Raw genomic sequence first — 115,343 nt, 5'->3', positions numbered from 1 at the left:
ATTATGCTGAATGGAAGATGTCCGGTCTTTTTTCCAAGAACTTTTTCAGAACATGTGCTGATATGTGATTCAATGAAAGGTTCACTCTCTTCCACAACAATTATACGTTCATGCTGTTCTATAAAACGTTTTACAAGTTTTTCCGGGAAAGGTGAAACCATTCCAAGACTCAGATGTGAATAAGAAGAGTAAACTAATTGTGTGGAAAGTATCTTGTCCACAACAAATGAAGGATATCCGGATGATATAATTCCGACCCTGTCTCCATTAATTGACATACGGTTGGAACGTGAACTTTCAGCTTCGTGAATGAGTATTGGTTCGGAGTCAATGTGGAATCTCTGATGCTTTCCATGCATTGTCAGTTTCCAGATATTCCTGTCAAGAACTTTTTCTTCAGGATTAATCTTTGGTTTTGATACCGGTATGCAGACTTCCTGCTTTTCCTTTTCTATTCTTTCAGTAATTCTCATTATTACTGGAACCTTTGCTTTCTCTGAAAGTTCAAAAGCCCTTTTCAGTGAATCATAAACATCCCGGGGTGTTGAAGGGTCAAAAACAGCAGTTTCGGAAAGAGCTCCGTAGAATCTGGAATCCTGCTCGTTCTGTGATGCTCTTGCTCCCGGGTCATCGCCTGCAAGTATCACAAGCCCTGAACCGATTGTGTGCATCATTGCAGTCATAAGTGGATCTGAAAGGACATTCATTCCTACGTGCTTGACCATTACAATTGAGCGCCGTCCGGTAACAGATGCACCCAATGCTGCTTCAAGAGCAGCTTTTTCATTGGTGAACCAGTGAATGTTGTAGTCATTGTAGTTACTGGGATCCTTATTCTCAAAGAAGTAGTCTGCAACTGCAGTCATAGGATAACCAGCAACAGCAGTAATGAACCTTACATTGCTGTCAAGTGCTGCAAGGTATAGTGCTTTAAGGCCGGTTGTATCCTCAATATCAGTCATATCTTAATCATTCAAGTTCTGCACTTAGCTTTACTGAATTATCAGGTTTAGCAAACCATGCAAGTGCTGCAAGTGCACCAATGACGCCGTTTCCATCAAGCCAGACATCTACATCGTTGTCTTTTGCATATTGCAGAGCATATTGCTTTGTAAGTTCTCCACCGCGGCATTTACTGGCATATTCATTGATCTTCTTTGCATCAAAATCAGGAAGTACTACCATTCCCGTCTCATTGGATACACTGTATTTCAGGAGTGCTGCCTTTACGCTTTCAAGCAGTTCCTGTTTTGCATTTGCATCCACACATCCAAATTCAAGTACTGTGGATACACAGTTCTGGGTTCTTGCAGAAACCGGGAAAAGCTGTACAAGTGAGTGTGAAAGGTAAATGTATTCATTGCAGTCAAGTGCTTTTGCCATGTTGTGGGTCAATGTCCAGGTTGCACCTTCTTCTTTGGTGTCGGTGTCATCGATCCCTATGAGCACTCTTTCCCTTCTGGGAACTACAACCGTGCCTTTAGCAGCACGCCCACCACCGGATTCTGTATAATCACATCGAAGCACGCCTTCAGCGAATGCCCTGCATTTTGTGGCGCCTACTCCTCCACCTCCAAGTCCTGCATATGTAATGTGAACCTCCTCACCTTCAACGATCACAGATTCAATTCCTGCTGCTGCAGTGGATGGTTTCAGCTCAAGAGGTGATGTACCGATCTTTACGGTGTATCTGATCATGTTCCCAATGGAACGTGTTTTCAGTATAAGCGGGGAGTGAGAATAGTGGAACTTTGACCATGCAGCACCGCCATAACAGTTCGTATGCTCGATGATCTCAGCATATTCATTTTTACTGTCGCAAATTGCATATATGCCCCTGTATGGAGTGGTGTAGGGGTCTTTAAGTTCAATCTCTTTCATTTGGGACTTAAATGCCGGTCAATTGTTTAAATGTTTTGTTTGCAAATGTATAGATAATTATTACTTCCACGTCATTCTCCTATTTTTAGTGATTTACATTATTCTTGGATTTTAGAAAATATCAAAAAGCTCTGTTGAGGGAGAAATGAAAACTCCTTACACAACCCGTAACCAGCTTTGCTCATCTCATCAATGATTGTGGTTTTTGGAACGTAATGACCAAAAAGGCGATGAAAACTAAATCCTCCTCTTCCGTCATAATCGATAATAGCAACCCTGCCTTCTTCTTTCAGGGATGCTGCCATGTCTTTGAAATAATTCACTCGATCAGGAATGTGGTGATATACGTTACGGAGGAACACCAGATCAATATCCTTCTTCCTTAGTGGAAATCTATTCTGTTTCGCCAGATTTGTTTCGATGTTATATTGTCCCTTCTTCTCAGACTCAATCTTCAGGAATTCAAGAAAATTCCTGTTTGTATCAACAGCATATATTTTTCCATCATCTTCAACTGCCCTGGAAAAACGAAGGGAAAAATATCCTCCTCCCACACCAACGTCTGCTACATTCTGCCCTCTTTTCAGAGCAAGGGCTCTTATAATCTCATCAGCTTTATTCCCTGGCTTTGCTGCTTTTCTATTGAACATCTCTGCTTTTAGATTACGCATGAAGTACAACCTCCTGTACAAAAGTCTGTTTACTCTCCGAGTTCCTTTTTTCTGCTGTTGCAAATCAACCAGAACCCTGAAAGCAGGAAAAAGGATGTCCAACCGCTTATCCCTATATTATATGTCTTTGCCAGGTCTGCAAACAGATATAAGATTCCGACGATTATTACCAACAATCCAAACCAATTGCCTTTTCTATTTGTTCTCATCCAGATCACCTTTGAACAACAATTTTTTTATTTTCTTCATTTGTAGTTTTGTGACAGAAATGTCGATATCTCCGAATTTACCAGAGATCTGCAGAACTCCCGGTTCGCTAAGGATTATTTCTGTAACATCCATTATTCCACTTATCTCCATCACATTGGTGCAATAGCAGCGGATTTTCAGTTTTCTGATGTAGCTGAGGTCCCTTATGGCTGCCAAGAATGCAAATTCATTTTCGAGCATTTCTTTCACAATGATTACTATCCTCATGCAGGTACTTTAAAAAAATCTGGAATAATTGTTACTTTAGTTACATTGATATAAACAGCTAACATAATTGTTACAGGATACATCAATGAAAAGTCACGAACTCTTTGCGGAACTGGCATCCGATAACAGGCTTGCTATATTAAAGGCACTGGAGAAGGAATCATTGAAATTCACCAGTATTACAAAGATCATTGGTGCTACATCTCCGGAAGCTTCAAGGCAATTGAACCGTCTGTCCGGAAAAGAGCTTATTGCAAAAGATGGTGAAGGATACTATTCACTTACTAACCTTGGCAGACTGGTAGTTTCATCCCTGTCAAATCTGGAAACCATTGCAAACAGGTCTGATTTTTTCCTTAAGCATGATACCTCTCCTATACCACCACATCTTCTTCGGGAACTGGACTCCTTCGCCGGAACGGAATATATAGAAGGTGTGTTTGTGCTGGTGAATAAAATGACGGCAATATTTGATGATATTCATGTATATGGTTGGTATCTCTCTGATGATTTTCCTCGTTTCTACCTTCCTCATATCGAAAAGAAACTGAAAGAAGGTGTAGAGTTCCGCGCTGTTTACCCTCAGACTCTTATTGATAATCTGAAAAAGGATCTTCCTGAACAAATGTATTCAGATATTGAGATAAGGACACTGGATGAAGTGAGAATTATTGTCAATGTCACAGACAGATTTGGTTTACTGGCTTTGCCGGGTCCTGATGGTAATGTGGACAGGGACCATGTTCTCATAGGCCCGGATGAGAAATTTATAAAATGGTGTAGGGCTGCATTCCTCCATTATTTTGAAATGTCTAAAAGATGCTGAAAAGCGATTTATTTTTATCGCACATATCCTTCATCCTTCAAACTCACATACCTGCCCTCTCCAATAACCACATGATCCAACACGTCAATTCCAAGCAGCTTGCCACCTTCAACAAGTTTTTCGGTAACTGCAATATCCTCCCTACTCGGTGTAGGGTCACCAGAAGGATGATTGTGTGAGAGGATTACCGAAGCACATGATTCCATGAGTGCTGCCTTGAAAACCTCTCTTGGGTGAACTATATTTGCATTCAGGCTGCCGATTGAGATAAGTTCCTCGCGTATTATCTGATTCTTTGTGTCAAGCAGAAGAGCCACAAGTCTTTCACGTTTGTGCTCCCTCATTCCCGGATAAAGTATGGAATAGACATCTGCCGGTGACCTTATCTTTCTTTTAGGCTCATCGCTGAATCCTTCAAGTTTGCGGGCAAGTTCAAAGATAGCCGCTATCTGTGCAGCCTTTGCAGTACCGATTCCATGGATTTTCGTGAGGCCTGTGATGTTCGCCTGGCTTAGCTGTTTGATATTGTATTCTGAGAAAATGCGGCTGCACATGTTAACCACATTCTCTTTCTGTGAACCTGTTCTCAGGATTATCGCCAGAAGTTCTGCATTTGAAAGCGCTTCTGGTCCGTATTTCAGTAGTCTTTCCCTGGGCCTTTCGTCCATCGGCATATCATGAATGCTGATCTTATACTCACTCATTGCAATGGCTACAAAATAGTAGAATATAAATTAATCGTAATTAGTCTATTATAATTTAGTCTAAATCTAAAAAATAGTTTATATGAATGAACTTGATACTGTTTGCGCTGCGTACTTATAGAATGAACCTGCATACCTTTCTTTATGAAAGTCATTTGTGTTGCAGGATATAAGAATTCAGGCAAAACAACTCTGGTCACCCGCCTTGTGGAAGCTCTTTCTGAATATGGGAAAGTTGGTACTTTAAAACAGATGTTGCATCATCGTTTCAATCCGCAGGACACTGACACGGGTAAACATTTCGATGCAGGTGCTGATCTGGTTGCAGCAATAACTGATACTGAGCTTGTAACAATAAAGCGGGGTCCATCTCTTGAGGATGCCATGAACTCTCTTGCAGACAACGGGGCAGACTTTGCAATAGTTGAAGGCGCAAAAAGCAGTGATTTTCCAAAGATATTCCTTGGCGAGCCGGAAAGCTCTGATGACGTATCAAATATCATTTTGCAGTTGTCTGAAAAAGGAGATTGGGACATCGATGCTCTTGTACAGCTTATTCTTGATCAGCCCGAATGGGTAACCCTCGATTCACTTATTCGCAAAGTTCGTTCCAATCCTGATATCCGTCTTTCAGGTGGAATTGCAACATTCACCGGGATAGTCCGTCGTATCAATGATAACGTAGAAACGACTGCCATCGATTTTGAAAAATACGAAGGTGTTGCCGATAGGGCTATTGAAAAGATATGTTTTGACATGAAACAAAAGGAAAATATCATTGATGTACTCATTCATCATAAAACAGGATTAATAAAATCTGGTGAGGACATCGTATACATAGTCGTGGCTGCCGCTCACAGGCAGGAGTTATTTGAAATTCTTGTAGAATCCCTTGAGCGTATAAAAGAAGATGTTCCTATCTGGAAAAAAGAGTTCACCATTGAAGGTGATTTCTGGGTTCATGATAAACTCTGAGTTATATTAGATTACATATTAAAAACAATGGCCAGATGGACTTATCTGTTCTTCAGTCCCATCTGTTCATCAATTTCTTCCGCTATTTCCTCCAGTTCCTGGAATATGCGGTCGGAATCTTTTCTCATTTCCTGTACTGCAGCCTTAAGACTTCCTCCACGGAGGTACAGTCCTCTTTTTTCCCTGTAGATCAGGCCGGAGTTGATCAGGTTTCTGATATGGTGGTTCACTCTGGACTGGTTTACTTCAATACTCTTAGCTATGATGTCTGATGATATCTTATCCTGGTTTTCTGCCAGTTGCTGGAGGAGATCAAGTACTATTTGCGTAGCAACATTTTCTGTATCCCGTCCGGAAGATAATCCGAAACTGTTGCAGAACCAGCGAATATCTTCTTCCAGTTTCTTTTCCCTGGGCTTTTCCAGATTTATAAGGATTATCTGTTGTGGCATAGGATTATGCTATCTTGCAGGATGTATATATATCTATCTGTATAATATCGAAATGATTTCGATAAAACAGAGAAAAAACATATTTTTTGCAAAAGGTTTATATATGGGGTATACAATATAATTGCTCAGATGACCGGGACTTTCCGGTCAGATGATAATTGGAGGAAAATAAACGATGATTATCAGACCAATTGGTGAGAGAGTCTTAATCAAATCTGTCAAAAAGGCAGAAGTCACTGAAAGTGGAATTTATATCCCTGATTCCGCACAGGAAGAAAAGAAAGAAGGAATCATAGTCGCTGTGGGAACCTACGAGGATGGCAAGGAACTTCCATTAAAGGCCGGGGACCATGTGATCTACGGTGGATACAAGAGTGACGAGATCGATGTTGACGGTGAAGTTCACATGTTCATTGATTTTGCGGATGTCTTAGCGGTAGTTGAGGAATAAGGAAAGTAAAAGGAAGCTAAAGAGGGAATATCTATGTCAAAACAGATTATGTTTGATGAAGATGCACGTAAAGCATTGTTAAGTGGTGTAGATAAAGTAGCAAACACTGTAAAGATTACACTTGGTCCTAAGGGCCGTAATGTTGTCCTTGACAAGCCCAGCAGTCCGGTTGTAACCAACGACGGTGTAACCATTGCCAAAGAGATCGAACTTAATGACAAATTCGAGAACATGGGTGCGAAGCTTGTGAAAGAGGTCGCATCAAAAACTCAGGACAACACCGGTGACGGAACAACCACTGCAACCTTGCTTGCACAGTCAATGATAAGGGAAGGATTAAAGAACATCAGTGCGGGCGCAAATCCAATTGAGGTCAGGAAAGGTATTGAAAAGGCAACTGAAAAGGTCGTTGCAAGCCTCAAGGAAAAGAGCAAGGATGTAAAGGACAAGGAAAAGATCCTTCAGGTTGCAACCATCTCAGCAAACAACGATGAGGTCGTTGGTAAGTTCATTGCGGATGCAATGGAAAAGGTAGGTTACAACGGTGTGATTACAGTTGAGAATTCCAAGACCATGGAAACACACCTCGAAGTTGTTGAAGGTATGCAGTTTGATCGTGGTTTCGTGTCACCATATATGGCAACTGATCAGGAAAAGATGACCTGTGAGTTCGAAGACCCATACATCTTAATTACAGACCGCAAGATCACCACCATGAACCAGATCATCCCTGTGCTCGAGAAGGTTGCAAAAGAAGGCAAACCTCTGGTCATGATCGCACAGGATGTCGAAGGCGATGCACAGGCTGCATTGATATTAAACATCATCCGTGGTTCACTTCGTGTATGTGCTGTAAAGGCTCCGGGATTCGGAGATGAGCAGAAGGCCATGCTTGAGGATATTGCGATCCTCACAGGTGGTATGGTGATCAGCGAAGACAAGGATATGAAGATAGAGGAATTTGCAGAACACATGCTTGGAACAGCACGCAAGGTCAATATCGACAAGAACAAGACAACAATCATTGAAGGCAAGGGTGACAAAGCTGATATCGATAAGAGAATGCAGCTTATAGAGTCACAGATCAATGTCACTGATGCGGAGTTCAAGAAGAAAGAACTTAAGAAACGTCTTGCAAAACTCGGCGGCGGTGTCGCGGTCATTAAGGTAGGAGCTGCAACAGAAACCGAACTCAAAGAAAAGAAGATGAGGATCGATGACGCCCTTAATGCTACAAAAGCTGCTGTTGAGGAAGGTGTGGTTGCCGGTGGTGGGATCTCACTGTTCCGTGCAACATCTGTGCTTGAAGACCTCAAGCTTGAAGGTGAACAGGAAATTGGTCTTAAGATCGTCAAACGTGCACTGGAAGAGCCTATCCGCCAGATATCACTGAATGCCGGAAGAGATGGCGCTGAGATAATCGCCCAGATCAGAACTGAATCCAATGATCAGTATGGTTACAACGCAAAGACCGACAACTTTGAAGATCTCTTCGAGGCTGGTGTCATTGATCCTACCAAGGTTGTAAGAAGCGGATTACAGAATGCTGCGTCTATTGCGGCTATGATTCTGACAACAGAGGCAGTTGTAGCTGACTTTGATGATGAGAAAGATGATAAGACACCTGCGATCATAATCTGATCGCTCTCTTATCTTTATTTATCCTACATATTCAAAAAAGAAAACAAGAGGTGAAGGACAGATATTTCGAATTTAGCAAAAATCTACAGAGAATTTAATGTAAAATCGTACCGCCTGATGAACAAAGAACAACAAAATATCCATGAGATAAAAGGAGTGATAGTATGAGATTTGGTCTGACAAAAGCGACACCTGCAAGGGGAGGATTATGGAACCCAATGGAAGAGATCGTGCAGATGCAGGATATGCTGAACAACATGTTCAAAGAGAGAAATTTCGGGGAGAGATGGTCGGAAGCCGGAATACTTGCACCACTTGTGGATGTAAAGGATGAAGGTTCTGAAATTCTTGTAACCACCGATCTCCCGGGAGTTGAGAAAGGTGATGTTGACCTTGATGTCAGTGACAATATGCTGACAATATCTGCAAAGAGAAACTTTGAAAATGAGGAAAAGGACGAAGGCTACCTTAGAAGGGAGCGGACTTACAGTTCATTCTCAAGGACTGTGACCTTGCCAAGTACAGTCTCTGTCGAGGGTGCAAAGGCAAAACTTGAGAACGGTGTGCTTTCCGTAACTTTGCCAAAGATGCAGATTGAAGAAAACAAAAAGATACTTATCGAATAGATGGGCTCATACGTGAAAAACTATGCCTGAGTAGCTGTGGCCATGGCCATCTTGCTACCTGGCATTTATTTTGTCGCTTATCCGGGTTCAGACATGACCCACAAAAACGTGTCAGGTATCAAAAGTGATTTAAGTTAAACATTCAAAAATAAAAATGGGAAATGTCAATCCCGGGGAGTTTAGGAGTTTATAATTATGGATCTTAATCGTTTCACACAAAAAGCCCAGGAAGCTATTCAGGGCTCAAGTACAATTGCTGCAAGATACAGAAATCAGCAGATAGACTGCGAACACATGCTGCTTGCACTGCTGGAGCAGAGCGGAGGACTGGTAACAACCTTACTTCAGAATATGGAAGTTCCGTTGGACCGCATAAAGGAAAAAGTTGAAGCCCAGCTTGCAAACCTGCCACAGGTCTCAGGTCCGGGCGGGGATCAGGTCTACATGACCCAGACCATGAGGCGTATCCTTGATGCTGCTTCCCGGGAAGCTGGGAAGATGAAGGATGAATATGTCAGTGTTGAACATCTCCTGCTTGCAATGGTTGAGGAAAAGGACAGTCAGTGTGGTAAGATTCTTGCAAGTGAAGGAGTTACACGTGCCAGGATCCTTGAAGCAATAAAGCAGGTAAGGGGGAATAGAAGAATCACCTCAGAAAATCCGGAAGAGACTATGGAACCACTGAAGAAGTACGGAATTGATTTCACAGAACTTGCAGCTCAGGGTAAGCTTGATCCTGTCATCGGAAGGGATCAGGAGATCAGGCACACAGTTGAGATCCTTTCACGCCGAAGGAAGAACAATCCTGTACTCATCGGTGAGGCCGGTGTCGGTAAGACTGCAATTGTGGAAGCACTTGCTCAGCGTATTGCCAAAAGGGATGTTCCTGATGCAATGAAAGAGAAGCGTATCATTGCTCTTGATATGGGTGCACTGGTAGCCGGTGCGAAGTTCCGTGGTGAGTTCGAGGAAAGACTTAAGGCTGTGCTTAAGGAAGTCGCAGAATCCGAAGGTCAGATAATCCTCTTCATTGATGAGATTCACACCATCGTAGGAGCAGGTGCCACAGAAGGTGCTATGGATGCAGGAAATCTCCTTAAACCTATGCTTGCCCGTGGGGAGCTTCACTGTATCGGTGCAACAACCGTTGACGAGTACCGTAAGTACATTGAAAAAGACGCTGCACTTGAACGCAGGTTCCTGCCGGTATTTGTCGAGCAGCCAACTGTAGAGGATACAATTTCAATCCTTCGTGGACTGAAGGAGAAATACGAGGTACACCACGGTGTACGTCTTAAGGACTCTTCACTTGTCGCTGCTGCAATCATGAGTAACCGTTATATTGCAGACAGGTTCCTCCCTGATAAGGCAATCGACCTCGTGGACGAGGCTGCTGCAAAGAAGAGAACTGCAATTGACAGCAAACCTGCAGAACTCGATGAGGCTGACCGTAAGATCATGCAGCTTGAGATCGAGCGCGAGGCACTTAAGAAGGAAAAGGATGCAGCTTCAAAGGAGCGTCTGGAAACCCTTGAGAAAGAAGTTGCAGATATCAGGGCAGAATCCGATGCAATGAGAGCAAGATGGGATCGTGAAAAGGAAGCCATTTCAAAGCTTGGTTCCCTGAAGCAGGAGATAGAGGACACAAAGGTCCAGCTTGATCTTGCTGAGAACGATAACAACCTTGAACTCGCATCCAGGCTGAAGTACGGGACACTCATTCCACTGCAACACCAGTATGCTGAAGAGGAAAAACTCCTTCAGGAAATGCAGGGTGAAATGCTTCTGAATGAGGAAGTTGGAGAAGAGGACATTGCCGAGGTAGTCAGTCAGTGGACGCATATACCTGTGACAAAGCTCATGGAAGGCGAACGTGAGAAACTTGTCCATTTCGAGGATAACCTTCACCAGCGTATCATTGGTCAGGAAGAAGCTGTAAAGGCCGTAGCTGATGCGGTCATACGAAACTATGCAGGCATCAAGGATCCAAGACGTCCTATTGGAAGTTTCATATTCCTTGGTCCGACAGGAGTCGGTAAGACCGAGCTTGTAAAAGCGCTTGCAGCAGAACTGTTCGATGATGAGAATAACATGGTGCGCATTGACATGTCCGAGTACATGGAAAAGCACACAGTTGCAAGGATGATCGGTGCACCACCAGGTTATGTAGGTCATGATGAAGGTGGCCAGCTTACAGAGGCTGTACGCAGAAGACCATATTCCGTTGTACTCTTCGATGAGATCGAAAAGGCACATCCGGATGTGTTCAACGTCATGCTGCAGATACTTGACGATGGACGTCTGACCGATTCAAAGGGCAGGACCGTGGATTTCAAGAACACGCTGATTATCATGACGTCCAACATCTTTGCAGGTGATCTTTCCGAACTCCTTAAGACTGGAGAGGATGAGCAGAATGTGGATTATAACATACTGCAGATGCGTGCAATGACTGAACTTGGAAAGTATTTCAGACCGGAGTTCCTCAATCGTATCGATGAGATCGCTCTCTTCCATGCGCTTAAGCCTGAACAGCTTGTAAGTATAGTTGACATCAAGGTTGCTGACCTCGTTGAAAGACTTAAGGATAAGCGTATCAGCCTTGACCTTACAGATGCTGCAAAGGCATATCTTGCTGAAGCAGGATATAGTGCAACATTCGGTGCGAGGCCACTTAAGAGGGTCATCCAGAACGAGGTCGAGACAAGGATTGCCAAGCTCATTGTTGCAGGAGAGGTGCCGGAAGGTTCTATTGTCCGTGTTGACAGCAACGGTGCAGAGCTAATTGTTGAAGTAAGTTCAGCAGAGTAAAAAAGAGTTTTACACTCTTAGTGATGAATTTCCGATAGCAATTAAGCAATCGGAAAATTCTTTTCTCATTTTCATAATATTGGAAGAACAGATATATTAAATACTCAGATTCATTTTTTTCCCTTTGAACCACAGTTCATCAAACTTATTTTTCAGTTTAATTGCATATTCCTTATCATATACTTTAAGTTCTCCGAAGACTTCTTTAATGTTTACAGGGTCCGGAATGGGTATATAGGTAATGTGTTCATCAATCAGGATAAAGTCATATTCACTATCAAGGACTCTAATCTCCATGTTCTTTTCGATCATGAATTTTCGCATTGGATCATCTATTTGTTCAAACCTTTCTTTCAGCCCGACTACGAATATTTCTTCGGGGACGATGGTCTTTATTTTGATGCCTTTTTCTGCAGCCTTGATGAATTCATCAACAATCATTGGGATAAGTGTCTTTGGATCAATGCACTTTTTACCATCACGTAGTATATGTGTGATTTTTCCAAGTTTTACATGAACAATCTCATTTTCGGTCTCATCCAGCATACTCTTGATGTTTTTGACGATATCTTCTTCCCCAATAAGGGTTGACCAGAACTGTAACTCTGTATGATCCGGCTGCGCAATATCGGAGAACTTGGATTCAAGTTCTGATACTTTCAGTTTGAAGTTTTCCAGCTCGTTCTTTGTTTCTTCTTCTTTTTTGGTGTAAAGGTTGTTCAGGGCAATAGAAGGTTTAACGGCCCTGTATTTCCGGGGTCTTGATCTTTGAAATTCAACAAGTCCCATGTTGTTCAGGTTTGAAAGAACTTCGTAGATCTTCCCTACAGGTATGTCTGATTTGCGGGACAATTCCTGTGCCCCTGTCACTCCTTCTTTTAACAATGTTGAGTATGCAGAAGCTTCGTATTTAGTAAGCCCCAGGTCTCTTAATGATCCTTCATGGTCCATAATATCACGTTTTATTATTGCAGTTTGAATCCCTGTGTATTTATAATTTGTGAGTTAAAACAACTAAACGGATGTTTTAATGGCAAATTTTATATCATTTTATATCATAGTCTTGCTCGACGATACATAGTCGGGTATTTGTAAATTGTAAATATTTTGCAAGAGGTGTTTCAAAATGAGACAGAAAACAGGTGACTTTCATAAGAAAAAATCTTCAGTAGATGCTTTAAAGTCTCATATTAAATGTATTTCTATTAAAAACCTTGATAATACCTGGGTTAAGCAAAATAAGATAGATCTGGATTCATTAATGGAAGATAGGCATTATAGTGGCGATTTTAACAAATCTTCCAGGTCATTTTGGAATAATAATGAATAAATATCATTGTAATGTAACTTATTATGTGTTTTTTTAAGAGTGAAACTCTTATATATGTACCTGTATATACAAAAGTGTAATAAATGGGATTTTCTCATTATTCTTTCTGTGGCAAGTTCATATCTCTTTTCACCTTCTTGCTTTATAGATTGAAGTCAATTTATTATTACGCAAATCTATATTTTGATGTTCTAATGTAAAAATAAAAACTCTAATCCGTCTATTTATCGCAAGGTTTATTTACTAATAGTGCTGTACATAAATTTGTGTACCATCAACAACACGCAATGCGTGTGTGTTAGTACCACCCTATCCAACCCCCAACGAGGCATCCTTTTAAGGATGTCTCAACCCTGTTTTACATCTTTACAAAAGATGGACTAATTGTACTGTTAATGTACTGGTAAGGAAAACTGTTACTAAATACACTATTCAGCAGTTTATTAAAGGGTAAAATCCTTATATAGAAAATCGGCTATTAATGATTTGTTAAAAACAACTCATGCAGAGTTTTTTTGTAATAATAATAAATCACAAGGAGTGTTAATCATAAAAAGCATCTTTCAAAAGCTGGGTGTTTTCATAGAAAACAATACAATTCCAATAATTATGATCGCACTGCTTCTGATAATTATCTCTTTTCAGGGTGCTCAGTTAATCGGAATGGCTTCAGGTACGGATACCTTTGTCGATAAAAATTCAAAATTGTATCAGAATTTTGGCCACCTGTATCTGAACCTTTTTGGTACCGAGTCCATTGTAGTAATGGTTGAAGGTAGTGATGTCACGGAACCAGAGCTTTTGAAAGCTCTTGACAGAGCTTATCTTTCTGTCCAGAACATACCAGGTGTGGTGGAAGTGACTTCTCCATCGACTGTTATTAAAGAAGTTAATTATCAGATGACTGGCAGAAGTGCCATCCCGGATGATTCAGCAACCATCGATGAGATAATTGCTTCAACAATGCCTGATGTCCTGATGCCTGATGACACACATGCTGTAATGTCTGTTATCATGGAAGGTACTGCATCAGATTCCACAAAGGAAGAGATTCTCAGGGAAACAGAAACTTCAATAGAGCTTGCAAATTTTCCTGCTGATTATAACGTAATCGTCACCGGAGAACCTGCATTCATGATAGCAATGAATGATGAGATGAATACAAGTATGGGTATACTTCTTTCATTGTCTGTTGTTCTGATGGTCATAGTACTATATCTGGTGTTCAGGCATGTCAGGTGGAGATTACTTCCTCTGCCAGTAGTGCTGGTAGGTATTATCTTCACTTTTGGTGCAATGGGTTTTCTTGATATACCGATGTCAATGGTATCAATGTCCGCATTTCCGGTTCTAATAGGACTTGGTATTGATTATGCCATTCAGTTCCATAACAGGATAGAAGAAGAACTTGCACGTGGTGAAACCGAAGAAGAAGCTGTAATTGACACTATCAAACATACCGGACCTGCAGTGTTAATAGCTCTTATCATCACAGCTCTTGGCTTTTTCTCATTGTTCACGTCCACAGTTCCAATGATCCAGGACTTTGGAAAGCTTCTGATGATAGGAATAGTGATGTGTTTCATTTCCTCTCTTTTCCTGGGAGTCACTGTAATTTACGGATTTGATATACTCTCTAAAAAGAACATACTCGGAAGACTTGGTTTTAAAAAGAAATCTTCACATCATGAAACTCATGCTGCAGTAACTATTGTAGAAGAACAAGAACCTGATTTTCTTGAAAAGAGCCTTAAGGCAATTTCTACGTTTTCAATGAAAAACCCTGTTCTTGTTCTATCCATCGCAGGTCTTCTCTGTGTTGGTGGTCTTTATGTAGATAATCTTGTAGGTATCCAGACTGATACTGAAACCTTTGTTCCGCAGGATATGCCTGCGCTTCTTGATCTGAATCATATGGGGGAGATTCTCGGAGGGGATGACCAGTTAAATCTGATCATTAAGACAGATAATAATGCTGATCCTGAGCTTCTGGAATGGATCGATGAGTTCTCTGAACATGAAGTTGCTGACAGAAGCCATATACAGGGCTCGTCAAGTATAGTCGATGTAGTCAAAGAAGCAAACTCCGGTGAGATTCCTGATAGCTCTGAGAAAATACAGGAGATATATGATCAGCTTTCTGAAAGAGAAAGAGAGGCATACCTTGAAGGAACTACAATAACCCTTCTGAACTTAAACATCGGTAATGCAATGAGTGAACTTGGTCTTGAAGGTATAGAAGCTCTTTCTGACATTGTGAAAGAGGATCTTCTCTGGATGGCTCCCCCTCCGGGTGTGCATATCACTATAACCGGTAACTCCATGGTTTTTGTAGGGGTAATATCTGCTCTGACTTCAGGCAGAGTCTTTATGACAACGCTTGGTATTGTTCTGGTATTTGCCGGTCTCCTTGTAATTTACAGAGATCTTCTCAAGGCTCTTACGCCTGTTCTGACCATGGCTGTAGTTGTGGGATGGTCCGGTGGGATCATGTATTATACAGGAATGGAGTACACACCGATGACTGCAACACTTGGCGCATTGATCCTTGGTGTTGGTTCGGAATATGCCATTCTTATGATGGAACGTTATTTTGAGGAAAGGGACAAAGGTGCCGGTCCTGAAGAAGCCATGCAGGAAGCAAGTGTTAAGATAGGAAAGGCAATTGTTACATCAGGTCTTACAACTGTGTTTGGTTTCTCTGCACTCATAGCTTCCCCATTCTCAATAACCAGCAATTTCGGAGTTATCACAGTAATGGATGTTATACTTGCATTGCTTGCAACTTTTGTGATTTTCCCTCCGGTTATAGTTACTCTGGATAAATACAGGGAAAAGAGGAGGCACTTTATTGAATCGCACAACACTTCCGGTTCAGGTGCAAATAGTATTTTAAAAAGCATTCAGGAGGCAATTACCCAATGAATGTGAGATATGGTAATATAAGTGGTTTTAAAAAATGTACTATTCTTATGGTGGTATGTATTCTGCTTTCTATTGCTTTTGTAGCTTCAGTACCCTCTGTAGCTGCGAAAGAATACCTGCCTCCTACATATGAATACACGAATAATTTCTACAAGTCCTACGGTGAGCCGGATATATCCGCCTCAGTGCTGGGCGACACAGAACTTGAACGAGGAGAAACTGCAACTCTTAAGGTTGTCCTTGCAAACCGTGGTGTTATATATGGTATCAAGGCTGACCAGGGCGTCGGCACATCAGAATACGATCATGAGCTCTCCCTGACAGAACTGGAGTATGAGACTCAGAGGACAATCGCATATGGTTTAAAGGCGAGCCTTGTATCGTCAATTGATATGGTAGATGTTGATCCTGAAACAAGCAGTCATACTCTGGAAGCACTATATCCGGGAGTTTTGCCGGAACATCCAATGGAGTTCACCATAACCCTATCAGAGGATATTCCTGCAGGTGTTTATGTTCTGGAGTTGCCTCTGAGTTATGAGTATCAGAGCGATGTCAGAATGACGTCAGGTGAAGCCATAAGACTTGGTAAGCCTGATCTTGATCATGCAAGTTTTTACACCAATGTGGAAACAACTCTTAAGATACCAATTATAGTTAAACCCGAAGCAAAATTCGAGATAACAAATGTTAACGGATCTCTTGTTTCAGGTGGTACAAGTGTTGTGAATGTTACATACACAAATACCGGTGAGCTTACTGCAGAAGATGCTATTGCCAGAATTATTGCAATGAAGCCTCTTAGCACCACACGCTCAACCAAGAGTCTTGGAACAATGGAACCCGGTGAAAGCAGAACTGCTACTTTCATAATAAGTTCTGACACAGGCACACTGGCAAAGAGTTATGGTATCGATAGTGAGATCAAATATATCGATGAAGACGGTGAAGATACTTTCTCTTCAGGCACGATAATAAACCTGCCACTGGAGGAACCTGAAAGACAGATAAATGTAACAGGTCTTGCTCTTGCCGGAATTTTCGTAATAATAGTAGTATTGATTGTTAAAAGTAAAAGGAAAAACGAGTCTGATGACAATTAAGAGGGATGCTTATGATTAGGAATATTAACTTTAAAACGGTGGTTTCAGTATCATTGATCCTCGGCTTACTCTTTGTATTACCGGTGGGCGCTGATGATACTATGTCCACAATGGATCTGGAATTACCTGATTTCTTCAATTTTGATGAGAACTATTACACAGTTTACGGTGGCCCGGATGTATCTGCCACCCTTGTAGGGGACAACGAATATTCAAGGGGTGATGAGGTTACCCTTAAGATCAACCTCATGAATAAAGGTGTTATTACCGGTTTCAAGTCTGAAGAGGACGATGATCCTGTATCAGAGCTTGACCAGAAAATACAGCAAACTGAAATGGGCTATGAGGCTCAGAGAACAACAGCTATTGGTATTGTTGCTATCCTGACTTCCGATGATCCGAATATCAGAGTAAAGTCAGGTGCTCAGGAAGCAGGAACCCTTGCATCAGGTGAACAGACATCTGATCCACTTGAATTCAATATTGAGTTATCAAAGAACGCACCTGCCGGTGAGTATCCACTAAACCTGACACTTTACTATGGTTATCAGGAAAACGTGCAGATAAATGGTGACAACGAAACTGATCTTGGTATCACTAATATGGAAGTAGGTCTCTGGTATGCAGTGGGCCAGCAAATGGACCAGGTAAGTGTCATTGTTGATGAAGAAGCTGATTTTGAAGTCACAAATGCCACCGGAGAACTTGTTCTTGGAGAAGAGGGAATTATCCGTGTTGTCTACAAGAACGTTGGAGAGGAAGCTGTAAAAGATGCAACTGTGAGGATAAGTGCTGATGATCCTTTCAGTACAACAGATGACCAGTCCTTCATTGGCTCTCTTGAACCCGGGGAGTCGGCAGAAGCTGTTTTCAAGATAAGGGTTGACGAGACCGGTGTCGCAAAGACATATGCCATTAACAGTGAGATAAAATATGAAGATATGGATGGTCATAGCCAGACTTCCGATACTGTGAAGATAACAACTGAAGTTCTTCCGACAGGTTCATCTGACTCTGGTTCAGGAGTATATATGGGTGTTTTTGTAGTTCTCATTGTTGTAGTTGTTGCTGCAATGGGTGCTAAGAAATTCCTTGCGAAAAAAGAAGAAGATAAATGATCTTCTTCTATTTTTTATAATTTTCAGGGGCAATATTCATGATTATCACATCTCTTCAGAATCTCGGTTTCACTTCTTATGAAGCAAAGGTTTACGTGGCTCTAGTCAGAAATGGGAACGCTACGGTTTCAAAATTACATGATGATTCCGGCGTACCTAATTCTGCAATTTATGGTGCTTTGAAAAAGCTGGAGAAAAGAGGAATCATTGAGTTCCAGAACACAAAACCAATGCGTTATCGATGTATTCCGCCGGAAGATGCTCTTTCCAAGCTGAAGAATGATTATGCAGAGGAATGTGATATTGCCTTTGAAAAACTGAATGAAATATATGGTGAATCTGCAAGTGAAAGAACAGAGGAACTGATCTGGAGTATTAGTGGTGTCAGGAATGTTACCTGTAAAGTCATCCAGATGCTTGAAGGTGCCAAAAAAGATATCCTGATACTGGCCTCTTCAACTCCTTTCAGGACAATTGCAGAGAAGCATGCATCCCTCAAAAAAGATTATACTACTATAATAGGCATTCTGAACAAAAAATCAGGTGATGAAGGTGTTTCTGTCAGAATTATCAGTTCCTGTGAGGATGAAGCAAAGAAAATGAATAATTTGATTCCTCTGGCTACTGTACGTGTAAATTCCCTTGAGAATGCCCAACCTGGATTCAAGAGTTTTGTAATTGTTGTTGATAATTCGGAAATGCTTGTTGACATACTGAAAGATGGAGAAGGAGATGCCGATCTCTCTGCAGTATGGACAAATGGTGCAGAGTTCTCTGCCACAATTTCCCATCTGTTAAGTGCTAAATGGGAACTATCTGAAAAATATATGCTGTGAGGCTCAGATCTTGGGTGTTAACAAACTCAATATTAAAACTCTGTTCTTTGTATCTTTTCTTTTCATTTCATTCCTGGTAGTTCCTGCTTCTGCAGTTGATACGGTGACATTCGATCCGGTTACACAGTATCGGTCGGTTTATACTACAGGTTCACTGGGATTTTCAGTTTCTACAACAGAGGCTTCGGATATTGTGTGGTTGCTTAATGATGTAGTAGTAAAACAGAGTCTCTCATCGACCTTTTCATCATATTCTTTATCTGAGGATGAAGCTGCAACTTATAATTTAACAGCAGTTGTGTCCGGGTCAACAGAGACCCGGCGTAAAACCTGGACTGTAAATGTACTGCAGGCTTTCAATGTCAGTTTTTCACCTGATGATACTGTTATTAGTTCAAGACTTGACCGTGAGCCTGTTTTCCGGTTAAATGTAAGTGAGAAGTCTGATGTGCTCTGGTATCTTGATGATTATCTGATAAGCAGCTATTCTGATGTTTGTAATGCCAGTTATGTACCTGATCTTTCTGAAACGGGGAATTACAGTGTTGAGGTCCATGTTTCAAATCCTAATGGAAGTATATCGAATCAGTGGTACTGGGTTGCCACACCAACTCCTTCCCAGATAATTTCAGGTGGAAGCGGAGGTGGCAGTTCTTCAGGTTCTGTTTCTTCCGGTGAGGATTACAAAAATATTCTTGTAAAGGAAGTGAACATGCAGGTGGTCAACAAAAACGTGCTCACTGCATTTTCATTTACGGAAAAGAGTAATCCTATAAGTTCTCTGGAATTTACATCATCTGTCAATGCAGGCTATGTACGCATGTCACTTGAAGTATTGAATGACCGTTCATCTTTTGTATCTGAAGAACCGGATGCTGAGGTCTACTATTATATAAATATCAATCCTGATAGAACAGGTCTTGATAACAAGATAAGTGATACCCGTATTTTCTTCAATGTCAGTCAGAAATGGATAGATGATAGCAATATTGATATTGATTCCATACGTTTGAACCTGTTCAGTGGACATGGATGGAAAATATTCCCTGCCAGGACTATTGCAGGATCAAATGCGTCAGAAAATTCACACTCCAACATCACTTTTGTTTCAACAACCAATGCTTTTGGTAATTTTGCAATAACCGGAAAGGTAAATACAAGTTCTGAGGATGACATGGTTGTCATTGATATGGGTGGTGATTCTACGACTTCTTATATTGAAGATTCCAGTTCCGATGAAGACAAAAACACCTCAGGTTCAAAAGACATCCTTGATTCTGTACTTAAATCCATGAAAGACTTATTTATAAAAAGAAATCCTGTAAACACTTAAATTTCTGCAGGGAGAATAAATGGCACTGACAACTAATTCTAAGGTTTGGAGCATAATGCTCATTGTATCTGTGTTCCTGACTATTTTCTTTGCAGTGTTATTCTACTTTGAGGATATCTTCATCGTCTTAATAATTGGAAGCATACTCGTACTCCTTACAGATAGTATTCTTATAGAGTTTAACCGGTATTTTGGTCATAAGTCTCTCTGGGCCAGAAGAATTTATGCCATATCTCTTGTTTTTGCGGGTATATTGCTAGTTGGATTATTACTAGTGGGGCAATTGTCAGACATGAATTCCCTTGTAAGCTCACAGGAAGAGTACGAATCAGGTATTACCAGTCTCTTTTCAACCTATGGTTATCTTCTTTCTTCACCGGATAATGGAAATATGGGGCCAATGATGGGTGAAGGTCCTGCAGGAACTCCTTCTGGTAACATGAGTGAAAATATGAGTGCTGGTTTGAATAGCGATATGGCTGCAGGTCCATTGATATCCAGCGAGGATATACAGTCAATTGGAGATTATATCTTCAATTTCTTCTCATCGCTTATTTCAAAATTATCATATTTTGTATTCACCGGTCTGTTGATCATACCAATGATGTTCCGCCTTTATTTTGCAAAGAAAAATGTGATAGTTGCTGAAATTGTTGATTTCTTCCCATTAAAGTATCAGGACTGTGTTTCATCTTCAATAATGGATATAGGTATGCGTCTTAGGGATTATTTCTCTGCCAAGATACTTGAAAGTGTGATAGTAGGACTTATCTGTTGCATTGGATTTTATCTGGCAGGTATCAACGGATGGTTTTTCCTTGGTGCGCTTGCAGGTTTACTGAACATAGTGCCTTATATTGGTCCGGTGGTGGGTGCAATTCCTGCCGTAATAATAGCTTTTATTGTGAGTCCGACAACCGCACTTTATGCGATAATAACAGTCTTGATCGCTCAGGCTGTTGACAACCTGTACCTGATACCTTATATGATCGCAGGAAAGGTTGATGTAAATCCGTTGTTAAGTGTTTTACTCACACTTATATTCGCTGACATGCTTGGTGCACTGGGTATGATACTCGCCATACCTGTATATATTATTTATAAGGTAGTGCTAACTGAGTTCTATAATGAACTTAGAAAGATATATCCCGATGAATATGATTCTTGATCATGTTTTTTTTTAAAAACCCAAGCACACCACTTTCTTTTTGACAATGTTAACGGGTGTGAAGATTTAATGGCTCTGTCATGCGTTTTTACTGTTAAACGGCAAGCTTGATATAGCAGTTGTGTGTAATAAGTGCACATCCTAAAAACTAATATTTTTTTCTTTTACAGGAGATTCCATAATGAACAACGAAGATATCCAGAAATATGGTAACGAACTCAAAGAAATACTTCAAATGACTACATCTCCGGTTGCTGTTCACCTTGTCAGAGCTGAAGAAGAAATCCCGGAAGACATTCCACATATCGGTGAAACAACCAGGCACTGCCAGATGGTAGACAACGTAAGAAGACTTGGTACACAGTTCTATTCTACAATCGATGATCAGATGTGCAAGGGTGGTGCATCTGTAATGGGTCTGGCTGAAATGAGTCCTAAACTCAGATCCGGCGAGGTTTACTACAACCTGAACCATTTTGCATCAATTGACTCTGCAAAATCAACTATGGAAAAAGTCCCAATGGTAGAAGCAAATTCTGTAAAGGCTGTTGTCTATGCTCCTCTTGAAAAAGCCACATTCAAGCCCGATGTTGTTCTTATTATTGCAAAACCAAAACAGGTCATGGAGCTTTCACAGGCTTTACTGCACAGAGAAGGAGGACGTGTAAATGCAGGATTTGCAGGTAAGCAGAGTGTATGTGCAGACGGTGTTGCATATCCATATCTTACAGGTGAGGCAGGAGTAACTATCGGTTGCAGTGGAAGCAGGAAATACACAGAGATACAGGACGAAGAAATGATAATGAGTGTGCCTGTAGATATGCTTCCACACCTTGTGGAATCTGCAAAATCAATGTTTGGCACTTACGCCTGTTAAAACCAGTTAAATATTTTTGTTCAGTACAATCAATGTACTGAATTCTCATTTTTTCATCTATCAGTTTATTTTGTAGTATTTCTTTTCCTCAACAGCATTTTCCTTTATGCTTTGAGATGAGAGCATCCTGTCGATGATGGGTTTAAGTTCTTTGTCATTGATTCCAAGGGATGCAGATATCTGTTTGAATGTACAGGGTCTTCGCATAATAAGATCATAAACCTCTTCTTCGATGTTACCATGTTTCATTTTTGAGCGGGATTTTTTAACTCCTTTAAGCACCAGTTTTACACGCTCTTTTCCAAATACATTTTCAAACTCCATGGCAATTTGTTTTAACCTGTTTTCAGGAACCGGAACAATATAGTCTTCTGCGGGAGGTCTGCTGACTGTAAGGATCTCTATTTCATCCGGATCAATTTCTAACAGGACTTCTTTTAATCTATCAATCTCTTTTTCTGTATGGTTGACAGGAAAATCCATGTTAGCATTAACAAGCATCACTTCAATACCGAGAATCGGACGTTTGTCCATTTTTCTGATCTCTTTAAGTCCGTTGATTATGTTCTCAAGTTCAATGCCTTTGGCAGGTCTGTTAATAGCCCTGAATGTTTCTTCGTAACCGGAAACAAGAGTTGCTACTACAAGATCAGTTTCTGATAAATTCTCGCGTACAGTTTCTTTGTCAACAAGTGATGAATTGGTAATTACACAAATCGGATGAGGATTTATTTCCTTAATTCCTCTGATCATCTCTCCAAGTGCCGGGTTTAATGTAGGTTCGCAAGTACCGGAAAAAGTGACGTAATCAAGGTCTTCAATGTTTTTGTGATAGGAACGCAAGCTTTCAATTACTTCTTCAGATGCTACCAGACCTTTTACATCAGTATTTCCTGTTATCTTTTTGGGAACGTGTCCGAGCTGGCAGTAAACACAATCAAAGTTACAGTTTTTCTTAGTATCAGGTGTTTTGATTATGTCAATACCAAGGGACCTTCCAAGCCTTCTGGAAAGAATTGGACCATAAATGATTCTTTTTGTCATGGCAGGTCATTCCAGGTTCATATTTTACTGCTGGTTCATAACTCAATCCAATATCCGGCAAATATCTTCTGAAATTTATCAGGATACATTTTTCTGATAACATCTTTGTGTGATGTGCAATGTCCTGCTCCTATGAGTTGCATGTCTTTGAACGAGCCGTATTCCTGGCTGTCATGCAACCCTCCGATTATTCCCTTTATTTTGCCAAAAGAAGATGCAGCTTCTAATATTAAGAGCAGTCCAGGATGGGCACACCCTGTAAGGACATAATTTCCGGACTCACACTCAAGCACCAGTGATTGCTCTTTTATGCCGGTTCCGGGTTTTTCTAATTCGCCTGTTGTGTGTATTTTATCGCAGATTTCCTGCGGTGAAGTTACTCCATACAATTTCCTTTTAATTCGTGAGGTGATCTCTTTTTTAAGACGGGGAGAGAATGCTGACGGGACATATACATCGACATTTGGATTTACGTTGAGGAAAGTTGTAACTCCACCCACATGATCCCAGTGCTGGTGTGAGAGCACCAGTGTATCGATTATCTGCGGATCAATTGCTAGTTTTTCCATATTTTCAAGAAGCAAGTGTCCGTCCCAGCCGGTATCAAACAGTATATTATTACTTCCTGTTTCGATAAGGCAGGCAAATCCCCACCCACACTTCAAACCTTCTCCTGCTTCATTATCATAAATAATTGTGATTTTCATACTGGTCCCTCAGTCTGTTATTCCGAAAACTTTCTTCAGGTAATATCCTGAGTAGATGGCTCCTGCCGGATTGTGTGCAAGGACACGGTCCTTGACGATGAAAGTGGTAACCGGGGCTGCTGAATGTTGTGTGAAAAGTATGTCATGTCCTATGCACAGACCTATGATGATATTGAGCTCTGTTCCTTTCTTTTCAAGCATCATTGCCTGGCCTATGGGGTTGCAAGTTGGATCAAATGATTCCGGGTGTAATTTTTCAAGGCCGTATTCTTCTTTGTTGATTGCGGAAACCTTGCAGCATACGGAGTATACTTCAAAATGCTTTTCCAGGATTTTTTCTATTATTTCTGCTTCTTTTTCCATACCTACACAGAAAGCAAGTCCGAGCTTTTTGTAGGCCATTTTCTGTGCATAAAGGATTATTTCTTCAAGCCTTGTTTTCTGCATGTAATACTGTGCTTCGATGGCAGCAGACGTCTTCATCGACTTAAGTTCGTTTCCTTCATAACAGATATCATCGGTTATGCCTGCACAATCCTTGCCTTCACGGCACATTTTATCATCGCAGTGTGCACATTTCATTCAGAAACCACCAGTGACCTGAAGCCAGATCCTATGGGATGTGATATTCTCTCATATGAGATAAAATGTATGGTGGCTTAACCTTCAGTGAAAGATTTATGATGTCACTTCTTTCTTGCTTTTTCCATTGGTCCGTCGTTTATCTTTTCAAGTGAATCGATCATCCTTTCCAGATTCTGATAGGGTATTCCGGCTATCATTTCATCATTTTCAATGTCTGTTGCACGACGACAGCCATAGCAACCAAGACTCATGTTCATTTTACCACTGGTTATTGGTATTATGGTGGAATCCACGCATGTTGCCTGGAATGCTGCAGTACTGAACGCCTGCCTTCCGCCCTCAAAAAATGTAGCTGCAGGAATAAGCCAGTATAGTGTTTCAGGTAGATCAACAAGAATAACAATATCTGGTTCATTTTCGAAGTCTTTCAAAGGACCAACAACTGTGGCAATTGTGCTTTCTTCTTCGAATTCTGACCGCTGGCATATCATATTTGCCGCAGCATCGGAGCAATCAAACATTCCAAGGTTCGAATGAAAATCTCCTTCCTTGACTTTAGCAGGCAGCGGTACAAGTCCAAGACTTGATGCACCAACCATGCATGCATGTTTGTCTGCAGGAATTACAAAAGAGTCTCCTTTCCTTGCTCTCATTATTGACTGGCAGTGTCGGATGTTTTTTTCAGGTTCATTGAACCCTTCCGGGTTCTTTTCGCCTTTCTTTATTACCTTTACAGCAACCGGCTCATGTCTGAGGTCAAGCAGCTTTACGAGTTTGTCTGATATCTCGGCATTATCCATGTTTCCAACTCCTCATAAACCTTTGTTAATAGTAGTTTGGTACACTGCTTATTTACTGGTTTCGATGAGTTCGTGCTTAATGATTCATCTATTACTTGATTATTTTTGCAGTATATGACAAAATAGTCACTATGAGTTTATTTTTCTGTATATTATAAGTATGCTTTATGATGCTTTTTTTTCTACAATAATATGTAATAATATATAGTTTATAATATGCTTTCTTTTTTCTATTTATTATTCAAATAACATTAATTTTTATTATTAGTTCTATTCATAGTGTTTTATGTTAAAAATTATTGTGGGTTAATTTTTGGATAAGTGCCAACTTTATACGTAAGTTTATATATTATCACGTGGTAGTATTTTTCAGGTTCCATTAAGGAGGTAGAACAAATGGATGCAATAATCATCGGCGGTTTTTTAGGAAGTGGAAAGACTACAACGGTAATAAATATAGGTAAAGAACTGGCTGAAAGAGGCCACACAGTAGCTATAATTGTGAATGAGGTAGGAGAAGTAGGTATAGATGGGGATTTGATCTCTAAATACGGACTTGACACCAAGGAAATAACAAATGGATGTATCTGCTGCACATTGAAGCTAAATATGAAAACGACACTTACTGAACTTTATCACTCATACAATCCTGATTATATTCTGGTAGAGCCTTCAGGTATTGCTTTCCCGAACCTGATCAAAAAAGAACTCGAACTAATGAACTTCGGGGATAATATCAGGGTGGCACCTCTTGTGACCCTGATAGATGGAAGTCGGTTCAAGGAAATTATGAAATCAGTCAAAGTTTATGCATTGAGACAAATAGAAGATGCTGAGATTCTGGTAATTAACAAAGCAGACCTTGTGAAACCCATCAAAATGTCTGTACTTGTGGATTCAGTACAACAGCTCAATTCCAGCGCAAAGGTCATTAATATGTCATCCCGCTCAGGAGACGCAGGCTTCAGTGAACTTATGGAAATGATAGTGCCATACGAAACTGAAGGAATTGATGTTCCTGCAGATCATGGAAATGAACAGACTGTTCCTCTCTGGGAAAATATGGATGTAACAGAAGGTACAGGCCATCATGAACGTTCTCATGAAGACCATCATGAGCACCATCATTACGGCCATCATACCCATTATGACAGTGAAAGTTCCGGACTTGCTTCTTATGCAAATGATTACAGGATACTTGAGGATGACATTGATCGCGAACTTGCCAGACAGATCACACTGGAAATTGCTGAAAGTGTTAAGGGTTCAATTATGAACTTGAGTCCGGAGTTTGTAGGTCATATTAAAATGTTCTTGGAAGTTCCGGATGAAACTGTAAAGATCAGCATCACTTCACATGCCGAAAGCCCTTCTATGAATATAATAGAAACAACTGCACATTCCGGTCCGAGGTTTAAGATACTCACAGCGGTTTCAGGTTTGAATGAAAATGAACTTGTAAATCTGGTGGATGAGAATGTTGAAGCCGCTTTCAGTAAAAGGAATATGACTTCCCAACGTTTGCACGATTCTCATGACCACGATCACCATCATCACGATGACGACCATGAAGGCCACCATGATCACCATCACAGTCATGAACATAAATATCATCACAGTGAGCTGGAAGAGGATATGGATGATATCTACGATCACGATCTGACAGGATGCGGTGCAGAGGGGAGCGATTGTATCCTATGATTCTTTTTAAAGATTGTATCTATTTCGGAAATGGTATTTCACTAAATTATTCAACTGAACTTATGAGGGTCTGAATGAAAATAATAATTGTAAGTGGTTTTTTGGGAAGTGGTAAAACAACTTCTATAATCCGAATGGGAAATCATTTTAAAAATAAAGGTTACAGCGTGGCAGTGCTTGTAAATGATATCGGTGATGTGGGTGTGGATGGTCAGGTCATTAGTAATAATGGACTGAAGTCAAAAGAGATTCCAAGAGGCTGTATTTGCTGTACATTAAAATATGCCCTTGAAGCTAATATTTCTCTTGTTCAGGCACAATTTGACCCTGACATTCTCCTGATAGAACCTACAGGAGTTGCTTTCCCTCTGAGGGTCAAAGAGCAGATCGAAAAGATGGAGTTTGGCCCTGAAGTAAGTATGGGTCCGATTATTTCGTTGATAGATGGCAGTAAATTTGGAGAGCTAATGGAACATTCCGGTGATGCGATTATAAAGCAGGTCCAAAATGCTGATATTGTTGTGCTTAATAAACAGGATCTGCTGGAACGTGATCAACTTGCTGAAATTAAATATGCGATAAAAGGTTTTAATCCGGATTCCATTCTTTTTACTCTGTCAATGGAAGCTGATGATGGAAGTTTTAATTCGTTTATGGACGAGATCGAATCTTCTGTTGTCACAAAAGGTGAGCATGCTCCTATGCATGGTATTTCTGATTCATGTAATACTGTATGTGATGATGAGTTCGATCATTTCAATGTTGGCAGTTATGCAGGTTCTTATGAGGTAAATAGTCTTCTGGATGGTGAAGCAGCATCCAAGCTGGTTCTTGATGTTATGCATTCTGTCAGAAACGGTATTATCGATATCAATCCACGGTTCCTTGGACATTTGAAAATGTTTCTCCACACGGGTTCTGTGGGTCTGAGGGCCAGTGTGACATCTTATAAGGATCAGCCAAAGCTGGAGTTTGTAGTTTCACAAAATGAGGATCACGGAAGTAATTTCACCGTCTTTGCAGCGGTCACGGATGTTGCAAGGGATAATCTTGCGGATGTTATTGAGAATGTCGTTATTTCTAAATACGGACAATTCAGTATTTCTGTGTGAAAACAGGTAATACTAATGTTGTGTCTAATCTTCCCTAAAAAAGAGGTGTGAAGTCGCTTTATTTATTTAAAGCGCTTCCTGTACTCTCTTGAAAATAAGGTCTGCAATAAGCCTGTCACTGCCAAGAGGTTTTGCGTAAACTATCTTTACTTTGTGCCCGTCGAATTCAACCTCTCCTTCATTAGTCTCCGGATCAAGTTCAAGGAATTCAGGAATATCTTCAGTGAGGTGAACTCCGGATGCCATGAATACGGGTGTTGCAGCGATTTTTGTCACACCTGTACCTTCAAATGACATTAGTGCTTCTCTTACTTTTGGTTCACTGTGTTCTACGAAGCCTGTTTTTATAACGTATTCCGGATTACTTTCTGCGATTATGTTTGAGATTTCAGTAACAACTTGGTTGTTGTATGGTAATCTGCTGCCGTGTCCGATAATCAAAAGTCCTATTTTTTCATTCATGATGTAACCTTCTGTGTAAAATACCATTATCAATAAGGTATATATGTATTTGCAAAATAAACACGTGTGAATCAAAATTTATCCAGACATAATGCAAAACATTGTAGTTTTCAGTAGTACTATAATATGATTATTGGACCCGGTTCAAAATTTCTGGTTCTTATAAGTTTCAGGGTCTTGATTTTGATGAAATATCCACCAAAATCACAAAAACAATTTCCATTATAAGATTAAATGGAGATATTGCAAAAAAAGAATATATTAAAAAAGATGACTGTGCCAGTGACACAGCTTAAAGGACTTCCTGTGCTCTCTTGAAGATGAGGTCTGCAATGAGCTTGTCGCTTCCAAGAGGTTTTGCGTATACGATCCTGACCTTGTTTCCATCAAGTTGGATCTCGCCTTCGTTTGTCTCAGAGTCAAGTTTGAGGATTGCAGGAATGTCTTTTGTGATGTGGATGCCTGATGCAAGGAATACTGGTGCTGCAGCGATTGTTGTTACACCTGTACCTTCAAATGACATGAGTGCCTCTTCTACTGTAGGCTCACTGTTCTCCATGAATCCTGCCTTTACCACATATTCAGGATTGTTCTCTGCGATCATGTTTGCGATTTCAGTAACAACCTGGTTGTTGTATGGTAATCTGCTGCCGTGTCCAATAGCTAAAATTCCGATTTTTTCACTCATGATATAAACCTTCTTTTTTGTATGAAGTATTATTCTCAACTGTATTTGTGTTACGTTGCAGGGGTAGTAGTGTGGTTATGGGATATAATGGTTTTGATATTTTGATGCTGAAAATATGCTATAAAGATATGTTATAATCGGTACAACAAAATTATTTCATATTTATGTGCTTTTATCAATTTATTTGGCATGAATAAAGTATTAAATCCTGTTTTCTTTTTTATTAGTCTGTAATATTTTATTAATATCATTTAAAAATCACAATAAAATCAAAAAGATTATATAGTTAAATGATTGAGTTTATGTACAAAATTATTGACTTGTGGGACAATAATTTCAATTAGAGGTTGGTGTGAATTGGAATTGTTGCAATAAGCCATTATTTTGGGGTTGAATCATGAAAACACGCGATATATTAGTCGAAACTATACTTTGTTTCTTTATTCTTATTTCTCTTATTTCGAACGTTTCTGCAGTAGATGTAAACATCGAAGGTGATCTGCCTGATGAGGCCAGGGAAGGAGATATCGTTGAATATTATCTGACAATCTCCAGTATTCCTCAGTCTGCAGATTATATTTCGTTCGAGACCGATCTTGAAGCATATGGAAATAATCCTCTTTACAACTTTACGGAATTCAATATTACCAGCAATTCCAACAACTATGTCCTGAACCTGAATGACAGTGATGAAGAAGTCCTCGTTCACATACAGGGTAAAGTTCCTATTGTCAGGGAAGTTGTCCAGACTGATAAAGTAACTCTCATAAAACTCGATGAAAAGAGAACAGGTTACGCTTACTATCGTTTTAATCTTCTCGATGATGAGAAGAACAGTCTGAAGGACAGTGACACCAGGGTCTTTACAATAAACGTACCTGAGATTGAATCTTTTACAGGTAAAATGGACTCAATTGACGATCCTTTCTTCAGGAACTATCTCACAGATCTTTTTGACAAAGGACTTGTTCATGAAGCCAATGAACTTGCAGATCATCTGAACTCTCAGGAAGAGGGGCCAGAGATCTCTTTGTACCTGGCAGCAGGTGGAATTATATTTGCTCTTATCATTGGTACGATAATCGGTATCCGGTTAGGTAATCGTGATGATGACTACGAGGATGATGACATATGAGTAACGAAAAGATCATACCACCACTTCAATTACCTACTGATATGACAATAGTTGGTGTTGGCGGTTGTGGAAAAAGACTGACAATGGAAATATGCGATAATGACTGGTTCCTGAAACACTATTCTGCTGATGGAAGACGTCTGAAAGTATATACTATGGACGCCGATGCAAATGAGAAAGAAGGCGATGAGAAACGCATCTCACAGCTCAAAGATAAAATAGTCGAATGTGGAGCACAGGGCAGCATTGAAAGTAAGTTCTATTATTTGCCATCTCTTGCAAACATAAGCCAGGTGCCTGATCTTGCAAGCATGGAAATTGCTGAGAAGGTAAAGAACAAAAGGTCTGAACCTAAAGTGAAAACCTGGTGGCTCAACGATGACACGGAAGATGGTATTCTTTTTGAGGATCTTCTGAAGATCGATCATCTTGCAATGGATGATTTCGGTGGTGGAGTGCACCGCAGAAGAGCCATTTCCAAAGCTATATTCTACAAAGTCATAACGGAGGGCGAATCAAGTGGATTCCCAACTTTTTCAAGCAGGGGAAGTGTGGCAATCGTTGTAGGTCTAGGGGGTGGCACAGGTTCTGGTATGTTCATTGACCTTGCACGCTATATACGCTCATTTAAAGGAGATTCCACACAACTATGTCTTTTTGTTGTTCTCCCGACAACGCAGGAAGGAGAAAAAGAACAGCTTAATGCGTCTATTGCTCTCACAGAGCTTGAGTATCTCAATATGACCGAGAGGCTGTTCAACAATGTTATCGTCACATCTCTGGGTCCCACAGGATACAAGAAGGGTGAAGAGGCTCGTGCAGAGGTTCATGAGTTTGATGCAATGTTCCCCAATGTGTTTACTAATTTCTTCCACGTGGAAACCGGTGACATTAATATTAGTGATGTTAAAGGTTCATTCTCATCATTCATTTTTGCCAATTCTCATGTTATCGAATACCCGATAGAGGATCTCCGTGGACTTAAAAATCAGTATGAAGAAATTATCAACTCCCTTGAAATGATAACAATTTCAAGGAAAGAACTAAATCAGCAAGTATCTTCATTTTTGGAAAACCAGTATTCTTTTAAGGAAACTGCACCTACAAAAGAAAATTTTGAATATATCAAGAAAGAATACAGGAATATCGAAAATGTTCTCAAGCATGAGATTGGTAGCCTGCTCAATTATAAGAGTGTGGATACCATCGAATATTTCATCGCAAATCAGATTCCGGATGAAATGCAGATCGATAAAATAACTACTTTTGATGATATGGTCGAGTATCTGTCCAAGGTTAAGGCCGGTTCACAGAGTGTTGAGCCAAGCGAACTTACCGATGAAAATGATAAGAAACTGGCCAATCTTATACCTGAAAGTATTCAGGTTCTGGAAGAAACTGCTCATCTTTTCAGGAAAGTGTCCGGTGTAACTGAGGAATCCGCAAGGTCAACTCTTATTGATATGTTAAAAGGCAATCAGAATATGTCCTCTACCATCAGCAACATGAATGTCAAGGCCAAAAAGCTGAAAGATGAGATAAAGGAGCTTGAAAATCAGATCCTTGAAAAAGAAGAGGAAAGTGCCGGGGCAGAACTGCTTAGAGACCAGGTTGTCAAAAAAGCGGAGCAACGGCTCTATGACAATGAGAAAGAGATAGATCAGTATCTCACTATTAATCTTAAAGTCCAGTCACTGGATGAAAAGGAGAGAGACCTGAAAATGAAAATTGAGGAATTCATTTCCCAGGTTAAGAGTGGTGATATAAAGGCCAGAGATAAAAGTAGCTGGCTCAGGGCTTCCAATGTTTCTGCAATGCAGCAGGAGATCAAAGATATTTCCTACGAAATAGGAGACAGTTTTGATGGCCTGATCAATCTGATAGAATCCATAGCACTGTATTATTTCTATGAATCTGAAAAGAAGAAGCAGGAAAAAGGTGGAGGAATTATTGGATTCATCAAGGGTGACAAAAAGAAAAAGATTAGAAAGTATGAGGCAATGAAAAAGGAAAAAGAGGATTATATCAAATCCAATGCCAAATACTGGAACATACAGATCAACAGTCCTTTTGAATTCTATGTACCTGATGATTTCCTGAATAAAGGCCTGCACAAAAAAGCTTCAGATATCAAAAACCAGACTATTAATTCATTGTTAGGCGATGCAGGTAAAGATTCACTTAATTATGACAGGATAGATTCCATTTTTGACCAGACAGAGAGAAGTGAGCTGATAGGCTCTTTAAGAGAATTCCTGACAGAAATATATCTTAAAAAGGAAGGATATTTCCTGAAATCAAAATCCATTAATGAGGATATTGAAGCAGTCAAAGAAGAGATTGGTGAAAAACGCTCTCTTGCAGATATGATGGACCATGCTGAAGATCTCCATGAAAAGACATTCAGCTCCAGAAGAGACCTCAACAAACACTATGAGTCGTTCTATCATCACATGTCTTCTATCAATGAAAAGACAAAATCCAAGAATAAGACTGATAAGAGTCTTTACAGGACAAAGGTTGGAGAGATCAATCCGAAGATACTGTCCCTTATTGGCGAGATGTCTGACCTTACAAACCTTGACAACGATGACAACGGAATGAATGAGCTTAACAACCTGCTTTCCGAAGTGAAGGCTACATATCCTTCGTTGCTTGAGAATTATAAACTGGGAATACACAATCAGATGATTCCTATAAGCACCACTGAAAAGTGGACTTTCGGAAAAGTGGGTCTTGTGATTGGTTCACGTTCCTCATATATTTCATCGTCTGTTGTGAACAGTACGATATCCACAGATATCAATGCTATAATGTCACTGAAGAGTTCACAGGATGCCCGTGTAATAACTCATTCACATGCCAAACCATGGGAGGTAACTCTTACTCTCCTTGCAGCTACAAGTTTCCTTGACAACATCTCTCCACTGACCTCGGGCGGAGGTTACTGGAAGATATACGAACAAAGTAGTAACAATATCCTGCACCATGTACTGAAAATGCAGGATGGTGAGTATATTACCAGAAAGAAGTTGCTTGATGTGAAGTATGCCGGTGAGCTGGCGAACTCTGAAAGAGCCGGAGAAGATGTTGTTCCTGTAATAAAGGACCTTTACGAGACCAAAACCCTTCGTGAAGCACTTGAGTGAATATTCGGCTGGCAAACTTAAATAAAAAAGGTGGAACTATGAGGGTAAGAGGGAAACTAAACCTATTCAACCCGGTTATTTTTTTGTTGTGTTTAGCCTTATCAACAGGATTTCTGCTTGCAACAAGTGAGCAGATAGTCTCATCTCTGGTGTGGTATATAGCTATATTATTGAGTTTTTTCATAGCTTTGTTCATTTCAAGTGGAATGGGAATGTTGTTCGAGGAAAGATCCAGATTTGGAGGGGAACTATTACTTGCAGCCTTTTTACCTTATCTTTACTTTTTCTGGGTACAGGATAATATTTTGCGACTTGATGGCCTGGTTCCGGGTTTAATTGCCGGGGTAGGTTTCATATTGCATGCATTCATGAACAATCGCTTTGACGTTGTTGCAAAAAGAACACGCTTCTTTTTAAAGCTCTTCTTTGTGGGAATGATGGTTTACCTGTTTGCAATATTCATTCAACTGGTTTCTGAAGAGGATATGAGGGACATTCCTCAATATGCTCTTACAGGCTCAAACGATCTTTTCATGATAATGCTGAGTTTCTTTGCTCTGATGATACTTCATACATTGTTAATGAAATACGTACATGGGATCAAGGCGTCGGATGTTTTTGTCTATGGTCCTTCAAAATCCGGTAAAACATTGTTGTTGCTTGCTCTGTACAATCAGTTCGTACACTACTACAATGGTCGCAGGAGTGAAACTATCCTCTCTTCATCAAGGGAGGAGGATTATTACAGAATAGAGAACATGCTGGCTGAACTAAAGAATGGAAGGCAGCCAAAAAGTAATCAGAAAACTGATCTCACCATGTACACTCTGACGGGAAAAAAGTCTATCAAACCAATAGAATTCTCTTTTGTAGATTATGGTGGTGAGTTTACTGAAAACCTTACAAAAGATGGTTATTTCAAGGCTATTCTTGAAATAGAAAATCAGATTCCTGAGATTGATAAAGAGACTTTTAGTGAGAAGGTCGGTGACCATGAGTTCATTAAAGAATTGAAAGAAAAATATCCTGATGAGATCGTTTATATTCTGGATCAATTGGTTCTGGCACATGTATATAAGAAACTTGAAAATGCGGGAAAAGTTGTTTTCCTTGTAGATGGTGAACATATTGTTTCATATCATGAGGATGGGGCAAGCCATCTGATGCGCTTGTTTGGTCAGTACTCAAGGATAATGGAAATGCTTGGGGATGGTAAGTCCTATGCTATTGTAGTCACAAAAGCTGATAAGATAAAGAACATTAACGATGTGATTGATACTTCAAAGGATGCTCTTAACATTGAAAAAGAAATTTTTGAAATGCTGACTGAGATCGATACTTTCAAAGAGATAAAACACAGGGCTACAAAAGGACCTATTCATTTCTATGCTGTAAGTGCAAATGCACTGAAGAGTGTTGACCAGCAGGAAGAAGCTATAAAGAACATTTATCCATGGAGGGTGGAACAAATTGCCAAGTTTGGTTTCTGAATTTTACGTTTACAATTCCACCGGTAAACTCCTGAGTGGAGATGGGGATGTATATTCTAATGAATATAGTAATCTGGCAAAGCAGATAGATTCCAAGAGGAATGCTCTGTATTTTGAGCTACTGCATAACAGCAATACTTTGATATTGGGATGCAGTGTCATGGTTGAAGAAGTAGGTGGTAGGGAAGAGAGGATTGTATGTGTGGGAAAATATTCCGAATTCTCAGGACATGAATCAACACTTATCATGCAATTCTACGATACTGTTTCCACAGAGATAGCCCATTTACAGAAATTAGAGTATAGGCTTGTAGGTCTCTGGGAAGAATATGACGCAAATGATTTTTCAAGGTTCAATGAACTCACCGCTGATACAACCATGGTTGACTATGTATATGGTAAATTACTTGCTAATGAGAAAGTCTCTGTAAAGTCTGCCAGTGCAGCTACCTCTGTTTATCTAATAAACAGTATCTTTTCAACGGTAGGTAATTCTCTGGAATCCGATCTGAAATTTATGGCTTCCCAGTATCCTTATGAAAGTGATATTTCCATCTGTCCAATTGAACCTAATCCGGATTTTGAACTGGATGAGCATGTTCTTAAATGGAAACAATCTCCTCTGTACAGTGAATACTACATGTTACTTCCAAGGGTCTTCAGAGAAAAGACAGGTGATATAAAGAGCTATGTGGAAGTAAGTGATCGAAATCGTCTTTCATTTTACACTAAAAACTTTGCTTTCAGAGCTTATACATGGGATGTTCTTGATATTTTTGCAACCAGTGAATCCCTTTACAAGTTGTTTGAACTTTACAAAAATGATATTTCCATACTGACACAGATATTTAAAGAAAGGTCAACTCAGATACGACAAATGCCAATTACGAATGAAGCCATAGTTGCTAACATAATTGCTCTATACAGTAAACAACTTTCCTCCCAAAGTTCCATGTTTTCCTATATGGGTGAGGATGAAGCTTTAAGAAGTCTGTTCGAGCGAATTAGAAATGCAGGTGTTAAAAAGAAGCTGGATATTGTTCTTCTCAGAAACAGAGGTTTGTGGAGTTATGTAATAAAGGATGTCATTCGTAGAATATATGGAAATGAAGATAAAGAATTATTGGCAGCTTTGTGTAATGTGAGTTTTCCATATGGTGGCAAGAGTGGGGAAAGATTCAGGAAAAATATAGCATCTGTCCTCTCATCTTATGACAATGATAAATTGGTAGAATTGCTAAAATTTGTTGGCAATAATGTGAAAAGTTCTCCTGCTACTGGCGGTATAATATTTGTTAATTATATAAGTGAGCAATTGAGAGCTCATGATCTGTCTTCAAGGTTGACAACTAATGAAGCAGAGAACCTTGACAGATATTTCAATACAAATTACGTTGTAGCTAAACAAAAAGCTCAAAAGAAAAAGAAGCAGAACATGATGACAATGGCTTCATATGCCCTTGTGGCGATGATATTGATTGCCGGTATTGCATATGTGTTCACCCATGGCGGTCCAATGGCTGTTTTAGCTAATCTTACTGGAGAAAATAATTCTTTGGTTGATGGGAATGTTAATATTTCAGACAATTTTAGCAATACGGACGATTCCATGAACCAAACGGAAACAGTTGTCTCTGATGATGTAATGGAAAATGAATCGTTGGGCAGTGATAATCAAAGTCTGGCTTCGAATAGTACGGTGTCCTTAATGGGTAATGAAAGCACCAATTCATCTGCTGAAAATGACACAAATCAAACAGTTGGCTATATTGAGACAAGTGATTAATCAATAATCACTCTCTTTTCCCCGGCATAAACATATAGATTCTTTCCCCTCACAAAAGCCACAAGTGTCATTCCAGCTTTCTCAGCCAGTTCTACTGACTCACGTACGGTTGCACCTTTACTTGAGATAAGAGGAATACCTGCATTCATGGCTTTAGAAACCATGGTTGATGCCAGTCTGCCGGTAGTAGCCAGAGCGCATTCAGAAAGATTGATGCCATTCATCAAGGCTTTTCCAACAACCTTGTCCATGGAGCATGCTCTGCCAACATCTTCGCAGAAGAATAGTATTTCTCCCTGGTTATTGTAGATAATAGAAGTATGTGCACCTCCGGTGCTGTGCCATGCCCTGCCAAGTTCTTTTAACTGGCTAACTCCGTGTATGATAGCCTCGGTGCTGAATTTAGTATCAGAATTAATCTGTTTAATAACATCTTTGCGGTATGATGTTGTTCCGCATCTCTCAAGATGCGTTAGTTCTTCCAGTTCAGGAATGTTAATTTCAATTTTACAGAAAATAGATTTCTCTTCGATTTTTATGGAATCAACCTGTGTATCAGGTTCAATGAATCCCTCGCAGACGAGAAATCCCAGTGCAAGTTCTTCAAGTTCATAGGGACTTGCAAAAAAAGTGGTTACGTGAACGTTATTCACGAAAAGTTCGAACTTTTCCTCGACAATAACGTCCACAGTAATGTGTTGTTTACTGTTCTCAGTGATTTCAAGGCACTCTATGGGAACGTAAAAAGGAGAGGAAATACTTTCCCCGTCCTTCCGGAAGGTTTCATCCTTCCCTTTCCTTTCTGAGTACCAGTGCTCACTCATGCTTCCTTTTTAGCCTTTACCTTTGCAAAGAGCTGCTTAAGGGTATCCTCATTGCTCTTTGTTTCAGGGAATGGGGAATCTGTGAATGGTTCAAAGTATACAGGCACATTGTCAAGTCTGTAGAATGTACCATCACATTCCATTGCATCGATCACACCAGGCAGAACTACATCTGCTGCTGTGGTTGATGGACATGGTGCAATGTCAAGGCAGATCATTGGTATGTCTGCAAGGTACTTTGCACAGTCTGCAGGAATATGGTTCACAAGGTCAGCGGACATGATGAATGCTGCGTCAACATCCTTCTCCCTGAGAAGGTCCACACAGGTTGTCTCTCCAGGGTTGTACCTTGGGTATCCCTTCATGAAGTCAAGACCGAATGGGTAACCATAAAGGTAGGATGCAAGCTGGTTGAATCCTGCTACGTTACAGTGACCTCTGAGAGCACCGATGTTACACTTTGTGTAGTTGTTCATTTCCTTCACAAAGTTTAGAGCTATCTCGATGTTCCTGTGCTTACCGTATGAGGATGATACCCCAAGACCTACGTAGATAGCTACGAAGTTTGCTTCCTTCATCATCTCAACTGTCTGCTTCATCACTGAAATTGGGATTCCTGTGATCTCTTCGACAGATGGGTGTGGTTCCTTGCCGTTAAGGATGGTGAACATTGCACTGAGAAGCTCGTAGTCAGTGCTTGGGTTAAGTTGAAGGTGCAGGTCTGATGCTACAGCAGTTGGGGTTACTCTTGGGTCTGCTGTGACCATGGTCCTGTCGAATCTTCCTCTCTTTGTCCAGTACCCTCTTGGGAAAACACCGTATTTGGACATGTGTCTTGGCATGGATTCCAGTGCATTGACACCCCAGTAGACGATCATGTCGGCTCTGTTCTTTGCCTGACCGGCGGTAGCTCCTACCATACCGGATTCCTGGATACCCATGACAGTTGGTCCGTGGCAGATCGTTGCGTTGGAGTCTGCAGGTGCACCAAGGTATTCAGCAATGTGAAGACCTACTTCCTGTGCTTCACAGGATGTTTCACTTCCAAGGAAGAACATTGGGCGTTTTGCATTTACAAGGATATCTGCTGACATCTCAAGTGCTTCTTCCCAACTAACATCCTTTACCTTTCCGTTCTCTCTGATGGTTGGTTTCAGGATTCTGTGTGAACTTACAACTTCCTGGAACTTTGCGTTACCCATCTTACATGCGTTCTGGACATCAATTGTACGGTTCTTAGTATCCAGATCTACCTGGACATCATCACATGAACCTCCGCAAACAGGGCAGATAATGTTCTTAAAGACCATTTTATTCGCCTCCCATGTACAGCTTCAGGACAATATCCTCGGCGCTGAGAACCTCTTCATTGGTAGGTTCAACGGTAACAGGGCTTCCCTTGTAACGTGGTGAACCTGTAGAGAATGTGTCAGGCTCAACAACTACATTTGCCCAGATGGACCTCGGAATGAAAACCTGTCCTGATCTCATTGCTTCGGTTACTTTTGGATAAACTGCAACTGTGTGCTTTCCGTCTCTGGATGTTACTGATACCTTTCCAGGGCACCCGAGAGCAGTGTAGTCTTCTGCGCACATCCAGCAGACCGCACATTCTTTTGTGTAATCGTCGGAATACTTGTTGCCACCTTTGGCAAGCCTTCCTTCATCAATTGTACTTCCTGTGTTGAGTAATGCTTCCATAATTTACACCTCACAGACACTCGTTATTGTCACAGGATACGTAAAGTGTGCCCTTTCCTTTCTGTGGAATGGCATAGTCGCCTGTGAACTTCTTGTATTCTCCGGGACATTCAATATCGTTGAACTTGAGGTCTGACTCAACACCCTCCATTGCAAATCCTGGTGTGAATCTCTCAATGCAACCACCGACAACGATAGTACCACCGGTCATCTCTGCTCCGACAGTCCTGAATGCATTTCCTTTTACAACGATGAGACCACCGTTAATGCGGATTCCGCAGAAGTGCTTAACACTGCCGCCGATAATGATCTCTCCGCCGGCAAGACCGCCACCTACCTGGCTTACTGCGTCTCCGTCTACAGTGATACGTCCGCCTGTCATTCCTTTCCAGCTACCACGGTATGCACAGCCGATGTGGTCCTTTGCATTACCTTTGATGTGGATTGAACCACCTGTCATGTCCATACCTGCCCAAGACTCGCAGTCGCCTTCAACAATGATATCTCCACCGCTCATTGTGTTGCCGGTGTGCATGCCTGCACAACCTTTAACCAGAATCTTTCCGGCAGTCATTTCCTGTCCTATGCGCTTGACCCTTGGGATGTCCCCATCGATAATGATGGTTGTGTCTTCTGCTGAGCTTCCGCCGTTTCCTTCTACTGAGAAGTAATCTGAAAGCGGGTATTCTGCAGGACCTTGCCAGACGAGTAACTTTCCGATCTCATCGGCACTTTTTCCGGCAAAGTTGTCAGGTGTGACAACCTCTGCCTCTACGGTAAGGTCGAAATTTCCTGTTGGTTTGAGAATTACGTCTGCCATTAAAATCACTTCTCCGCATTGACCTGGATTGGTGTTGGGTTTGCAAGGTACTTGTCAGGTGTTGGGTATCTTTCGAAACCAAGTGTGTAGTACTTGAACCACTTCTTGACATCCTGAAGCATGCTCTTCTCTGCGTCCTCATCTGTTGCGATGTCAGAGTAGAAAGTGTTCTTCTCAGGAATTGCAACGATCTCACCCATCTGGGAGACAACTTCACCGGCCTTGATGGTGTATGCTGCGTTCTCGAATCCTCTTATGATGCTCTCGTAGTCGTTGACCTCGAGGCTCTTTGGATCGATGTCATAGATTGCTACGTCACCGTCTGCACCGAGACCAAGCGTACCCTTCCTGTATGACATACCGATTGTCCTTGCAGGGTTTGCACGGGTAATTGTTGCGATCTCAAAGAGATCCATTTCCCTTGTCTCTGCACCAAGGTCAGTTCTGTCCTGTGCCCACTTGTGGCATTCTGCAAATGTATCCTGTCTTGCCTTGTTGGACATAAGCCATGCAATGATCTGTGGATATTTTGTGAATGGTCCGCCGTTAGGACTGTCTGTTGTCATGATGCTCTTCCATGCGTCCTTGACGTAGAGAAGGACCTCAAGACCCATTGCCCACTGTACACTGTGTACAGGGTTGCCTTTCAGGTATTCGAATGGAAGTACACCGGATCCGCACTCACACTCTACATCTGTGTTGGACCACTTGTGGCCTGTGAGTACGTAGAGATCGTGGATCGCAGGACCGTCACCGGTCATGACTGTTGCGTCACCGAATGGTATACATCCACTGTCCATTACAACGTGATCAGCATTGTTGACATAATCAGTGATTCCCTTTACACCAGACTCAAAGTCTCTCCAGGATGTACCGCCAAAAGCGTTGAACTGGCAGTGTGTAAGGTATACTGATTCGTGCCTCTTTGCGTTCTTCTTTGTTTCTGCCCACTCGACGTCTGTGTTTGGCTTTGCCTTGACGTTCTTTGGGATCTTTAGTGAATCCCTTGTGATCTCCCAGCATCCGGGGTGACCAAGGTTGTTTGCGTGAAGGTGCACTGGCATTGGGATACCGAGCTTCTCGTTAAGCTCTGTGAGGCTCTTGATTATCTCTTCAGGTGTTATTTCAAAGTGGATGTTTGCCTGGTCAAGAGCTCCTACATTCTCTCCCCATCCCCAATTCTCTACTCCTGCAGGGTTGACACACTTTATACCGTATGTCTTGTGGGTTCTCATCATCCACGATATGTATGCTGCCGCCTTATCGAGGTCTCCTTCCTTGAAGTATCTCATAAGGAACCAGTTGTTACCCAGTACAAGATATCCACCCATGTCAAGCATAGGGGTTGAGCGCATTTCCTCGTGTGTGTGACGTGCTTCCATTGGTGGGACCGCAGCCTCGAAAACAGTTGTATACCCCATCTTGGAGTACTCATATCCTCCAAGGTATACTGAAGGAACACTGTATCCACAGCCTGAGTGTGCAAGAGGTGTCTTCTTCTGGTAGTGCCTGTAGTGATCCTCAGGTCTCATCATCCTACCTACGTTGACCTTTGCTCCGGCTACGTGGGAGTGTGAGTCAACACCACCGGGCATAACGGTCTTGCCCTTTGCATCAATTTCCTTGACATCTTTCATATCTGCACCGGAAAGTTCTGTTACGACCTTTCCGTCCTTGATGAAGATGTCCATCATTTCCCCGTTTATATCATTGAGGGGATCGTAAACATATCCGTTCTTGATTGCGATAGTTCCTGCCATTATTATTCCTCCCTTTTCTCAAGCGTAATGGCACTTACAGGACAGATCATAGCACATGCACCGTCTGAACCACAGAGGTCCTGGTTAACGACCTTTGCCACACCGTTCCTGACTTCCAGGACTTTCTTGGCATCTACTTCGTTCAGGTATCCTGCTCCAACCTCATCATCGGTTGCATTCACAGGACAGACAATGACACAGTTGCCACATCCAAGACATGCATCTTCGTCGATGACAAGTGTTGATGTAAGTGTCGGTCTCTTCATTTCTTTGTTAAGCAGTTTCTTCTCAAGAAGTGTCTTCTTGTCAGCTTCCGGAATGATTGCTGTCTTTGTAACTGCAATAGCTTCTACTGGACATGCCATGTCACATGCACCACAGTATATACATGCATCAGCACGCTGTGCAACCTTGTTGACCCTCTCTCCGGATTCCCAGTCAGGGTTGAACAGTGCATTGCATGGACAGACATCTACACAGCTGCGGCATGCAGTACATTTGTCTTCATCCTGAACCCATGTACCTTCAAATGGCTTTTCAACGCTGATAGCTTCAGCCGGACAGACTTCTGCACACCATCCACAGTGTATACAACATTCGGTGTCAATTATGGTCTCACCGTCAACACTTGCACTTCCATCGTTTGAAAGCCATTGCTTGACCTCAATGCAACCCTGGGGACAGATCTGTTCACAGAGTCCGCAGTGTACACAGTTGTCATTGACTGTTGTTTCTTTAAGTGCAACGCTTATGTAAGCATTATCGTTTACAGACTCTCCGGCCTGTTTCAGTTCGAGTGCACCTGTTGGGCATGTCTTTGCACAGATTCCACATACAATGCAGAGTTCTGTCTGGTTCTCAAGGAAATCTTTGTCAATAAGTCCTCTGGCTACGGCTCCCACTGAACCGAGAACTAATGAACCTTTAGGACATGCCATTACGCACGTTCCGCAACCGATACACTTCTCAGGAGTGTATTCAAGTTGCTTGTCGTCTTTTACTCCAAACACTACTTCGTTCATTTGATCTTCTCCGTAATCCTGCCTATGAATACAAATGCTTCCAGGTCATGTCTTGTGAAAGATTGCAGCAGTTCTGCAGAATATGCAGATATCAGTATTACTGAGGCCACTAAAGAACATTTCTCAATCAAGCACTTTTTGTGTTTGCGGGCATGAATACGCCTTTTTCAACAAGCCACCTTTCAGGGAAAAGCCGTTCGGGATAGCTTGCTTACAATCTTGATACTCAATGATCGTGTCACTATACTTAAGCTGTCCCCGACCCGTAAGGGACGAAGAATTGTAAAATATAGTGACACGTATTTGTTATAAAAGTATCGTTTGTACCTGTTGTTGTTTTTTGTATTTTTTGAATGTATGGACTCTCCTCTCGCAGACAATATAAATATTTTAATAATTGACATATTTTTCGGAGGATTTATATACTACTACTTTACCCATATTGTATTGGGTATATATTTTTGGTCTGTAGGAATTATTTTATTTTTAATCTATATTGTCGATCATTGATCGGTTTTTACATGGCCTGAGTTTTGAGGAGATGGGAATGTGCCTTTGATGAGTATAATAGGATGTATGGAATATGAAAAAGAGATCGCAGGAATACTGGCAGAAGATAAGACAATAGATGCTATCATCGTTGTGAGTGATTCCAGGTCTGAGGAACTGGTCACTGATCTTGAGCAAATGGGTGTGAAACCTAAAGTATTGTTTCCGGACACGTTACCTCCGGGACTGAAAAAAAGTAAAAGTTTCAATGTGCTTGTTACACTTCAGGACGACAATGTATACAGGTCTGCGCAACATCTAAAGAATGAGACATGTGAAAAAATTAAGTTCTATGGTCCCGTATCAAATGGTGTTCTGATGTTTTCGGCTTCCTGTCGCGAAGTTTTCAAGAATGAAGGAATTGATTTTCATGATAGCAAGTTCCTTTTTGAATTATTGCCTGCGGAGAACGGTACAAAGTATCTTAAAGAAAAGATTGATGAATGTCTGTCAGGTTCTGACAAGAAAAAAGTTCCTCATAAAGATGTCCGGTCTACTGAAATGGAGGATTCGTACAGGGGTTGTTATAACAGACTTAAGGAAATGATCCTGACCCCAAAGGCAAATTGATGATGTCTGCATAATATTTCATTTTCCATTCTTTTAAACATTATTCTTTAATAGTTTACAGTACTGGTATTGTAAAATTAATTAAGCGAAGTCATGCAACATTACTGTTGCATCTTTGCTATGTAATAACATAACAGGAATTTCACAATGGCAGTAAAAGGAAGTGCTTATGCACTTGGTGCAGGTACGGTAATCAATGCAATAGCTACATGGAAAGGTGCGGCTTTTGGTATCGATCTGAAAACATTTGCTGATGTGGAGCTGACAGACGATACATCGTCAGTAAGTGGAACCATTCAGGGGATGCCGGATGCTGACACACAACTTATCGAGAGATCAGTATCATATGTGCTCGAATATTTTGGCCTTGAAATGGGAGGAACTGTAATTACAAGATCTGAAGTTCCTCTTGCAAGTGGGCTGAAAAGCAGCAGTGCGGCAGCAAATGCATCTATTCTTGCAACGCTGGATGCCATTGGTGAGGAACTTGACCCATTTGATACTGTTAAGATGGGTGTACGGGCAGCTCTGGACTCAAAGGTAACCATTACCGGAGCACTTGATGATGCATGTGCCTCTTTTTATGGAGGATTCGTAGTAACTGACAACAAAACAATGGAACTTTTGAAAAGGACGGAGCATGAATATGAAGTAATGATCTTCGCACCTGAAAAAAGATCTTTCAGTTCAGGTACCAATGTTGACCGTTCAAGAATGATATCACCGTGGGTTGATATGGCATTTGACCTTTCAATGGAAGATAATTTTGAAAAAGCAATGACACTTAACGGCTTTCTTTATTGCGGTGCCCTTGGTTTTGACCCTGAATTCCTGATGCGCGCTCTTGAGATTGGAGTAGAGGGTGTAACACTTTCGGGAACAGGTCCTTCATATGTTGCACTTGTAAATGATGAACAGGCAGGTCTGCTTGAAGATGCCTGGAAAGACTATGATGTCAGCGGAAACGTGATAAGGACCAAAGTAAACAATAAAGGTGCTCACAAGGGTACATAAGAAAGTGCCTGAAACTCAACCAGTGTTGAATTATAATTACATTCAATTATCTAAAATGATAACCAGATATTTTAAAATGCGGGGTATACATGTCCACTATCAAAGAAGTACGTACCGAAATAGAACAGATTGATAGCGAGATCATGCAGCTTATCCATAAGCGTGTAGGTATGGCTGCTAAGGTACTTGAGGCTAAGAAACAGGAACATATCAGTATCAATGATTCGGCACAGAACTCGGTAGTTCTGGATCGTGCAGCCGACGCTGCAATTGAGATGAATCTTGATGTTTCTGCGGTAAAAGAAATATTCAATATATTGATTAAGATGAACATAGAACGTCAGCATGAGCTGAGTGGTGAAGGAAATCTTCCTTAGGTGACTAACATGGTTGATATTGCAGTAATAATGGGTTCAGAATCAGACCGTTCTATAGCGAACAGGGTGACAGGAGTGCTGGATGGCACAGATTATTCATACGATGTCCAGGTCATTTCGGCACATCGAAATCCCGACAAACTTGAAGAGTACATTTCTCAAAGCGATTCAAAAGTATACATTGCCATTGCAGGATTGTCTGCTGCACTTCCGGGTGTTATAGCATCAAAAACAAAAAAACCGGTTATCGGTGTTCCTGTAAGTGCAAAAATGATGGGTCTTGATGCTTTACTTTCCACAGCACAGATGCCTCCGGGTGTACCGGTGGCAAGTGTCGGAGTGGACAATGGTGCTAATGCAGCCTATCTCGCAATAAGAATATTGGATCTTATCTAATATTCTATTTTATTAAGCTGGAATAAACATTGCTCATCCCCGTTACCCATGGTTTCGAGAGCATCGACTTCAAGGTCCTGTCCGTAAATGTCAAGGATCCTTGAGAAAATCCCTCTTGAAATTGTACATAGTATGGGGTTGAGCTGAGCTTCTTCTTTCCCCCATGGACACACATTTCCATGAATGTGGACTATGGTATTGCCATCATCAATTTTTTCTGAATCGAAGTCGGCACCAAGCTGATTAATGATCTGGCAGCAAATGTCTCCGATTCCTTCGTGGCCTTCTTCGCTGGAATCAGGGTCTGTGTTCTCAAGAATAGACTCCACCACCATGTCTATCATCTGGTGGATTACAATACTTTTCTGCTCTGCAGGAAGCGTTCTAAGTAATGTGGGGATAATTTGTGTAAGCACGGATCGTATTTTGTTCTGGAGATTGAGCTTATCTCTTTCTTCCAGTAGATCATAATGCATTTTCTTCAATCTTAACAATGAATTAATTCTTGTCAGGAGTTCCATTTTGTTCACTGGCTTTGTCAGGAACTCATCCGCACCGGCTTCAATGCCTGATATCCAGTCATCTCTACCGGAAAGTGCGGTTACCATTATCACAGGTATGAACTGTGTTTCAGGGTCCTTTTTTAATATTTCACAGACCTGATATCCGTTAAGATCAGGCATCATTACATCAAGAAGTATTACATCAGGTTTTTCCACAGGTATAAGTTCAAGTGCTTCCTTTCCATTTGTGGCGGACGCGATGGAATAATCATCCTCTAGATATGCTCTGAGCAGTTCTATATTCATGATCTCATCATCAACGATGAGTATTTTCGGATTGTCAGTTGGAGATGTGATGCTAAGGACTCCTGATTCGTTTTATCTGATAGTAAGAACTAGTTTCAGTTCAATTATATATTTCTGTTTTTATTATAAATACCTAATGGCACTTATATACTCGTTCGCAAAAAAGTTAAGGATCATATCCTGTATATTCATCAAAAAGTTAATCCCATCAGAGTTCAACAAGTTTGGATTTTGAACCCTTCAGGCTGATTCCGGCAGAAGTTATGTCAAATATTGTGATGTCAAGTGATATTTTTGTGCTGCGCATCTTTGGTATGCTCAGGAAACGCTCATTCTTGCCGGTATATGGATTCTCTTTTACCATAAGTTTGACAGAACCATAAGTAGAATAATCTGCGATCTTATGTGTCATCTCATATGCAGCTTCATCCATTATATAGAGAGCCGTTGTTTTTTGTTTTGCAAGCAAGCGATTGATGGTGTCAAACTTGTCTCTGAATTCTTTTGGTTTCAGACCAAATGCCAGAACGCCAATATTATCAATTACAGCTACATCGCTTTCTTCCGGTATAAGTCTTACAAGGTCGATGAGATCTATCTCCTCGATGTTGAAACCTTCCTGGTCTGCTCTTAGATTTCTGTCAAGATGTGTCTCTTCTATGATCTCTATTTCAGTATCGCTGAAATCATCAACCAGATAAGCTTCTCTGGCAACAGACCTTGTTCTGAACTCAATAACCTGTTTTATCTGAAGTTGACCGTTCTCAATAAAGGAATCAAGGCCAAGGCCCAACATTGCTGCCTGTTCCATAACATCTTCGGGAGTTTCTTCGGTTGCAATCATTATGCACTTCTTACCATCCATGCATGATTTGTGTAGAAAATGTAGTCCGAATATAGTTTTTCCGGCACCTGGGACTCCTGTGATAAGTATCCCTTTACCTTCCGGATAACCGCCACTAATTTTTTTGTCAAGATTTGCTATTCCCGTGGGCATTCTTTCCATTTTGTATCACGCCAAATGTATAATGATCAAATTCTATGAATTATATATTATTAAGGATAATATATTATATAAACATATTCTTGAATTGTGCTGCATGTTTATTATAGTAACAAATCCGCAAGCTTCTGATTATTTGTGTAACTTTGATATCTCCGGTCTTATGTTGTGATGGCAATATACAGTATTTGCGAATGTTTTTATATATTAACCTCAAAAATTAAAGTGGGATTGGATATAATAAACTGTTCTTAACAGCAGTTTTCCAATTAGTGGTTATAATGTATTTCGGCTTCAAGTAACACCTTCCTTGTCTTAAGAGGGATTATTGGTGACATTGAGTCCGAATTAGATGTGAATTACACAAGGGGAATAAGATAATCATGAATTTAGATCTAAATATCAAAATAGGGGGTGCAGCCGGACAGGGTCTTCAGACCACCGGCATGGCCCTTGCCAAGACGTTAAAGAAAAGTGGATTCCATGTTTTTGCAACACAGTACTATCTTTCAAGGGTCCGTGGCGGACATAATACATTCAATATACGCATAAGCGATATTCCTGTGTCGGCAATGACAGAAGATGTTGACCTGCTTCTGGCTCTGGACGAAGCGACTATTGATCAGCACCTTGATGAGATAAATGATGGTGTTGTGTTAGTTGATGCAGATGCTATAAAGGTCAATAATTCATCGGAATCAATATTTCATGTTCCTATGCTAAAGATCGCAAAAGATGTTTGCGGAGATAAGATTTATTCGAACTCAGTTTCCATGGGAGCTGTCATTGGTCTTCTGTGTCTTGATATTTCTGACCTTGAAGAAATCTTGAAACTATCTTTTAAAAAGAAAGGTGAAGAGATCATACAGAAAAATATCAAGGCTGCGAAGGCAGGATATGATTATGTGAAAGAGAATTATCCCGGGGGTTGTAAGTTTGCTGTGGATGACCCCGGGAAAAAGGAAAACCTGATGCTAATAAATGGTAATCAGGCTGTGGGTCTCGGTGCTCTTGCCGGAGGTCTTCAGTTCCTTGCAGCCTATCCTATGACACCTTCAACAGGTGTGATGACATATGTTGCAGCAAATGCGGACAAATTCAATACTGTTGTGGAACAGGCAGAAGATGAAATTGCCGCATTGAACATGGTTCTCGGTGCTTCGTTTACAGGTGTACGCTCCATGGTCACCACTTCTGGAGGTGGATTTGCACTTATGACCGAAGCTCTCGGACTTGCAGGAATTACGGAAACTCCTGCTGTTATATTCCTCTGCCAGCGTCCAGGTCCGGCAACAGGTCTTCCAACAATGACAGAACAGGGTGACCTTCAGTTTGTCCTGACAGCTGCACAGGGTGAGTTCCCAAGATGCATACTTGCACCAGGAACTCCGGAGGAATGCTTCTATATGACTGCAGAAGCGTTCAATATTGCCGATAAATACCAGATACCTGTTTTTGTAATGAGTGACCAGTATCTTGCAGACTCATTGTTCACGCTTCCAAGATTTGATTCCTCTAAAATAACAATTGAAAGACATCTGCTTTCAGATCAGGATCTAAGAACTAAGAAGGAAGAGTATAAGCGCTATAAACTCACTCCTATGGGAATCTCTCCGCGTGCCCTGCCCGGTCAGGAAGGTGTGCTTGTTCTTGCTGACAGTGATGAACACGATGAATACGGTCATATCTGCGAAGATGCGATAAACCGCATAAAGATGAATGACAAGCGTATGAAGAAACTGGAAGTTCTTCGTGAAGAAATGCCTGTGGCTAAAGTTTATGGAAAACCCGATGCCAATGTGTCGCTTATAGGATGGGGTTCAACTTATGGACCACTGGCCGAGGTAGTTGACATATTGAAGGGTGAAGGAAAGTCGGTCAATATGGTCCATTTCACTCATATCCATCCACTTCCGGTTGAAGCAACCAAAAAATTATTCTCAAAAACCAAAAAGACAGTATGTGTGGAGAATAATTCCACGGGACAGTTTGCAAGGCATCTGAAACTGGATGCAGATTTAAGCATTACGGACACAGTTCTCAGGTATGATGGGAAGCCGTTCAGTCCAGAGTTCATAATTGCTGCCCTTAAGGAAAAGGAGGTGATCTGAATGGTCAACATAGAAGATTACGGTGATTTTGAAACAGCATGGTGTCCGGGTTGTGGCAATTTCGGAATATTGAAATCCATAAAACAGGCACTGGTAAATCTTGGACGTTCACCTCATCAGGTGTTTGTGGCATCAGGTATCGGACAGTCAAGTAAAACCCCTCATTATCTCAAATGCAATGGTTTCAACGGACTCCATGGAAGGTCATTACCTCCTGCAACCGGTGCAAAAGTCGCAAACCATGAGCTGACCGTCATTGCGGTTACAGGTGATGGAGACTGTTATGGTGAAGGAGGTAATCATTTCCTCCACACTGTAAGGAGAAATCCTGATATTACCATGATAGTGCACGACAACCAGATATACGGACTTACAAAGGGACAGGCATCACCTACAAGTGAGATCGGGATGAAAACCAAGGTGCAGACTCATGGAGTGTTTAACATGCCACTTAATCCGTTGTCAATGGCAATTTCTCTTGATTGCTCATTTGTGGCCCGTGGTTATGCCGGCAAAGTTTCACACCTGACATCCCTTATAGAAAAGGCTATTCAGCACAAAGGTCTCTCACTGGTAGATGTATTGCAACCCTGTGTATCTTTCAATAAACTGAATACTTTCAAGTGGTACTCTGAAAGAGTGTATGAAATGGATGACCCTGGCTATGAGTTGAATGATTGTGTGAAAGCATTCGACAAGTCCATGGAATGGGGTGAAAAGATTCCTCTGGGTGTTTTCTATGTTAATGAAAAACCAACTTTTGAGGATAATCTTGATGTTCTTGCATCAGGTCCCCTTTACAAAAAATCGCCTTCAACTGAAAAAGTGGATGAGCTTATAGATGGCTTTGTCTAATCTGATCTTTCGGTTTTAACAGGTGATGTGAAAGTGAATGTGCTTCCTTTTACAGGTTCACTTTCCACTTTTATCGTTCCGCCATGGAGTTCCACCATTTTTTTGACAATTGATAATCCAAGCCCTGTACCCTGATATTTTCTTGCATTGGATGAATCTGCCTGATAGAATGGTGTAAATAGTTTTTTCTGTTCTTCTGGAGCAATACCTATTCCATCGTCAATTATGGATGTTGTTAATATATCATCATTAACACTTATTTTCACTGTGACGTTTCCACCATCGGGTGTGAACTTTACTGCATTGCTCAGAAGGTTATAGAGTATCTGCTTATATCTTACTTTGTCAGCATATATTGATATATCCTGGTTAATTGCAAAATCTAGCTCTATATTTTTCTTTTCAGCAAGTGGACTAATTATGTTGTAAACATTCTTGAGCACTTTATTGACTTCGAAAGTCTCCAGATGAAGATCCATTTTTCCAGCTTCTATCTTTGAAAGGTCAAGGATGTCGTTTATAAGTTCAAGGAGGTGTTTTCCACTTGTATGAATATGATTTGCAAACTTTTCCTGTTTGGGGTTAAGGTCACCAAAATTATCATCCTGCAACATTTGTGAATAGCCAATGATGGCATTGAGTGGTGTTCGGAGTTCATGGCTTATGGTTGCAAGGAATTCACTCTTTGTACGATTTGCTTCTTCTGCTTCAAGTTTTGATTCGATTATCTCTTCTTCTGTTTTTTTCCTTTCAGTGACATCTTCAAAACACATTATTACTTTTGCATCATCATAAAGGTCAATATAGGCAGTAGAAACTTCCAGATTCAGATTTGCATCAGAACCATCAGGCATTCGTGTAGTGCTTATACCCTCTACTTTATTGAAATTCCTGTGTGTTCTGAATGTCTCCTGTTCAAGGTTACTGAACGTACACGAGTTACATTCTTCATTGGTCCCGCATCCTTCTTCCTTGAATGAATATGCACAGGAAAATATCTCTCCTGCCTTCTTGCCAATTGCAGTTTTTTTGTTGACACCCGGTATTACTGTACATTCCTTGTTTATCTTTTCAACAATACCATTTCCATCCAGCAATATCATGGGTATGGGTGTAAGATTAAAAATGCTATCAAGCATTCTGGCCTGCTTTCTGTGTGTACTGATATCCCTGCTGATACCAAGGAAGAATTTGAAATTACCATCATCGTCAAGCACAGGATTTATGTGTAGCTCTGTCCACACAGTTGACCCATCTTTGCAGGGCTGTTCAACTTCTATTATTCGTGGAGTATCAGGTATAATTCCTTTTTTGAATCTCTGGAAGAATTGTGTCCATGTGTCCATAACAACCTTTGAGGATTCAGGAGTCAATCTTTCTTCTATTGGTAAAGCCATCAATTCTTCAGGAGTATAGCCTCTGAGTTTTTCAACAGATGGACTGACATAGAGGAAATCTCCCTTTGCATCGAGGACCCAGATAACGTCATTGGCATTCTCGGCAATTAAACGGAATAGTTCTTCTTTTTCTTCCAGTGCTTTTTCGGCTTCTACCTTATCAGTGATGTTGGTACATACTCCAATAGTCTTTATGAATTGTTTTGTAATTTTATCGAATATTGGTGTACCATGTTCTTTCAGGTGGTACAATTCTCCATCTTTGGAAAAAACACGATATTCAAGCTCAAAGATGTCACCTGTTCTACGATAGTTATCTATCAGTTCCTTGACAATAGGCAGATCATCGGGATGTATTATTTTAGACCATTCATTGATAGTTCCCGGGAGTTCGTCATATTCGTAACCAAGCATCTGTTCGATATTACCAAACCATTCTAAGTTATCAGTCTTCATATCCCATTCGTAAATAAGATCACCCGAACATTCCACTGCAGCTTTGAAACGTTCTTCTGCCTCTTTGCGATTATTGATATTGTGCATCACTCCTGCAAAATATCTGAAATTTCTTTCAGAATCAAAAATACAATTTATAGTCAATTCCATCCATAATGTGGATTCGTCCTTACATAAAATTTCAAGTTCAAAAACAGGTGATCTGACTTTTTCTCCTTTTTCCAGTTTGGCAAAAAAAGTACCTATCATACCACCAATAAAATTAAATGAATCTTCAGGTACCAGTTCCTTCAGACCTTTATTCAAAACTTCTTTCTGGCTGAAACCTGTTATCCTTTTCACCGAAGGGCTTACATAAATTATGTCTCCGGTGGCAGTCATTGTAAAAGCAATATCATATACACTTTCGGAAAGCAGATGCAAGTCTTCCATGCTCGTATGTTGGTTATTTGAAGCTTTTTTTATCATGTAGCTAAGTTCATTGCGGGTATAAGGTTCTTTCAGATAATGGATAGTATCTGATCTGGATATTCGGTCAAGGAATACATCATCAGCTTCAGGTACAATAAAAACTATTTGATCACTCTCTGAAGAGGCTATTTTTATTGCATCATCTAAAATGCTTGAGCTGGGCGAATCAAGTTTACAGAAAAATATGATAGAATTTTCTGTACTTTGTGAATAATCATTATCTTCCCTTTCAGGATTATAAACAGAAACTTTACTGTAACTCTTCTCAAGTTCGTTTTTAAGCTTAAAGGATTCTTCTTCGTTATAGTCAAGGATAACTATTTCAGTCATGGATTTACCGTTTTTTTATTGGTTTTGAGTCCAAAAGCCGACTGTTATATATTATTCTTTATATTTAAAACACGTAGATTGTATCAAAGTGTACAAAAAATAGTGAATACATATATTAAACCAGTTTTAATCAATGTTAGCACCTTTAATGACAACAAGTCTTTCAAATGAGCATTTAGTGCTGGAAACGATTTCCGGTCTGAATCTGGCTTTTTCTATTTCCATCACGACCTCATCTACACCTGTAAGGGATGAGATCAATAACAAAATGATCCCGTCTGATTTCAGGTAATTGCCAGCTTTTTGCAGGAAAGGAACAACGTCCTTGCGGCCATCAATTCCTCCGTCAAAAGCGTAGTTAAGCCACCCTGGAATTTTTTCATCATCGGATGTTGGAAGATATGGTGGATTAAATATGATAATATCAAACTGTTCTTTCCCTTTAAGTCCTGCAAACATGTCTGTTCTTATCACATCAATGCCATTGGATCTTGCACAAATTGCTGCTAACGGACTGATCTCTGTTGCCAGTAGTTTGACTTTTCTGTTGGCTTTAATAACGGCAGAAACAAAACCACTACCTGTCCCGATTTCCAGAACATCCATTCCATCCTTTACAAATTCAAGGGCTGTATCGGCAAGCAGGTAAGAATCCTCAGCAGGCTCATAAACCTGATCTGCAAGATTTACGTGTGCTTTGCTATATTCAATTGTAACCATGATAGTTTTATTTCTGTTTATGCCTGAACATCATATTCGCAAGTTCTGCGAATTCTTCAGGTTCAAGATTCTCAGGTCTTTTATCAAGCAATTCCTGCGGTAATTCATGTATGAATTCTTTCATGTCATCAATGCCCAGAAGTTGCTTGTTTTTAAGAATGGAATTTCTCATCTTCTTTCGTCTCTGTCCGAAAACCGCAGTGACAAAATCAAGGAAATATTTCTCGTCCAGAACTTCAAAATATGAAGGTCTTGGTTTTAGCTCAACGACTGCAGAGAGGACTTCCGGTGGAGGTGAGAATGCACCCCTGGGTATTTTCATAATCATAGAAGTATCTGCAAAATAGTGTGCATTTACGGACAAACGGCTATAATCTTTGGAATTTGCATGCGCAACAAGTCTCTGGGCAAACTCGTACTGGTACATCAGTATTGCCAGTTTGAAATTGTATCTGAATAATTTGAATGTAATTTCAGATGAAATGGAATAAGGCAGATTGGCAACAACTTTGTCAAAAGCCGGGAATTCAACATCCAGCACATCTCCATGTATGAGAGTTAGCTTGTCAGATTCTCCAAAACGATCCTTCAATACATAAATAAGCTCAGGATCTCTTTCTACTGCAATAACGTGGCCGGCTTTTGCCATGAGTCTTTCTGTGAGATTTCCGATTCCTGCCCCAATTTCAAGTATGGTCTCATGAGATTTTATATCCGCTGAATCAACAATCCTGTCAAGGACCCTTTCATCTATCAAAAAATGTTGGTCATGGTATCCACCACGGATACCATATTTTCTAAGTATCTCATATACCAAAAAATGAACACCTTTTAATGGTTACGTGGGCGGCGTGATGGAGTTGTGAAAAGCCTGTATTTGATATTTTCATCTTTAAGCTCTTCTATGATCCTGTTGACGAGTATCTTTTCCGGTGAATGTACTCCACCGACCCTTTTGTGTAATTCTGCAAGACTTGTGAAAGGTCCTTTCTTTCTTTCATCAATGATTGCCCACATAAGTTTTTTTCCAATACCCGGAAGCAGCTCCAGCATATGAAGCCGGTTTGTTATGGGGTGTGCATCATTAAAGAACTGTACAAATCTTTCTTCATGGTGTTTAACGGTTGTTTCCAGGATGAAAGGCAGTTCAAGCTGTGCTCCGTGGCTGAGGTCATTGTATGTGATACGGTGCTTTACGTGGTCAATAATGTCCCTGTCACCATCACCAATGTAAACTCTTGACTGTATATCAGGTACTTTTCCTTCTTTCGGTACAAGCTCCATCAATACAAAACGCTTTTCTCCTACTGCCTGGACAAGAGGTTTCTTTTGATATGAAGGGCGTTTGTCATCAGTGCTTCCATATGGAAGATAATCTAAAATCCATGCATACTCTTCTTTCTCAGGTGGTTTTCCCCTTGTTTTCATAATTAATTCATTCCCTCCTGTGGCATACCTGTTGCTACTGCTGCAACTTCTCTCGATGTAAAAAAAGGGGTGTATCGAATATAAATCTAATCCATTGCTTCTTCTACAAGGTTTAGCATTTCATCGAGTTCTTCATCGGTAAGTGTGAATCTTTCTTTTGCGTAAAGAGATCTGAGCTCATCCCTTGACTGTGGCATGATATCAGCCACTCTGATGGCGATCTCAGGTTTCATTTTTTCCAGCTCAAGAAGCTTGTTTACAAGGTCTCTTGCTTTTTCCGGTGTTGTCTTAGAGAACATTTCCGCATGGTTGATAGCTTTGCGCAGTTCATAACCCAGCTCTTCCTCATCCTTGAGACGCTCTTCCATCAGTTCGTGCAGCATACCCTTAACTTCAGGCAGGGTCAATAACTCTTCACTCAGAACTTCTTTTACTATCATTGATATACACTCTATGCGTTAATTAGATTTAGGTCACTTGAGAATGGCGATTGATTACAAAGGTGGGTATAAATGTAAACTCTTATACCCGGAAATTAATTTGTATCGCTAAATATATACAGTAAAGATATATGTAACGATAAATAAAGGTAATCCAGATTTGAATTCCGGATTACTTTTGACTTGATTTTAGTATTTCTGTGGTTTAAGGTGCTGTGGAAGGGATATGATCTCTTTCATTGCGTCCCCGTCCCTTACCTGCAGTAGATAAGCTCGGCCGCGCTGACCAGTGATCTTTCCGGTTCTTCCCTGGAACCTTGCGTTTGGCATTCCCTTCTGTATACTTGGGTCAATGTCGATGTGGACCATCTGTCCGCAGTCGAATTCCTGGATTGCCTTGCTTACTGGTGAAAGCCCTCTTTCTCTTGAGGTCTTTTTCAACTTATATCTTGTACAGTGTTTTTCTCCGTGTGATGTTGCCATTATTAATTTCCTCCATGATCAAATGATTTTGATGTATTATGATTTTGATGTGTATCCTAAAGGATGATATTATATGTCTACTTTGATGACATTAAGTTCCTCGACTTTTGCCTGAATGCCTAAAAGCCCTGTAAGGCTTGGCTCAGTTCTTCCATCGTCGCCTGATGTCAGTTCCTTGACATACAGCCCTCCATCACAATGAACTTCTATGATGGCATATTCCTCTGTTTTCTCAATAAGCTGCATGTTGTGGACATATCGCTTCCGGACAAGATCCGCTCTTCTATGGGCCACCCTTTGTGGCGTCCTCTGATGAATCTGCATTCCTATAAGTGAGCTTATAGCATCTTCAAGTTTATCCGTGGAAACAGGGTCTTTGAATGTAACTTTAAGGTTATAAACTTTATCCGCCTTTGAAGACTTCAGAGTCTCAATTATAGCCTTCTCAACGATTTTAAGCCCTTCAACCTCAACTTTGCCTGCAGCGAACTCGTTGATCTTCTTTTCAAGCTCCCATACATCTATGCTGCGTATCTGTGGATCCAGAGCTTCTATTACAAATGGTCTGCCGGTGCCTAACATGAGAGCATCGATATCTTCCCTTCCGGCACCATGGAACTTGGAATCCTTTGCTTCTGCCATTTCAACAAATTCCTTGCCTATAAGTTCATCCACTGATTCAGGATACTGTTTTCCGGTGTTGTTGCATTCCTGACAACCCCTGCCGCCGCAACTCCTGCAAGGCCACCTTGTCTGTGGTATGCCTCTAACAAGTTTTCTGTACCTGCCCTGTACATATAATGATCTTACCTGAACGCTTGTTTTTTCCTCGGCAATATCAAGAGTAACTACAATATCAGGTCTTTCAAATTCAACTTCTTTACCGGTACGTGCAGAGATGAGTTTTCCTACCTCGCGATTCATTTCGGTCTTGAATTGCTCTGCCTGCGTAATCCCACACTCGCTCCAGAGTATTTCCTCATTTTCTCCAATGAGCCCGCTTACCTTTGTTCCTACAAGGAATGTGGAGTACTCTCTTTCACCAATGCTTTCTACTGCCCTGTCAGCCCAGAGATCAAGTTTTTCAAAAATACCAAGACACACCCAGCATTTTTCATCCTCGTCCTCAATTCTCAGGGTCTTTCTGGCGTAGTGACTGCTCTTTGCCAGTTCTTCCAGCAGGGACTCGTCTCCTGTCTCTTTGAAAATGGCGTCTCCTTCCATTGCCAGTGACAATTTTACAGCCTGCCCTCTTTCAACATTAGTAAGACCAGTTGATAATTTGGCAAATTGTCTGCCCATGCAATGGTCGCAGATGGGGCCTTCTTCTATTATTTTCTTAGCGGTTTCGAGTATGCTCATTGGATCACTCTTGTTTGTAGTATAATTACGGTTTTATTCCATGGATAATTCGGATTTGCATGAAATAGGTACTATATAATATAACCTTTTTTGACTATGCTTCTTTTCGATCAAGTTCGTTGTGGATAATTATCATGCAGTGATCTGAGTGCAGGGAAACAGGTCCGATATTAAGGGTGCTTTTCGCAACCTTCTCGATCATCTCTTCTTCCTTTTCAGTAACTCCCATATGGTCCCCGAGAACAAATACAGCATCACTATTGAGCTCACCGTACTCGCGCATGTCCACACCATCTTCCCTCAGGTAGTAGATATCCCTGCCAGCCTCGCTGAACTCTTTGAGCAGTTCTTCCAATCCTGTGCGACGTATGTATACTCCAGGAGTGGACTGTGTTTCGTACTCTATGGCATCTTTCTGAAGTGCTTTTTTAATAAGTGAACCACTGCTTCTCTCATCCGGGTTAAGGTATTTCAGCTTCTCTCCATTGAACCTGACTACTTTCCCAGGATCAGGCTCACCCAGAAGTACAAGGTGTACATTCACGTCACGCCTCATTCCGTGTGAAAGGAAAAGAGCTGAATTGACACACCTGCAGAGTATATCCATTCTTCCGGCAGAGCCAGGAAGGTCATTTAAGGAAAAATCTCCGCTTGTAAGTGCTTTATGCCCTATTATCACAAAATCTTTCATTGAATTTCCTCAGTTACTATATTAATTAATTGTTTGAATTTCCGTTTTTCAGTAGCAATCAGTTGTCACCTTTTAGCAGTATTTTTGCAAGGGCTGCAGCAATCTGGCGATAATCCATATCATCATTTGCAATATCCGAAACGAACTCGTCATATTTATCAAGTTTACCACGCCTGATAAGCATCCTTACATCATCTGCAATTCTGTTTTCCTTAATCTTTTCTACATCTCGATTTCTTGGAAGTTCTCTCTTGTTGATTGCAGTTCCGGTTATCTTTTTAATATCTTCAAGTTTTATTTTTTCCTTGCCGGAAACAAAAGTATATGCAATCCCCGGTCTGCCTGCTCGTGCAGTCCTTCCGATCCTGTGTACGTAGATTTCCGGATCCTGTGGCAAGTCATAATTAAAAACAACTTCAATATTGTCAATATCTATGCCTCTTGCTGCAACATCAGTGGCAATAAGAATGTCAATATCCTCGTCCCTGAATCTATCCATGCGGCGCTCTCTTTTTTTCTGCTTGATATCTCCGTGGAGTGCATCTACCGGATAACCTTTTGAGCGCAGCTTGATTACAAGCCTGTCAACTTCTTTCCTGGTATTACAGAACACAAGAGCAGATTTGATATTTTCAACTTCTATTAGGCGCTTGAGTGCTTCGGGCTTTGCATTATCTTTCACTTCAAAGTAATATTGTTTTACCTGAGGAACCGTGAGTTTTTCCTGTACTATCGTTATGTGTATGGGATCTTTCTGGTATTTTTCTGTCAGTCTGAGTATTTCTTCGGGCATCGTTGCTGAAAAAAGAAGTGTCTGTCTTGAAGATAGTGTGCTTTCCAGTATTTTTTCGATGTCGTCCCTGAATCCCATGTTCAGCATTTCATCAGCTTCATCAAGCACTACTATTCCGATTTCACCTGTCCGCAAATTTCCTCTTTCCATGTGGTCTATTATTCTTCCGGGAGTTCCCACAACAACATGCGCACCATTTTTCAGACCCTCTGCCTGTGATCCCATTGAAGTTCCACCATAAACTGGTAATATTTTGAGTTCGGGGATGTACTTTGCAATTTTCTCCAGTTCCTCTGTAACCTGTATTGCAAGTTCCCTGGTGGGACAAATTACAAGTGCCTGTGTTTTTCTGTAATCCGGCTCAAGTAGTTCCATTAACGGAATCCCGAATGCCACAGTTTTTCCGGTTCCTGTCTGTGCATGACCAATTACATCTTTTCCATCCATTATGACTGGAATGCACATTTTCTGAATTTCTGTTGCTTCCCTGAATCCCATATCTCGAATACTTTTTCTGATCTCTTTTGACAGAAAAAGGTCTTTGACAAATTCTGTTTGCATTTATATTCACTCTTGGTGTATAACTTACTAAATCGGTCAATTTTATTCTTTACTTATAATTAGGCTTGTATATGCTTCTTATAAGTCTCTCCTTGTACAGCGTTCCGGTCTATTAAGGAGCCATGCAAGCTGGTTAACTGGTCCAACACCTTTCCCTATCGGCACACTTCCTTTGATGGCTTCCACAACAAAAATCTTTGCTTTTCTGGCGGCTTCATCTATGCTATATCCCTGAGCAAGGAATGATGTCAGTGCTGAAGAATACGTACAACCCGATCCATGTGTTCCGCCTTTGACAAAAGTACCTGATATTGTTGTGTAACTGTCGTTATGGGAATCATATATTATATCTGAGCCATCTAGATGTCCTCCGGTAACAATGACGTATTTGACTCCTGTTTTACTGATGATCTTTGCAGCACTCTCTGCATCATTTACATTCTGTATCTCTATTCCTGCAAGTATGCTGGCTTCATTGATATTAGGAGTTACAACTTCCGATACTGGTAACAGTTCTTCTTTTAGGGTTATTACGGCTTCTTTGCGGAGCAGATCACCGCCTGCCTCTGCAGCCATGACCGGATCAACAATTATTTTCAGCTTATGCTTTTTCACCATAAAAGCAACATTGGATGTGATTTCGGACGAAGAGAGCATACCGGATTTTGCCCATGTGATATCCATGTCCTCACAAACCGCATCTATCTGGGCTGTTATTGCCTCAACGGGTATATCATAAGCACTTCTAACTCCCTGTGTGTTCTGGGCGGTAACTGATGTAATTGCACATGCAGGATGAAGCCCTAGTGAAGCTATTGTCTTTATATCTGCTTCTATTCCTGCTCCTCCGCCGGAGTCAGATCCTGCAATGGTGAGTATGACTGGTATTCTGCTCATATAATCCTCTCTATTCGTTTGGCTCGTGAAAAAGCACATAGATGCCTTGTTGCTTATATATTAGTTGGTCAGTCAGGTCTATATATCTTTGTGAACCGTTTCATATCTCTGCATCTTTCGGGATGTTCAAAAATCGCTTATCACGATAGTTTTATATACAGCATATGCAACATTGGAGCATCGCAATATGTATAAGTAAATAAACAAATTTACAAGCTATATATTAGCTACTAGTTTAAATTTAGAATTTATTTGGATCTATTTAACTGAGGCGACGAAAATGGGAAACAGACCTCTTGATATACTGAACGATGCTTTGAACACACCTGTAATTGTGAGACTTAAAGGCGCAAGGGAATTCCGTGGAAAACTCCAGGGATATGACGTACACATGAACCTTGTCCTTGACGATGCAGAGGAACTTAAGGAAGGGGAAGTTGTAAGAAAACTGGGTAGTGTTGTAATCAGAGGTGACAACGTAGTTTACGTATCTCCCTGAAATGAACGTAACCTATAAGAACTACTAGCAATATCATGGGTAACCTCCAGGCTGTAATTTATAGGCTTTACTTATTATAACAATTAATCAAGGAATTCATACTAAAGGTGATTATAATATGTCAAAAGGTACTCCTTCAATGGGTAAAAGGCAGAAGCGTACACATGTAAAATGCAGGCGCTGCGGTAGTGTTTCACTCAACATTCACACAAAACAGTGCACATCATGCGGCTTTGGCAAGAGCTCACGCATGAGAAGCTACAAGTGGCAGGCAAAGTGCAAATATTAGGTCTTTTTTAGACTAGGGATATAAATGCGCGAAGAATGCGGTGTTGTAGGGGTTGTACAGTTCGATGAAGAAACACATCCAGTCCCTTCCGCGCTTCGTATATATTACGCATTATATGCTCTGCAGCATCGTGGTCAGGAATCCGCAGGGGTGACTGTACATGATGGCAGGGAACCTCATACTTTAAAAGGTATGGGTCTTGTGCCCGAGGTTTTTGACAAGGATGACCTTGTTTCTCTGAAGGGCAATGTGGGAATCGGACATGTTCGCTATTCTACTTCCGGTGACTCACGCTTAGAGAATTGTCAGCCTTTTATTGTAAAGTATAAGAGCGGTAATGTTGCTCTTGCACACAATGGTAATCTTGTCAATGGTTATGACCTGCGTGAACAACTTGAGACGGAAGGTCATATATTTGTTGCAAATTCTGACACAGAAGTAATAGCTCATCTTCTGGTAAAGGAACTTTTGAAGCATAATCCTGTTGAAGCTATGCGCAATGTAATGAAGCAACTCAACGGATCATATTCACTGACCATAATGATAGATGATATGCTCATGGCTGTAAGGGATCCTCTTGGATTCAAACCGTTATGCTTTGGTACTATTGATTCCGGTTATGTTGTTGCTTCTGAAAGTGTGGCTATTGATACACTGAACGGTAAACTTCTCAGGGATGTGCAACCCGGAGAACTCCTTATTTTCCGCGATGGTGAAGTTGAATCATATCAGTTATTTGAAGAGAAATATTGTGCTCACTGTGTTTTTGAATATGTTTATTTTGCACGTCCTGATTCGATCATAGACGGAGAGCTTGTCTATAAAGTCCGTGAAAGAATAGGTGAAAGGCTTTCTCTTGAGCATCCTGTTGATGCAGATATGGTATCTCCTGTTCCTGACTCGGGTATAACTTCAGCTATTGGTTATGCAAAAGAGTCTAAGATCGATTATGAAGAAAGTCTTATGAAGAACCGTTATATTGGCCGAACTTTCATTCTTCCGGGCCAGGCAATGCGCGAAACTGCTGTTCGCCTGAAAATGAATACCATAGATCAGAATATAAAAGGAAAAAAAGTGGTTCTTATTGATGACAGTGTAGTAAGAGGTACAACTTCGCGTCGTATTATTGATATGGTGCGCAATGCGGGTGCAACAGAAGTACATGCACGTATTGGCAGTCCTCCTATCATTGCTCCATGTTATCTGGGTATTGACATGGCTTCCAGGGAGGAACTGATTGCAGCACACAAGACTATCAAGGGTGTTGAGGCTGTTATTGATGCGGATTCTTTGGGTTATCTCAGTGTTGACGGCCTAGTGGAATCAATAGGGATAGATAGGGATGATCTCTGTCTTGGTTGTCTTACAGGCGCTTATCCAGTGGAAATCCCTGGTGAAGATATGTGTCAGAGAAGACAGTTAAAGTTGAATGAGTTTTAACTTTTGTATTCATAATTTTCTACTGGTTTTCGTTTTTGATTTTCTCTTTTAATCTTTGGTAATCTTTTCAAGAATGACAGCACAGGTAAAATAAAATAACACATGATGTATATTTTTTGATATGTATTATAATGTAAATATTATAGAACTATCTAATGAAATGTATACTGTTATATAGTATCAGAACATAACATAAGAATAAGTCTGTTTTTCAGATTCTACAAGGATGTACCACCCCTTGTAGCGGGATGGGGCTAACTTTCATACAATTGTATGGCGGGTGGTGTAATGCAACGATTTGTTGTATATCAAAAACGTAATTATTTTTTAAACAATGGTTGCTGAATCGGGGTATATAGTATCCAGATCAATCATTAGAACGGAATTAGGAAATGGGGCCGGGATCGAGAATCGAACTCGAATCGTAGCCTCCACAGGGCTACAGGATAACCGCTACCCTACCCCGGCTCGAAGCAGGTGCTTTACTTGAAAGCACCCTATAGATGTCCGTTTCTTACATAAATCTTTTCCTTTGGAAAGCTATTAAACAGTGTCCTCAGGCTTGTTCAGTTATATAATTATTATTCACTTCTCAGCTTTTCAATTGCAATCTCTGCAGCCTTCTTGCCGGACAGCATCATTCCACCAAAGACAGGTCCCATTCTTGGAGCTCCTGCAACAGCGTTTGCTGCCATTCCTGTAACTATCAGTCCGGGATAGACTTCTTTTGTGGTATCCATCAAAATACGCTCCCCAACATCGGCCCACATTGGCTTTTCACCGGGGATTCCGGAACCTATCTCTGCACCAGGTATCTTCCTGAGGACAGTATTGCATATTCCTGCATCATGTCCGGTTCCGTCAATAACAAGCTTTGCTTTGATCGCAAGTGGGTCAACATGCAGTCCGGTCATGGACACAGGTCCCCAGTTAATAACAAGTCCGCATACGGTATCATTCTCACGGATCATTACGTCCTCAACATCTATCAGGTTGAAGATCTCTGCACCGGCATCTGTTGCACCACAAATAAGTTTGGCAACAGACTGCACCGAACTTGCAACATAATATCCCTTCTCATACTCATGATAATCAATATCGAAATTATCAAGTATATGTTTCGCATCTTCCTGGACCACTATGCGTGGGAACATCATTCCTCCTCCCCACATTCCTCCGCCTATTGAGAGCTTCTTCTCAAAAAGCACGGTTTTAAGGCCTGCCTCTGCCAGATATCTGGCAGCTACCAGGTTTGCAGGTCCTCCTCCAACAAGCGCCACATCTACCTCTGTGTAGTCAAGAAAAACCTTAGAAAATTCATCAACTATAGCCCTTGTAATAGTAAGCTCATCAAGTTCCATCTTATTTCCTCGTGATCATTTAATAACAAAGGCTTCTGATTGGTATTATATTCCTTAAATCTAATGGGATGCTGTTTGAATTTCTGCTTTCATATCCTGAATCATCTCTGTTCCGATCTTATTCTCTATGGGGATTGTGGGCTCAGCTTCGTCATTGAGCACTTCATGATGCTTTTTGAGCCTTACCCAGAACATACTGCCATTACCTTCCGGATTATCGTCAACGCCAACTCGTCCTCCAAGAAGTTCGGCTATCTTCTTAACAATGGCAAGTCCAAGTCCTGTTCCCTTCACACCACTTTTATTCACTCTCTTAAAACGGTCAAATACCAGTGGTTTTGCATCATCAGGGATACCTTCTCCGCAGTCAGTTACAGTTACCATCCATTCATAATTCATATTTGCAATATCAACGATGATTTTTGTGTTCTCTGGACTATACTTGATGGCATTGGAGATATAATTGGCAAAAATCTCCTCAACAATAGGATTAAGTACGGCAGGATATTTTCCTTCTGCACGAAGATCAAGTTTCATATTCTTTTCGTGAAGCTGGTGCTCGAATTGTTCTATAACATTGTGAAGGCTTGCCATAATGTCAACTTCCTTCAGTTCCAGTTCATCTGTTGCTTCCAGTTTAGCAAATTTGGCAGCTGTTTCTATCATGTCTATGAGCCTGTCAGTATTTCTTTGCACACTGCTGATAATTCTGGATTTACCAGGGTCATCCTCTTTTTCGTACAATACTTCTGAAAAACCCTTGATATTTCCTGCAGGATTCAGCAGGTCGTGGCGCATTATATCGGTAAACAGATCTTTCAGTTCATTGGAGTGGCGAAGTTCTTCTTCAACCTTCTTCCTTTCGTCAAGATCCATAGTAGTTCCTGTGAACCTGAATGGTTCTTCATTCTTATCCCACTCGGTGATCTTTCCCCTGGCCAGTATCCATTGCCATTTATCTTTGCTGTTCTTCATACGGAATTCAGATTCAAAGAATGGTGTTTCACCGTCAATATGCTCATTAACAGTAGCATCTACAGTTTTTATATCATCAGGATGTATCAGTTTTTTCCAGCTTTCAATATTCTTTTCAATATCATCAACATCATATCCGATCATCTCTGCCCAGCGCTCATTGTACATTACCTCATTTGTCCTGAGATTCCAGTCCCACATTCCAAGGTCAGCGCCTTCCATGGCAAGCTCCATAACCTGTTTGGTTTTTGCAAGTCTGCTTTCCATATCAATACGTGCTGCAATATCGCGCACAACCGCCAGGGCATAATTGTGGTTGTCATGGGTAGCAAAGGTAATATTCATCTCCACCGGTATTTTGTCACCATTTTTTCTTGTAAGTGTCTGACTTGGTAGCAGGTATCTGTCACCTACAAGGTCGCTAAGATCATTTTTCCAGAATGTGTCGTCAAAAAGCAAACTTAGTTCTTTTTCCTGCATACTGATAAGTTCTTCTAGTGAGTATCCAAGCTCTTTACAGGCAGTTTCATTTGCATCAATGATGAGATGTTTTTCCATATCAATAGTGAAAATAAAATCGTTGGACCTGTCAATCAGGTTTTTAAAAAGCCCCAGATCTTTCAGGAATGACCTGTGATTTAGAGCCATACTTACAATCTCTGATAATACTTTCAATGTCTGTATGTTATCAAGATTGCAGTCGGTTTTATTTGATATGTTTTCGATGCTGATAAATCCAATACATTCAGATTCTGACTCAACCGGGACTATCATTAATGACTTTACACCACTGGATAATATGATGTTTCTCTCTCTGTCAGCAATTTCCAGAAGTTTTTCTTCTTTCGAGATATGGACCATTTGTTTTTGAACTAGTTTTTTTGATATCCATGGAAATTTGGAGTAGGATATATTTTCAAAAACACTCTTTTTCTCACTTAAGCCAAAACTTTTCCATCCATGTGACAGATATGGGTCGCTGTTACCCTTGAATAAAAAAAGATAGCAGTACTCTGCATTGCAAAAAGAAGCGGTTTTCTTTAATATTTCATTCAGGGTTCCGTCAATGTTCCCAGGCTCAATGAACATGGAGATCAGGGACGTGATCATATTCTCTATTCTTGTATTGCGGGCAACAAGGTGTTCCAGTCCCTTATGTTTCTCATTCAGCTCTCTGTGTTTTCCGTCCAGTTCGCTTATTTTAAGTTCCAGTTCCGTATTCTTTTTCTCTATTTGCTTGCTTGCATAGAGTATAATTGTTAATGTGGACAATATCAAAGCTAAGCTGATTATGATGGAATTTGCATCTTTTGCAATTACAAATGGTACAACCAATACAAATCCGAATATAATGACTATCAGTATAAGTACTGTATTTACGACACTGGTGATTTTTACGTTTTTCAGTGTGTGGTCATCTATCATTAATCTATTATTATAGTATTAATTACTATATTTATTATTCGTTTGTTTTATTGTGTTAAATTTTGATGAAGTTCTTTTCTCCAGTGTTCTCGATATTATGGTACAAAGATAATTTGCATTATTTGATGTTACAATGTACTTTATACATGCAAAATCAACCTGGGGGTTAGCTTTAATAATTTGCTTAAATCAATTAGTATTAGTAAGAAAAAGAGATGATGTATATAGTGAGGACTGCCCAGAAAACCACTGCGAAATCAAAGAGGAAACCAAGTTCTGATCCTGGAGAGTGTACTGCTGATTTTCTGGTTCTGGAGCCTGCAGGTTATCCCATGGCCAGTATGCTGGATGAATATCCGGAAATTACGGACCCCGGAGTTTTCGAGCACTATGCACGTGAGCAGTGGAGAGGTTTTACAGCGCGCAAAGGGGATTATCTTTTTGACCGCAGGATGTTTCCTGATTTTGCATACAAAGTTACTGATGTGGAACCACCTGAATCGGTCATCGGCCAGAATACACACATTATTGTGAGTGAGGTACTTGTTACCACTACTCCTGTTGTTGAATTCAGAAGTGATGTCACTTTTGATGACGTGGTCGGGCAGCAGAGCGCACGTAAGAAATGTAAACTCATTGAACGTTTTCTTGAAGCTCCAGAGAAATTTGGTAAATGGGCACCACGAAATGTACTCTTTTTCGGTCCGTCGGGTACCGGAAAAACAATGCTTGCAAAAGCACTTGCAAATAAGACACATGTTCCCATTATTCCGGTTAAGGCAACCGAACTTATAGGGGAGTTTGTCGGTGAGGGTTCCAGACAGATACATCAACTGTACGACAGGGCGCAGGAAATGGCTCCATGTATTGTTTTCATAGATGAACTAGATGCAATCGCACTTGATCGCAGGCATCAGGAACTGCGTGGTGATGTAGCAGAGATAGTCAATTCTCTTCTGACGGAAATGGATGGCATTGTGGAACGCCCGGGTGTTTGTACCATAGGTGCCACCAATCGCACAGATGCCATTGACCCTGCTGTAAGGAGCAGGTTCGAGGAAGAGATCGAGTTTACCCTTCCCGATGAGAAAGAACGACTTGCAATACTTAGATCTAATGTGAGGACTTTTCCGATTCCTGTGAAAGATCTTGATCTCCCTGCTCTTGCAAAGATGACAGAGGGACTTTCAGGAAGGGATCTTGTAGCGAAGGTACTCAAGACCGCTCTTCATAATGTAATTATTGATGAGAGGGAACATGTTACTCAGGATGACCTTTGTTCCTCTCTTAAAAAGCTCAAAAATATTCCGGTATCTGGAAATGCTGACAGGATGTACATCTGAGATTTTGTGAAAGTTACCCGGATATTAGGATTATCTTTTTAATATCTGAAAATATATCGGAGAGCTATGTCTGAGGTAAATGAATCTGACCGTTTTGAATGTGTCATAATAAATGTAATTGACACACTCATGTGGAAAGGAGTCACTGTTGAAGAAGTTGAATCCGGCGGCCGTGTCTATTTCGGCAAAGTAAAACCAGAGGGCTTTGATTACGTCCCTGGTGATACACTCTACATAGGAATGAAACGTCTTCCATATGAGCTTGAAGATATTGAAATGGAGATGGAAGTATCACTTTACGATGGTGAGGGCAACAGACTGGATTGGACCTTCCTTTAGGTCTGTTTTTCTTTCCAACTTTTCTTTTCTTTCTTTGTTCAGATCTTATCCCTGTATGGTATATCAAGTTCCATCAGGTCTTCGGCTACAATAACATTATCAAATATCTTTTTAGCTTCTTCTAGTAATTTTGTGGGATTATCTGAATATCTGGAACTTATATGGGTAAGTACCAGTTTCAGGACGTTTGCTTCTTTTGCCAGAATGGAAGCTTCTTCTGCGGTGGAATGCATGGATTCGATGGCCCATTCCTGCTGCTCATTTGCAAGTGTTGAGTCATGGATAAGAAGGTCAGCATTTTTACTGGCTTCAAGTACTGCCTTGCAGGGCCGTGTATCTCCTGTGTATACGATTTTTCTGCCGGGTCTTGCATCCCCTACAACATCTTCGGAACATATTATATTTCCATCAACTTCTACTGACTCTCCTTTATGGAGTTTTGAGAAAAGAGGTCCCGGGGGTACTCCAAGTTCAATGGCTTTTTGTCGGTCAAATCTCCCTGAACGCATGTTTTCAACAAGTGCATATCCAATACTTGGTATACTGTGTTCTGTTTTGAGTGCTACTATTGAATATTCATCTCTTTTAATTACGTCTCCGGGTGACAGATCAATGGCATCTATTTCAAACTTCAGTTTATAATAACCCAGGGAACTGAGTATCCTTGCAAATTCGTGGACATGATGCGGGCCATAGATTTTCAATGGTTCTGTTCTTCCATGGAATGACATTGTTTGTATAAGCCCGGGAATTCCAAGTATGTGATCTGCATGAAAATGTGTTATGAATATTGATGACAATGCTTTCATTCCTGTCTTTGCCCGCATCATTTGTTGCTGCGTCCCTTCTCCGCAATCAAAAAGCATAAGCTCGCCTTCACGGTTAATCATGATGGCTGATGGATTTCGTTCCGGAGTTGGGAGTGACCCCCCGGTTCCAAGAAATGTCACTCGAAGCATATATTAATATAAGTGCTTGACTTATTTATGAATTATCTATGTTGCCCTAAGCAGTTCAGTTCCTTTCTTCAAAATCGTAATGCAATATGGTGGGTTCGTGTTTACTATCACTCGAAAAGTTCATATATAATCTTATTATTAAAGGAACGTCCATAAATCATACCAGATTTAATCAGAGTTACAAAAGGTAATTCATTCATACTTACATTAACAATCATAAGAGGATATATCATGAAATGGCAAGGTAGATCTAGAAGAACATACACTGGTGCTAAGATCAAGAAAGCTCGCGGAAAGAGGAAATACGAGCTTGGTAGTGGACCAGCTGATACTCATATTCACGAAACAAAGAGGAAGAACGTTACAACAAGAGGCGGAAACAGGAAAGTCAGGCTTCTGCAGTGCAATGTTGCAAACGTAACCGATGCACAGGGTAAAACCCAGACAACCAGCATTGAGAATGTGGTTGGAAATGCTGCAAATGAACACTATGTCAGGCGTAATATCCTTACAAAGGGTTCTGTTATCAAGACTCCTCTTGGTAATGCAAAGGTCACAAGCCGTCCGGGTCAGGATGGTGTTGTGAACGCGAAACTGCTCGAATAATCGGGCAATTCTTTTTTCTTTTTAATTTGATTGTCTGGTGTTATGGGGTTGCTACATATGGATGATAAAACACGTCATGTTCTGGAATGTCTTGAAGAGGATGCAAGAATGAGTCATGAAAAGATTGCAACCCTCACAGGGCTTACTCTTGACGAGGTCAGCAAGAAGGTAACTGATCTTGAAAAAAGAGGAATTATCCGCAAGTATAAGACAGTTATTGACTGGGATCTTGCAGGTGATGAGAATGTCTATGCGATTATTGAGCTTAAGGTGAGCCTTGAAAGAACAATAGGCTATCAGCCTCTTGTTGAGCGACTGTATAAATTCCCGGAAGTTCGTTCTGTCAGACTTCTCTCCGGCCAATACGATCTCTCACTTACTGTTTCTGGAAAAACAATGAAAGAAGTTGCGTTCTTTGTTGCTGAGAAGATCTCTACTCTTGAACAGGTACAGCACACAACAACTCACTTTGTCCTGAAAACTTACAAAGAGGATGGTGTTATCCTCCATGAGCAGGACCATGTTTCACGTTTACCGGTGACTCCTTAAAGTCACATTACAGGATGTATAATGTATGAGAAAAGCATGCACCCCTTCGAAATTCGTAGCTGATGTAATAAACGAGGTGCCTCCTTCAGGCATACGTCGCTACTTCGATCTTGCGTCCGGGCTGGAAGATGTCATCTCCCTTGGCGTAGGTGAACCGGATTATGTGACCCCATGGCACATAAGGGAAGCGTGCATTCACTCGCTTGAATGTGGTGAAACTTCATATACTTCTAATTATGGCCTTATCGAACTACGTGAAGAGCTGGCAAACCACTACTCTGAAAAATATGGGATTAATTATAATCCGGATTCTGAGATCCTTGTTACATCAGGAGTCAGTGAAGCCCTTGATGTAGCTATCAGAGCCATCACCAATCCTGGTGATGAGATAATTGTTGTCCAGCCATCATATGTTGCATACGTGCCTTCGGTAATGTTTGCAGGCGGAGTACCTGTTATTATCTCAACAAAGCTTGAGAATCATTTTAAACTCACAGCCGAGGAACTGGAAGCAGCAATCACGGCAAAAACAAAAGCAATTATCATTAATTTCCCCAATAACCCAACCGGTGCAACCATGGGCAGGGAAGACCTTGAAGCTATTGCAGATGTGGTCTGCGAGCACGATATCATGGTAATCTCCGATGAGGTCTATGATTGTCTGACCTACAACGGTGGACACACATGTTTTGCATCCCTTGAAGGCATGAGGGAGAGAACAATTCTTCTTAACGGTTTTTCAAAAGCATATGCAATGACTGGTTTCAGGCTGGCATACGCAATGGCATCACCAAAGATAATCAGTGCAATGATGCTGATACATCAGTATTCAATGCTCTGCGCTCCGATTACGGCACAGATCGGTGCCATCGAAGCCCTCAAGAATGGCAAACAGGAAATGCAGCGCATGGTCCGTGACTACGACAGACGCCGCCATCTTATCGTAAATGGTCTGAACAAGATCGGACTCAATTGCTTCGAACCAAAAGGTGCATTCTACGCTTTCCCATCAGTTGTGAACACAGGCCTTAGTTCCGAGGATTTCGCAGAACGCCTCATGAACGAGCAGAAGGTCGTTACAATCCCGGGCAGTGTGTTCGGTGAAGCCGGCACAGGTTTCCTGCGATGCTCCTACGCAACTTCCAGAGAGGAAATTGAAGAGGCTCTGGAGAGGATCGGGGCTTTTGTGGATGGGTTGTGAAAGCAAGGCTATTTTTGATTTTTCGGTAGCATGATTCTGGTTTTCTAATAACATCCAGATGCATCACAACGATCTGAGTTGAATTGTGATACTTAAACTTTACCAAAATAAAAATGAATTGTGAATTTATTCTTGATGGCAGCGAAAATAAAAATTGTGAATTCAGGACGAAGATTGTACTACATTATCTTTGAACTATCTGAATGGTAACAGGGAGGAAAGAGGGGGATAATCGACTCTCCTCCCATAATAAAGGAACAAGTAATTGAATACCTGCTCCTTATAATCAGTTATTCTGTGTATCCCACCAGATTCTTACACGTCTGGTAGAAGCGTCATAAATATAACTACCGTTCTCTTTTTTAAGATTCTCTTCCAGATATTCTTCCAGAATAGTTCTTTGATGATCATTTTCCAGTGAAAAATTATCTGAAAGCTTATCGACCGCTTCCTCTAAACTCTCGTAGATTTCGCTTCTCTCAAATGTAAATACCTCCATATTCGGATGAATTCCCATTTGGTAGAGTACACTATACAGTATATCAGAATGAGGTTTGGAATAAGATTCAGTTCCATGTAGACGTGGCCAGAGCTCCATAAAATGTTCATCCCGGGAATTTATTCCTGCAAACCAGTAGAGGTAGATTCTTCCTGAAGCTACTGCCAGCATGTCCTCTATTGCTTTACGGATGTCTGGCATTCCCAGAGAAAAGGATGCTATAACAACATCATAATTTCCATCGAGATCCTTTTCAACATCAATATCCTCCCATCTTTTCTTGATAAGGGAAATGTTGTCACATTTATATTCAGCAATGTTATCCTCAAAGACCTCTATCATACCCTTAGAAGGTTCAACAGCAGTTACGTGTTTTACCTTCTCAGAAATTGGTATGGCAAGGGAACCCGGACCTGCACCAATATCAAGCACTCTGGATTCAGGACTTATGTATAATTTACTGATGACGTCACGTGCTCTTTTCTGTTCATCTCTGAGCGACATCTCCCAGAAACGTTTTGCACTTTCCTTTTCTTCCCAAACGGAAGCACATTCTTTCTTGTTACCACTATCCAGATGCTTGTTCATTTGGTCAGTCCATACACTTCCCCAGTCTATATTCCGATAGTTCAAATCCATAATTATCCTCCTCCACATGTTTTATACCGGTATAACGACTGAAACTTCCTGATAATTCTGTATTGTCACAGGTACTCCGTATACTTCCCTGATGGTGTCGGATGTTACATCTTCTATCCTTCCTGCTGCAAATATTGTTCCGTTCTTCAGGAACAGGAACTTATCAGAATACCTGAAAGCAAGGTTCAGGTCATGCATTGTCATGATGGCAGAAACATTCTCTTTTTTGACAACTTCTTTTACAGTATCAAGAATCTCAAGCTGGTTCTTCAGGTCAAGGCTGCTTGTAGGTTCGTCAAGAAGTAGCAGTTTAGGATTTTGTGCTATTGCCCTGGCAATTCCAACTTTCTGGAGTTCGCCTCCGCTAAGTTCATCTATGTATCTTAATGCCATTTCATCAAGGTTTAGTTTCTTGATTGTATCTTCAACTATCATTACATCCTCGGTTGTAATGTTCCATTTGATGTGTGGCATTCTTCCAAGCAGGATAGCGTCAAAGGCTGTAAGTCTTGCAGGCTCACAGCGTTGTGGTACATAACCAAGTCTTCTTGCAATCTCGATCTGTTCAAGTTTGAGAACGTCTTCATCTTCTATGAGTACAGTTCCTCTTTTTGGTTTGAGAATTGCGTTCATGCATTTGAGAAGTGTGGTCTTTCCCACACCATTTGGTCCGAGTATTGAGAGAATCTCATTCCTTTTCAGCTCGAATTTAATCTCTTTCAATACTTCCTTACTCTTATATTGGAATTCCACTCCGTCCACTTCAAGTATCATATTCTTCTCGCTCCTAAAATAAGGTATATAAACGTAGGTGCACCAAAAAAGGAAGTCAGCACCGCAACTGGTAACTGGTAAGGCTCAATCATCATCCTTGCAGCAGTATCAGCGCTGAGCAGGAGCAATGAACCTATCACAACACTTCCTACTATCAGAAAACGATGATCATCTCCTACTATCCTGCGGGCCATATGCGGACATATAAGACCCACAAAACCAATGACACCAAGGAAAGCAACAATTATGGCAGTTACAAGGGAAGCACACGTCATTCCCCTCATTCTTACCTGTTCAACATTAACACCAAGTCCCTTAGCAGTTTCATCTCCAGCATCTATAGCATTGTATTTCCATCGATTGATGGTGAAATAGATTATTGATAAAACTACAACTGCGGTTATTAGGGCCAACTCACTCCAACTTGCTCTTGAAACATCACCAAATGTCCAGAATACTATTGATGCAAGCTGTGTATCATCAGCAAAATACTGCAACATCATGGTTCCTGCTGTGAAAAGTGAGCCCATTGCAACACCTACTAATATCATAACTTCAGGTGTAACTCCTCTAAACCGGGAAAACGCAAGGATAATCACAGTCACTAAAAGGGAAAATGCAAATGCTACAATTGTAGTGATGTAAGGGTTGCTAATGGTTACAGCGCTGCCAACATTAGTGTGTGTTGCACCTGTTCCAAGCACCATAACCGAAACAGCTGCACCAAAGGCTGCAGCATTTGATATCCCGAGTGTGAAAGGTGATCCCAATGGATTTCTGAGAATAGACTGCATCACAACGCCGGCTACGGATAGTCCGGCACCCGCTACAATGGCGGTTAGCACCTGGGGAAGACGTATATCCCAGATGATGCTGTCCCAGCGTATTGAAATACTCTCTCCTGCAAGTGTCCGTATGACTTCAAGAGGGGGGATGTCCACTGGACCCAATGAGATCGACATTATAAGCACTAAAAATAAGAAAGCAACTCCGGACAGGATATAGGTAATTTTCCTGCAGGTGTGCTCTTTGTAACGACGGGCAATGTCACCCTGTATAGTGTCCATTCCTTTCACCGGTTTTTTATTCTGTTTTATATGTCCAGTTTGGTGAATGCAGGAACGCCGTAGGTACCGATCATGGACTCATATAACTCTCTTCCCCGCTCTTCGTCACCCTGGCAAACAAGGAATGTGTATATTTCTATTGTCTTGCTTTCAAGATCAACATCCTCAAACCTGTCAGGATAAAGTGTCTGGCCTGCGAAATATGAGTCTGCCAGAACTGAACCAAAGTTGGTTGCATACTTGTTGAATGGCAGTACTCCATACACATTTCCATTCTGTACTGCTGAAAGCAGGGCATATGAATCATCATTCTGAAGCAGGCTAAGTCCACTTCTATCATCGCCACATTCGATTGTATTCAGGTCAAGGAACAGGTAGTCAGGATCCCACTCGATTATCTTTTCCTTGGAAACATCTGCAACATTTATGTCCATGTCACCATAAGCAACATTGAGTGCATTTGTGAACAGGAACGGTGGGTATGTTGGTTCAGTTGACTGGAAACCTTGTGGTCCTCCGGCACGTCCGATTCCACCGACGTAACATGTTGGCTTATCTTCCTCAGCAATATCTTCTGTGCGTGAGTTCAGATCGTCCAGTGCTTCATCAAAGAATGAAATTACTTCTTCAGCACGCTCTTCCTTGCCAACGACCTGTCCAATTATTCTGAAACTTGCGTCAAGATCTTCTCTGTTTTCAGCAAGATCTCCTGTGTTGATTACAACAACAGGAATTCCTGTCTTTTCCTGAAGTTCTGCAGGGTCATAGCCAACTGCGGAGTTTGTCTTGATTATTACATCTGGGAGTGGGTCAAGTGCGAGTATTTTTTCAGGGTCATCCTGTCCCCTGGTTTCACCGAACACTTCATAATCAGTGGCAAACTGTGGGTTTGCAAGTGAATATGGTTTTGCATTTGAGGCTGTACTCTTTGTTTCCCCTCTTTCAATGCCCACTATCATGTCCTGTGCCTCAAGGTAGGTAAGAAGCCTGAGTGCACCGGCTCCTGAACAGATAACATGCTCTGTGTTTTCAGAAATTTCTACTTCTCTGCCAAGAGCATCTGTAATGGTAACGGTTGTCACTTCTTCTTGTGTCTGTATACTTTGCGATGTAGATGTGTCAGTACATCCTGATATCAGAACCGAGAGCACTGATAACACAAACAAAAAAATCATAAATTGACTCTTTTTTCCTTTCATTTTGGTTCTCCGAAATAATGAACGTCAAATGTGGTATGCAAAGGAACTATAAATGTTTTGCTTTTCTGAATATAAAAAAATAAAAACAAAATTTATTTATGCCATAATACTAACAGATGATAAGCTTATTGTAACTTAAGAGATTTAAAAAGTAACAAACATAACATTTAATGATAAAAATGTTGGTTTTCAAGAATTGTCTCTTATTTTATTGAAAATAAGAAAATCAGAAAACAGTTGGCTCACTGAAATAAACCTAATATCAGTTTTATTTCAGGTTACCTGTAATCATATTCAAAATAGGATGGGGTTCTGTCTATGATTTTCTTTTCGGAGATATTGATGTGAAAAAAATTGTAAAAATCATGGGTATATTATCAGTTCTAGTAGCAATGCTCATTGTGCCAGTTAGCGCTGATGATCCGACTTACACGATTCGAAGCACTGTATATGACAGTTCAGATTCTTCAATAGCAGCAGGTGACTTTTATTGGGATGCAAATACCTTTTCAGGCTTCTGGTATCCAATAAAACCTGGTCTTTCAAGTGAACTTCTTTATCTTCACAATAGTGTAAACTCTTCTGAGAGAATTCAGCTTGGTGACACAATTGAAGAAGGCGACCTCTACTATGTATGCAAACCACAGAAGAAAAAGTCAAAGATAGCAAGCTCAGATGACGGTGGCACTTTTATTGTTGATGACGTTGATCTCGAATTCATTTATCAAATGGGTTTCTTTGGACCAGGTTATTTAGTCATGCCTGAAGATAATTCAGCTCCTTCTCAGGGCTGTAAGCCTGACAAAATTGCCAAGATCATGTTGCAGTTCGACAGTGACGACAAGAAACAGATGTTCTCTGGAGAAGAATGGGAACTTGCGGGTGGATGGACACTTGTTGTTGACCAGATAGATGTTGAAGGTGAAAAGGTCTGGGTACACCTGAAGAAGAATGGTGAGGAAATTGATAGCGGAGTTATCAGTTCATCTGCAAATATGACCAATATGGAAAGGACTTATCTCTATAAAGACAGTGATGATAATCCAGTATTCTATTGCAGTGTAGAATCAATTTTCAGAGGTACTGACTCTGACTTTGCGGTATTCAAATATGCGTTCCTCCGTGGTGACATTACCACCATTGAAAGTGATGCAACATATGGCATTTTCGATGTTGAAAGCTTTGAAGTACCGGCTCTTATGAATGGAATTGATTATGCTGGTAGTAAAGGAGGTACTGTTCTCCATACAGGTGATGATGCAGTTGTTCTTTCCAGTAACAAGGCTGTAACTTTGAGCGGGGATAAACAAATAGATCTTCATGGTGGACTTTACCTTAAAACTGAAGATACTGATGCACCATGTCTTAAAATGACACTCAGGAAGACTTGTACTGTGAAAAGTAAAGGTACAACTTCAAAAACAGAGTCTGCTGAAGAAGAAGTTGTTGTAGTTGATATGGGTGGAGAAGAAGTTGAGGAAGAGGTAGCAGTGGAGTCAGAATCAGCAGCAAGTACTGAGGATAAAGAAAATGTTGAGGTTGATATGGAAGAAGATGTTCCTGAAGTTGAAAGTTCAGTCAGTACACCAGGATTTGAAATGACTATGGGAATTTTCGGGTTGGTCGGCGCTTTGCTTCTGTTCAAACGTCAGTAAAAAAGAAATAGAAATTGCAGGTTAGGTATAATTTCTAACCTGTTTTTACATTCTTTTTTGTTTTTTGATTTTTTAATATAATAAAAAGATGAAACTTGTAACTATTCAAGCAACCTGCTAATAGAAAACGAAGCAAGGATTACGAGAACTAAAGTAATCAAAGACAGAAATGCTATATCTTCTGGAATAGTGGAGTAATCTCCTGTAAGCAGCAAGGCTCTGAGTGCATCAACAACATATGTCAAAGGATTTAATTTTGATAAAGATTGAAGCCATGGAGGCATCAGAGTTATAGGATAGATGGCGTTACTACCAAAGAACAGGGGCATAGTTATCATCTGACCGATCCCCATCATCTTTTCCCTGGTTTTCAACATTGATGCAAGACACATTGAGAAACTTGAGAAACACATTGCAAGCAGGATTATCACTACAAAAACACCTGCTACATTCAACAGGTTGTGACGCAAATTAACTCCCATGAAAACTGCCAGCGTAAAGACCATTAATGACTGGAACACTCCCCTTACACCTGCAGCCAGTGCTTTTCCGACTACTATTGAAGAACGGGGTGATGGTGTAGAAAGCAATTTTGTCAATAAACCCACATCCCTTTCCCATACTAGGGTTATTCCATAGAATATTGCAATGAAGAGAACTGATTGTGCAAGCACACCCGGAGTAAGGAACTGGATATAATCATAACCCGGAATTGAAAGGTCACGAACCCTGTTAAAAACCTCACCAAAAAGAAGGAGCCATAATGCAGGTTGTACACCTCTTGTCCAGAGCTCAGTTGAATCGTGGCGAATCTTCCTTACTTCCATTTCAACTATTGACAGAGCACTATATCCAAAGTTATAGAACTCGTTAATTCTACTCATCTTCCGCGCCTCGCAAAGCTCCTGCGTACGGAGCGATTATCCTTTATGGTACCTTGAGACTGGAGGCTTGATCTTGCATATTTCATAAAAACATCATCCAATGTAAGTTTGTTAACGGTTACAGATCGGACTACACTTCCATTATTTTCAAAATGCCTTATTATCTGGGGAATTGCAATTTCAGCATTGTCTGTAGAGATTAATACACGGTCATCATCATTGCCGATTAGCAAACCCAGTTCATCTGGAATTGATAATTTCAAACCACTTTCCTGTAAGCTAAGAGATACAATATCTCCCCCAATGGATTTTTTTAATAGGTGGGGAGTGTCTATCACTGCAATCTTCCCTGAATTCATTATAGCTATTCTGTGGCAGAGCTCATCAGCTTCGAGCATATCATGGGTTGTAATGACTATAGTCATTCCAAATTCTTCATTCAGTTTTTTAATGTATTCCCAGACCTGCCTTTTGGAAGAAGGATCCAGTCCTATGCTTGGCTCATCAAGAAAAAGCACTTTAGGTCTGTTTACCAGGGCCTGTGCGATCTCAAGCCGTCTCATCATACCGCCGGAATAATGTTTTACAAGGTCCTGACTTCTGTCTGAAAGACCCATATACTTAAGGGCATTGTTAATCCTTTTTTCACGTTCATTCTTGTTCACGTAGAATAATTTGGCAAATATGAGAAGGTTCTCATAACCTGTAAGATCCCCATCAGCAGAAACTGCCTGGGGTACGTATCCGAACATCTGTCGGGCTTTCTGTGGTGACTCAATGATATCTATATCAAAAGCTTTAATTGTGCCTGAGCTTGGTTTTCCCAGAGTTGTGATGGCTTTTAATGTTGTGGTTTTGCCTGCTCCATTAGGTCCAAGAAGGCCAAATATTTCACCCAGATCAATAGAGAATGTGATATCATCCACAGCTCTGATATTTGGAGGGTATAATTTGCTTAAATTGTTAACTTCAATAGCTTTCATAATACCTCTTTTTAAATAACGGTCGTTCTTTGCAATATTAATCGCACTGTAAATGTAAATACAAACCTGGATTTATTTTTGAAATAATGTTATACAAAAAGATAAAACATCTAATTGTTTTATTTAAGCTTAGCATTCTAGTATATATCAATTGCTATTAAAAAATTAGATATTAGTAAATAGAAACACATATATATTCTATTTCATAATGGGTATTAGTTATAATTTTGGAGAATGATAATGAAAAAGAATACAACAATAATTTTTGTTTTAGCTTTAGTCGCTATTTCAGCCTTTGTATCGGGCTGCACGGATAGTTCTTCTACCTCACAAAGCCTTCAAACATATGAAGAAGAAGTGGAAACTGTGCAAATCACAGATATGGCTGGAAGGACAGTTGAAGTTCCTGCAAACGTGGAAAGAATTGTTGCTGTTGGTGCTGGTACACTCAGACAGATAGCATATCTGGATGCAATGGATATGGTAGTTGGGGTGGAATCAAGTGAAAAAGACGATAGCGCTACTATCACTGCAGTATACAGATTGGTTTACTTCGATGAAATGTCTGATCTGTCGGAAGTAGGTCCTGGTCATGGAGGTGACCCTGAACTGATCGCTGGTGCAGAGCCGGATGTTATCTTTTTTGGAAATAGTGGCGGCGATGTTTCTGATGCAGAGGATTATCAAACTAAAACAGGTATCCCTGTAATATACATGGATGGAGGGGACTTAGCTGATGGGGACAGGGAGGTCCTGTATGAGACCTGGCAGATATATGGAAAAGTCTTGGGAAAAACAGATAGAGCAAATGAATTGCAGGAATATACTGAACAATTGATAGCAGATTTGAACGCAAGAACAGAAAATATATCTGAAGAAGAGAAACCAATTGCCTTCCCTGGTGGTCTTTCCCATAGGGGAGGGCATGGAATTCTGTCTACTCAATATCCATTTGCATCCTTTGATTTCATAAATGCCAGACATGCACTTGATGAGGGGGGAGTTGAAGAGGATGCCATTACTTCGCATGCATTCTCAGTTAGTCAGGAAAATCTTTTCTCATGGAATCCTGATGTAATATTTGTTGACCTTTCAAACCTTGATCTTGTCAATTCTGATGTGGAAAGAAACCCTTCATACAAAGAGATTAAGGCTTTTGAAGATGAAAATGTTCACGGATTCCTGCCTGTTTCAGCATACATGCGCAATTATGGAAGCGTACTCATAAACTCATACTACATGGGGACTGTACTTTACCCTGAACAGTTTGAGGATGTGGATATAGATGAAAAGGCAGATGAGATATATGAAATGTTCTTCGGAGTTCCGGTATATGATAAAGTAAAAGAAGAATTAGGAGGCGGCGCCAGACAACTTTCATTCTGAGGGTTGAAAATGTTCCAAAATCAGGTTCTGGATGAATACAGGAAAGATATAGGACAGAAATTGTTGTTCGGATTGTCAGCGGTAACATTGTTGACTCTCCTTACAATTTATGCCATATTGAACGGACCTGTAAAACTGACCTATACAGAGATGTACTCTGTATTCACAGGTCAGATAGTAAGTGGTACTGCCTACAATATAATATGGAATATCAGGCTTCCACAGGTACTTACTGCTGTTGTTGCAGGTGCAGGTCTTGCTATATCCGGAGCTGCGATGCAGAGTGTACTTAAAAACCCACTTGCATCACCTTTCACATTAGGAATATCACATGCAGCTGCCTTCGGTGCATCCTGTTCTATTGTTTTACTGGGAACCGGAACCACATACAGTACCGGAGCCGTTGTTCTTGATAATCCTTATATCACCAGTCTTTCAGCCTTTACCTGTTCACTATTCTCCACAGCTGTTATCCTGGCACTTGCAAAACTCAAGAAAGCAACACCCGAGATTATGATACTTGCGGGAATTGCACTTGGTTCACTATTCACTGCCGGCACCAGTGCAATACAGTATTTTGCCGAAGATACTCAAATTGCTTCTGTTATCTTCTGGCAGTTCGGAGATGTAAGTAAGACCACATGGAACGAACTCGGAATCATATCGTTATTTGTGATTCCAGTTTCCATATGGTTCGCATATAACAGCTGGAACTATAATGCTTTAAATTCTGGAGATGATACAGCTAAAAGTCTTGGAGTGGATGTTGATAAACTAAGGATCAGAGCCATGATAGGAGCATCTTTTGTGTCTGCTCTGATAGTTTCTTTAGTAGGGATAATAGGATTTGTGGGACTTGTTGTGCCACATATGGTTCGTAAGATGATAGGTGGAAATGAAATGCTTTTGCTTCCGGTCTCATGCCTTATGGGTAGTTTACTTTTGCTTGCATCAGATACCGTAGCAAGGAATATTATTTCTCCACAGGTGTTGCCGGTTGGTATAATAACATCTTTCCTGGGTGCTCCGCTGTTCATATACTTGATTATCAAGGGGAGGGAATACTGGTGAAAATAAACATAGAAGGACTTGAATTCAGTTACAATGGAAAACCGACATTGAAGAACATGAATCTAAAGGTTGGCAAAGGGGAGTTTCTTTCAATAATAGGACCAAATGGTTCGGGAAAGACTACATTTCTCAAATGTATGAATAAAATATTGACCCCTAAGCAAGGATCAATTCTTATCGATAAATATGACCTGAATAAACTACACAGAGAAGATATTGCAAAACTTGTTGGGTACATTCCCCAGGCTGAAAGAGGAGCATTTCCAACATCTGTTTTTGATACCGTCTTAATGGGAAGGAAACCTCATATGAAATGGATTCCCAGTTCAAAGGATCTGGAAATAGTGTCAGATGTCATAGACATGATGGACCTGAGCAGTTTCTCAATGAAGAACATAAATGAACTAAGTGGAGGACAGAGGCAGAAAGTAATAATTGCAAGGGCACTTGCTCAACAGCCAAGGATACTATTGCTTGATGAACCTACCAGTAGTCTTGATCTTAAACATCAGCTGGAAGTTCTTGAAATTACAAGGGAGCAGGCTAACAATGATGTTACTGTTGTGATGTCAGTACATGATCTTAACCTTGCAGCAAGATATAGCGATAAGATACTTATGATGAAAGACGGGGAAATATTCCATGGAGGTGGGACTGATATTCTGACGCCAGAAAATATTGAACCTGTTTATGGGGTTAGTGTCGACGTTAAACGTGATTCTGACCAGATATGGATAATGCCAAAAAAAATTGCTTGTAAATGATATCAAAAGGTGAATAATAATGGAATTTAAAAGTATAGGAATGGTAAAAAGCTCATTCAGTGAGCCTGCTATACCCGAAGAGATGCGTAAAGCAAACAGTGTTATTGTTGTTAATGAAGAATTTGAAGGAGGACTCTATAAAATAGAAGATAGTACCCATCTTCAGGTGCTTTTCTACTTTGACAAATCAAAAGGTTATGAACTGATAGCAGAGAGAAGGGTTGGAGGTTTAAAAGGAGTATTTGCTTCAAGAACACCTGGGAGACCTAATCCTATTGGTGTCACTATAGTAGAATTAATTGAAAAAAGAGGAAGAGAGTTAGAAGTAAAGGGTCTTGATGCTATTGATAATACACCAGTAATTGATATAAAACCATATGTGCCTGTTTTTGATGAGGCTTTCTGAAAGTCATTCTCTTTTAAATTAAAAATTTCTTTTTTGAATGTGACGTTCTTTACAAGGGATACTCTTATTGGAACTTTCATTTTTTGCTTACTTCAATTCATTTTCTCCCTAAATCTCGAATCTCATAATAATGAGTCTCATTATATATTATAATGTAGAAATATTTATATATTATTATTAGATATTTGGGTGTGCGGTCACAAAACCTAATTGACCAGGGATTTGCTGACCATAGGTGGTACGATGTGTTCATCGGAAAAACGCTGAAGAGAAAAACGTACAAAAACGAATTAAAATAAACAGAACGCAGGCAGATCCCCTCTACATTCCCTAACATCATCTCTCCCAAAAAATGCTTTCTTTTTGCCTGCGTTCTGGTTCTTCGGCTCTTTAAAACTCTTTTTAATATATCTGTTTCTTAAATTCAAAGAGTAGTTTTTTAGATTCTTCAACCTGAGCTTATAAATATTATAATCTGTCATATTTAGTTTCATTTTCGGACAGGTACTCGTCATTGAACATCTTCGCCATAAGGACCACATAGGATATCAGCAAAGGTCCGATAATAATTCCCAGAAGGCCAAAAAGATTCAGACCAATAATTACTCCTATGAGTGATTCGAGTGGATGGATCCTTCCAACCTTATTCTGTATAATTGGTCTTAGCACATTATCAATGGAGCTGAGGATAATTCCTCCGATAAGTATTCCTGCTGCTGTAAAGTAATCCTGTTGTACTATCTGAATTATGACAGCTGGGATCCAGATCAGCGTTGCTCCAACCACCGGGAGGAAGGAAAGTATGATGGCTATGAATCCCCAGAGAAATGCTCCTTCAACTCCAAGCAGAAGGAATGTGATTGTAAGCAGACCACCCTGAATTATTGCGATAATTCCTGAACTGATGAGGGTTGAATTAACAATTCTTGAAAATTCATCCAGGAGTATTTTTGTATTTCTCCTGCTGAAAGGAATTGCATTTGTAAGTTTATCGGAATACTTTGTACCAGTTGAAAGCAGGAGATAATAAAGCAGGAAATACATAATCACAAATTCTATCATTCTTTGCCCAATGCTTTGAACCGCATTGATCAATAACACACTGAAATAATTTGCTGCTGCTGTCACAACTTCTGTAACCTTTTCCTGGAGATTAATCTCAAATGGCAGGCTGACTAAATTAAGCTGATCTATATATGTATTGATGTTTGTCATTTGTGCCAGCAACGTATCTGTACTAAAAAGCACACTTTGTATCTGGATTATGATTATGGTCATAAGTAAATAAAGAGGTATCAGAACCAGTATAATGGTGAGAATAATTATCGTAAAAGCAGCTACACTTTTATTTAATCGCTTCCTCACCAGATATTTATACAGAGGTTTGAAAACAACATATAGGATGAAGGCTCCAAAAAATGCATTAATATAAGGATAAAGGGCGTATGCAAGAGCTGCTGCCAGTATAGTAAGTATCAGAAGCGCCTGTGGCATCTTACTGGAATTGTTCATTACTTCTCACATTCTTTTTCCTGGTATTTAAGACTATTATCCGGATGTCCTCTGATAATCTAATATATGATATAGAATATATATTCTTACAGATGTTATCTCAGTTTTCAGATATACTAAAAACAACTTTTGATGAGTGGCAAAAAGATGATGGTATTACAAGTAGTGCAGCTCTTTCTTTTCACGCAATAATAGGCTTGCCTTCATTGCTCCTTTTCACTCTCTTCCTTGGAAGTATCTTTCTGAAACAACAATTGCTGGAAGCTGCCATTATCACGGATGTTTCATTGTTTGCAAATGATACTGCAATAAGTGCTTTAAACACTCTTTTTACTCAGCTGTCTGTTAGTGACCCGAGCAATTTCGGTATAGTTATCAGTTTACTGATATATCTCTGGAGTGCAGGAAATATTTTTCATCAAATACAGAAAATGACCAACAGGATGTGGGGTCTGTCTCCATCGAACAGGCATTGGTTACACCGATATGTCCACTCCAGGATCTCTGCTCTGGTTGCGGCTCTTACATTTGGAATGCTTGTAGCAATGAGCACTCTTTTCGAACTGATCTTCTTTGTGGTTTCCGATGCTGTGCAGGCCGTATTTTCAATATCTGTTGATGCTGTTCAATATGCAAGCTCTGGAATAAATTTTCTGACCCTGATAATTCTTTTCATGTATCTTTACCGAGTACTTCCTGATGCAACACTTGGTTTGAAATATGTTTTTTCAGGTTCATTTCTTACCGTATTGTTGCTAACGCTGGGAAAATACGTAATCGGTATATACCTTTCCTATAGCAGCATAACAACAGTTTATGGCACAATTGGTTCAATACTTGTTATTTTTCTGTGGATATACATGTCTGCCATAATTGTAACTTTTATGATCGAATTTACAGGTGTGTATGCTAATTCTGAATCCAAGACATAGTGAATCATAGTGTAAGATTTTGTAAGCAGGCGCATAATGTATGAACTTTATGATATCTCATACTCATCTTTGATAGGTACATCATATGCTTATGTAATACCATGCATAAATATTATCCAATATTATTTGTATGCTGGAGTGAAAAAATAAATATCACAGATATTGATTGGAAAAAATTTGTAATTTCTTTAATTGTCTGTCAGTTACCAGGAATAATGGGGGCCTATTTTACAGTGAGCTCAATTCCCACATGGTATGCATATCTGCAAAAACCTGAACTTGTCCCTCCCAACTGGAGTTTTTCAATTGTGTGGACTATTCTTTATCTACTAATGGGTTTTTCGTTATATCTTGTCTGGAAAAAAGGTTGGGATGTTCCAAAGGTAAAGACTGCAATATCAATTTTTGCTGTTCAGTTGTTCTTCAATTTTCTTTGGTCATTCTTATTCTTCGGCCTTCAGTTCCCTGAATTAGGACTTGCAGGTATCACTGTGCTCTGGTTGTTGATCCTGGTAAACATAGTTCAATTCTATAGTTTATCAAAACCAGCAGGTATATTATTAGTACCTTATATTCTGTGGGTATCCTTTGCAGCTTATCTGAACTATGCAATCATGATTCTGAATCCTTAAGTGGCATCAATGGATAAAGATTTCATATGGGTGACTGAATATTTTTAGATTTAAAGTATGTCACGCAAAGCATTGGCTGCTGTGTAAACACTTCCGATTCCGCCTATATAGTTTGCAATCCGGACTGCTTCCATTATTTCTTCTTTTGTCGCACCTGCATTTATTGCCTGCATTGCAAGCATCTTTACTCCATTCTCGGCACCATGGTCAGCATCAAGTGCCAGTGCAATAAGGAATTTGTATTTTAGAGGTATGCTTCCTTCTGAAAGTGCATTCTCAAGGTTTGATTCGATTATATTGAATAATTCGTTGTCTTTGTCCTGTATTGTTTTCAATGGGTGTTCTTCCATCTTTGTCACTCCACTATTATTTCAGCAGAAGTTTTTCTTAAATATGCTGGTATCCGGGACTCAAAATACTTAAATATGACTGTGGTCATTTATGACCCTGGTCAGTTTTATCAGCTATCTATCTGAGGTAATATGTCTCTGCGTGAACAAAAGAAAAAAGAAACCAGATGCAGGATCTTTGAAATATCAAGTCGTATGTTCAGGGAAAAAGGATTCGAGAACACAACGGTGGATGAGATTACAAAGGAAGCTGGAATTGCCAAAGGTACGTTTTTCAATTATTTTCCAACCAAGGAATCACTTTTATATTATTTCAGAGAGCAGAAAGAAGAGTTCATTAGAACTATCATGAATGACCAAATTTCCCTTGGTATTTCTTCAAGGCAAAAGATAGAAAACTTCCTGGTTCAGGTGGCTGAACATTATGAAAAGGAAAGGGAACTTCTGAGACTTTTATTTTTTGAACAAAAAAAGCTCCTGCTGACCACAGGACATGAAAAATCCTGCCATTCGGACAAAAGAAAGAAACATGAATTCTTTATAAACATGCTGGCTGATTTTGTCAGAGAAGGTATGCACAAAGGAGAGATCAGATCAGATGCCGACTCGAAAGTAGTAGCAGAAATACTCTATGCAGTTTATTTCCATTCTCTTATGATCTGGTTACATTCAGAAAAGGATTATTCATTTTCAAAGGACATGTCAGCAAAAATCGCGATTATATTCGAAGGCATTGGTGTATGAAAAAATGTATGCAATTGAAGTTGAGAATCTGGTACGGAAGTTCGGTGATTTTACTGCTGTAAATGATCTGACCTTCCGTATTAAAAAAGGTGAAGTATTCGGCCTTCTTGGTCCGAATGGTGCAGGCAAGACAACTACGATCTCCATGCTTTCAACCATGCTCCCTTCCACTTCCGGAAAGGCTTTTGTTAATGGTTTTGACATTTCAAAGGATCAGGATAATGTCAGAAAATCCATAGGTATAGTTTTTCAGGATCAAAGTCTTGACGAAGAATTGACAGCTTATGAGAATATGGATTTTCATGGACGACTTTATCGTATTCCAAAAAGTACCAGACAAAAGAAGATTGCCCACCTGTTGAAACTTGTGGAATTATATGATAAAAAAGATAATCAGGTGAAAACATATTCCGGTGGAATGCGTCGCCGTCTTGAGATCGCAAGAGGTCTTCTTCATGAACCTCAGATACTTTTCCTGGATGAACCTACTCTTGGTCTTGATCCACAGACAAGAAACCACTTGTGGGATTACATAGAAAAACTGAACAAGGAAAAAGGTATCACCATAATCCTGACAACTCATTATATGGAAGAAGCTGACAAGCTATGTCATCGTATCGCCATAATCGATAAAGGTAAAATTATAGCTATGGACAGCTCAGAGAATCTAAAGAATGACATTGGGGGAGATGTGATAACTATAGATTCTTCCCAAAGGGATGTTTTCTATTCTGCACTAAAAACTCTGCCGGAAATTAAGAGTGTCGAACTTCATGATTCTTTGATAACCATCAGTATCCAGAATGCTGAACAACATGTTGCACGCATAGTCAACATTGCGTCTGAAAATAATATTGGGATTAAATCTCTCTCAATACATAAACCAACCCTTGAAGATGTGTTCCTGCATTTCACAGGTAGAACTATCAGGGAAGAGGAAGCAAGTGCCAAGGATAAGATGAGAATGATGCGAAAAGTAAGGAGGAGATAAAATGGATATAGTTTACACCATATGGCTCAGGAGTGTAAAGCGTTACCTTCGTTCCAAAAGCAGGCTGGTAGGCAGTCTTGGCATGCCTTTATTTCTTTTTGCAGTTCTTGGTTTCGGTCTCAATTCAGTGGTTGTTATGCCGGGAATGGAGCAGGGATATATTGGTTTCATTATGCCTGGGATCATTTCAATGAGTGTTTTATTCACATCTGTTTTCGCAGGTATTCAGATCATCTGGGATAAGCAGTTCGGCTTCCTGAAAGAAACATTGGTAGCTCCGGTATCAAGGGTTGAGATTATGTTTGGCCAGACTGTAGGGGGAGCTACAACCGCAGTGATCCAGGGACTTATCATTCTTGTTCTTTCATTATTCATGGGACTTCAGATCAACAACATACCGGGTTTTGTCATTGCTATAATTTTCATGACTCTTATAGGACTTTCATTCACAGCATTCGGCATCGCCATTGCTTCAAGAATGGAGGATATGCATGGCTTCCAGCTTATAATGAACTTTGTGATCTTCCCTATATTCGGTCTTTCAGGAGCTCTCTTTCCTATAGACAGCTTGCCTGTATGGATAAGATCACTTACATTACTGGATCCACTGACATATGGTGTAGAAGGCATCAGATATGGTTTACTTGGAACTTCTCAGGTTGATCCTGTTGTTAGTTTAGGAGTTTTATCAGGTTTTACAATTCTGATGATTATCATTGGTTCTCATCTTTTCAGGAAGATAAGTATCTGATCATTCAATGAATTCTCATGAATTGGCTTTGTAAACCAAAGGTTGTTATACAATTAATATAAATATTATATTTACATATATTATTTGTTCAATTCCTGATCTTTTATTTTTATATTATTATCACACTGGCACTCTTAATACAGCTTAATTTTCTTTTGTGTTGTAGTTGCTAATTTGTGGTTGATATTCCTGGATTAAATGGAAATGTTTTTAAAAAACAACTCTGTTAAGTAAATTCTGAAAATACAAAAAGCCCTTTGTTTTTGTACTTTCCAGATAAACTGTTATATAATGAATGTTAAAATAATTTGCATATGTGCATAAGCATTATATATGCCCTATATATAATATTATATTAATGTATTTATGTCACATTTGCTTCGATTGATATTATTTATGACATTTAGCTTTAAGCTGGTTATTGATCTTTGCCAGTTGCTTGGAAGGGAATGAATGAAAAAATTATTGTTGCTGACATCTGAAAAAGAAAAAGATTCTGATCTCCGGTTTCATATGGGACAACTTGGATATTCTGTCTGCCCTTTGAAGCTTGACCACAGCAATATCGCTTATGACTTTTCAGCTAAAGAGACTTATCTGCTGTTCCATTCCTTCGATGCAGGTGAAATAGATTCTTTATATGTTTTTTTCGAAAATCTCCCTGAAAATGTTTGTTTGACTTTTGTAGTAGATGAAGTTGACAGGGATCTTTTGAGAATTATAGAAAATATACCCAATTCCAGGTATATCAAAAAACCTTTTGGAAAAGAGGAAATTGATCTTGTTATACAAATGGCAGGTTGCTATTGTTCATCTGCTGAAACGCCTGATATTCTGGATATCAAAAAGGTTAGAAATGCAGTTTTTGATTATGCTCCTAATTTAATGCTGGTTATCGGTCAGGATCTCCGAATTGAAAAGATCAACTTGGTAGGTGCAGAGCTTATAGGACGTGATCCTGAATCTGTTTTAGGTATGCTTGGTGGCGATATTTTCTCGTGTATAAATTCTGTTCGTGGCAACGGATGTGGCAATACCCCTGAATGCGCAAATTGTTCTATACGTAACATTGTGATGGATACTTTCAGTACTGGTTCGGATTATCACCATGTTGAAGGAAATATGGATATTCTTCAGGATGACGATACTGTCACAAGAAGGGATTTTTTTGTATCTACGGCTTATGTTCCGCTGGAAACCGGAAACAAAGTTATCCTGTATCTTGATGACATTAGTGAACGTAAAAAAGCAGAAATCACTCTTAAGGAGACTGAGGAACGTTTCCAGAAACTGTATGAAAATATACCTGGTGGCACTCTTATCATAGGAAAGGACTACATAATTGAGGAGGTAAACCAGAGGACCTGCGAGATTACCGGATACAAAAAAGAAGAGCTGATAGGACAATTATGTGATATCGTATGTCCCAAAGGTTCATTATCTAAAAAATGTCCTATATGGGTAGATGGCCTTGATGGTTTTCAGGGAATGGACACTGCAATCAAATGTAAAGATGGGAGCAAGACACCAATTCTCAAAAATTCCAAAAGGATATTCATTGAAGGTAATCAGTATATACTTGAGAATTTCCAGGATATATCCGAGCGTAAATCTGCCGAAGAAGCCATAATAAATTCTAAGATCATGGCTGAAGAGGCTAACAGGACAAAGAGTGAGTTCCTTGCAACAATGAGTCATGAACTCCGTACTCCGCTTAATGCTGTTATTGGTTATTCTGATATTTTGCTCGATGAATCATTTGGTGATCTCAATGACCAGCAAAGAAAATCCCTGGGACATATATCCAATAGTGGAAAGCATCTTTTAAAACTCATCAATGATATTCTCGATATTTCAAAGATAGAATCGGGAAAAATGGAATTGCATTATGAGAAATTCTCTGTTATGGACAAATTTAAAAAAGTTCTTAACATAGTTTCTCCTCTTGCAAGAAAAAAGGATATTGAGCTTGAAATTTCCATTGATCCGGAAAACCTGATGCTGACTGCTGACAAGGTCCGCTTTAAACAAATACTTTTCAACCTTGCAAGTAATGCAGTAAAGTTCACTCCTGATGGCGGACATGTGACCTTGAAAGCATGCATGAAAGATGGGATGGCTGAATTTCAGATAATTGACACAGGTATAGGTATCTCACCTGATGATATGGAGAAACTTTTCATGCCTTTCCATCAGATAGATTCTACAATATCAAGAAAATACGAAGGTACAGGTCTTGGACTTTCACTTGTAAAAAGATTTGTTGAAATGCATGGCGGTGATGTTTTTGTTGAAAGTGAACCTGGAAAAGGAAGTACATTCACTTTCAGATTACCGCTGGATGTAGTAACTCATTAGCATGCCTTATGATCTCATTCTGTGCAGGTATTATTATGTGGAAAGTGCTCCCCTTCTTAGGTTCGCTTTCAAGCCAGATACTTCCTTTGTGGATTTCCACCAGTTTTTTAACAAGGGCTAGACCCAGTCCACTCCCTGCGTATCTGCGGGTTGGTGAACCATCAAGCTGAACAAAAGTGTCAAAAAGTTTTGCCTTATCGTCTTCAGATATTCCAATTCCGTTATCTTTCACATCTATATACAGGGTGTTTCCATGATCGTGTCTTATGTCCACCCATATCTTCCCCTGTTCAGGTGTGAATTTTATTGCATTTGTTATCAAATGATGGAATATGATTTTTAATTTGGATTTGTCAGCGTAGATCGTTCTCACATCAGGGTTAAGTGTGAATTCCAGTTTGATGTTTTTCTTAATAGCTATTGACCTGGTAACTTTCTGTATATCATATACCATATCAGGTAGTGAGAAATCGCTGATCTCAAGCTCCATCTTCCCATCTTCTATATCTGCGATGTATATCAGGGCATTGATCATTTCCAGAAGTCTTGAGCCACCTGATTTGATTATCCCTGCAAATTTTGCATGTTGTACATTCATTGATTCACTTTCTTCAATTAACAGGTCAGAATATCCTAAAATAAGACTAAGCGGGGTTCTAAGTTCATGACTTACATTGGACAGAAATTCACTTTTTGTACGCGAGGCATTTTCTGCCAGCATCTTAGCTGATACAAGCGCGTCTTTTGCCTGCTTTTCAATTGTTTTGTCCTGTAATGTTTCGATCGCTCCTATTATATTACCTTCAATATCCTTAAGAGGAGCAGCAGTGAAATGGAGCCACTTGTTTAAGAGAGGGAAAAAATCTTCAGCTTCATATCCCTCTTCAATAAAAGAGTTCTCAAGACTTTTATTATTGTATAATTGTTTAATGCTTTCAATATCGTTATCAACTATAAGGTCAGCCATTAATTTTCTCTTTTTAGGATAAAATGCAAGCCATGGTTCTTTTGTTTCGATAATTCTTTCTGCTGATATATTGGTGGCTTTTTCGCATGCTTTATTCCAATAGATGATCTCATGGTCTTTATTGATGACAAACATTGGAACCGGACAACTGTTAACCACCTGACTGAGCTCATTACTTTTGTTCTCCAATTCTGCTTCGACTTTTTTTCGTTCGCTTATGTCAATACTGTTTCCGAAGATCTGGATTTTATCGTTATTTTTCCTTATTGTGCAGGTGCAATAGAACCATAGCTTAGTCCCATCTGGTTTTGTAACTCTGAATTCAAAATCAGTGTTTGAGAGATTCCTAATTATGCCTTTTTTGATCCTTTTCTGCATAATGGCGGCATCTTCCGGGTTGATATAGGAAAGAAAAGTTTCCCATTTGTTGTTAATTGTTCCGTTTTCAAGTCCAAGTATAGTGTCTGCAACCGGGGAAATGTATATGTTTGTCATTTCCCCTTTATTCATATCTGCTTTCCAGATTATACTGGATATTGATGAAACTACCTGACGATATTTTTCTTCACTTTCTTCCAGATCCTTTTTGATATTGTCATTTATAATAGGACAAAAAGAATTCTGATCAACATGATTCTTTTCATGTTTATTCCTGAGTTCCTGCAGCTCCTGAATCAGCTGCTCTCTGGTTTTATCCTCATCCCTCATAATTCTACAGCTCAAGAGATAATATTTGTGGATTTGTTTTAATGCCGGAAATACTGATACAATGTGTAACAGTTACATATGAGCTAATATTATATAATTATTAACTCTATAAATATAGTGTTTACTCAGAAGTCTGTTATCCATTTTAAGCCAAAATAAAGGTCAGGGTCAGGAAAGTAATTCCTTATCGAAATTTTCAATAAGATCATTCATTTTCCTGTACCATTGGTCTATGTTCTTGCGGATCATTTCCTTTACAACAACAGGTTCGATACCTACGTATTCATAGTAATAACCACCTATGGAGATGGATTTCGTTTCCCTGTAAACAAGACCGGCCGAGATGAGGTTTTGTAATGATCTGTATGCTGTACTGCGTTCACGGCCCAGAAGTTCTCCCAGCTTCTCTGCTGTCATTGGTCCATTTTCAAGAAGTGCTTTGTAAGTACTGATGTCAAGTTCTTTCAATCCGAGAACACACTTTGCCATATCCTCGCATTTGCATTCCGCTCTCAGCATTTCAGGTATAGAACTTGCCATGTTTTTCCTCTTTGTGTTACAAATAGTTTTGTACGTACCATTCGTGGTACTGTTGTACAGTTTACACAAAACCGAATAGAGATTGCGTCAATTATATATATAGTTTGCCAGATTCTCATCTGCTTGACAATAATACCTGAAGATGAGCGTTCCAGTCTTCCTCTGGATACTGATGAGATAATATATCATCCTGATATGATACGGGCAAATGAGTGGATACTAAATGAGTATGAAGCGCCTGTTAAGGATTTTTGTATATTTGTTCCCTGCGCTAAAAAAAAGCCATATCATGAAAGTCCTTCTCATAAGATATTTGATAAGGTTATATTTGATATTCTTGATCCGGAAAAAGTACATATTGTGGTTTTCGGGACCTGTGGAATTACTCCGCGGGAACTTGATACGGAATATCCTTTCATGGATTACCAATTCATGCTGGGAAAATGTAATGTGGCTAAGATCAAAAGGGATTTCATTAAAATGGAAAGTAAAAGACTGGCTGAGTATCTCGAAAAAACCCGGGGCAGTTATAAACACAGGATTGCTTATTGCATAGGTGATTTCAGAAAGGCAATGGAACTTGCCGTTGAGATATCTGATGTGGAAGTGACGATCGTTCCGAAACAGGAAACAATTAACTCTCATATTCAGCCTGATAAGAAATTTATCTATGGAAGCTTAAATCAGAAAAGTTATCTTCAGGATTTTTCAGATTCTCTCAAAGAGCATGTTGGAGATTCAGATTCTTCTCAGAATTGCTTAAGGTCAGATTACTCAGGACATGAGGCAATTACTGAAGATGATGAAGAAAATTCCGGCATAAATGATAATGACTGGTATATAATCTGATTTTTTAAAAAATAATATCAGAATTGAGTTGAAACAGAAAAAATAGATAAAATGTGGCAAAGATGCCACTTATTCTAAGTATGGTGATTGTGCCAGCACTGCCATACCGCTATCTGAGATGCTGAGAACCCGTACTTCGTTGATGGTTCCTGATCCTCTCATCTTCATGACATATATTGAACGCTGAAGGTTATTTCCAGCCATGATACGGCCAAGTTTTATGACTGAATCTGCACCGTATTCAACCATCTCATCAAGTCCGAACATTGAACCTACTGTTATTACAGAAGTTACGTTATGTTTGCGGAATATGCTGAATACGTCATCAATAAGGGTTCTGAGTTTGTAGTTTGATTCGATTGCAAGGAAAAGAGCCTCAACCGAGTCAATGAATATACGTGTTGGCTGTATGTCCTCAATCTTGCTTTCTACAAGTTTTTTGAAGCTTTTGATGAGTTCTGATGGCGCAATTTCCACGCTCTTCTGCAGGCGCAGGCTTGGATCCGTGATATCCACAAAGGTTAACAACCCCTGTTCCACGTATTCTTCAAGATTCCATCCAAAAGATGTTTTCATTTCTCTTACGATGGATTTTGATTCTTCTGAAGTAATGATACACATTACCTTTTCACCATTTTTCGCTCCCTCAACAATGAACTGTGTTCCAAATATCGTTTTACCTGTACCAGAATCGCCTGATACGACATTTGCAGTCCCTTCGAAGAATCCTCCGCGCAGCATTTCATCAAGTCCGGAAATACCGGAACTCACTCTTTCTGATGGATCGGCATCTGTCATGTTTACCACTCTTTATATCTCTCTGATCAATTTCTGAATATTTTGTCCCAAACTTCGTTGCTTAAATGTGTGTCCTTTCAGTGAAAGGACATAATGATTATCATCAGTACTTTTTCGAATAATGTTTATTATGTTATTCTAATATAAAAAATCACGTATTTAATTTTATTCACAGGGGCAGAATTACCTGCAACATCTGAAATCCATTAGGCGTGAACTTTTTGTATTATTGATGCCAAGTCCATATTTATAAAAAACGATATGGGATGCTGTTTGTTTAATTCACTGGAGTTTATATATGACATTAAGAACTGATTTGAACAGGGAAAAAAAAGAGTTACTCGAAGGAGTAATTTCAGGGGAAATATCTTATCACAAACTGGACAGTCTCACAGATAAAGAGACAGCTGTCATGATCAGGAGACTTTCTTTAGAGGAAGTTTCAGATTTTACTTTCGATCACATACAGAATTTTTCAATTGATGTTGAGAATGCAACTAAGAAAAATGTTGAGAACATGATAGGTGTGATTCAGGTGCCTCTTGGCGTGGCAGGTCCTCTTAAGGTGAATGGTGAATATGCAAATGATGAATTCCGCCTTCCACTTGCAACCACAGAAGGTGCACTTGTTGCCAGTGTGAATAGGGGCTGTTCTGTTATTACCAAATCCGGTGGTGCAAATGTCAGGATATTCCAGGATGTTATGACAAGAGCTCCTGTGTTCAGATTGGGAGATGTTATAAAAGCTAAGGAGTTTGCAGACTGGTTGGAGGATCCTGGTGTCCTGTCTCGAATGAAGGCAAAGGCATCTGAAACAACCCGCTTTGGTGAGTTGCTGGATGTGAAGTCATTTGTGACTGGTAATTCTGTATATGTGCGTTTTTCATATGATACAAAGGATGCCATGGGAATGAATATGGTGACAATTGCCACAGATTCAGTACTTAGCCTGATAAAAGATGAGTTCGGTGCAATTCCTGTCTCACTTTCAGGTAATATGTGTACTGATAAGAAGCCTGCTATAATAAACAACATTCTTGGAAGAGGAAAGACCGTTGTTGCAGATGTGACAATACCTGCAGAACTTGTGGAAACACGTCTGAAATGTAAGCCTGAGACTATGTTTGAGGTCAATTACCGTAAGAATCTTCTTGGTTCTGCACGCGCCGGCTCCCTTGGTTACAACGCACACGCTGCAAACATCATAGCTGCAATGTATATCGCATGTGGGCAGGACCCTGCTCATGTGGTTGAAGGCAGCAGTACCATTACAACCATGGAATTGACAAAATATGGTGATATCTATTGTTCTGTGACCATTCCTTCAATGCCTCTTGGAACAGTTGGAGGCGGTACCAATCTTGGACCTCAGCATGAATGTCTGCGTCTTTTAGGTGCTAACGGCTCAGGTACTCCGCCAGGCTCTAATGCTAAAAAGCTTGCAGAGATCATTGCCTGTGCTGTGCTGGCAGGTGAGATATCACTTATTGGTGCGCAGGCAGCAGGTCATCTTGCAAAAGCTCATGCTGAACTTGGAAGGTGAACATACGGTTACAAAGCTATGCTTTGAACCTTTATTTTTAAAATTTTCCAAGATCTTTTTATCCCTTTATTTTATTTCTTTTTTCTGTCAAGGACATATGCCAGGGCAAGGAATGCAATTGCTGAAACTGCAAGTATGTTGATATTCGATGTGCTGTTTTCAGCGTTTGGCGCAGGTGCAGATTCTAGGGGATCGTTTGATTCTACAGTATCCTGTGCACTCTGAAGTGCTGTTTCTTCTTCATCGTCTGATGAATCTGCAGTCTCATCCTGCCTGACGATCAACTCAGTATCATCATCGTTATCACTATCTATATCAGTGGTCTCTATTTCACCACTGATACTTACCAGAGCGTCATATGTGACTGTGTCAAGTTCATTGCCCTGTGTATCTCCAACTATGATGTTCTCTACTCTTAGCTGGCAGTTTCCTGTGTCTTCAGAAGCTACCAGTTTTATTGTGCAGAATGTACCTTCATCTGATGTTCCGTCCTCCATGATAAGGGATCCATACACCTGGGATACTTTTTTGCCATTATCTTCGATGGTACCGGGATTGAACATTACCGGTGAACCTGTGCTGGAAAATAACTCTCCTTCTTCGACATATTCAATTGTCACCAGCGGACAGTCAGTATTAATGTCAAGCTGAATACCTGCTATCTGAGTGTCAGGTTTTACATATACGTCCAGTGTGAATTCTTCTCCCGGGGCAACAGTTTCAACTGATGGCAGTATGCTGACACTTGCAGTTGCACCTGCAACTCCTGTCACGCACATAAGGCATGATATAGTTATCATGCCTGCAAAAAACCAGAGATTCTTTCCAATCATAGCTCTTCTGTTATCCAAGTTTCTGTTTGGCAGTTTCAAGCAAATTGGAACATTCATCCATTTTCATTGCAGCTCCTCTGATGTCCTCCGCCAGATCGGCATATCCTGCAGACTGTATTTTATCAGCCCACTCATTGAAGCTGGTAATGTGGCTGTCATTATGCTCTATCCAGTGTCCTATCAGATGCTCAAGTTTTGCTTTGTCAAGTTCCATTTTGCTATCTCCTTTACCCTTTATATGTGCTTATAGAATATCAGATTTCCCGGGGGTCAGTAATCTCTCCTGTTAAGGCGGATGCTGCTGCCGTTGCAGGTGATCCCAGGTATATGAAACCGCCGACTCCCATTCTTCCCTTGAAGTTCCTGTTAGCTGTGGAAATGCAGGTCTCACCTTTTCCGATAACGCCCATATGCCCTCCCAGGCACGGTCCGCATCCGGGTGAACCAATCACAGATCCAGCTTCAAGTAAAGTTTCGACTATACCTTTTCTCACAGCTTCTATCAGTACATTGCGGGATGCAGGCACGATAAGTGTGCGCACGGCAACTTTCTCTCCTTTTAGTATAGATGCAGCAACTTCCAGATCTTCCAGTCTGCCATTTGTACAGGTCCCTATGAATGCCTGGTCAACTTTTGTTGGTTTGATATCAGAAATGTCCTGAACGTTGTCAACCTGATGGGGGGATGCTATCTGTGGCTCCAGTTCATTTACATCAAAAGTGTATTCATCTGAATAAACTGCACCTTCATCGGCATAAACGGGCTGATATTCCTCTGATGCTCTTCCTTCCAGAAAGTCGAAGGTTTTTTTGTCAGGTGGAATTATTCCTGCTTTCCCACCCATTTCTATAGCCATATTACTAAGTGTCATACGGCCTGACATTGACATGGAATCAATGGCATTTCCATAGAATTCTGCAGCTTTGTAAGTGGCACCTGCAACTCCAAGTGTGCCAATTATCTTAAGTATGAGATCCTTTGCATAAACGCCTTCTTTAAAACTACCGTCAGCTGTTATTTTTATGCTTTCGGGGACCTTGAACCAGAGTTTTCCTGATGCAAAGATCTCTGACATGTCAGTGGCACCTACTCCTGTTCCAAATGCTCCGAATGCACCATATGTACATGAATGTGAATCTGCTCCCACAACAAGTTTTCCGGGAAGGGCAAATCCATTCTCTGGAAGTAACTGGTGGCAGATTCCTTCACCTACGTCGTAGAAATTACTGATCTTCTGCTCTTTGATCCATTCACGGATCTCGTGGTGTAATACGGCAGTTGTGTCTGTGTTTGCAGGTGTGAGGTGGTCAAAAGGTATGATTATCTTTTCAGGGTTCCATACTTTTTCTTCTTCCATCTCCTTGAAAGATTTAACTGCAAGGACGCTAGTCCCGTCGTGTGCCATGGCAAAATCAACATCTGCTATCACAAAGTCGTTTGCTTTTACTTTCTTGCCGGATGCACGGCTAAAAATTTTCTCACTTATAGTGCTCAAAAGATTAACTCCATTATATAACTGCAAATTAGTATGATAGCGATGATACACTACCTTATTAACTTAAAATCTTCGATAGGATTGATTGTTAATGGGAGATATGTCTCTCTGTAAAAAATAGTTTTTGCTGCACATGGCAGCAAATTGTAATAAAAGAAGATCAAAGAATTATGCAAGTCTTTTCAGTTTTTCAATGTTATTGAGCACCGACCTGCTTTCAAGAATAATTCTTTGTTCAATGCTATGTACAATCTCCTCCAGTGGTGTGATGAGCCTGTAAAGTTTAACAGGTCTGCCTTTTCCTTCTGTTTTCTTTTCTTCCCGAATATCTACCCAGTTGTTGTCTTTAAGATATCGCATTGCTATGCTTACTTCAGGTTGCCTTAGACTGGAGTTTTTTTCAATTTCACGGGAGGTTATTTCTTCTCCACTGGAGAGGCAGGCAAGAGTCAGTGCGACAGGTCTGTTTATGTCTAATTTCCTGAGTAATTCTACTATTTCATACTCTTTTTCACTCATGCCGCTTGGTTTTTTCTCTCTCATTGTCAATCACCGATTATATGAATTCATTTCGTTTTGTTCGGATTCGTGCTATCAGGATTTTTGTTTTTACGGGAATATAGTGGTTCCTTTGGAATCACTTATGGTATAGTGTGCTTAATTCCCGTTTTAACCCTGAAATATTATGGTTAACACTAATCACTATTATAAGCAGTGATTATATATTAATATTTTTTATATTAAGATAGTAAATCTTCAACATCTATTTTCAATGATATATTATTGAATATAATATCTGCAGGATATAGGTTTTATAAACGATGTGTGAAAGACTATCAGGAAACTTAAACTGTCAAATGTCCTGTTTCTATTCAAAATTAATAGTTGTAAACTAAGATCACAATGTTGCAAAAAATAGTAATAAAATCTGATAACAGGTTTATGGTGGGCCCGCTGAGATTCGAACTCAGGGCCTCACGGTTATCAGCCGTGCGCTCCACCTAGCTAAGCTACGGGCCCAATTTGCCTGTGTTTGTGTGTCGCCTTCATCACGCGACACTCCAAATACGCATACAGATACTTTAACATTTCGCTCGAAATCGAAAAAATCAAAATATTTTTCAGAATGAATTTGTCTCTTCTCAATTTATAGCGTTAGATTTATGAAAGATTATGTGTTCTAAGGCTTGACATTCCCGGGCTGGTAGATCAGGGGAAGATCGCTACCTTGGCATGGTAGAGGCCTCGGGTTCAATTCCCGACCAGTCCACCATTCTATTTATACAAGTTCTTCTTTCAAGCCTTACTTTTCTTATGGATAAAGTTGAACTGCTTCTTTGCTTCCATAGGTTGTGGGCAGAATGAAATCTGCGCTTGTGGATGCACCAGCTTCAGGTGTCAATGCCAGATTAATCGATGACCTTGGGACAAGATTAAGGCCCGATGATTGGAGTGATGACGAAACATTCATTGCATAAAGAGTAGTGTATCCTGTACTTACTGATGTGTCTGATGCGGTTGAGACGTATATAATTACAAAATCTCCGGTTGTAAGTACTGGTGATGATTGTGAGAATGAGTCATCTTCATCTCTTATATTGTCAACTGTGAAATAGTATTTTGCATTGGTATAGGTCACATTTAGTTCCGTATTTCCTATGGTCGAGTTGCCTGTCAACAGCGTCAAAAGGTTTGTTGCTGTATCTGTACTGAAACCTGACATTCTTCCGTCAAAATCTGAACGTGGTGCAAGGCTGTTCCTGTTACCTGCGTAAACAAGATTATTTGTCTGGAACCCGTCTGTTATGCTGATGACAACCGCTGACAGGTCTACAGGTTCGCTGGCAGCACTTAATCCAAGAGTTATTTTCAGCATGTCAACTGTATTGGCCATGTCCGTGTTACTGTTCTTCGCCCTGAATCCTTCAACTTTCTGAACCATGAGATTTGATGAAACTTCTTTGGTTGCTTCCTTTCCTGTTGCCTGCGCTTCCTGTTGTAAAACTCCTGATGTCGTAATCAATACTGAGGCAGCAACTGCTGCAACAAGGACCATTGCAATAAAGATAATTAGTGTGCCAATTCCTATCTGAGCATTTGTGTATGAAATGAATTTTTTAAATATGTGTCTCTGTTGCATCAATTTCACCATGGGACTCGATTTATGAGGTGTATTACTAGTAACAATTGCACAATAATTATAGTATTGCTTTATATATTAATCTTTTCTTGGTAATTTATAATTCTAAATAAATTAACTAATAGCAAAATTATCAAATCTGAACTTTTTCAGTAGCCTTATATACCAAAAACCTACTCATTTATGTCTGTGGAAATAATTCTTGATGTGGGTTAATAACTCTGCTTCTGGTGTTATGAAATGTATTAATTAACTTAATTGGTGATTATGTGAAAAAAATAGTTCTTTTTTTAATCTTAATAGGTATGCTGCTGGCAAGTGGCTGTACGGAGTCTGAGCCTTCACAGGTAGTGCAGACTGGTGATGCGGTTTCGGTTAACTATACTGGTATGTTAGAAGATGGCACTGTTTTTGATACTTCAAAAGCAGATGTTGCTGAAGCAAATGAAATCTATAATTCTGCAAGAGACTATGGTCCACTGTCTTTTGTTGTCGGTTCTGGTCAGATGATCGATGGTTTTGATAATGCTGTAGTCGGTATGGAAGTTGGTGAGGATAAGACTGTTGAAATTCCGCCTGAAGAAGGCTATCAGTTTCAGGATTACCTTGTAGTTTCATATCCAATAGAACAATTTGAAGCTATCAACATGACTCCTGTTATGGGGGAGACAATATATGCTCAGGGATATGAAGGTACTATCGTCAATATTAATGACACAAATGTGACTGTTGATTTCAATCATCGTCTTGCCGGTAAGACTCTCATCTTTGAGATTGAACTTGTTTCTATAGATGAATCAGAAGATGCCTGATTGCGGTATTCTCATGGAAAAAGAAGAAAAGGTTGTAGTTATACTACTTTGCATGGCCCTTTTATCTCTGGCTATTGCATACACTTTTTTCTATTCGGAAAATATTACTGATCCACTAAATCCTTTTAGTTCTTCTTCTGTTCCTGGAGATGAGGTCAGGCTTGAAGGTGATCTCCTTTCTAAACGCTTTACTTACTCTGGAAATCATTTGCTGATGGATGTAGATTATGGTTCCGGAGCAGTCAAAGTTTTTGTACCTTCTGATAGTGGCTCAAATGAAGTTAATTCCATGACAGAAGTAAATGACAGGGTTGTAATAATTGGAACAGTGTCTGAGTATGAAGGGGAAATCGAAGTGGTTGTTGATGACAGCAGGGATGTGACTGTCATCTAATAGTTTTGCAGTAGCATATTTAGTCGCTAAACATATAAATTAAAAATAACCTCATACTAAAATATGAAAGCCTGTATCATGTGTGGTGGTGAAGGGACAAGATTGCGTCCTTTAACATTTGCTCGTCCAAAACCAAACATTCCTATTTTGAACAAACCTTCTGTTGTTCATTTGATAGAACATCTGTCTAAAGAAGGCTTTAATGATATTGTTATTACACTGGGTTATATGGCTGAAAAGATCGAAGAGGAGCTTGGTGACGGACGTATATTTGGGGTCCATATTGATTATGTTTATGAAAAAGAAAAACTCGGAACAGCTGGTGGGGTGAAGAATGCAGAAAAGTATCTTAATGATGGTCCTTTCATAGTTCTGGGTGGGGATCATGTACTGAATCTAAATCTTCGGGAGATGTTCAGGTTCCATGAAATGACCGATGCTCTTGTAACAATAGGTCTTTTATCCATCGATGATCCTCGGGAATTTGGTATTGCTGATATGGATGTCAATAACAGGATACGTCGTTTCCTTGAAAAACCAGGTCCTGGTGAAATCTTCAGTAATCTTGCCAGTACCGGGATATATGTATGTGACCCTGAAGTATTTGACTGGATTCCTGAAGGTAAACAGTATGATTTTGCAAAGGATCTTTTTCCTGATATTCTTGCCAAGAATAGAAAAATAAATGGTATTCTTGCAACAGGAAGATGGACGGATGTGGGTAGTCCTCAAGCTTACAGGCAGGCACAGCGCTGGATGCTGGCATCACTCCCGGGCACCTCAATAGAAGGTCATTTTAAGACGGTTGATGCGCGTATCAAAGGTCCTGTATCCCTTGGCCACAATGTTACAGTAGGGTCAAATTCTGCGATTGTAGGTCCGATCGTAATCGGCGAGAATACAACCATAGGTGATAATGTACTTATTGGACCCTATACTGCAATTGGTTCTAATTGTGTAATTGATAATGATACAAGGATACTATCTTCTTATATGTTCAACGATGTGGTTATTGGCCGAAACTCCAATGTTTCCGGCTCTATCATCGATAATGGTACAACAGTCGGTGATAATTGTAGCCTTGAAAATGGTACAGTAATCGGTCCTGAAGTATTAATTGAAGATGATGTAACGGTTCACTCTGATGTAAAGATATGGCCAAAGAAATCCATTCCTTCGGGAACAAATGTAAAAGATGATATAATTGATGACTGATTGATGTATGATGAATTAATGGCTAATTGCTGGTGCAAGACAGTCATCATAATATTCATACTTATCATATCCAGGTTGGGGAAATGAACAAGATTCAAAAATGGATTTTTTTATCATTGTTAATAAGCCTTATATCTGGCTTAATAGTAGTTGTCCTTACTTTTGATTCCAGCACCATGTCCTCTATTCTGGAAATCAGGCCGGGATACATAGTTGCAGCGGCATGTGTTCATGCCCTTAGTTATGTAGTCTGGGGCTTGCGTACTCATTCTCTTTGCAAGGCACTGGGTTTTGATCTCGGTTATTTGAAAGCCTGTGAAATAGTTACTTCAGGCACCCTGGCAGCCTCAATAACACCTTCTTCCCTTGGTGGTGAACCTTTAAGAATTCACCTTCTTCATGAAGAAAAAATACCATTGGGCAAGGCCACAGCTGTTGTTCTCGGAGAAAGGATACTTGATGGTATACTTATTCTGTCTCTTGCTCCTGTTTCTATTTATGTTATCCGGGGTGTTCTAAATGACTCTGTTTTTGATACAATGTTCATATTTGCAGAGTTTGGCCTTGTATTCATACTTTTTCTTACATTGTATGCTATATGGAAACCTGCCTCTACTAAAAAAGTGGTTTACTTTTTAGTACATAGAATTGCACCTCTTGCAGGGAAGAAAACAGATGCTGCTCTGGAGAAAGTAATCATTCGTGTTGATAATGAACTTGATCACTTCCATGAAAGTATATCTATCTTACTCAATGAAGGACGAAAGGGACTGGCATTTGGTGTTTTAAACACTATAGGATTCTGGTTTGTTGATTTTTCCATGTTGTATGTGGTACTTCTCGGCTTAAACCAGAATCCTGATCCTCTTATTGTTTATGCTTCGCAGGTGATTGTTATGGTTCTGCTTGTAATCCCTGCCACTCCCGGTGCAAGCGGAGTTGCTGAACTTGCAGGAACGACGGTGTTCTCCCTTTTTATTTCTTCTTCAGTACTTGGTATTGCAGTTATTGCCTGGAGGGCTTTCACTTTCTATATGAATATCCTTGTAGGTGGCTTTGTCAGCTTCAAAATCTTAAAGGATACTGATTTTATCAAGAACTTCCTCAAGTGAATGTAAAAAATCAAGATAAATCAATATATTTGAGTAATTCTTCCTTTGAAGTCTTGTTCATAAAGTCTTCTTCATTTTCAAAAGGTAATTTCTTATAGATCTTTGTAGCCTGTTTCTTTCCAATCCCTGGAAGTTCCTGTATTAATGATATTGGCGCGGTATTAATCTTAAGAGGATATGGCACTCCTGTGATGGATCTGTGTCCATGTCTTGTTACTGTGACATCGATATATTCGCCTATTTTCTGATTAGCAGGAATCCCTATAAGTAAAGGGTATGATCCCATTTGTCTTCCAAAACACAATTTATCACTATTTAATTCGCACATCACATCTCTTAGAATTGTGCCTGAAGGAATGATTTTCTTAAGCATTGGCATGTCGATGTCCCTGCGAATCATTTCTTTGTATTTCAGGAAAAGCTGCTTATGCTTCTTAACCAATTCGTCGTTTCCATAGATGCGGGTTCCCGGAAATGCCATGACCTGCCTTATATTTATCCTGCGAAGTAACAGGTCAGAATCAAAGACTCTTTTGAGGAATTCATAGTTCAGCTGGAATGTCTTTTTTGATTCTCCCATAAGCCCGTGGACAATATTGATTCCCGGGAGTAATTCGGGCATTCCGTTAGCACCGCGATTCCTGCCAATTTCATTAATTATGCTGATTGCCTCAAAAATCTCATCCTGGAATGCTTTCAATCCATTTGCTCTGACAACTTCCGGATCGGCACTTTCCATCCCAAGTGCGGCAATGTCTCCCGGCGTGTGATATTTGACTATTGTTTTAAGGATTTCCCGACTTAATTCCGGGTAGTTTGCAATTGTTCCCGGATTTGCATTATCCATATGCAGGACTTTTAGTTCAGGGGCAACATTTCTAATACCTCTGTAAAGGGACAGTATTGCTTCAGGATCAGGTTCTGGTGTGTTTCCACCTTTGTCTTTTGCCTGATAACTCAGGATATCCGGTTGTCTTCCGATTCTGAAGAACCGTGCGCCATTTTTGTATAGTTCTGATACTTCGGATACAACATCCATTATCGGTCTATAATCTGATTCTCCGTAGGATGGTTCGGTGCAGAATGAACAATGATGTTTTCGGCCGCAACCTCTGTACGTTTCGATCTCGCACATCACATTGGGATAATCCGGGTGTTTTTTGATAATAAAACTACCTTTGTTGCTCCATCTTCTAATTTCTTCCACAGATCTAAATCTATGTTCAACATCTTCAGGTGATTCGGTGTTTTTACCTGTGATGTCTGCGACAAAAGCTTCTATGTCCTTGCTACAGATGCATGCGTCCGTTGAATCTGTTAGGTTGCTTTGGGCAGCTTTACCACCTTCGAGAGAAAAACCAAGTCTTATTGGTCCTCCGAGTACTTTAATGCCATTTGTCGCACTAAATATGCTTTGTATCTCGCCAAGATTGATGGGTGTAGAACGCAGGTATTTACCCGGTACTGTCATTCCTGAAAGAACTATTGTAATGTCTGCTCTTCTTATTAATCTGGGCGCATAATCTAGGTCTTTACGCAAATCATCAATGGTGAAATAATGTATATTCTCTTCCTGAAAACCATTTTCTCTTAGAGCGCCTGCAATGTATCTGATATATGGGGATATGTATGGCGGCACTCCGAAACATGCTGGTTCGTCTACATATCCATCAATTATTATTGCTTTCATGCTTCTGTGTGTATGTAGTTGCATTTCTCAAAAATATCTATATTTTGATATGTATTGCTCGTTGTATATTTTTAATAATAATCGTTCATTTATTACTGTCTGATTATGCATATTGAATTTTAGTAAGCTACTGGTGCTGTTTTATATTATTGCCTGATTTATTGCAATAGTTTTATTTTATGCTTGAAACGTTAAATGTCTTTTAGATTAAGGTATTTAAGGATATTTCCACATATGCCCCAAATATTGCATCTTAGATTGCTTATTTAGTAGTTTTCAATTACATTGAAGTTTTAATTTTACATCTTCGTTTTTGGTATGTTCCAGTTTACTATTTTGATTATGGATGTTTATGATATTTTCTTGTTGTTATGTATTGTGTATTCCCAAATTCATACATATCATACTCAGATTCATATAATTATGAATGTTATAATCTTGTAATAACGAATCATACGTAGGTGGTAAATGAACTGGAACCTTATGTCTGCCGATCTTATGTATTGGATTTAATTTACTTCTTATTGTTCTGTGTTCTTTTATGTCTTAATGCCTGGAATTTCAGAATGGCACACATTTCTTATATATTCCTTTTTCCATTACCTATATTAGTTGTAAGCATGCTGTAAGTGCAGCAAACGAGGTTTTCCAATGAGAAGTGACAAGACAAAGAAAGGACTCGAACGTGCGCCTCACCGTTCTCTTTTGAAGGCAACCGGTGTAACAGATTCTGAAATGAAAAAGCCGTTCATTGCAGTTGTGAACTCCAGGAACGAATTAATACCTGGTCATATTCATCTTGATAAGGTTGCAGAAGCTGTGAAGGCAGGTATCAGAAGTGCCGGAGGTGTTCCATTTGAATTCCATACAATTGGTATCTGTGATGGAATTGCTATGGGTCACGAAGGAATGAAATATTCCCTGCCAAGCAGAGAGGCTATTGAAGATTCCATAGAGCTTGTCCTTCAGGGTCACCAGCTTGACGGTATGGTAATGATAACCGCATGTGATAAGATAACCCCTGGTCATCTCATGGCAGCAGGAAGTCTTGATATTCCGGCCATTGTGGTCACAGGTGGTCCTATGATTCCCGGTTATGTTGATGATGAACCAAGAGACCTTATATCTGTCTTTGAAGGTGTCGGTGAATGCCAGTCTGAGCAGGTATCTGATGAAAAACTGAAGCTTCTTGAAGATTGTTCCTGTAGCGGTGCCGGTTCATGCGCAGGAATGTATACTGCAAACACCATGGCATGTATGACTGAAGCACTCGGTCTGAGTCTTCCCGGATGCGGCACTGCTCATGCTACTGATGCAAAGAAAATCAGGCTTGCAAAAGAATCCGGTGAAAGGATTGTTTCAATGGTCAATGAAGGTCTCAATCCACGCAGTGTAGTCACTCTGAAATCATTTGAGAATGCCATAATGGTTGACATGGCAATAGGTGGTAGCACAAATACAACTCTTCACCTTCCTGCAATTGCCCATGCATTCGGACTTGAACTCAGCCTTGATGTTTTTGACAGGCTCAGCAGAAGCACTCCACATCTTATTTCCCTGAAACCCGGTGGAGAGAATTATATGCTTGACTTTGAAAGGGCAGGTGGTGTTCAGGCTATAATGTCCAGACTTCAGTCAAGTCTCAACCTTAATGAAAAAACAGTTAATGGTAAGACTGTTGGTGAGAATCTTACAGATCTGATTATTGTAAATCCAAAACTCAATGCAAGAATCATGGGTACGCTGGAATCACCAATACATGAAGAAGGCGGTATCGCAGTACTGAAAGGAAGTCTTGCTCCTGACGGTTCAGTCGTCAAACAGGCAGCCGTTGATCCTAAAATGTTAGTACACAGCGGTCCTGCAAGAGTATTTGACAGCGAGGAAGACGCAATGGCTGCAATCCTTGGCAAGAATATTGTTGCCGGTGATGTTGTAGTTATACGTTATGAAGGTCCGAAAGGGGGTCCCGGAATGCGTGAGATGCTTTCTCCAACCTCTGCAATTGCAGGTATGGGACTTATAGATAAAGTTGCTCTCGTTACAGATGGCCGTTTCTCCGGTGGTACAAGAGGCCCCTGTATAGGGCATATCTCTCCGGAAGCACAGGAAGGAGGGCCTATAGGTCTTGTGCAGGAAGGCGATATAATTGATATCGACATTCCTGCAAGAAAACTTGATCTAAAAGTATCTGATGAAGAACTTGAAGAGCGCAGGAAAACATTTGTTCCTTTGGAAAAGAAAGTCACCGGTTATCTCGCAAGATACCGGAAATTTGTCAGTTCCGCAAACAAAGGCGCTATTATTGAGTGATTTGATCGTTCTGAAATAGCTTTTAAACAGATCTGAATAGGTCTGTATTTTCTTTTTTTATATGTGACCGACGGTTTTTTGATACAGGATTGTATGAATATTAGTTAATGGAAAGGGTGGGTATTTGCGCAATATGCGGTTCAGTATCCAATCTGAACACATGTGCTCTCTGCGGCAGACTTGTTTGCAATAAATGTTTTGACCATTCCAGAAATGTTTGCAAGCAATGTTCTTCGGGAATAATCTTTTCGGAGATGTCTTCGGAAAGGACGGGACTTATTTGATATTTTCTTCCTTTAGTTCTATTTCAGTCTTTGGAGTTGTTCAACTCCATTTTCCTGCTTTAATACAAGTATTTCTCTTACTACAAGTTCCTGTATCTTCTTTTCAATATCATCCTGGCTGAACTGTCGTGATACAAGGCTTTTGATGATTTCCTTTTTCACCTTTGCTCCACGTGGCATGTACATAAGGATATTAGTCTCAAGTTTATCTGGTTTTGAATCACTATTCTGCACCGGAGAAGTTGGTGTTTCCGCTGATGGCATTTGAGGAGTTTCATTCTGTAAATCAGGTGCTTCTGTCCCAGAAGCCATAAATGGGGGTACTTGATCCTGTTCATTGGGGCTGGGGGTATCAGGTACATTCAAATCTGGAATTGCAAAATCCGGTTTTTCTGCTTTCTTTTCGGAATTGGATGTTTCTTCAAATTCTGGTATTACAAACCCACCTGTTCCATTTTCCATTTCCGGAGGTTTTAGGTCCGGTATCTGGAAACCCGTTTGTTCATTTTCCATTTCCGGTGGTTTTAGGTCCGGCATCTGGAATCCACTTTGCTCACTTTCCATTTCCGGTGGTTTTAGGTCCGGCATCTGGAATCCACTTTGCTCACTTTCCATTTCCGGTGGTTTTAGGTCCGGTATCTGGAAACCCGTTTGTTCATTTTCCATTTCCGGTGGTTTTAGGTCCGGCATCTTGAATTCCGGTTGTGCGTTCTTCTCCTCAGGTGAAAGATGTCCGGTTTGTTCTGAAGAAGTAAGTTGAATTTCGTTTTCTGCAATGTCATTCTGATCCTCTCCATCAGTTTTGTTAATCTTTTCCATGACCAGTTCTGAGAGTTTGTGTTCATGGGCTGGATCTTCTGGAGGTTCGGTATTAGAATTTTTTTCCATCTCTGGCATAGGAACACTCAATTCTGGTTCTTGTCCATTTTCAGGAATTTGCGGCTTATTTTCAGGCATAACTTGTTCGGGTGGTTTATGAATATCTATGCCTGTTGGTACTGTATTTTCAATAGCTGGTGCATAGGGGGCTGTTTCCGGGGACAGAATTTGTTCTTGAATTGAAGGTTCAACCGAAGGATTAGTTTTTATTTCACTTTCTTCATTCGATGGGATATTTGCTTCAACGCTGGCTTTAGGGGTGATCAATGAATCTGAAAATACGTTATTGTTTTCAGTTCCAATATCATTCAAAGCACCGATGGCTTCATCCATCGCAGCAGTTTTTTCTTCTCTTGTCTCTGCAACATTTACTTCTTCCACAGAAGCATCTGCTGTGGTTGCTACGGGTTCATTTTCTGTGTTTATGGGTGTGGTAGGTTCTTGATGATCTTCTTCAAAGGATTGCTGCATATTGGCTGATTCCTGAATAGGTGAGAGTTCTTCATGCTGATCCTTTAGTTTTGCCAGTTTATTTTCCATTTCTTCAAGTCTGCCAAAAATGATATTTACGTCATTTTTGAGGATGCCGAAACTCTCGCTCCATGGAATGGCTTCTTCAGTAGTTGAACTTTCCATTGCATCAAGTTCTCTTTCTACTAGCTTTCTGATGAACAGGCTCTTGTTCTCAATAGCATTCAATTTGTCAAAAAGTTCATCGGACATGCTGATAGTAAGTCTTTTCATGGGCAAACTCTCCTTTGTGATCAAATAATGGAATCATACATATGTATGCATAATTCATACATATATAATTAATGGAATTATATTTTAAAAATTATGTATGTTGCTTGTTGTGTATGAAAATGAGTGTAGTAACGGCTAAAAACAAGATCATGGGGGCCGTTACATTCAATGTGAATGGAAATCTATTATAAAAATAATCTAAAAAATGAGATAAATGTAAGATTACATTGATTTCTTACATTCGGGACATGCTTTACCTTTTGTTGTCTGGATAAATGAGTGTTTTGGAGTTATACATTTGCATATTGGGCAAAGTGAATTGGCCTTGAATATTTTTTCAACAGCCTGCAGATCGGTGTCATAGATGTGAGTGTCCCATCCGGTTGCTATCAATGATTCTATCTCAATATCCAGATTATTTTCTCTGAATACCTTTTTGAATCCTTCTACAATTGCCGGTATATTCGCAGGGAATCCGCCAAATGCGTCCCATGATCTGTAAAGCAGATAAATTCGTACTTGTTTTTCATTCAGTTGTTCGACCTTGTAAGCTATCCAGCAAGGCTGATCCTCGAATTTAGGTATATGCACTTCATTTTCCCAGAGCACGCCTACATGTCTTCTGGATCCGGGGCGTAGATTCTCAACATTTGCCTTAACTGTATTATATGCAGCCTCTCCATACCTGAACAACTGCTTAGCATAACAGTAGTCGAATTTTCTCTTATCATCGTCAGCCAGGGAATTGTACCAGTCTGCATATTCTTCTGTGAGCTCTTCCTTATATTTGGATATAAGATTAGCTCCAAAAGGTACGGCATCATTTACCTGATTATTGTTCACATCCTCTATGTATATGGTGGCGTGAACCCTTTTTGTCATAGTTTTATAGTCGGGCTTATGTTCCTCTCCCTTCTCATAGATCTCATGGATCAACTGGGACCATGCCGAAGAGATAGTTTTTGCTTTTATCAGTACAGCTTCCATGTCGCTCATTCCCTGTGCATTATTGATTTCTTATAATGCTATTTCCAATGAAATAAAATGAATTTAATAAATATAATTATTAGATTCTATGTATCCAGTATATTACGTTATTGTTCGTCAGTTGCCTTTGTATCCTGCTTTCCAACCAGTGCACTGGCAAGCATAATTGCTTTTGTGTAATGTCCGCCTACCCTTGATGTATCAACAAAGACGTAATCATCCATCAGGACGGGTGCTCCCAGCCCATCTCCTCCTCCGAGGAATACCAGGGTTCTGAATATCAGATTACCTGATATCCCATCAGGGGCAAGTATGAAATTAGCTTCTTTTATTGCATCCTCGATCAGGATGGTATGATGCTTTGCCTCTATTCCATGCTCTCTTATCCTGTTTACGATGAAGTCACCTTCTGCAAGTGTCTGATCAACCCGGATATTTCTCCCCAGGTCTCCCAGCCTTCCGCCTGAGAGGATGCCAACCACAGGTTCTATGTTGAATCTCCGTATGTATTCTATTCCCAGTTTTATGAACTCGATCTTGTCAGCCAGTTCGTTCCCTTCATCAATTCCGACAGGGGCGATGAAAAACGGTATTCCTTTACTTGTTTGCAATAATGCAATTCTGTGAAGGCTATCCTGTTTAAGTATTTTTTTCAGGTGTGAAAGTGTTTGAGATGCACCTGCAGTACCCCTTACAGCAGCATCCACGTATCTTGATTTAAGCAGGTCGCCCAGGGTTCTTTCAGGATCATTTGTTCCGATAATATCCAGATCTGTACCTGTTTCTTCAATCTCTTTTTTATTGCCTACAAGCAGAACATTTGCGTATCCTGCTTCATGTGCATCCCTGGCACTTTTCAACATCTTGGGGTTTGGGTTACGTACTCCAATGGCAACTCTTGCCCTGTTTTCTAATGCCCTTTTTTCTATAAGGCCCAGGAGATTTTCCGTACTTTTTGATCCCATGGATGATACCTCTAACCATCAATAATATCTATCAGAACAACAAAGTGGTGCAAACATTAATTACTTTTCCTGAATATTGGGTAATAACATGACTGTGCAGATGGAATGGGCAGAGAAGTACAGGCCAGTCTCACTGGATGATGTGGTTGGTCACAAGAAAGTAATAGGTGACCTCAGAAAATGGGGCGAGCAATGGGAACTCGGAATCCCTGATAAAAGGGCAGCAATATTGCATGGCCAGGCAGGTATCGGGAAAACTTCATCCGCACATGCACTTGCCAGAGATATGGGGTGGGAGGTCATTGAGCTCAATGCCAGTGATCAGCGAACAGCAGGTGTTATTGAAAAGGTTGCAGGTTCTGCCTCTACTATGCAAACACTTACCGGTAATTCTCAAAAAAGGCTTGTTATCCTCGATGAAGCTGATAATCTTCATGGGAATAGTGACCGAGGAGGCGCCCGTGCCATTGTTAATGTGATAAAGAAATCCAGTCAGCCTATTGTTCTTATTGCCAATGACATCTATGGGCTCTCATCGACTTTACGTTCCCTGTGTCTCGAGCTTAAGTTCGGTTCTGTTCAGTCCCGCTCAATGATCCCTGCTCTCAAGAAGATTGCTGCACAGGAAGGTGTTATGTGCGGTGCCGGCGTCATTGAGAAAATTGCAGGTTCTGCAGATGGCGATTTCCGAAGTGCTGTTAATGATCTTCAGGCTATTTCAATGGGCCGTACTGAGATTTTTGTAGAGGATATTTCCACTTCTGACAGGGATAACAAAGAATCCATATTCAAAGTAGTGGGACGTATCTTCAAGGGAAAGGATGTCTCTTCTGCTCTGGAGGCAACCTATAATCTGGATGAAACTCCAGAGGATCTTATTCACTGGGTAGATGAAAATCTCCCGCATCAGTATACGGGCAAAGGTGAAGAGCCTCTGACGCCTGATATTGTCAATACTTATTCCTATCTCTCTCGTTCAGACCGTTTCCTGGGACGTGTACGAAGGCGTCAGAATTATCGTATGTGGCGTTATGCAGGGATGTTAATGACTGGCGGTACGGTGGTATCAAAATCCCGCGTACGTGGTGGTTTTGTTAAGTATCAACCACCTTCTTTGTGGAGAAAGATGGGTCAGATGCGTTCCAGAAGGAATATGAGGAACAACATCGCTGTGAAGATAGGTTCTCATTGTAATGAATCAATGCGCTTTTCACGTCTGGAAGTAGCAGGTATGTATTCGAGACTTATTCAGCAGGATGAATATGCTGTGGATGTTGTTGCTACTCTTGGTCTGACTCTGGATGAGCTGTTATATTTGAAAGGTTCAAAAAAGGTCACAAAAAAGCTTCAGGCAGTTTATGATGAAGCTCAGGAGATTCGTCAGACCTTTGTTCCATCAGATGAACCTGCTTTTTTTGTGGAAAAGGCAGCTCCTAAAAAAGATCCTTCTCAACTTAGTCTTGACCGTTTACCCAGATCAAATAATGGTCCATCTTCACAATCCGGGCAGAAGGATGCTGATGATAAAGTTGGGAGTTCTGAAGATACTAAAAAAGAAATTCCAAAGAAACCGCAAAAAACTCTCTTTGATTTTTAATCCTTGCTCTTTACAGGATTATTTTTGTTATCATTGAGTGCTATCTTTTATAGAAAACGCATCCAAGCGGGGAATCAATATATATATATATATATGTATGCATGTATGTATATATTATATAACATGCATCTAATCATATGCTTTAATATATGTCTTATTTTTGATATATAAGTTATAATATTTTTTATGTTATGTACTATATATGAGGTGATATCTATCTTATTATCGCATCATTGCGTTTTAAACTATAAGTGTCGTTTTTATTGATGTTTCACTAACTGATTGGTAATGTTTGGTTTTTTGTTTTTGTAAAGTCTCCTGGAATAGTCAGTTATTATTTTGCATTATTTTCTTCTGCTAATTTATTCACTAGTATTTCAGATCAGAACTACAAGCATCATCATATGTTTTTATTTAGAAAGTAGTGTTATTAAGTATGAATTGTGCAACATTATGGAAAAAAGCATCATGTTATTTTTATAAAACAAATGTATGTTTTGGTGTGACAACTCATAATTTTATTTTGTAAAATCACGATTTTCATCTGTGGGGGAACAATTAATAAAAAACAGGACTCATCGCTATTTTTAGTGAATTATTATCAAAAAGTGGAGTGGAGTATGAGCGGGTTGGGGAGTGGGGGTTATTGTCAAAAAGAGGATAACCCGCTCATCAAATCCTAGTATGATATTATTGCTATATATAGCTTTTGCTTATCATCATAATAATGATGATGTGATTTGCAAAAAAGTGCCTATTGGTCCTGAATATCAATTATACAGTTCTCTGTTTGTTTTTGAGCTTTCTAATGCTTCATATTGAAAACTTCTAAATACCTTGTACTCCACTTCTGTCTAAGTGATACAATGGTAATTGGAGTAACTATGGTCAATGTGCTGCCTGGCAGCGAAAGGATAGCTTACAATGAACTCAACAGGATTGAAGGTATTAAGGATATTTATCATGTATTTGGTGAATATGATTTTGTTGTGATCATTGAAGTGGATGATCTCGGGACACTGAACAGTATAGTTGATATTATTCGTGAAGCAGACTCGGTCACTGCAACACAAACGATTGTGGGTGCTGAACTCAAATAATGTAAAATAATCGAATAAAACAATTGTCGCTACTTATCGTATGGTTATTTGGTATTCAGTGACCTCGAATGTATTATGATCAGTGGTCCT

110 protein-coding genes and 3 tRNA genes (1 of these 113 only partly in view) are annotated in these 115,343 nt (G+C 40.1%); 56 read left to right on the top strand and 57 right to left on the bottom strand.

Annotated elements, in window-relative coordinates; all coding sequences use genetic code 11:
* From J2746_RS04810 to J2746_RS04790, 5 genes are all read right to left on the bottom strand, one after another.
* Window positions 1-962: the 5' portion of a thiamine pyrophosphate-dependent enzyme gene (locus J2746_RS04810; protein ID WP_209617094.1), read on the bottom strand. Its footprint begins 592 nt before the window's first position; only the first 962 of its 1,554 coding nucleotides appear in the window; the start codon lies at window positions 960-962; the stop codon falls past the left edge of the window.
* A gap of 7 nt (window positions 963-969) precedes the next feature.
* On the bottom strand, window positions 970-1,881 hold the full coding sequence (mmp11, locus tag J2746_RS04805; RefSeq protein ID WP_209617092.1) for a methanogenesis marker protein 11: 912 nt from the start codon (window positions 1,879-1,881) through the stop codon (window positions 970-972).
* Between the two features lie 98 nt (window positions 1,882-1,979).
* Window positions 1,980-2,552: a class I SAM-dependent methyltransferase gene (locus J2746_RS04800; protein WP_209617090.1), complete on the bottom strand. Its 573-nt coding sequence runs from the start codon at window positions 2,550-2,552 to the stop codon at window positions 1,980-1,982.
* 29 nt (window positions 2,553-2,581) lie between these two features.
* A complete protein-coding gene (locus J2746_RS04795; RefSeq protein ID WP_209617088.1) occupies window positions 2,582-2,761 on the bottom strand; it encodes a hypothetical protein in 180 nt (59 codons plus the stop codon).
* A complete protein-coding gene (locus tag J2746_RS04790; RefSeq protein WP_209617086.1) occupies window positions 2,748-3,029 on the bottom strand; it encodes a hypothetical protein in 282 nt (93 codons plus the stop codon). Before J2746_RS04790 ends, J2746_RS04795 begins: the two co-directional genes overlap by 14 nt.
* A gap of 85 nt (window positions 3,030-3,114) precedes the next feature.
* On the opposite strand from J2746_RS04790, the gene J2746_RS04785 reads away from it, so the two are divergent.
* Entirely contained in the window at window positions 3,115-3,855 is a 741-nt protein-coding gene (locus J2746_RS04785; protein ID WP_209617084.1) for a helix-turn-helix transcriptional regulator, read from the top strand.
* 14 nt (window positions 3,856-3,869) lie between these two features.
* Here J2746_RS04785 and radC read toward each other — a convergent pair whose 3' ends face one another.
* Complete coding sequence (gene radC, locus J2746_RS04780; RefSeq protein WP_209617081.1) at window positions 3,870-4,559, bottom strand: RadC family protein; 690 nt, start codon at window positions 4,557-4,559, stop codon at window positions 3,870-3,872.
* A 144-nt stretch (window positions 4,560-4,703) separates the two neighbouring features.
* Between radC and J2746_RS04775 the strand changes: the two genes are divergently transcribed.
* A complete protein-coding gene (locus J2746_RS04775) occupies window positions 4,704-5,534 on the top strand; it encodes a molybdopterin synthase (protein WP_209617078.1) in 831 nt (276 codons plus the stop codon).
* Between the two features lie 41 nt (window positions 5,535-5,575).
* Here the strand turns inward: J2746_RS04775 and J2746_RS04770 are convergent, their stop codons facing one another.
* Window positions 5,576-5,986, bottom strand: coding sequence for an ArsR family transcriptional regulator (locus J2746_RS04770; RefSeq protein WP_209617071.1), 411 nt, complete (start codon window positions 5,984-5,986; stop codon window positions 5,576-5,578).
* Between the two features lie 175 nt (window positions 5,987-6,161).
* Between J2746_RS04770 and groES the strand changes: the two genes are divergently transcribed.
* The 4 genes from groES (at window position 6,162) to clpB (ending at window position 11,515) form a co-directional block, all read left to right on the top strand.
* Window positions 6,162-6,437, top strand: a complete 276-nt coding sequence (groES, locus tag J2746_RS04765) for a co-chaperone GroES (RefSeq protein WP_209617068.1) — start codon at window positions 6,162-6,164, stop codon at window positions 6,435-6,437.
* 33 nt (window positions 6,438-6,470) lie between these two features.
* A complete protein-coding gene (gene groL, locus J2746_RS04760; protein ID WP_209617062.1) occupies window positions 6,471-8,078 on the top strand; it encodes a chaperonin GroEL in 1,608 nt (535 codons plus the stop codon).
* A gap of 164 nt (window positions 8,079-8,242) precedes the next feature.
* The gene (locus tag J2746_RS04755) at window positions 8,243-8,704 is read left to right on the top strand and encodes an Hsp20/alpha crystallin family protein (protein WP_209617060.1); all 462 of its coding nucleotides are present in this window, start codon (window positions 8,243-8,245) and stop codon (window positions 8,702-8,704) included.
* Between the two features lie 195 nt (window positions 8,705-8,899).
* Window positions 8,900-11,515, top strand: coding sequence for an ATP-dependent chaperone ClpB (gene clpB, locus J2746_RS04750; RefSeq protein ID WP_209617058.1), 2,616 nt, complete (start codon window positions 8,900-8,902; stop codon window positions 11,513-11,515).
* Between the two features lie 96 nt (window positions 11,516-11,611).
* Here the strand turns inward: clpB and J2746_RS04745 are convergent, their stop codons facing one another.
* A complete protein-coding gene (locus J2746_RS04745) occupies window positions 11,612-12,466 on the bottom strand; it encodes a TrmB family transcriptional regulator (protein WP_209617057.1) in 855 nt (284 codons plus the stop codon).
* A 175-nt stretch (window positions 12,467-12,641) separates the two neighbouring features.
* Between J2746_RS04745 and J2746_RS04740 the strand changes: the two genes are divergently transcribed.
* The 8 genes from J2746_RS04740 to J2746_RS04705 all read left to right on the top strand — a co-directional run bounded on the left by J2746_RS04740 (window position 12,642) and on the right by J2746_RS04705 (window position 22,205).
* Entirely contained in the window at window positions 12,642-12,845 is a 204-nt protein-coding gene (locus J2746_RS04740) for a hypothetical protein (RefSeq protein ID WP_209617056.1), read from the top strand.
* Window positions 12,846-13,454: 609 nt separating this feature from the next.
* Window positions 13,455-15,770 carry an efflux RND transporter permease subunit gene (locus J2746_RS04735; protein WP_209617549.1) on the top strand — a complete coding sequence of 772 codons (2,316 nt, stop codon included), beginning with the start codon at window positions 13,455-13,457 and terminating at the stop codon, window positions 15,768-15,770.
* Window positions 15,767-16,873, top strand: coding sequence for a COG1361 S-layer family protein (locus J2746_RS04730; RefSeq protein ID WP_209617055.1), 1,107 nt, complete (start codon window positions 15,767-15,769; stop codon window positions 16,871-16,873). Before J2746_RS04735 ends, J2746_RS04730 begins: the two co-directional genes overlap by 4 nt.
* 11 nt (window positions 16,874-16,884) lie before the next feature.
* Entirely contained in the window at window positions 16,885-17,991 is a 1,107-nt protein-coding gene (locus J2746_RS04725; RefSeq protein ID WP_245249986.1) for a COG1361 S-layer family protein, read from the top strand.
* A 38-nt stretch (window positions 17,992-18,029) separates the two neighbouring features.
* Window positions 18,030-18,827: a TrmB family transcriptional regulator gene (locus J2746_RS04720; RefSeq protein ID WP_209617053.1), complete on the top strand. Its 798-nt coding sequence runs from the start codon at window positions 18,030-18,032 to the stop codon at window positions 18,825-18,827.
* Between the two features lie 10 nt (window positions 18,828-18,837).
* Window positions 18,838-20,160, top strand: coding sequence for a PGF-pre-PGF domain-containing protein (locus J2746_RS04715; protein WP_209617052.1), 1,323 nt, complete (start codon window positions 18,838-18,840; stop codon window positions 20,158-20,160).
* A gap of 19 nt (window positions 20,161-20,179) precedes the next feature.
* Window positions 20,180-21,328 (top strand): AI-2E family transporter, encoded by a 1,149-nt coding sequence (locus J2746_RS04710; RefSeq protein ID WP_209617050.1) that lies wholly within the window; start codon window positions 20,180-20,182, stop codon window positions 21,326-21,328.
* A 181-nt stretch (window positions 21,329-21,509) separates the two neighbouring features.
* Entirely contained in the window at window positions 21,510-22,205 is a 696-nt protein-coding gene (locus tag J2746_RS04705; protein WP_209617048.1) for a DUF169 domain-containing protein, read from the top strand.
* 60 nt (window positions 22,206-22,265) lie between these two features.
* Here the strand turns inward: J2746_RS04705 and J2746_RS04700 are convergent, their stop codons facing one another.
* The 4 genes from J2746_RS04700 to J2746_RS04685 form a co-directional block, all read right to left on the bottom strand.
* Window positions 22,266-23,249: a radical SAM protein gene (locus J2746_RS04700; RefSeq protein WP_209617046.1), complete on the bottom strand. Its 984-nt coding sequence runs from the start codon at window positions 23,247-23,249 to the stop codon at window positions 22,266-22,268.
* A gap of 35 nt (window positions 23,250-23,284) precedes the next feature.
* The gene (locus J2746_RS04695; protein ID WP_209617043.1) at window positions 23,285-23,956 is read right to left on the bottom strand and encodes an MBL fold metallo-hydrolase; all 672 of its coding nucleotides are present in this window, start codon (window positions 23,954-23,956) and stop codon (window positions 23,285-23,287) included.
* A 9-nt stretch (window positions 23,957-23,965) separates the two neighbouring features.
* A complete protein-coding gene (locus tag J2746_RS04690; RefSeq protein WP_209617042.1) occupies window positions 23,966-24,538 on the bottom strand; it encodes a DUF1847 domain-containing protein in 573 nt (190 codons plus the stop codon).
* Window positions 24,539-24,642: 104 nt separating this feature from the next.
* On the bottom strand, window positions 24,643-25,341 hold the full coding sequence (locus J2746_RS04685; protein ID WP_209617039.1) for a DUF169 domain-containing protein: 699 nt from the start codon (window positions 25,339-25,341) through the stop codon (window positions 24,643-24,645).
* A gap of 396 nt (window positions 25,342-25,737) precedes the next feature.
* Here J2746_RS04685 and J2746_RS04680 point away from each other — a divergent pair, with 396 nt between their 5' ends.
* Window positions 25,738-27,042, top strand: a complete 1,305-nt coding sequence (locus tag J2746_RS04680) for a GTP-binding protein (protein WP_209617036.1) — start codon at window positions 25,738-25,740, stop codon at window positions 27,040-27,042.
* A 74-nt stretch (window positions 27,043-27,116) separates the two neighbouring features.
* Window positions 27,117-28,154 (top strand): GTP-binding protein, encoded by a 1,038-nt coding sequence (locus tag J2746_RS04675; RefSeq protein WP_209617033.1) that lies wholly within the window; start codon window positions 27,117-27,119, stop codon window positions 28,152-28,154.
* 66 nt (window positions 28,155-28,220) lie between these two features.
* On the opposite strand, the gene cfbA (J2746_RS04670) is transcribed toward J2746_RS04675, so the two are convergent.
* Window positions 28,221-28,616, bottom strand: coding sequence for a sirohydrochlorin nickelochelatase (cfbA, locus tag J2746_RS04670; protein WP_209617029.1), 396 nt, complete (start codon window positions 28,614-28,616; stop codon window positions 28,221-28,223).
* 292 nt (window positions 28,617-28,908) lie between these two features.
* Complete coding sequence (cfbA, locus tag J2746_RS04665; RefSeq protein WP_209617027.1) at window positions 28,909-29,304, bottom strand: sirohydrochlorin nickelochelatase; 396 nt, start codon at window positions 29,302-29,304, stop codon at window positions 28,909-28,911.
* A gap of 397 nt (window positions 29,305-29,701) precedes the next feature.
* Here cfbA (J2746_RS04665) and J2746_RS04660 point away from each other — a divergent pair, with 397 nt between their 5' ends.
* From J2746_RS04660 to J2746_RS04645, 4 genes are read left to right on the top strand one after another with little or no spacing between them, the layout of a single operon-like run.
* The gene (locus J2746_RS04660; protein ID WP_209617024.1) at window positions 29,702-30,439 is read left to right on the top strand and encodes a hypothetical protein; all 738 of its coding nucleotides are present in this window, start codon (window positions 29,702-29,704) and stop codon (window positions 30,437-30,439) included.
* Entirely contained in the window at window positions 30,436-33,588 is a 3,153-nt protein-coding gene (locus J2746_RS04655; protein WP_209617021.1) for a tubulin-like doman-containing protein, read from the top strand. The genes J2746_RS04660 and J2746_RS04655 overlap by 4 nt, the downstream gene beginning before the upstream one ends.
* A 38-nt stretch (window positions 33,589-33,626) precedes the next feature.
* Window positions 33,627-35,078, top strand: a complete 1,452-nt coding sequence (locus tag J2746_RS04650) for a hypothetical protein (RefSeq protein WP_209617019.1) — start codon at window positions 33,627-33,629, stop codon at window positions 35,076-35,078.
* On the top strand, window positions 35,059-36,864 hold the full coding sequence (locus J2746_RS04645; RefSeq protein WP_209617018.1) for a hypothetical protein: 1,806 nt from the start codon (window positions 35,059-35,061) through the stop codon (window positions 36,862-36,864). The genes J2746_RS04650 and J2746_RS04645 overlap by 20 nt, the downstream gene beginning before the upstream one ends.
* Here J2746_RS04645 and fdhD read toward each other — a convergent pair.
* Genes fdhD through J2746_RS04615 form a run of 6 tightly spaced genes read right to left on the bottom strand, consistent with a single transcriptional unit; the run spans window position 36,861 to window position 42,991 of the window.
* Complete coding sequence (gene fdhD, locus J2746_RS04640) at window positions 36,861-37,688, bottom strand: formate dehydrogenase accessory sulfurtransferase FdhD (RefSeq protein WP_209617016.1); 828 nt, start codon at window positions 37,686-37,688, stop codon at window positions 36,861-36,863. The two genes, J2746_RS04645 and fdhD, sit on opposite strands and share 4 nt — an antisense overlap.
* Window positions 37,685-38,998: a formylmethanofuran dehydrogenase subunit B gene (locus J2746_RS04635; RefSeq protein ID WP_209617014.1), complete on the bottom strand. Its 1,314-nt coding sequence runs from the start codon at window positions 38,996-38,998 to the stop codon at window positions 37,685-37,687. The genes fdhD and J2746_RS04635 overlap by 4 nt, the downstream gene beginning before the upstream one ends.
* A gap of 1 nt (window position 38,999) precedes the next feature.
* Window positions 39,000-39,389 carry a molybdopterin dinucleotide binding domain-containing protein gene (locus J2746_RS04630; protein ID WP_209617009.1) on the bottom strand — a complete coding sequence of 130 codons (390 nt, stop codon included), beginning with the start codon at window positions 39,387-39,389 and terminating at the stop codon, window positions 39,000-39,002.
* Window positions 39,390-39,399: 10 nt separating this feature from the next.
* The gene (locus tag J2746_RS04625) at window positions 39,400-40,209 is read right to left on the bottom strand and encodes a formylmethanofuran dehydrogenase subunit C (RefSeq protein WP_209617004.1); all 810 of its coding nucleotides are present in this window, start codon (window positions 40,207-40,209) and stop codon (window positions 39,400-39,402) included.
* A 5-nt stretch (window positions 40,210-40,214) separates the two neighbouring features.
* Window positions 40,215-41,969, bottom strand: coding sequence for a formylmethanofuran dehydrogenase subunit A (locus J2746_RS04620; RefSeq protein ID WP_209617001.1), 1,755 nt, complete (start codon window positions 41,967-41,969; stop codon window positions 40,215-40,217).
* Between the two features lie 2 nt (window positions 41,970-41,971).
* On the bottom strand, window positions 41,972-42,991 hold the full coding sequence (locus J2746_RS04615; RefSeq protein WP_209616998.1) for a 4Fe-4S binding protein: 1,020 nt from the start codon (window positions 42,989-42,991) through the stop codon (window positions 41,972-41,974).
* A gap of 549 nt (window positions 42,992-43,540) precedes the next feature.
* Here J2746_RS04615 and J2746_RS04610 point away from each other — a divergent pair.
* The 4 genes from J2746_RS04610 (at window position 43,541) to J2746_RS04595 (ending at window position 45,897) form a co-directional block, all read left to right on the top strand.
* Entirely contained in the window at window positions 43,541-44,110 is a 570-nt protein-coding gene (locus J2746_RS04610) for a hypothetical protein (RefSeq protein ID WP_209616995.1), read from the top strand.
* Between the two features lie 147 nt (window positions 44,111-44,257).
* The gene (locus J2746_RS04605) at window positions 44,258-45,124 is read left to right on the top strand and encodes a shikimate kinase (RefSeq protein ID WP_209616992.1); all 867 of its coding nucleotides are present in this window, start codon (window positions 44,258-44,260) and stop codon (window positions 45,122-45,124) included.
* A gap of 89 nt (window positions 45,125-45,213) precedes the next feature.
* The gene (locus J2746_RS04600) at window positions 45,214-45,501 is read left to right on the top strand and encodes a chorismate mutase (protein WP_209616989.1); all 288 of its coding nucleotides are present in this window, start codon (window positions 45,214-45,216) and stop codon (window positions 45,499-45,501) included.
* 9 nt (window positions 45,502-45,510) lie between these two features.
* The gene (locus J2746_RS04595) at window positions 45,511-45,897 is read left to right on the top strand and encodes a 5-(carboxyamino)imidazole ribonucleotide mutase (protein ID WP_209616986.1); all 387 of its coding nucleotides are present in this window, start codon (window positions 45,511-45,513) and stop codon (window positions 45,895-45,897) included.
* Here J2746_RS04595 and J2746_RS14955 read toward each other — a convergent pair.
* Both J2746_RS14955 and J2746_RS04585 read right to left on the bottom strand, forming a co-directional pair.
* Window positions 45,894-46,724 (bottom strand): response regulator, encoded by an 831-nt coding sequence (locus tag J2746_RS14955; RefSeq protein WP_342451804.1) that lies wholly within the window; start codon window positions 46,722-46,724, stop codon window positions 45,894-45,896. The genes J2746_RS04595 and J2746_RS14955 overlap by 4 nt on opposite strands.
* A gap of 190 nt (window positions 46,725-46,914) precedes the next feature.
* On the bottom strand, window positions 46,915-47,712 hold the full coding sequence (locus J2746_RS04585) for an ATPase domain-containing protein (protein WP_209616981.1): 798 nt from the start codon (window positions 47,710-47,712) through the stop codon (window positions 46,915-46,917).
* Between the two features lie 380 nt (window positions 47,713-48,092).
* Between J2746_RS04585 and J2746_RS04580 the strand changes: the two genes are divergently transcribed.
* Together J2746_RS04580 and J2746_RS04575 are read left to right on the top strand one after the other, a co-directional pair.
* Window positions 48,093-49,820, top strand: coding sequence for a 2-oxoacid:acceptor oxidoreductase subunit alpha (locus J2746_RS04580; protein WP_209616978.1), 1,728 nt, complete (start codon window positions 48,093-48,095; stop codon window positions 49,818-49,820).
* Window positions 49,821-50,675 carry a 2-oxoacid:ferredoxin oxidoreductase subunit beta gene (locus J2746_RS04575; protein ID WP_209616974.1) on the top strand — a complete coding sequence of 285 codons (855 nt, stop codon included), beginning with the start codon at window positions 49,821-49,823 and terminating at the stop codon, window positions 50,673-50,675. It abuts the gene before it with no gap.
* Here J2746_RS04575 and J2746_RS04570 read toward each other — a convergent pair.
* The 10 genes from J2746_RS04570 to thiD form a co-directional block, all read right to left on the bottom strand.
* Window positions 50,672-53,329, bottom strand: coding sequence for a PAS domain-containing sensor histidine kinase (locus J2746_RS04570; RefSeq protein WP_209616972.1), 2,658 nt, complete (start codon window positions 53,327-53,329; stop codon window positions 50,672-50,674). The genes J2746_RS04575 and J2746_RS04570 overlap by 4 nt on opposite strands.
* Window positions 53,330-53,455: 126 nt before the next feature.
* On the bottom strand, window positions 53,456-54,049 hold the full coding sequence (locus J2746_RS04565; RefSeq protein ID WP_209616969.1) for a HemK2/MTQ2 family protein methyltransferase: 594 nt from the start codon (window positions 54,047-54,049) through the stop codon (window positions 53,456-53,458).
* Between the two features lie 7 nt (window positions 54,050-54,056).
* Complete coding sequence (gene rsmA, locus J2746_RS04560) at window positions 54,057-54,866, bottom strand: 16S rRNA (adenine(1518)-N(6)/adenine(1519)-N(6))-dimethyltransferase RsmA (protein WP_209616966.1); 810 nt, start codon at window positions 54,864-54,866, stop codon at window positions 54,057-54,059.
* Window positions 54,867-54,880: 14 nt separating this feature from the next.
* Window positions 54,881-55,477, bottom strand: a complete 597-nt coding sequence (locus J2746_RS04555; RefSeq protein WP_209616964.1) for a DUF655 domain-containing protein — start codon at window positions 55,475-55,477, stop codon at window positions 54,881-54,883.
* 86 nt (window positions 55,478-55,563) lie between these two features.
* Window positions 55,564-55,917, bottom strand: a complete 354-nt coding sequence (locus tag J2746_RS04550) for an RNA polymerase Rpb4 family protein (protein ID WP_209616962.1) — start codon at window positions 55,915-55,917, stop codon at window positions 55,564-55,566.
* A gap of 189 nt (window positions 55,918-56,106) precedes the next feature.
* Entirely contained in the window at window positions 56,107-56,400 is a 294-nt protein-coding gene (locus J2746_RS04545) for a 50S ribosomal protein L21e (protein ID WP_209616960.1), read from the bottom strand.
* 69 nt (window positions 56,401-56,469) lie between these two features.
* Window positions 56,470-57,762 (bottom strand): tRNA pseudouridine(54/55) synthase Pus10, encoded by a 1,293-nt coding sequence (locus J2746_RS04540; RefSeq protein ID WP_209616958.1) that lies wholly within the window; start codon window positions 57,760-57,762, stop codon window positions 56,470-56,472.
* Between the two features lie 94 nt (window positions 57,763-57,856).
* Window positions 57,857-58,453, bottom strand: coding sequence for a tRNA (pseudouridine(54)-N(1))-methyltransferase TrmY (trmY, locus tag J2746_RS04535; protein WP_209616956.1), 597 nt, complete (start codon window positions 58,451-58,453; stop codon window positions 57,857-57,859).
* A 58-nt stretch (window positions 58,454-58,511) separates the two neighbouring features.
* Window positions 58,512-59,807, bottom strand: a complete 1,296-nt coding sequence (locus tag J2746_RS04530; protein ID WP_209616954.1) for a DEAD/DEAH box helicase — start codon at window positions 59,805-59,807, stop codon at window positions 58,512-58,514.
* A gap of 78 nt (window positions 59,808-59,885) precedes the next feature.
* Window positions 59,886-60,704, bottom strand: coding sequence for a bifunctional hydroxymethylpyrimidine kinase/phosphomethylpyrimidine kinase (gene thiD / locus J2746_RS04525; protein WP_209616952.1), 819 nt, complete (start codon window positions 60,702-60,704; stop codon window positions 59,886-59,888).
* A gap of 280 nt (window positions 60,705-60,984) precedes the next feature.
* Between thiD and J2746_RS04520 the strand changes: the two genes are divergently transcribed.
* From J2746_RS04520 to purF, 3 genes are all read left to right on the top strand, one after another.
* Window positions 60,985-61,203, top strand: a complete 219-nt coding sequence (locus J2746_RS04520) for an LSm family protein (RefSeq protein ID WP_209616950.1) — start codon at window positions 60,985-60,987, stop codon at window positions 61,201-61,203.
* A 118-nt stretch (window positions 61,204-61,321) separates the two neighbouring features.
* Window positions 61,322-61,492, top strand: coding sequence for a 50S ribosomal protein L37e (locus J2746_RS04515; RefSeq protein ID WP_023844184.1), 171 nt, complete (start codon window positions 61,322-61,324; stop codon window positions 61,490-61,492).
* Between the two features lie 24 nt (window positions 61,493-61,516).
* Window positions 61,517-62,932 carry an amidophosphoribosyltransferase gene (gene purF, locus J2746_RS04510; RefSeq protein WP_209616947.1) on the top strand — a complete coding sequence of 472 codons (1,416 nt, stop codon included), beginning with the start codon at window positions 61,517-61,519 and terminating at the stop codon, window positions 62,930-62,932.
* A 393-nt stretch (window positions 62,933-63,325) separates the two neighbouring features.
* Here purF and J2746_RS04505 read toward each other — a convergent pair.
* From J2746_RS04505 to J2746_RS04495, 3 genes are all read right to left on the bottom strand, one after another.
* Window positions 63,326-63,400, bottom strand: a tRNA-His gene (locus tag J2746_RS04505).
* 113 nt (window positions 63,401-63,513) lie between these two features.
* A complete protein-coding gene (locus tag J2746_RS04500; RefSeq protein WP_209616945.1) occupies window positions 63,514-64,293 on the bottom strand; it encodes a sulfide-dependent adenosine diphosphate thiazole synthase in 780 nt (259 codons plus the stop codon).
* Window positions 64,294-64,353: 60 nt separating this feature from the next.
* Window positions 64,354-66,693, bottom strand: coding sequence for a sensor histidine kinase (locus J2746_RS04495; protein ID WP_209616943.1), 2,340 nt, complete (start codon window positions 66,691-66,693; stop codon window positions 64,354-64,356).
* 215 nt (window positions 66,694-66,908) lie between these two features.
* Between J2746_RS04495 and J2746_RS04490 the strand changes: the two genes are divergently transcribed.
* Together J2746_RS04490 and J2746_RS04485 are read left to right on the top strand one after the other, a co-directional pair.
* Window positions 66,909-68,036: an AAA family ATPase gene (locus tag J2746_RS04490; RefSeq protein ID WP_209616941.1), complete on the top strand. Its 1,128-nt coding sequence runs from the start codon at window positions 66,909-66,911 to the stop codon at window positions 68,034-68,036.
* A gap of 66 nt (window positions 68,037-68,102) precedes the next feature.
* Window positions 68,103-68,375: a hypothetical protein gene (locus tag J2746_RS04485; RefSeq protein ID WP_209616939.1), complete on the top strand. Its 273-nt coding sequence runs from the start codon at window positions 68,103-68,105 to the stop codon at window positions 68,373-68,375.
* Between the two features lie 38 nt (window positions 68,376-68,413).
* Here J2746_RS04485 and J2746_RS04480 read toward each other — a convergent pair whose 3' ends face one another.
* On the bottom strand, window positions 68,414-69,334 hold the full coding sequence (locus J2746_RS04480; protein ID WP_209616937.1) for a ribonuclease Z: 921 nt from the start codon (window positions 69,332-69,334) through the stop codon (window positions 68,414-68,416).
* Between the two features lie 231 nt (window positions 69,335-69,565).
* On the opposite strand from J2746_RS04480, the gene J2746_RS04475 reads away from it, so the two are divergent.
* Genes J2746_RS04475 through J2746_RS04465 form a run of 3 tightly spaced genes read left to right on the top strand, consistent with a single transcriptional unit; the run spans window position 69,566 to window position 71,690 of the window.
* Window positions 69,566-69,940 carry a 30S ribosomal protein S8e gene (locus tag J2746_RS04475; protein WP_209616935.1) on the top strand — a complete coding sequence of 125 codons (375 nt, stop codon included), beginning with the start codon at window positions 69,566-69,568 and terminating at the stop codon, window positions 69,938-69,940.
* Window positions 69,941-69,997: 57 nt separating this feature from the next.
* A complete protein-coding gene (locus J2746_RS04470) occupies window positions 69,998-70,489 on the top strand; it encodes an Lrp/AsnC family transcriptional regulator (RefSeq protein ID WP_209616933.1) in 492 nt (163 codons plus the stop codon).
* A 25-nt stretch (window positions 70,490-70,514) separates the two neighbouring features.
* Complete coding sequence (locus J2746_RS04465; protein ID WP_209616930.1) at window positions 70,515-71,690, top strand: aminotransferase class I/II-fold pyridoxal phosphate-dependent enzyme; 1,176 nt, start codon at window positions 70,515-70,517, stop codon at window positions 71,688-71,690.
* A 286-nt stretch (window positions 71,691-71,976) separates the two neighbouring features.
* Here J2746_RS04465 and J2746_RS04460 read toward each other — a convergent pair whose 3' ends face one another.
* The 4 genes from J2746_RS04460 to J2746_RS04445 are packed head-to-tail and all read right to left on the bottom strand — an operon-like array spanning window position 71,977 to window position 75,868.
* Entirely contained in the window at window positions 71,977-72,828 is an 852-nt protein-coding gene (locus J2746_RS04460; protein ID WP_209616927.1) for a class I SAM-dependent methyltransferase, read from the bottom strand.
* 21 nt (window positions 72,829-72,849) lie between these two features.
* Complete coding sequence (locus tag J2746_RS04455) at window positions 72,850-73,602, bottom strand: ABC transporter ATP-binding protein (protein WP_209616922.1); 753 nt, start codon at window positions 73,600-73,602, stop codon at window positions 72,850-72,852.
* Window positions 73,599-74,669, bottom strand: a complete 1,071-nt coding sequence (locus J2746_RS04450; RefSeq protein ID WP_209616919.1) for a FecCD family ABC transporter permease — start codon at window positions 74,667-74,669, stop codon at window positions 73,599-73,601. The genes J2746_RS04455 and J2746_RS04450 overlap by 4 nt, the downstream gene beginning before the upstream one ends.
* Before the next feature lie 26 nt (window positions 74,670-74,695).
* Window positions 74,696-75,868 carry an iron ABC transporter substrate-binding protein gene (locus tag J2746_RS04445; RefSeq protein WP_245249985.1) on the bottom strand — a complete coding sequence of 391 codons (1,173 nt, stop codon included), beginning with the start codon at window positions 75,866-75,868 and terminating at the stop codon, window positions 74,696-74,698.
* Between the two features lie 344 nt (window positions 75,869-76,212).
* Here J2746_RS04445 and J2746_RS04440 point away from each other — a divergent pair, with 344 nt between their 5' ends.
* Window positions 76,213-77,523: an S-layer protein domain-containing protein gene (locus tag J2746_RS04440; RefSeq protein WP_209616916.1), complete on the top strand. Its 1,311-nt coding sequence runs from the start codon at window positions 76,213-76,215 to the stop codon at window positions 77,521-77,523.
* A 101-nt stretch (window positions 77,524-77,624) separates the two neighbouring features.
* Here the strand turns inward: J2746_RS04440 and J2746_RS04435 are convergent, their stop codons facing one another.
* Window positions 77,625-78,407: an ABC transporter permease gene (locus tag J2746_RS04435; RefSeq protein ID WP_209616913.1), complete on the bottom strand. Its 783-nt coding sequence runs from the start codon at window positions 78,405-78,407 to the stop codon at window positions 77,625-77,627.
* Window positions 78,404-79,390, bottom strand: coding sequence for an ATP-binding cassette domain-containing protein (locus J2746_RS04430; protein WP_209616910.1), 987 nt, complete (start codon window positions 79,388-79,390; stop codon window positions 78,404-78,406). The genes J2746_RS04435 and J2746_RS04430 overlap by 4 nt, the downstream gene beginning before the upstream one ends.
* A 240-nt stretch (window positions 79,391-79,630) precedes the next feature.
* Here J2746_RS04430 and J2746_RS04425 point away from each other — a divergent pair, with 240 nt between their 5' ends.
* From J2746_RS04425 to tsaA, 4 genes are read left to right on the top strand one after another with little or no spacing between them, the layout of a single operon-like run.
* Window positions 79,631-80,776, top strand: coding sequence for an ABC transporter substrate-binding protein (locus J2746_RS04425; RefSeq protein ID WP_209616907.1), 1,146 nt, complete (start codon window positions 79,631-79,633; stop codon window positions 80,774-80,776).
* 9 nt (window positions 80,777-80,785) lie between these two features.
* Complete coding sequence (locus tag J2746_RS04420; RefSeq protein WP_209616904.1) at window positions 80,786-81,847, top strand: FecCD family ABC transporter permease; 1,062 nt, start codon at window positions 80,786-80,788, stop codon at window positions 81,845-81,847.
* A complete protein-coding gene (locus tag J2746_RS04415) occupies window positions 81,844-82,611 on the top strand; it encodes an ABC transporter ATP-binding protein (protein WP_209616900.1) in 768 nt (255 codons plus the stop codon). The genes J2746_RS04420 and J2746_RS04415 overlap by 4 nt, the downstream gene beginning before the upstream one ends.
* A 19-nt stretch (window positions 82,612-82,630) precedes the next feature.
* Complete coding sequence (gene tsaA, locus J2746_RS04410; RefSeq protein ID WP_209616897.1) at window positions 82,631-83,017, top strand: tRNA (N6-threonylcarbamoyladenosine(37)-N6)-methyltransferase TrmO; 387 nt, start codon at window positions 82,631-82,633, stop codon at window positions 83,015-83,017.
* Window positions 83,018-83,485: 468 nt separating this feature from the next.
* Here the strand turns inward: tsaA and J2746_RS04405 are convergent, their stop codons facing one another.
* Complete coding sequence (locus J2746_RS04405; protein ID WP_209616895.1) at window positions 83,486-84,529, bottom strand: AI-2E family transporter; 1,044 nt, start codon at window positions 84,527-84,529, stop codon at window positions 83,486-83,488.
* Between the two features lie 92 nt (window positions 84,530-84,621).
* Here J2746_RS04405 and J2746_RS04400 point away from each other — a divergent pair, with 92 nt between their 5' ends.
* Both J2746_RS04400 and J2746_RS04395 read left to right on the top strand, forming a co-directional pair.
* Entirely contained in the window at window positions 84,622-85,461 is an 840-nt protein-coding gene (locus J2746_RS04400; protein ID WP_209616893.1) for a YihY/virulence factor BrkB family protein, read from the top strand.
* Between the two features lie 101 nt (window positions 85,462-85,562).
* Entirely contained in the window at window positions 85,563-86,093 is a 531-nt protein-coding gene (locus J2746_RS04395) for a TspO/MBR family protein (protein ID WP_209616891.1), read from the top strand.
* A 50-nt stretch (window positions 86,094-86,143) separates the two neighbouring features.
* Here the strand turns inward: J2746_RS04395 and J2746_RS04390 are convergent, their stop codons facing one another.
* Window positions 86,144-86,443 (bottom strand): carboxymuconolactone decarboxylase family protein, encoded by a 300-nt coding sequence (locus J2746_RS04390; protein ID WP_209616890.1) that lies wholly within the window; start codon window positions 86,441-86,443, stop codon window positions 86,144-86,146.
* Window positions 86,444-86,575: 132 nt separating this feature from the next.
* Between J2746_RS04390 and J2746_RS04385 the strand changes: the two genes are divergently transcribed.
* From J2746_RS04385 to J2746_RS04370, 4 genes are all read left to right on the top strand, one after another.
* A complete protein-coding gene (locus J2746_RS04385; protein ID WP_209616888.1) occupies window positions 86,576-87,187 on the top strand; it encodes a TetR/AcrR family transcriptional regulator in 612 nt (203 codons plus the stop codon).
* Window positions 87,188-87,191: 4 nt separating this feature from the next.
* Window positions 87,192-88,178, top strand: a complete 987-nt coding sequence (locus J2746_RS04380; RefSeq protein ID WP_209616886.1) for an ATP-binding cassette domain-containing protein — start codon at window positions 87,192-87,194, stop codon at window positions 88,176-88,178.
* A 1-nt stretch (window position 88,179) separates the two neighbouring features.
* Window positions 88,180-88,929 carry an ABC transporter permease gene (locus J2746_RS04375; RefSeq protein WP_209616884.1) on the top strand — a complete coding sequence of 250 codons (750 nt, stop codon included), beginning with the start codon at window positions 88,180-88,182 and terminating at the stop codon, window positions 88,927-88,929.
* Between the two features lie 453 nt (window positions 88,930-89,382).
* Window positions 89,383-91,287 (top strand): PAS domain-containing sensor histidine kinase, encoded by a 1,905-nt coding sequence (locus J2746_RS04370; protein ID WP_209616881.1) that lies wholly within the window; start codon window positions 89,383-89,385, stop codon window positions 91,285-91,287.
* On the opposite strand, the gene J2746_RS04365 is transcribed toward J2746_RS04370, so the two are convergent.
* Together J2746_RS04365 and J2746_RS04360 are read right to left on the bottom strand one after the other, a co-directional pair.
* Window positions 91,256-92,962, bottom strand: a complete 1,707-nt coding sequence (locus J2746_RS04365; RefSeq protein ID WP_209616878.1) for a PAS domain-containing sensor histidine kinase — start codon at window positions 92,960-92,962, stop codon at window positions 91,256-91,258. The two genes, J2746_RS04370 and J2746_RS04365, sit on opposite strands and share 32 nt — an antisense overlap.
* 168 nt (window positions 92,963-93,130) lie before the next feature.
* Complete coding sequence (locus J2746_RS04360) at window positions 93,131-93,502, bottom strand: helix-turn-helix domain-containing protein (protein WP_209616875.1); 372 nt, start codon at window positions 93,500-93,502, stop codon at window positions 93,131-93,133.
* Between the two features lie 117 nt (window positions 93,503-93,619).
* On the opposite strand from J2746_RS04360, the gene J2746_RS04355 reads away from it, so the two are divergent.
* Window positions 93,620-94,351, top strand: coding sequence for a DUF5591 domain-containing protein (locus tag J2746_RS04355; protein ID WP_342451802.1), 732 nt, complete (start codon window positions 93,620-93,622; stop codon window positions 94,349-94,351).
* Between the two features lie 69 nt (window positions 94,352-94,420).
* On the opposite strand, the gene J2746_RS04350 is transcribed toward J2746_RS04355, so the two are convergent.
* Window positions 94,421-95,149 (bottom strand): RAD55 family ATPase, encoded by a 729-nt coding sequence (locus tag J2746_RS04350; RefSeq protein WP_209616872.1) that lies wholly within the window; start codon window positions 95,147-95,149, stop codon window positions 94,421-94,423.
* 298 nt (window positions 95,150-95,447) lie between these two features.
* Here J2746_RS04350 and hmgA point away from each other — a divergent pair, with 298 nt between their 5' ends.
* Entirely contained in the window at window positions 95,448-96,692 is a 1,245-nt protein-coding gene (gene hmgA / locus J2746_RS04345; protein WP_209616869.1) for a hydroxymethylglutaryl-CoA reductase (NADPH), read from the top strand.
* A gap of 71 nt (window positions 96,693-96,763) precedes the next feature.
* Here hmgA and J2746_RS04340 read toward each other — a convergent pair whose 3' ends face one another.
* The 5 genes from J2746_RS04340 to J2746_RS04320 form a co-directional block, all read right to left on the bottom strand.
* Window positions 96,764-97,543 (bottom strand): cohesin domain-containing protein, encoded by a 780-nt coding sequence (locus J2746_RS04340; protein ID WP_209616868.1) that lies wholly within the window; start codon window positions 97,541-97,543, stop codon window positions 96,764-96,766.
* Window positions 97,536-97,739 carry a DUF8180 domain-containing protein gene (locus J2746_RS04335; protein WP_209616865.1) on the bottom strand — a complete coding sequence of 68 codons (204 nt, stop codon included), beginning with the start codon at window positions 97,737-97,739 and terminating at the stop codon, window positions 97,536-97,538. Before J2746_RS04335 ends, J2746_RS04340 begins: the two co-directional genes overlap by 8 nt.
* A gap of 40 nt (window positions 97,740-97,779) precedes the next feature.
* Complete coding sequence (locus J2746_RS04330; protein ID WP_209616863.1) at window positions 97,780-99,021, bottom strand: 3-isopropylmalate dehydratase large subunit; 1,242 nt, start codon at window positions 99,019-99,021, stop codon at window positions 97,780-97,782.
* A gap of 168 nt (window positions 99,022-99,189) precedes the next feature.
* Window positions 99,190-99,564 (bottom strand): MreA family transcriptional regulator, encoded by a 375-nt coding sequence (gene mreA / locus J2746_RS04325; RefSeq protein WP_209616860.1) that lies wholly within the window; start codon window positions 99,562-99,564, stop codon window positions 99,190-99,192.
* Window positions 99,565-99,964: 400 nt separating this feature from the next.
* Window positions 99,965-100,041 (bottom strand) — tRNA-Ile (locus J2746_RS04320).
* A gap of 178 nt (window positions 100,042-100,219) precedes the next feature.
* Here J2746_RS04320 and J2746_RS04315 point away from each other — a divergent pair.
* Window positions 100,220-100,294: transfer RNA gene (locus tag J2746_RS04315), tRNA-Ala, on the top strand.
* A gap of 39 nt (window positions 100,295-100,333) precedes the next feature.
* Here the strand turns inward: J2746_RS04315 and J2746_RS04310 are convergent.
* On the bottom strand, window positions 100,334-101,161 hold the full coding sequence (locus tag J2746_RS04310; protein ID WP_245249983.1) for an archaellin/type IV pilin N-terminal domain-containing protein: 828 nt from the start codon (window positions 101,159-101,161) through the stop codon (window positions 100,334-100,336).
* Window positions 101,162-101,430: 269 nt separating this feature from the next.
* Here J2746_RS04310 and J2746_RS04305 point away from each other — a divergent pair, with 269 nt between their 5' ends.
* The 4 genes from J2746_RS04305 (at window position 101,431) to J2746_RS04290 (ending at window position 104,694) form a co-directional block, all read left to right on the top strand.
* The gene (locus J2746_RS04305; protein WP_342451790.1) at window positions 101,431-101,973 is read left to right on the top strand and encodes an FKBP-type peptidyl-prolyl cis-trans isomerase; all 543 of its coding nucleotides are present in this window, start codon (window positions 101,431-101,433) and stop codon (window positions 101,971-101,973) included.
* Window positions 101,954-102,367 carry an OB-fold nucleic acid binding domain-containing protein gene (locus J2746_RS04300; protein ID WP_209616856.1) on the top strand — a complete coding sequence of 138 codons (414 nt, stop codon included), beginning with the start codon at window positions 101,954-101,956 and terminating at the stop codon, window positions 102,365-102,367. Before J2746_RS04305 ends, J2746_RS04300 begins: the two co-directional genes overlap by 20 nt.
* Before the next feature lie 63 nt (window positions 102,368-102,430).
* Window positions 102,431-103,582, top strand: coding sequence for a nucleotidyltransferase family protein (locus tag J2746_RS04295; RefSeq protein WP_209616854.1), 1,152 nt, complete (start codon window positions 102,431-102,433; stop codon window positions 103,580-103,582).
* An 83-nt stretch (window positions 103,583-103,665) separates the two neighbouring features.
* Window positions 103,666-104,694 carry a lysylphosphatidylglycerol synthase transmembrane domain-containing protein gene (locus J2746_RS04290; RefSeq protein WP_209616852.1) on the top strand — a complete coding sequence of 343 codons (1,029 nt, stop codon included), beginning with the start codon at window positions 103,666-103,668 and terminating at the stop codon, window positions 104,692-104,694.
* A 10-nt stretch (window positions 104,695-104,704) separates the two neighbouring features.
* On the opposite strand, the gene J2746_RS04285 is transcribed toward J2746_RS04290, so the two are convergent.
* Window positions 104,705-106,384: a radical SAM protein gene (locus tag J2746_RS04285; protein ID WP_209616848.1), complete on the bottom strand. Its 1,680-nt coding sequence runs from the start codon at window positions 106,382-106,384 to the stop codon at window positions 104,705-104,707.
* Between the two features lie 651 nt (window positions 106,385-107,035).
* Between J2746_RS04285 and ilvD the strand changes: the two genes are divergently transcribed.
* Both ilvD and J2746_RS04275 read left to right on the top strand, forming a co-directional pair.
* Window positions 107,036-108,697 (top strand): dihydroxy-acid dehydratase, encoded by a 1,662-nt coding sequence (ilvD, locus tag J2746_RS04280; protein WP_209616845.1) that lies wholly within the window; start codon window positions 107,036-107,038, stop codon window positions 108,695-108,697.
* Between the two features lie 107 nt (window positions 108,698-108,804).
* Window positions 108,805-108,981 carry a hypothetical protein gene (locus J2746_RS04275; RefSeq protein WP_245249982.1) on the top strand — a complete coding sequence of 59 codons (177 nt, stop codon included), beginning with the start codon at window positions 108,805-108,807 and terminating at the stop codon, window positions 108,979-108,981.
* Window positions 108,982-108,999: 18 nt separating this feature from the next.
* On the opposite strand, the gene J2746_RS04270 is transcribed toward J2746_RS04275, so the two are convergent.
* The 3 genes from J2746_RS04270 to mtxX all read right to left on the bottom strand — a co-directional run bounded on the left by J2746_RS04270 (window position 109,000) and on the right by mtxX (window position 112,556).
* Window positions 109,000-110,604: a hypothetical protein gene (locus tag J2746_RS04270; protein WP_209616842.1), complete on the bottom strand. Its 1,605-nt coding sequence runs from the start codon at window positions 110,602-110,604 to the stop codon at window positions 109,000-109,002.
* Window positions 110,605-110,826: 222 nt separating this feature from the next.
* Window positions 110,827-111,600, bottom strand: coding sequence for a thymidylate synthase (locus J2746_RS04265; RefSeq protein ID WP_209616839.1), 774 nt, complete (start codon window positions 111,598-111,600; stop codon window positions 110,827-110,829).
* A 98-nt stretch (window positions 111,601-111,698) separates the two neighbouring features.
* Window positions 111,699-112,556 carry a methanogenesis marker protein Mmp4/MtxX gene (gene mtxX, locus J2746_RS04260; RefSeq protein ID WP_209616836.1) on the bottom strand — a complete coding sequence of 286 codons (858 nt, stop codon included), beginning with the start codon at window positions 112,554-112,556 and terminating at the stop codon, window positions 111,699-111,701.
* A gap of 88 nt (window positions 112,557-112,644) precedes the next feature.
* Between mtxX and J2746_RS04255 the strand changes: the two genes are divergently transcribed.
* The gene (locus J2746_RS04255) at window positions 112,645-114,153 is read left to right on the top strand and encodes a replication factor C large subunit (RefSeq protein ID WP_209616833.1); all 1,509 of its coding nucleotides are present in this window, start codon (window positions 112,645-112,647) and stop codon (window positions 114,151-114,153) included.
* Window positions 114,154-115,019: 866 nt separating this feature from the next.
* Complete coding sequence (locus J2746_RS04250) at window positions 115,020-115,253, top strand: Lrp/AsnC ligand binding domain-containing protein (protein WP_209616830.1); 234 nt, start codon at window positions 115,020-115,022, stop codon at window positions 115,251-115,253.
* The last annotated feature ends 90 nt before the right edge of the window (window positions 115,254-115,343 follow it).

This window comes from Methanolobus bombayensis (genome assembly GCF_017873415.1).
Lineage (GTDB): Archaea > Halobacteriota > Methanosarcinia > Methanosarcinales > Methanosarcinaceae > Methanolobus > Methanolobus bombayensis.
The sequence above is the reverse complement of the archived record's forward strand: the minus strand, read 5'-3'. Positions and strand labels throughout refer to the sequence as shown.

What these genes read in the sequence shown, in the direction of transcription:
- J2746_RS04490 (WP_209616941.1), top strand. Translation starts at nt 66,909, where the DNA reads ATGATGTATATAGTGAGGACTGCCCAGAAAACCACTGCGAAATCAAAG.
- J2746_RS04795 (WP_209617088.1), bottom strand. Translation starts at nt 2,761, where the DNA reads ATGAGAACAAATAGAAAAGGCAATTGGTTTGGATTGTTGGTAATAATC.
- J2746_RS04515 (WP_023844184.1), top strand. Translation starts at nt 61,322, where the DNA reads ATGTCAAAAGGTACTCCTTCAATGGGTAAAAGGCAGAAGCGTACACAT.
- hmgA (WP_209616869.1), top strand. Translation starts at nt 95,448, where the DNA reads ATGACATTAAGAACTGATTTGAACAGGGAAAAAAAAGAGTTACTCGAA.
- mreA (WP_209616860.1), bottom strand. Translation starts at nt 99,564, where the DNA reads ATGAGAGAGAAAAAACCAAGCGGCATGAGTGAAAAAGAGTATGAAATA.
- J2746_RS04460 (WP_209616927.1), bottom strand. Translation starts at nt 72,828, where the DNA reads ATGGATTTGAACTATCGGAATATAGACTGGGGAAGTGTATGGACTGAC.
- J2746_RS04480 (WP_209616937.1), bottom strand. Translation starts at nt 69,334, where the DNA reads ATGCTTCGAGTGACATTTCTTGGAACCGGGGGGTCACTCCCAACTCCG.
- J2746_RS04660 (WP_209617024.1), top strand. Translation starts at nt 29,702, where the DNA reads ATGAAAACACGCGATATATTAGTCGAAACTATACTTTGTTTCTTTATT.
- J2746_RS04290 (WP_209616852.1), top strand. Translation starts at nt 103,666, where the DNA reads ATGAACAAGATTCAAAAATGGATTTTTTTATCATTGTTAATAAGCCTT.
- thiD (WP_209616952.1), bottom strand. Translation starts at nt 60,704, where the DNA reads ATGAGCAGAATACCAGTCATACTCACCATTGCAGGATCTGACTCCGGC.
- J2746_RS04295 (WP_209616854.1), top strand. Translation starts at nt 102,431, where the DNA reads ATGAAAGCCTGTATCATGTGTGGTGGTGAAGGGACAAGATTGCGTCCT.
- J2746_RS04450 (WP_209616919.1), bottom strand. Translation starts at nt 74,669, where the DNA reads ATGGACACTATACAGGGTGACATTGCCCGTCGTTACAAAGAGCACACC.
- J2746_RS04580 (WP_209616978.1), top strand. Translation starts at nt 48,093, where the DNA reads ATGAATTTAGATCTAAATATCAAAATAGGGGGTGCAGCCGGACAGGGT.
- ilvD (WP_209616845.1), top strand. Translation starts at nt 107,036, where the DNA reads ATGAGAAGTGACAAGACAAAGAAAGGACTCGAACGTGCGCCTCACCGT.
- J2746_RS04425 (WP_209616907.1), top strand. Translation starts at nt 79,631, where the DNA reads ATGAAAAAGAATACAACAATAATTTTTGTTTTAGCTTTAGTCGCTATT.
- fdhD (WP_209617016.1), bottom strand. Translation starts at nt 37,688, where the DNA reads ATGAGTGAGCACTGGTACTCAGAAAGGAAAGGGAAGGATGAAACCTTC.
- J2746_RS04495 (WP_209616943.1), bottom strand. Translation starts at nt 66,693, where the DNA reads ATGATAGATGACCACACACTGAAAAACGTAAAAATCACCAGTGTCGTA.
- radC (WP_209617081.1), bottom strand. Translation starts at nt 4,559, where the DNA reads ATGAGTGAGTATAAGATCAGCATTCATGATATGCCGATGGACGAAAGG.
- cfbA (WP_209617027.1), bottom strand. Translation starts at nt 29,304, where the DNA reads ATGAGTGAAAAAATCGGAATTTTAGCTATTGGACACGGCAGCAGATTA.
- J2746_RS04685 (WP_209617039.1), bottom strand. Translation starts at nt 25,341, where the DNA reads ATGGATAATGCCGAGATATCAGACAAACTCGTAAAGCTGCTTGACCTC.
- J2746_RS04550 (WP_209616962.1), bottom strand. Translation starts at nt 55,917, where the DNA reads ATGATAGTAAAAGAAGTTCTGAGTGAAGAGTTATTGACCCTGCCTGAA.
- trmY (WP_209616956.1), bottom strand. Translation starts at nt 58,453, where the DNA reads ATGAAAGATTTTGTGATAATAGGGCATAAAGCACTTACAAGCGGAGAT.
- J2746_RS04565 (WP_209616969.1), bottom strand. Translation starts at nt 54,049, where the DNA reads ATGGTTACAATTGAATATAGCAAAGCACACGTAAATCTTGCAGATCAG.
- J2746_RS04700 (WP_209617046.1), bottom strand. Translation starts at nt 23,249, where the DNA reads ATGACAAAAAGAATCATTTATGGTCCAATTCTTTCCAGAAGGCTTGGA.
- J2746_RS04435 (WP_209616913.1), bottom strand. Translation starts at nt 78,407, where the DNA reads ATGAGTAGAATTAACGAGTTCTATAACTTTGGATATAGTGCTCTGTCA.
- J2746_RS04310 (WP_245249983.1), bottom strand. Translation starts at nt 101,161, where the DNA reads ATGCAACAGAGACACATATTTAAAAAATTCATTTCATACACAAATGCT.
- J2746_RS04655 (WP_209617021.1), top strand. Translation starts at nt 30,436, where the DNA reads ATGAGTAACGAAAAGATCATACCACCACTTCAATTACCTACTGATATG.
- J2746_RS04275 (WP_245249982.1), top strand. Translation starts at nt 108,805, where the DNA reads ATGGAAAGGGTGGGTATTTGCGCAATATGCGGTTCAGTATCCAATCTG.
- J2746_RS04555 (WP_209616964.1), bottom strand. Translation starts at nt 55,477, where the DNA reads ATGAAAACAAGGGGAAAACCACCTGAGAAAGAAGAGTATGCATGGATT.
- J2746_RS04335 (WP_209616865.1), bottom strand. Translation starts at nt 97,739, where the DNA reads ATGGAACTTGACAAAGCAAAACTTGAGCATCTGATAGGACACTGGATA.
- J2746_RS04520 (WP_209616950.1), top strand. Translation starts at nt 60,985, where the DNA reads ATGGGAAACAGACCTCTTGATATACTGAACGATGCTTTGAACACACCT.
- J2746_RS04755 (WP_209617060.1), top strand. Translation starts at nt 8,243, where the DNA reads ATGAGATTTGGTCTGACAAAAGCGACACCTGCAAGGGGAGGATTATGG.
- J2746_RS04725 (WP_245249986.1), top strand. Translation starts at nt 16,885, where the DNA reads ATGATTAGGAATATTAACTTTAAAACGGTGGTTTCAGTATCATTGATC.
- J2746_RS04730 (WP_209617055.1), top strand. Translation starts at nt 15,767, where the DNA reads ATGAATGTGAGATATGGTAATATAAGTGGTTTTAAAAAATGTACTATT.
- mtxX (WP_209616836.1), bottom strand. Translation starts at nt 112,556, where the DNA reads ATGGGATCAAAAAGTACGGAAAATCTCCTGGGCCTTATAGAAAAAAGG.
- J2746_RS04775 (WP_209617078.1), top strand. Translation starts at nt 4,704, where the DNA reads ATGAAAGTCATTTGTGTTGCAGGATATAAGAATTCAGGCAAAACAACT.
- J2746_RS04385 (WP_209616888.1), top strand. Translation starts at nt 86,576, where the DNA reads ATGTCTCTGCGTGAACAAAAGAAAAAAGAAACCAGATGCAGGATCTTT.
- J2746_RS04350 (WP_209616872.1), bottom strand. Translation starts at nt 95,149, where the DNA reads ATGACAGATGCCGATCCATCAGAAAGAGTGAGTTCCGGTATTTCCGGA.
- J2746_RS04300 (WP_209616856.1), top strand. Translation starts at nt 101,954, where the DNA reads ATGAATCAGAAGATGCCTGATTGCGGTATTCTCATGGAAAAAGAAGAA.
- J2746_RS04370 (WP_209616881.1), top strand. Translation starts at nt 89,383, where the DNA reads ATGAAAAAATTATTGTTGCTGACATCTGAAAAAGAAAAAGATTCTGAT.
- J2746_RS04365 (WP_209616878.1), bottom strand. Translation starts at nt 92,962, where the DNA reads ATGAGGGATGAGGATAAAACCAGAGAGCAGCTGATTCAGGAGCTGCAG.
- J2746_RS04605 (WP_209616992.1), top strand. Translation starts at nt 44,258, where the DNA reads ATGGCAGTAAAAGGAAGTGCTTATGCACTTGGTGCAGGTACGGTAATC.
- J2746_RS04575 (WP_209616974.1), top strand. Translation starts at nt 49,821, where the DNA reads ATGGTCAACATAGAAGATTACGGTGATTTTGAAACAGCATGGTGTCCG.
- J2746_RS04585 (WP_209616981.1), bottom strand. Translation starts at nt 47,712, where the DNA reads ATGGAAAGAATGCCCACGGGAATAGCAAATCTTGACAAAAAAATTAGT.
- J2746_RS04395 (WP_209616891.1), top strand. Translation starts at nt 85,563, where the DNA reads ATGCATAAATATTATCCAATATTATTTGTATGCTGGAGTGAAAAAATA.
- J2746_RS04630 (WP_209617009.1), bottom strand. Translation starts at nt 39,389, where the DNA reads ATGGAAGCATTACTCAACACAGGAAGTACAATTGATGAAGGAAGGCTT.
- J2746_RS04785 (WP_209617084.1), top strand. Translation starts at nt 3,115, where the DNA reads ATGAAAAGTCACGAACTCTTTGCGGAACTGGCATCCGATAACAGGCTT.
- J2746_RS04375 (WP_209616884.1), top strand. Translation starts at nt 88,180, where the DNA reads ATGGATATAGTTTACACCATATGGCTCAGGAGTGTAAAGCGTTACCTT.
- J2746_RS04650 (WP_209617019.1), top strand. Translation starts at nt 33,627, where the DNA reads ATGAGGGTAAGAGGGAAACTAAACCTATTCAACCCGGTTATTTTTTTG.
- J2746_RS04770 (WP_209617071.1), bottom strand. Translation starts at nt 5,986, where the DNA reads ATGCCACAACAGATAATCCTTATAAATCTGGAAAAGCCCAGGGAAAAG.
- J2746_RS04635 (WP_209617014.1), bottom strand. Translation starts at nt 38,998, where the DNA reads ATGGTCTTTAAGAACATTATCTGCCCTGTTTGCGGAGGTTCATGTGAT.
- J2746_RS04680 (WP_209617036.1), top strand. Translation starts at nt 25,738, where the DNA reads ATGGATGCAATAATCATCGGCGGTTTTTTAGGAAGTGGAAAGACTACA.
- J2746_RS04790 (WP_209617086.1), bottom strand. Translation starts at nt 3,029, where the DNA reads ATGAGGATAGTAATCATTGTGAAAGAAATGCTCGAAAATGAATTTGCA.
- J2746_RS04545 (WP_209616960.1), bottom strand. Translation starts at nt 56,400, where the DNA reads ATGGCAACATCACACGGAGAAAAACACTGTACAAGATATAAGTTGAAA.
- J2746_RS04445 (WP_245249985.1), bottom strand. Translation starts at nt 75,868, where the DNA reads ATGAAAGGAAAAAAGAGTCAATTTATGATTTTTTTGTTTGTGTTATCA.
- J2746_RS04420 (WP_209616904.1), top strand. Translation starts at nt 80,786, where the DNA reads ATGTTCCAAAATCAGGTTCTGGATGAATACAGGAAAGATATAGGACAG.
- J2746_RS04695 (WP_209617043.1), bottom strand. Translation starts at nt 23,956, where the DNA reads ATGAAAATCACAATTATTTATGATAATGAAGCAGGAGAAGGTTTGAAG.
- J2746_RS04470 (WP_209616933.1), top strand. Translation starts at nt 69,998, where the DNA reads ATGGATGATAAAACACGTCATGTTCTGGAATGTCTTGAAGAGGATGCA.
- J2746_RS04430 (WP_209616910.1), bottom strand. Translation starts at nt 79,390, where the DNA reads ATGAAAGCTATTGAAGTTAACAATTTAAGCAAATTATACCCTCCAAAT.
- J2746_RS04570 (WP_209616972.1), bottom strand. Translation starts at nt 53,329, where the DNA reads ATGACTGAAATAGTTATCCTTGACTATAACGAAGAAGAATCCTTTAAG.
- J2746_RS04735 (WP_209617549.1), top strand. Translation starts at nt 13,455, where the DNA reads ATGATCGCACTGCTTCTGATAATTATCTCTTTTCAGGGTGCTCAGTTA.
- J2746_RS04690 (WP_209617042.1), bottom strand. Translation starts at nt 24,538, where the DNA reads ATGAAATGTGCACACTGCGATGATAAAATGTGCCGTGAAGGCAAGGAT.
- J2746_RS04595 (WP_209616986.1), top strand. Translation starts at nt 45,511, where the DNA reads ATGGTTGATATTGCAGTAATAATGGGTTCAGAATCAGACCGTTCTATA.
- J2746_RS04265 (WP_209616839.1), bottom strand. Translation starts at nt 111,600, where the DNA reads ATGAGCGACATGGAAGCTGTACTGATAAAAGCAAAAACTATCTCTTCG.
- mmp11 (WP_209617092.1), bottom strand. Translation starts at nt 1,881, where the DNA reads ATGAAAGAGATTGAACTTAAAGACCCCTACACCACTCCATACAGGGGC.
- J2746_RS04475 (WP_209616935.1), top strand. Translation starts at nt 69,566, where the DNA reads ATGAAATGGCAAGGTAGATCTAGAAGAACATACACTGGTGCTAAGATC.
- groL (WP_209617062.1), top strand. Translation starts at nt 6,471, where the DNA reads ATGTCAAAACAGATTATGTTTGATGAAGATGCACGTAAAGCATTGTTA.
- J2746_RS04500 (WP_209616945.1), bottom strand. Translation starts at nt 64,293, where the DNA reads ATGGAACTTGATGAGCTTACTATTACAAGGGCTATAGTTGATGAATTT.
- J2746_RS04380 (WP_209616886.1), top strand. Translation starts at nt 87,192, where the DNA reads ATGTATGCAATTGAAGTTGAGAATCTGGTACGGAAGTTCGGTGATTTT.
- J2746_RS04390 (WP_209616890.1), bottom strand. Translation starts at nt 86,443, where the DNA reads ATGGAAGAACACCCATTGAAAACAATACAGGACAAAGACAACGAATTA.
- cfbA (WP_209617029.1), bottom strand. Translation starts at nt 28,616, where the DNA reads ATGAATGAAAAAATAGGACTTTTGATTATCGGACACGGCAGCAGATTA.
- J2746_RS04710 (WP_209617050.1), top strand. Translation starts at nt 20,180, where the DNA reads ATGGCACTGACAACTAATTCTAAGGTTTGGAGCATAATGCTCATTGTA.
- J2746_RS04360 (WP_209616875.1), bottom strand. Translation starts at nt 93,502, where the DNA reads ATGGCAAGTTCTATACCTGAAATGCTGAGAGCGGAATGCAAATGCGAG.
- J2746_RS04250 (WP_209616830.1), top strand. Translation starts at nt 115,020, where the DNA reads ATGGTAATTGGAGTAACTATGGTCAATGTGCTGCCTGGCAGCGAAAGG.
- J2746_RS04465 (WP_209616930.1), top strand. Translation starts at nt 70,515, where the DNA reads ATGAGAAAAGCATGCACCCCTTCGAAATTCGTAGCTGATGTAATAAAC.
- J2746_RS04540 (WP_209616958.1), bottom strand. Translation starts at nt 57,762, where the DNA reads ATGAGCATACTCGAAACCGCTAAGAAAATAATAGAAGAAGGCCCCATC.
- J2746_RS04720 (WP_209617053.1), top strand. Translation starts at nt 18,030, where the DNA reads ATGATTATCACATCTCTTCAGAATCTCGGTTTCACTTCTTATGAAGCA.
- J2746_RS04740 (WP_209617056.1), top strand. Translation starts at nt 12,642, where the DNA reads ATGAGACAGAAAACAGGTGACTTTCATAAGAAAAAATCTTCAGTAGAT.
- J2746_RS04485 (WP_209616939.1), top strand. Translation starts at nt 68,103, where the DNA reads ATGTCTGAGGTAAATGAATCTGACCGTTTTGAATGTGTCATAATAAAT.
- J2746_RS04455 (WP_209616922.1), bottom strand. Translation starts at nt 73,602, where the DNA reads ATGATACTTGAAGTGGACGGAGTGGAATTCCAATATAAGAGTAAGGAA.
- J2746_RS04625 (WP_209617004.1), bottom strand. Translation starts at nt 40,209, where the DNA reads ATGGCAGACGTAATTCTCAAACCAACAGGAAATTTCGACCTTACCGTA.
- J2746_RS04400 (WP_209616893.1), top strand. Translation starts at nt 84,622, where the DNA reads ATGTTATCTCAGTTTTCAGATATACTAAAAACAACTTTTGATGAGTGG.
- J2746_RS04620 (WP_209617001.1), bottom strand. Translation starts at nt 41,969, where the DNA reads ATGGCAGGAACTATCGCAATCAAGAACGGATATGTTTACGATCCCCTC.
- J2746_RS04600 (WP_209616989.1), top strand. Translation starts at nt 45,214, where the DNA reads ATGTCCACTATCAAAGAAGTACGTACCGAAATAGAACAGATTGATAGC.
- J2746_RS04675 (WP_209617033.1), top strand. Translation starts at nt 27,117, where the DNA reads ATGAAAATAATAATTGTAAGTGGTTTTTTGGGAAGTGGTAAAACAACT.
- J2746_RS04705 (WP_209617048.1), top strand. Translation starts at nt 21,510, where the DNA reads ATGAACAACGAAGATATCCAGAAATATGGTAACGAACTCAAAGAAATA.
- J2746_RS04255 (WP_209616833.1), top strand. Translation starts at nt 112,645, where the DNA reads ATGACTGTGCAGATGGAATGGGCAGAGAAGTACAGGCCAGTCTCACTG.
- J2746_RS04270 (WP_209616842.1), bottom strand. Translation starts at nt 110,604, where the DNA reads ATGAAAAGACTTACTATCAGCATGTCCGATGAACTTTTTGACAAATTG.
- groES (WP_209617068.1), top strand. Translation starts at nt 6,162, where the DNA reads ATGATTATCAGACCAATTGGTGAGAGAGTCTTAATCAAATCTGTCAAA.
- J2746_RS04615 (WP_209616998.1), bottom strand. Translation starts at nt 42,991, where the DNA reads ATGAACGAAGTAGTGTTTGGAGTAAAAGACGACAAGCAACTTGAATAC.
- J2746_RS04285 (WP_209616848.1), bottom strand. Translation starts at nt 106,384, where the DNA reads ATGAAAGCAATAATAATTGATGGATATGTAGACGAACCAGCATGTTTC.
- J2746_RS04745 (WP_209617057.1), bottom strand. Translation starts at nt 12,466, where the DNA reads ATGGACCATGAAGGATCATTAAGAGACCTGGGGCTTACTAAATACGAA.
- purF (WP_209616947.1), top strand. Translation starts at nt 61,517, where the DNA reads ATGCGCGAAGAATGCGGTGTTGTAGGGGTTGTACAGTTCGATGAAGAA.
- J2746_RS04405 (WP_209616895.1), bottom strand. Translation starts at nt 84,529, where the DNA reads ATGAACAATTCCAGTAAGATGCCACAGGCGCTTCTGATACTTACTATA.
- tsaA (WP_209616897.1), top strand. Translation starts at nt 82,631, where the DNA reads ATGGAATTTAAAAGTATAGGAATGGTAAAAAGCTCATTCAGTGAGCCT.
- clpB (WP_209617058.1), top strand. Translation starts at nt 8,900, where the DNA reads ATGGATCTTAATCGTTTCACACAAAAAGCCCAGGAAGCTATTCAGGGC.
- J2746_RS04800 (WP_209617090.1), bottom strand. Translation starts at nt 2,552, where the DNA reads ATGCGTAATCTAAAAGCAGAGATGTTCAATAGAAAAGCAGCAAAGCCA.
- J2746_RS04530 (WP_209616954.1), bottom strand. Translation starts at nt 59,807, where the DNA reads ATGCAAACAGAATTTGTCAAAGACCTTTTTCTGTCAAAAGAGATCAGA.